At 59.4% G+C, this 115,343-nt stretch carries 109 protein-coding genes and 1 pseudogene (1 of these 110 running past the window's edge); 83 read left to right on the top strand and 27 right to left on the bottom strand.

What is annotated here, in order from left to right; genetic code table 11:
* Positions 1 to 14: 14 nt before the first annotated feature.
* Positions 15 to 2,204 (bottom strand): patatin-like phospholipase family protein, encoded by a 2,190-nt coding sequence (locus BK670_RS21185; protein WP_123452612.1) that lies wholly within the window; start codon positions 2,202 to 2,204, stop codon positions 15 to 17.
* 71 nt (positions 2,205 to 2,275) lie between these two features.
* Here BK670_RS21185 and BK670_RS21190 point away from each other — a divergent pair, with 71 nt between their 5' ends.
* Entirely contained in the window at positions 2,276 to 2,563 is a 288-nt protein-coding gene (locus BK670_RS21190) for an Rdx family protein (protein WP_064119599.1), read from the top strand.
* Here the strand turns inward: BK670_RS21190 and BK670_RS21195 are convergent.
* Positions 2,557 to 3,450 (bottom strand): DMT family transporter, encoded by an 894-nt coding sequence (locus BK670_RS21195; protein ID WP_123452613.1) that lies wholly within the window; start codon positions 3,448 to 3,450, stop codon positions 2,557 to 2,559. The genes BK670_RS21190 and BK670_RS21195 overlap by 7 nt on opposite strands.
* 195 nt (positions 3,451 to 3,645) lie before the next feature.
* Positions 3,646 to 4,410, bottom strand: a complete 765-nt coding sequence (locus BK670_RS21205) for an AraC family transcriptional regulator (RefSeq protein WP_123452614.1) — start codon at positions 4,408 to 4,410, stop codon at positions 3,646 to 3,648.
* A gap of 135 nt (positions 4,411 to 4,545) precedes the next feature.
* Between BK670_RS21205 and BK670_RS21210 the strand changes: the two genes are divergently transcribed.
* The gene (locus BK670_RS21210; protein WP_007919701.1) at positions 4,546 to 5,361 is read left to right on the top strand and encodes a UDP-2,3-diacylglucosamine diphosphatase; all 816 of its coding nucleotides are present in this window, start codon (positions 4,546 to 4,548) and stop codon (positions 5,359 to 5,361) included.
* Between the two features lie 77 nt (positions 5,362 to 5,438).
* Here BK670_RS21210 and BK670_RS21215 read toward each other — a convergent pair whose 3' ends face one another.
* Together BK670_RS21215 and BK670_RS21220 are read right to left on the bottom strand one after the other, a co-directional pair.
* Entirely contained in the window at positions 5,439 to 6,029 is a 591-nt protein-coding gene (locus BK670_RS21215) for an HD domain-containing protein (protein WP_123452615.1), read from the bottom strand.
* A 22-nt stretch (positions 6,030 to 6,051) separates the two neighbouring features.
* Positions 6,052 to 6,363, bottom strand: coding sequence for an Mpo1-like protein (locus BK670_RS21220; RefSeq protein WP_123452616.1), 312 nt, complete (start codon positions 6,361 to 6,363; stop codon positions 6,052 to 6,054).
* A gap of 164 nt (positions 6,364 to 6,527) precedes the next feature.
* Between BK670_RS21220 and BK670_RS21225 the strand changes: the two genes are divergently transcribed.
* On the top strand, positions 6,528 to 7,589 hold the full coding sequence (locus tag BK670_RS21225; RefSeq protein ID WP_221178378.1) for an AraC family transcriptional regulator: 1,062 nt from the start codon (positions 6,528 to 6,530) through the stop codon (positions 7,587 to 7,589).
* On the opposite strand, the gene BK670_RS21230 is transcribed toward BK670_RS21225, so the two are convergent.
* On the bottom strand, positions 7,546 to 9,000 hold the full coding sequence (locus tag BK670_RS21230; protein ID WP_123452618.1) for a TrkH family potassium uptake protein: 1,455 nt from the start codon (positions 8,998 to 9,000) through the stop codon (positions 7,546 to 7,548). The genes BK670_RS21225 and BK670_RS21230 overlap by 44 nt on opposite strands.
* Positions 9,001 to 9,121: 121 nt before the next feature.
* Between BK670_RS21230 and BK670_RS21235 the strand changes: the two genes are divergently transcribed.
* The gene (locus BK670_RS21235) at positions 9,122 to 9,688 is read left to right on the top strand and encodes an NAD(P)H nitroreductase (RefSeq protein ID WP_123452620.1); all 567 of its coding nucleotides are present in this window, start codon (positions 9,122 to 9,124) and stop codon (positions 9,686 to 9,688) included.
* A gap of 110 nt (positions 9,689 to 9,798) precedes the next feature.
* Here the strand turns inward: BK670_RS21235 and BK670_RS21240 are convergent, their stop codons facing one another.
* From BK670_RS21240 to BK670_RS21270, 6 genes are all read right to left on the bottom strand, one after another.
* Positions 9,799 to 11,139: a sensor histidine kinase gene (locus BK670_RS21240; protein WP_123452621.1), complete on the bottom strand. Its 1,341-nt coding sequence runs from the start codon at positions 11,137 to 11,139 to the stop codon at positions 9,799 to 9,801.
* A gap of 160 nt (positions 11,140 to 11,299) precedes the next feature.
* Entirely contained in the window at positions 11,300 to 11,749 is a 450-nt protein-coding gene (locus BK670_RS21250) for a Spy/CpxP family protein refolding chaperone (RefSeq protein WP_123452623.1), read from the bottom strand.
* 274 nt (positions 11,750 to 12,023) lie between these two features.
* A complete protein-coding gene (locus BK670_RS21255) occupies positions 12,024 to 12,701 on the bottom strand; it encodes a response regulator transcription factor (RefSeq protein WP_123452625.1) in 678 nt (225 codons plus the stop codon).
* Between the two features lie 7 nt (positions 12,702 to 12,708).
* Positions 12,709 to 13,119 (bottom strand): SH3 domain-containing protein, encoded by a 411-nt coding sequence (locus tag BK670_RS21260; protein ID WP_123452628.1) that lies wholly within the window; start codon positions 13,117 to 13,119, stop codon positions 12,709 to 12,711.
* A gap of 256 nt (positions 13,120 to 13,375) precedes the next feature.
* On the bottom strand, positions 13,376 to 13,675 hold the full coding sequence (locus BK670_RS21265) for a YciI family protein (RefSeq protein ID WP_007919677.1): 300 nt from the start codon (positions 13,673 to 13,675) through the stop codon (positions 13,376 to 13,378).
* A 1-nt stretch (position 13,676) separates the two neighbouring features.
* A complete protein-coding gene (locus tag BK670_RS21270; RefSeq protein ID WP_123452630.1) occupies positions 13,677 to 14,273 on the bottom strand; it encodes a septation protein A in 597 nt (198 codons plus the stop codon).
* Positions 14,274 to 14,360: 87 nt separating this feature from the next.
* Between BK670_RS21270 and BK670_RS21275 the strand changes: the two genes are divergently transcribed.
* The 6 genes from BK670_RS21275 (at position 14,361) to rluB (ending at position 19,340) form a co-directional block, all read left to right on the top strand.
* Positions 14,361 to 15,224 (top strand): PHP domain-containing protein, encoded by an 864-nt coding sequence (locus tag BK670_RS21275; RefSeq protein WP_123452632.1) that lies wholly within the window; start codon positions 14,361 to 14,363, stop codon positions 15,222 to 15,224.
* Positions 15,225 to 15,237: 13 nt separating this feature from the next.
* Positions 15,238 to 15,867: an L-threonylcarbamoyladenylate synthase gene (locus tag BK670_RS21280; protein ID WP_007966016.1), complete on the top strand. Its 630-nt coding sequence runs from the start codon at positions 15,238 to 15,240 to the stop codon at positions 15,865 to 15,867.
* 123 nt (positions 15,868 to 15,990) lie between these two features.
* Positions 15,991 to 16,689 (top strand): segregation and condensation protein A, encoded by a 699-nt coding sequence (locus BK670_RS21285; protein WP_172828192.1) that lies wholly within the window; start codon positions 15,991 to 15,993, stop codon positions 16,687 to 16,689.
* An 11-nt stretch (positions 16,690 to 16,700) separates the two neighbouring features.
* Positions 16,701 to 17,672, top strand: a complete 972-nt coding sequence (scpB, locus tag BK670_RS21290; RefSeq protein ID WP_123452634.1) for an SMC-Scp complex subunit ScpB — start codon at positions 16,701 to 16,703, stop codon at positions 17,670 to 17,672.
* Between the two features lie 111 nt (positions 17,673 to 17,783).
* Positions 17,784 to 17,975, top strand: coding sequence for a DUF1289 domain-containing protein (locus BK670_RS21295; RefSeq protein ID WP_034153249.1), 192 nt, complete (start codon positions 17,784 to 17,786; stop codon positions 17,973 to 17,975).
* 144 nt (positions 17,976 to 18,119) lie between these two features.
* Positions 18,120 to 19,340 carry a 23S rRNA pseudouridine(2605) synthase RluB gene (gene rluB, locus BK670_RS21300; RefSeq protein ID WP_095187821.1) on the top strand — a complete coding sequence of 407 codons (1,221 nt, stop codon included), beginning with the start codon at positions 18,120 to 18,122 and terminating at the stop codon, positions 19,338 to 19,340.
* Positions 19,341 to 19,548: 208 nt separating this feature from the next.
* Here rluB and BK670_RS21305 read toward each other — a convergent pair whose 3' ends face one another.
* Both BK670_RS21305 and BK670_RS29680 read right to left on the bottom strand, forming a co-directional pair.
* Positions 19,549 to 20,514, bottom strand: coding sequence for a M29 family metallopeptidase (locus BK670_RS21305; RefSeq protein WP_123452636.1), 966 nt, complete (start codon positions 20,512 to 20,514; stop codon positions 19,549 to 19,551).
* Between the two features lie 70 nt (positions 20,515 to 20,584).
* Entirely contained in the window at positions 20,585 to 20,722 is a 138-nt protein-coding gene (locus BK670_RS29680) for a hypothetical protein (protein ID WP_003222780.1), read from the bottom strand.
* Positions 20,723 to 21,615: 893 nt separating this feature from the next.
* Here BK670_RS29680 and BK670_RS21310 point away from each other — a divergent pair.
* Complete coding sequence (locus BK670_RS21310) at positions 21,616 to 23,034, top strand: amino acid permease (protein WP_123452638.1); 1,419 nt, start codon at positions 21,616 to 21,618, stop codon at positions 23,032 to 23,034.
* A 68-nt stretch (positions 23,035 to 23,102) separates the two neighbouring features.
* Here BK670_RS21310 and BK670_RS21315 read toward each other — a convergent pair whose 3' ends face one another.
* A complete protein-coding gene (locus tag BK670_RS21315) occupies positions 23,103 to 24,452 on the bottom strand; it encodes a serine hydroxymethyltransferase (RefSeq protein ID WP_123452640.1) in 1,350 nt (449 codons plus the stop codon).
* Between the two features lie 509 nt (positions 24,453 to 24,961).
* Between BK670_RS21315 and BK670_RS21320 the strand changes: the two genes are divergently transcribed.
* Both BK670_RS21320 and BK670_RS21325 read left to right on the top strand, forming a co-directional pair.
* A complete protein-coding gene (locus BK670_RS21320) occupies positions 24,962 to 25,567 on the top strand; it encodes a helix-turn-helix transcriptional regulator (RefSeq protein WP_123452851.1) in 606 nt (201 codons plus the stop codon).
* Positions 25,551 to 26,426: a queuosine precursor transporter gene (locus BK670_RS21325; RefSeq protein ID WP_123452642.1), complete on the top strand. Its 876-nt coding sequence runs from the start codon at positions 25,551 to 25,553 to the stop codon at positions 26,424 to 26,426. Before BK670_RS21320 ends, BK670_RS21325 begins: the two co-directional genes overlap by 17 nt.
* A 49-nt stretch (positions 26,427 to 26,475) precedes the next feature.
* Here the strand turns inward: BK670_RS21325 and queC are convergent, their stop codons facing one another.
* On the bottom strand, positions 26,476 to 27,174 hold the full coding sequence (gene queC / locus BK670_RS21330) for a 7-cyano-7-deazaguanine synthase QueC (RefSeq protein ID WP_123452644.1): 699 nt from the start codon (positions 27,172 to 27,174) through the stop codon (positions 26,476 to 26,478).
* 157 nt (positions 27,175 to 27,331) lie between these two features.
* Between queC and arfB the strand changes: the two genes are divergently transcribed.
* The gene (gene arfB / locus BK670_RS21335; RefSeq protein WP_095050152.1) at positions 27,332 to 27,745 is read left to right on the top strand and encodes an alternative ribosome rescue aminoacyl-tRNA hydrolase ArfB; all 414 of its coding nucleotides are present in this window, start codon (positions 27,332 to 27,334) and stop codon (positions 27,743 to 27,745) included.
* Here the strand turns inward: arfB and BK670_RS21340 are convergent.
* From BK670_RS21340 to phhA, 6 genes are all read right to left on the bottom strand, one after another.
* Entirely contained in the window at positions 27,742 to 28,929 is a 1,188-nt protein-coding gene (locus BK670_RS21340) for an MFS transporter (RefSeq protein ID WP_185036812.1), read from the bottom strand. The genes arfB and BK670_RS21340 overlap by 4 nt on opposite strands.
* A 114-nt stretch (positions 28,930 to 29,043) precedes the next feature.
* Positions 29,044 to 29,262 carry a hypothetical protein gene (locus tag BK670_RS21345; protein ID WP_259697581.1) on the bottom strand — a complete coding sequence of 73 codons (219 nt, stop codon included), beginning with the start codon at positions 29,260 to 29,262 and terminating at the stop codon, positions 29,044 to 29,046.
* 34 nt (positions 29,263 to 29,296) lie between these two features.
* The gene (locus tag BK670_RS30005) at positions 29,297 to 29,428 is read right to left on the bottom strand and encodes a hypothetical protein (RefSeq protein WP_259697582.1); all 132 of its coding nucleotides are present in this window, start codon (positions 29,426 to 29,428) and stop codon (positions 29,297 to 29,299) included.
* Positions 29,429 to 29,685: 257 nt separating this feature from the next.
* Positions 29,686 to 30,879 carry an amino acid aminotransferase gene (locus BK670_RS21350; protein ID WP_123452648.1) on the bottom strand — a complete coding sequence of 398 codons (1,194 nt, stop codon included), beginning with the start codon at positions 30,877 to 30,879 and terminating at the stop codon, positions 29,686 to 29,688.
* Entirely contained in the window at positions 30,879 to 31,235 is a 357-nt protein-coding gene (locus tag BK670_RS21355; protein WP_003222798.1) for a 4a-hydroxytetrahydrobiopterin dehydratase, read from the bottom strand. The genes BK670_RS21350 and BK670_RS21355 overlap by 1 nt, the downstream gene beginning before the upstream one ends.
* Positions 31,236 to 31,352: 117 nt before the next feature.
* Positions 31,353 to 32,144 carry a phenylalanine 4-monooxygenase gene (phhA, locus tag BK670_RS21360; protein ID WP_007965510.1) on the bottom strand — a complete coding sequence of 264 codons (792 nt, stop codon included), beginning with the start codon at positions 32,142 to 32,144 and terminating at the stop codon, positions 31,353 to 31,355.
* Between the two features lie 376 nt (positions 32,145 to 32,520).
* On the opposite strand from phhA, the gene BK670_RS21365 reads away from it, so the two are divergent.
* From BK670_RS21365 to flhB, 53 genes are all read left to right on the top strand, one after another.
* On the top strand, positions 32,521 to 34,083 hold the full coding sequence (locus tag BK670_RS21365; RefSeq protein ID WP_123452651.1) for a sigma-54-dependent transcriptional regulator: 1,563 nt from the start codon (positions 32,521 to 32,523) through the stop codon (positions 34,081 to 34,083).
* 351 nt (positions 34,084 to 34,434) lie between these two features.
* Positions 34,435 to 35,175, top strand: coding sequence for a flagellar basal body rod protein FlgF (locus BK670_RS21370; RefSeq protein WP_123452653.1), 741 nt, complete (start codon positions 34,435 to 34,437; stop codon positions 35,173 to 35,175).
* A 45-nt stretch (positions 35,176 to 35,220) separates the two neighbouring features.
* On the top strand, positions 35,221 to 36,006 hold the full coding sequence (flgG, locus tag BK670_RS21375; protein ID WP_123452655.1) for a flagellar basal-body rod protein FlgG: 786 nt from the start codon (positions 35,221 to 35,223) through the stop codon (positions 36,004 to 36,006).
* A 52-nt stretch (positions 36,007 to 36,058) separates the two neighbouring features.
* On the top strand, positions 36,059 to 36,754 hold the full coding sequence (gene flgH / locus BK670_RS21380) for a flagellar basal body L-ring protein FlgH (protein WP_038363773.1): 696 nt from the start codon (positions 36,059 to 36,061) through the stop codon (positions 36,752 to 36,754).
* A gap of 27 nt (positions 36,755 to 36,781) precedes the next feature.
* Positions 36,782 to 37,870 carry a flagellar basal body P-ring protein FlgI gene (locus BK670_RS21385; protein ID WP_259697583.1) on the top strand — a complete coding sequence of 363 codons (1,089 nt, stop codon included), beginning with the start codon at positions 36,782 to 36,784 and terminating at the stop codon, positions 37,868 to 37,870.
* 11 nt (positions 37,871 to 37,881) lie between these two features.
* Entirely contained in the window at positions 37,882 to 39,174 is a 1,293-nt protein-coding gene (gene flgJ, locus BK670_RS21390) for a flagellar assembly peptidoglycan hydrolase FlgJ (protein ID WP_123452657.1), read from the top strand.
* A 24-nt stretch (positions 39,175 to 39,198) separates the two neighbouring features.
* The gene (flgK, locus tag BK670_RS21395) at positions 39,199 to 41,244 is read left to right on the top strand and encodes a flagellar hook-associated protein FlgK (RefSeq protein ID WP_123452659.1); all 2,046 of its coding nucleotides are present in this window, start codon (positions 39,199 to 39,201) and stop codon (positions 41,242 to 41,244) included.
* A 13-nt stretch (positions 41,245 to 41,257) separates the two neighbouring features.
* Complete coding sequence (locus BK670_RS21400; RefSeq protein WP_123452661.1) at positions 41,258 to 42,826, top strand: flagellar hook-associated protein 3; 1,569 nt, start codon at positions 41,258 to 41,260, stop codon at positions 42,824 to 42,826.
* 109 nt (positions 42,827 to 42,935) lie between these two features.
* Positions 42,936 to 46,529 carry a glycosyltransferase gene (locus BK670_RS21405; protein ID WP_123452663.1) on the top strand — a complete coding sequence of 1,198 codons (3,594 nt, stop codon included), beginning with the start codon at positions 42,936 to 42,938 and terminating at the stop codon, positions 46,527 to 46,529.
* Between the two features lie 231 nt (positions 46,530 to 46,760).
* On the top strand, positions 46,761 to 48,323 hold the full coding sequence (locus tag BK670_RS21410) for a calcium-binding protein (protein WP_123452666.1): 1,563 nt from the start codon (positions 46,761 to 46,763) through the stop codon (positions 48,321 to 48,323).
* 710 nt (positions 48,324 to 49,033) lie between these two features.
* Positions 49,034 to 49,807, top strand: coding sequence for a glucose-1-phosphate cytidylyltransferase (gene rfbF / locus BK670_RS21420; protein ID WP_123452670.1), 774 nt, complete (start codon positions 49,034 to 49,036; stop codon positions 49,805 to 49,807).
* Positions 49,789 to 50,871 (top strand): CDP-glucose 4,6-dehydratase, encoded by a 1,083-nt coding sequence (gene rfbG / locus BK670_RS21425; RefSeq protein WP_123452672.1) that lies wholly within the window; start codon positions 49,789 to 49,791, stop codon positions 50,869 to 50,871. The genes rfbF and rfbG overlap by 19 nt, the downstream gene beginning before the upstream one ends.
* Entirely contained in the window at positions 50,868 to 51,428 is a 561-nt protein-coding gene (gene rfbC, locus BK670_RS21430) for a dTDP-4-dehydrorhamnose 3,5-epimerase (protein WP_123452674.1), read from the top strand. The genes rfbG and rfbC overlap by 4 nt, the downstream gene beginning before the upstream one ends.
* Positions 51,425 to 52,651, top strand: a complete 1,227-nt coding sequence (locus BK670_RS21435; protein ID WP_123452676.1) for a class I SAM-dependent methyltransferase — start codon at positions 51,425 to 51,427, stop codon at positions 52,649 to 52,651. The genes rfbC and BK670_RS21435 overlap by 4 nt, the downstream gene beginning before the upstream one ends.
* The gene (locus BK670_RS21440) at positions 52,648 to 53,499 is read left to right on the top strand and encodes an NAD-dependent epimerase/dehydratase family protein (RefSeq protein ID WP_123452678.1); all 852 of its coding nucleotides are present in this window, start codon (positions 52,648 to 52,650) and stop codon (positions 53,497 to 53,499) included. The genes BK670_RS21435 and BK670_RS21440 overlap by 4 nt, the downstream gene beginning before the upstream one ends.
* On the top strand, positions 53,496 to 54,566 hold the full coding sequence (locus BK670_RS21445) for a class I SAM-dependent methyltransferase (RefSeq protein ID WP_123452680.1): 1,071 nt from the start codon (positions 53,496 to 53,498) through the stop codon (positions 54,564 to 54,566). The genes BK670_RS21440 and BK670_RS21445 overlap by 4 nt, the downstream gene beginning before the upstream one ends.
* Before the next feature lie 17 nt (positions 54,567 to 54,583).
* On the top strand, positions 54,584 to 55,321 hold the full coding sequence (locus BK670_RS21450) for a cephalosporin hydroxylase family protein (RefSeq protein ID WP_093439633.1): 738 nt from the start codon (positions 54,584 to 54,586) through the stop codon (positions 55,319 to 55,321).
* A gap of 55 nt (positions 55,322 to 55,376) precedes the next feature.
* Complete coding sequence (locus BK670_RS21455; protein WP_123452682.1) at positions 55,377 to 58,292, top strand: glycosyltransferase family 2 protein; 2,916 nt, start codon at positions 55,377 to 55,379, stop codon at positions 58,290 to 58,292.
* 23 nt (positions 58,293 to 58,315) lie between these two features.
* A complete protein-coding gene (gene pseB / locus BK670_RS21460) occupies positions 58,316 to 59,317 on the top strand; it encodes a UDP-N-acetylglucosamine 4,6-dehydratase (inverting) (protein WP_123452684.1) in 1,002 nt (333 codons plus the stop codon).
* Positions 59,314 to 60,471, top strand: coding sequence for a UDP-4-amino-4,6-dideoxy-N-acetyl-beta-L-altrosamine transaminase (pseC, locus tag BK670_RS21465; protein ID WP_123452687.1), 1,158 nt, complete (start codon positions 59,314 to 59,316; stop codon positions 60,469 to 60,471). The genes pseB and pseC overlap by 4 nt, the downstream gene beginning before the upstream one ends.
* Before the next feature lie 31 nt (positions 60,472 to 60,502).
* Complete coding sequence (locus BK670_RS21470; protein ID WP_123452689.1) at positions 60,503 to 61,123, top strand: pseudaminic acid biosynthesis-associated methylase; 621 nt, start codon at positions 60,503 to 60,505, stop codon at positions 61,121 to 61,123.
* Entirely contained in the window at positions 61,120 to 61,815 is a 696-nt protein-coding gene (gene pseF / locus BK670_RS21475) for a pseudaminic acid cytidylyltransferase (protein ID WP_123452691.1), read from the top strand. Before BK670_RS21470 ends, pseF begins: the two co-directional genes overlap by 4 nt.
* The gene (pseG, locus tag BK670_RS21480) at positions 61,812 to 63,317 is read left to right on the top strand and encodes a UDP-2,4-diacetamido-2,4,6-trideoxy-beta-L-altropyranose hydrolase (RefSeq protein WP_123452694.1); all 1,506 of its coding nucleotides are present in this window, start codon (positions 61,812 to 61,814) and stop codon (positions 63,315 to 63,317) included. The genes pseF and pseG overlap by 4 nt, the downstream gene beginning before the upstream one ends.
* Positions 63,310 to 64,362: a pseudaminic acid synthase gene (gene pseI / locus BK670_RS21485; protein ID WP_123452696.1), complete on the top strand. Its 1,053-nt coding sequence runs from the start codon at positions 63,310 to 63,312 to the stop codon at positions 64,360 to 64,362. Before pseG ends, pseI begins: the two co-directional genes overlap by 8 nt.
* A gap of 226 nt (positions 64,363 to 64,588) precedes the next feature.
* Positions 64,589 to 65,515 carry a ketoacyl-ACP synthase III gene (locus BK670_RS21490; protein ID WP_095122707.1) on the top strand — a complete coding sequence of 309 codons (927 nt, stop codon included), beginning with the start codon at positions 64,589 to 64,591 and terminating at the stop codon, positions 65,513 to 65,515.
* An 87-nt stretch (positions 65,516 to 65,602) separates the two neighbouring features.
* Positions 65,603 to 66,892 carry a motility associated factor glycosyltransferase family protein gene (locus tag BK670_RS21495; protein WP_123452698.1) on the top strand — a complete coding sequence of 430 codons (1,290 nt, stop codon included), beginning with the start codon at positions 65,603 to 65,605 and terminating at the stop codon, positions 66,890 to 66,892.
* Complete coding sequence (locus BK670_RS21500; protein WP_123452700.1) at positions 66,889 to 67,155, top strand: hypothetical protein; 267 nt, start codon at positions 66,889 to 66,891, stop codon at positions 67,153 to 67,155. The genes BK670_RS21495 and BK670_RS21500 overlap by 4 nt, the downstream gene beginning before the upstream one ends.
* Before the next feature lie 242 nt (positions 67,156 to 67,397).
* A complete protein-coding gene (locus tag BK670_RS21505; RefSeq protein WP_123452702.1) occupies positions 67,398 to 68,249 on the top strand; it encodes a flagellin domain-containing protein in 852 nt (283 codons plus the stop codon).
* A 71-nt stretch (positions 68,250 to 68,320) separates the two neighbouring features.
* Positions 68,321 to 68,680 carry a flagellar protein FlaG gene (locus tag BK670_RS21510; RefSeq protein WP_123452704.1) on the top strand — a complete coding sequence of 120 codons (360 nt, stop codon included), beginning with the start codon at positions 68,321 to 68,323 and terminating at the stop codon, positions 68,678 to 68,680.
* A gap of 82 nt (positions 68,681 to 68,762) precedes the next feature.
* A complete protein-coding gene (gene fliD / locus BK670_RS21515; RefSeq protein ID WP_123452706.1) occupies positions 68,763 to 70,211 on the top strand; it encodes a flagellar filament capping protein FliD in 1,449 nt (482 codons plus the stop codon).
* Between the two features lie 130 nt (positions 70,212 to 70,341).
* Positions 70,342 to 70,740 (top strand): flagellar export chaperone FliS, encoded by a 399-nt coding sequence (gene fliS, locus BK670_RS21520; RefSeq protein ID WP_123452708.1) that lies wholly within the window; start codon positions 70,342 to 70,344, stop codon positions 70,738 to 70,740.
* Positions 70,741 to 70,751: 11 nt separating this feature from the next.
* A complete protein-coding gene (gene fliT, locus BK670_RS21525; protein WP_123452710.1) occupies positions 70,752 to 71,048 on the top strand; it encodes a flagellar protein FliT in 297 nt (98 codons plus the stop codon).
* 172 nt (positions 71,049 to 71,220) lie between these two features.
* Complete coding sequence (locus BK670_RS21530) at positions 71,221 to 72,696, top strand: sigma-54 dependent transcriptional regulator (protein ID WP_007920053.1); 1,476 nt, start codon at positions 71,221 to 71,223, stop codon at positions 72,694 to 72,696.
* A 125-nt stretch (positions 72,697 to 72,821) separates the two neighbouring features.
* Positions 72,822 to 74,015, top strand: a complete 1,194-nt coding sequence (locus tag BK670_RS21535) for a sensor histidine kinase (protein WP_185036813.1) — start codon at positions 72,822 to 72,824, stop codon at positions 74,013 to 74,015.
* Between the two features lie 5 nt (positions 74,016 to 74,020).
* Positions 74,021 to 75,412: a sigma-54-dependent transcriptional regulator gene (locus tag BK670_RS21540; RefSeq protein ID WP_123452714.1), complete on the top strand. Its 1,392-nt coding sequence runs from the start codon at positions 74,021 to 74,023 to the stop codon at positions 75,410 to 75,412.
* Between the two features lie 128 nt (positions 75,413 to 75,540).
* Positions 75,541 to 75,870, top strand: coding sequence for a flagellar hook-basal body complex protein FliE (gene fliE, locus BK670_RS21545; protein ID WP_123452716.1), 330 nt, complete (start codon positions 75,541 to 75,543; stop codon positions 75,868 to 75,870).
* A gap of 15 nt (positions 75,871 to 75,885) precedes the next feature.
* Entirely contained in the window at positions 75,886 to 77,673 is a 1,788-nt protein-coding gene (fliF, locus tag BK670_RS21550) for a flagellar basal-body MS-ring/collar protein FliF (RefSeq protein WP_123452718.1), read from the top strand.
* Positions 77,666 to 78,685 (top strand): flagellar motor switch protein FliG, encoded by a 1,020-nt coding sequence (gene fliG, locus BK670_RS21555; RefSeq protein ID WP_016771079.1) that lies wholly within the window; start codon positions 77,666 to 77,668, stop codon positions 78,683 to 78,685. Before fliF ends, fliG begins: the two co-directional genes overlap by 8 nt.
* 4 nt (positions 78,686 to 78,689) lie before the next feature.
* Positions 78,690 to 79,496, top strand: coding sequence for a flagellar assembly protein FliH (fliH, locus tag BK670_RS21560; protein WP_123452720.1), 807 nt, complete (start codon positions 78,690 to 78,692; stop codon positions 79,494 to 79,496).
* Positions 79,486 to 80,844 (top strand): flagellar protein export ATPase FliI, encoded by a 1,359-nt coding sequence (gene fliI, locus BK670_RS21565; protein ID WP_116254413.1) that lies wholly within the window; start codon positions 79,486 to 79,488, stop codon positions 80,842 to 80,844. The genes fliH and fliI overlap by 11 nt, the downstream gene beginning before the upstream one ends.
* A 6-nt stretch (positions 80,845 to 80,850) precedes the next feature.
* The gene (fliJ, locus tag BK670_RS21570) at positions 80,851 to 81,300 is read left to right on the top strand and encodes a flagellar export protein FliJ (RefSeq protein ID WP_123452722.1); all 450 of its coding nucleotides are present in this window, start codon (positions 80,851 to 80,853) and stop codon (positions 81,298 to 81,300) included.
* 190 nt (positions 81,301 to 81,490) lie between these two features.
* Positions 81,491 to 81,796, top strand: a complete 306-nt coding sequence (locus BK670_RS21575; RefSeq protein ID WP_123452724.1) for an STAS domain-containing protein — start codon at positions 81,491 to 81,493, stop codon at positions 81,794 to 81,796.
* A gap of 5 nt (positions 81,797 to 81,801) precedes the next feature.
* Complete coding sequence (locus BK670_RS21580; RefSeq protein WP_123452853.1) at positions 81,802 to 83,505, top strand: ATP-binding SpoIIE family protein phosphatase; 1,704 nt, start codon at positions 81,802 to 81,804, stop codon at positions 83,503 to 83,505.
* Between the two features lie 31 nt (positions 83,506 to 83,536).
* Complete coding sequence (locus tag BK670_RS21585; protein WP_123452726.1) at positions 83,537 to 83,884, top strand: Hpt domain-containing protein; 348 nt, start codon at positions 83,537 to 83,539, stop codon at positions 83,882 to 83,884.
* 104 nt (positions 83,885 to 83,988) lie between these two features.
* A complete protein-coding gene (locus BK670_RS21590) occupies positions 83,989 to 85,359 on the top strand; it encodes a flagellar hook-length control protein FliK (protein ID WP_123452728.1) in 1,371 nt (456 codons plus the stop codon).
* A gap of 217 nt (positions 85,360 to 85,576) precedes the next feature.
* Positions 85,577 to 86,080, top strand: coding sequence for a flagellar basal body-associated protein FliL (fliL, locus tag BK670_RS21595; protein ID WP_123452730.1), 504 nt, complete (start codon positions 85,577 to 85,579; stop codon positions 86,078 to 86,080).
* Positions 86,081 to 86,089: 9 nt separating this feature from the next.
* Positions 86,090 to 87,058, top strand: a complete 969-nt coding sequence (gene fliM, locus BK670_RS21600) for a flagellar motor switch protein FliM (RefSeq protein ID WP_003222890.1) — start codon at positions 86,090 to 86,092, stop codon at positions 87,056 to 87,058.
* Positions 87,059 to 87,114: 56 nt separating this feature from the next.
* On the top strand, positions 87,115 to 87,573 hold the full coding sequence (fliN, locus tag BK670_RS21605; RefSeq protein WP_123452732.1) for a flagellar motor switch protein FliN: 459 nt from the start codon (positions 87,115 to 87,117) through the stop codon (positions 87,571 to 87,573).
* Positions 87,574 to 88,026: a flagellar biosynthetic protein FliO gene (gene fliO / locus BK670_RS21610; RefSeq protein WP_123452734.1), complete on the top strand. Its 453-nt coding sequence runs from the start codon at positions 87,574 to 87,576 to the stop codon at positions 88,024 to 88,026.
* Positions 88,026 to 88,784, top strand: a complete 759-nt coding sequence (gene fliP, locus BK670_RS21615) for a flagellar type III secretion system pore protein FliP (RefSeq protein ID WP_064121002.1) — start codon at positions 88,026 to 88,028, stop codon at positions 88,782 to 88,784. Before fliO ends, fliP begins: the two co-directional genes overlap by 1 nt.
* Positions 88,781 to 89,050 carry a flagellar biosynthesis protein FliQ gene (gene fliQ / locus BK670_RS21620; protein WP_041072975.1) on the top strand — a complete coding sequence of 90 codons (270 nt, stop codon included), beginning with the start codon at positions 88,781 to 88,783 and terminating at the stop codon, positions 89,048 to 89,050. The genes fliP and fliQ overlap by 4 nt, the downstream gene beginning before the upstream one ends.
* A 3-nt stretch (positions 89,051 to 89,053) precedes the next feature.
* Positions 89,054 to 89,839, top strand: coding sequence for a flagellar biosynthetic protein FliR (gene fliR / locus BK670_RS21625; protein ID WP_034153301.1), 786 nt, complete (start codon positions 89,054 to 89,056; stop codon positions 89,837 to 89,839).
* Positions 89,840 to 89,842: 3 nt separating this feature from the next.
* Positions 89,843 to 90,982 carry a flagellar biosynthesis protein FlhB gene (gene flhB / locus BK670_RS21630; RefSeq protein WP_093439755.1) on the top strand — a complete coding sequence of 380 codons (1,140 nt, stop codon included), beginning with the start codon at positions 89,843 to 89,845 and terminating at the stop codon, positions 90,980 to 90,982.
* 192 nt (positions 90,983 to 91,174) lie between these two features.
* Here the strand turns inward: flhB and BK670_RS21635 are convergent, their stop codons facing one another.
* The 3 genes and pseudogenes from BK670_RS21635 to BK670_RS29685 all read right to left on the bottom strand — a co-directional run bounded on the left by BK670_RS21635 (position 91,175) and on the right by BK670_RS29685 (position 94,738).
* Positions 91,175 to 91,534 carry a DUF6124 family protein gene (locus tag BK670_RS21635; RefSeq protein WP_123452736.1) on the bottom strand — a complete coding sequence of 120 codons (360 nt, stop codon included), beginning with the start codon at positions 91,532 to 91,534 and terminating at the stop codon, positions 91,175 to 91,177.
* Between the two features lie 475 nt (positions 91,535 to 92,009).
* Positions 92,010 to 92,158, bottom strand: a pseudogene (locus BK670_RS30310) (DUF6124 family protein); the annotation flags it as partial.
* Between the two features lie 15 nt (positions 92,159 to 92,173).
* Positions 92,174 to 94,738, bottom strand: coding sequence for a hypothetical protein (locus BK670_RS29685; RefSeq protein ID WP_185036807.1), 2,565 nt, complete (start codon positions 94,736 to 94,738; stop codon positions 92,174 to 92,176).
* A 798-nt stretch (positions 94,739 to 95,536) separates the two neighbouring features.
* Between BK670_RS29685 and flhA the strand changes: the two genes are divergently transcribed.
* From flhA to BK670_RS21720, 16 genes are all read left to right on the top strand, one after another.
* Complete coding sequence (gene flhA, locus BK670_RS21645; protein ID WP_123452738.1) at positions 95,537 to 97,666, top strand: flagellar biosynthesis protein FlhA; 2,130 nt, start codon at positions 95,537 to 95,539, stop codon at positions 97,664 to 97,666.
* A gap of 11 nt (positions 97,667 to 97,677) precedes the next feature.
* Positions 97,678 to 99,018, top strand: coding sequence for a flagellar biosynthesis GTPase FlhF (gene flhF, locus BK670_RS21650; protein WP_007920012.1), 1,341 nt, complete (start codon positions 97,678 to 97,680; stop codon positions 99,016 to 99,018).
* 116 nt (positions 99,019 to 99,134) lie between these two features.
* A complete protein-coding gene (gene fleN, locus BK670_RS21655; RefSeq protein ID WP_003222917.1) occupies positions 99,135 to 99,965 on the top strand; it encodes a flagellar synthesis regulator FleN in 831 nt (276 codons plus the stop codon).
* Positions 99,962 to 100,702: an RNA polymerase sigma factor FliA gene (gene fliA, locus BK670_RS21660; RefSeq protein ID WP_093439777.1), complete on the top strand. Its 741-nt coding sequence runs from the start codon at positions 99,962 to 99,964 to the stop codon at positions 100,700 to 100,702. The genes fleN and fliA overlap by 4 nt, the downstream gene beginning before the upstream one ends.
* Positions 100,703 to 100,868: 166 nt before the next feature.
* Positions 100,869 to 101,240 (top strand): chemotaxis response regulator CheY, encoded by a 372-nt coding sequence (locus BK670_RS21665; RefSeq protein WP_024012118.1) that lies wholly within the window; start codon positions 100,869 to 100,871, stop codon positions 101,238 to 101,240.
* An 18-nt stretch (positions 101,241 to 101,258) separates the two neighbouring features.
* Positions 101,259 to 102,047, top strand: a complete 789-nt coding sequence (locus BK670_RS21670) for a protein phosphatase CheZ (RefSeq protein WP_027613919.1) — start codon at positions 101,259 to 101,261, stop codon at positions 102,045 to 102,047.
* Between the two features lie 54 nt (positions 102,048 to 102,101).
* A complete protein-coding gene (locus BK670_RS21675) occupies positions 102,102 to 104,369 on the top strand; it encodes a chemotaxis protein CheA (protein WP_123452740.1) in 2,268 nt (755 codons plus the stop codon).
* A gap of 49 nt (positions 104,370 to 104,418) precedes the next feature.
* Positions 104,419 to 105,555 (top strand): protein-glutamate methylesterase/protein-glutamine glutaminase, encoded by a 1,137-nt coding sequence (locus tag BK670_RS21680; protein ID WP_123452743.1) that lies wholly within the window; start codon positions 104,419 to 104,421, stop codon positions 105,553 to 105,555.
* Positions 105,555 to 106,295 (top strand): flagellar motor protein, encoded by a 741-nt coding sequence (locus tag BK670_RS21685; RefSeq protein WP_003222929.1) that lies wholly within the window; start codon positions 105,555 to 105,557, stop codon positions 106,293 to 106,295. Before BK670_RS21680 ends, BK670_RS21685 begins: the two co-directional genes overlap by 1 nt.
* A gap of 12 nt (positions 106,296 to 106,307) precedes the next feature.
* The gene (motD, locus tag BK670_RS21690; protein WP_093439795.1) at positions 106,308 to 107,198 is read left to right on the top strand and encodes a flagellar motor protein MotD; all 891 of its coding nucleotides are present in this window, start codon (positions 106,308 to 106,310) and stop codon (positions 107,196 to 107,198) included.
* Between the two features lie 43 nt (positions 107,199 to 107,241).
* Complete coding sequence (locus tag BK670_RS21695; protein ID WP_007919990.1) at positions 107,242 to 108,030, top strand: ParA family protein; 789 nt, start codon at positions 107,242 to 107,244, stop codon at positions 108,028 to 108,030.
* Positions 108,031 to 108,147: 117 nt separating this feature from the next.
* Complete coding sequence (locus BK670_RS21700; protein WP_123452745.1) at positions 108,148 to 109,107, top strand: CheW domain-containing protein; 960 nt, start codon at positions 108,148 to 108,150, stop codon at positions 109,105 to 109,107.
* A gap of 90 nt (positions 109,108 to 109,197) precedes the next feature.
* Complete coding sequence (locus BK670_RS21705; RefSeq protein WP_003222936.1) at positions 109,198 to 109,683, top strand: chemotaxis protein CheW; 486 nt, start codon at positions 109,198 to 109,200, stop codon at positions 109,681 to 109,683.
* Positions 109,684 to 110,076, top strand: coding sequence for a DUF2802 domain-containing protein (locus BK670_RS21710; protein ID WP_123452747.1), 393 nt, complete (start codon positions 109,684 to 109,686; stop codon positions 110,074 to 110,076).
* A 205-nt stretch (positions 110,077 to 110,281) separates the two neighbouring features.
* The gene (locus tag BK670_RS21715; protein WP_123452855.1) at positions 110,282 to 111,919 is read left to right on the top strand and encodes a hypothetical protein; all 1,638 of its coding nucleotides are present in this window, start codon (positions 110,282 to 110,284) and stop codon (positions 111,917 to 111,919) included.
* Between the two features lie 149 nt (positions 111,920 to 112,068).
* Positions 112,069 to 113,676: a hypothetical protein gene (locus BK670_RS21720; RefSeq protein WP_123452749.1), complete on the top strand. Its 1,608-nt coding sequence runs from the start codon at positions 112,069 to 112,071 to the stop codon at positions 113,674 to 113,676.
* 211 nt (positions 113,677 to 113,887) lie between these two features.
* On the opposite strand, the gene BK670_RS21725 is transcribed toward BK670_RS21720, so the two are convergent.
* Together BK670_RS21725 and BK670_RS21730 are read right to left on the bottom strand one after the other, a co-directional pair.
* Positions 113,888 to 114,532 carry a hypothetical protein gene (locus BK670_RS21725; protein WP_123452751.1) on the bottom strand — a complete coding sequence of 215 codons (645 nt, stop codon included), beginning with the start codon at positions 114,530 to 114,532 and terminating at the stop codon, positions 113,888 to 113,890.
* A gap of 64 nt (positions 114,533 to 114,596) precedes the next feature.
* Positions 114,597 to 115,343, bottom strand: partial view of a hypothetical protein gene (locus BK670_RS21730; protein WP_123452753.1) — the 3' end only. Its footprint extends 978 nt past the window's final position; only the last 747 of its 1,725 coding nucleotides appear in the window; its start codon lies off the right edge, out of view; its stop codon occupies positions 114,597 to 114,599.

The following is a 115,343-nucleotide window of genomic DNA, read 5'->3' on the forward strand; positions in this document are numbered from 1 at the left end:
GTCAGGCGACCTGATCAGAAGGTCTGGCCAAGATTCAGATACACCGCCTGCTCATTCGCATCATTCAACCCATAACTGAAATTCAACGGCCCCAGCGGCGTGTCAAAACCAATAAACACACTGGCAGCGTTGATGTAACCGCTGTCGAACTCATTGTCGTTGTTCCACGCCCGGCCACGCTCCAGCGAGCCGCCGGCATACAGCGGGAAATCCAGCGGCAGATACGAACGCGGCGTCAACCGGCGGTAGTACACCGCGCGCATCAGGCTGACGTTCTGCCCGGAAATCGCGTCTTCACGGAAACCCGAGAGCTGCCGCGCACCGCCGAGCAGGAAGCTCGACGTCACCACGTTGGCATCGTTCAGAGTACGCCCGTAGCGCCCGCCGAGAATCAGCGTATCCGGGCCACGGCTCATGGCTTTGTCGAGTTTGAATTCCCACTGTCGATAACGCGTGTCCGACCCCAGCCCCGGTTCGAACTGCATCAGCGTCAGGCTGACGTCCTTGCCTTCGTGAGGGAAGTACACATTATCCAGCGAGTCGTACGAGTACTTCAGCGCGTAGAAGCCTTCATTGAAGTTTTCACTCGGCAGATCCTGATCACCAATCCGCACATCGGCCTTGCCCCAGGCCTCACCGACACCGAAACGCACCTCGCCGTTGTTGCCGATCTGGCGCCCGAAGTTCAGGCCGAAGCCGTAACGCTCGACGCGGTACTGCGCGATCGGATCGTTGTCGAGCACCGCCTCAACGTTCTGCGCGTCGAACGAGGCGTATGGCGCGACGAAGTAACGTGAGCCGACGTCCAGCGGTTGATAGAACTCGGTGTACAGCTCTTGTCTGTCGCCAATCTGCGCACGGGTCAGCCATTCCGCGCCGAGGCGGTTGATGCCGTTGATGCGGTAGCTGGCGCCAAGGTTGAAGGCGCTGTCGCCGCGCATGTCATCCGACAGGTTGAGGCCGACGCGCAAATAATCGGTGCCGCTGCGTTTGCCCCGGGCGCTGATCACCAGGGTGTGATCCCGGCCCTTGTGCACCACGCGGTATTGCACCTGCTCGAAGTAGTCGAGGCCATACAGGGTGCCCATGTCCGAATGCAGTCGCCCCAGATCCAGCGGCTCGCCGATGTGCTGGCGGATGTAGTAGCGGATCACGTCGTCGTCGACTTTCGAGTCATTCTCCACGCGGATCGCGGTGATGATCGGCGTACGCTGGCCCGGTGAGCGCGCGGCATTGAGCTCGGCGTCCTGGGATTCGTTGGGTCTGAGCACGGCGAGGCGCGCGTCGAGGATTCGCGTGGCGCGGTAACCGGCGTCGATCATCTCCTGAGCCTTGCCGAAATCGGTGACGCCGAACGCCGCCAGCGCGGGCTGGATCAGCACATCGGAGGATTTCAGCGCGGCCAGTTGTTCTTCGGAGTTACTGCGGGTCATCAGGGTGATCGATTGATTCAGCACATCGACCACGGTGGTCAATTGCTTGCGGTTGCGCAGCGGTGTGCCGATGTCGACGACGATGGCCACATCGACGCCCATTTCCCGCGCGACATCGAGGGGGATATTGTCGGTCATGCCGCCGTCCACCAGCAGCCGGCCATCGAGTTCGACCGGGGCGAACACCGCCGGGATCGACATGCTGGCGCGGATCACCTGGGGCAAGTGGCCTTTGCGGAACACCACTTTTTCGCCATTGGCAATGTCGGTGGCCACGGCGCGGAACGGGATCGGCAGCTTGTCGAAATCCCGGGTGTCGCTGGTGTGGGCCAACAGGCTCTCCAGCAGCAGCGAAAGGTTCTGGCCCTGAATCACACCCAGAGGCAGACCGAGGCTGCCGTCGTCGCGGAAGCTGAGTTTCTGTTTGACCAGAAAGTCGCGGTCATCCTGTTTGCGTCGAAACGGCACATCTTCACGCGGCGGGGCGTCTGACAGCGCGGCTTGCCAGTCGATGTTCGACGCGAGTTTTTCCAGCTCATCGATCCTGTAGCCCGAGGCGTACAGGCCGCCGACCACCGCGCCCATGCTGGTGCCGGCAATCGCATCGATCTTGATGCCTTGTTCTTCCAGGGCTTTGAGCACGCCGATGTGCGCCAGTCCGCGCGCGGCGCCGCCGGACAGCACCAGACCGACTTTCGGTCGCGGCGCGTCACTGGCGTGAACAAACAGTGGCAGGAAACCAAGTAGCAGGCAGAACAGCAGACGGCGCATTGTGAGTCTCGGGGCAAGCGATAAAGCCGGCTATTATAGCGGCGCCCTCTGTCTCAGGAGTTTCAGCGCACATGACTGTCGCAAAAGCAGAAGTTGTCATCACCTATTGCACCCAATGCCAGTGGCTGCTGCGCGCCGCATGGCTGGCGCAGGAACTGCTCAGCACCTTTGGCGACGACCTCGGCAAAGTCTCCCTGGTGCCGGGCACCGGCGGGGTATTTCACATCACCTGCGCCGGCGTGCAGATTTGGGAACGCAAGGCTGACGGCGGTTTTCCCGAGGCCAAGGTCTTGAAACAGCGAGTTCGCGATCAGATCGATCCTGACCGCGACCTCGGTCACAACGACCGTACTCAGTGAGACGCGGCTTCGGCGGCGACGGCTTTCTTGTCGGCGTGGCCTGACATCCGCGCCGACACAACGATGGCGACAATGATCAGCGCGCCGCCGAGCAACATCTTCGGCGTCGGATTTTCATTGAACAGCAGCCAGGCGATGGTGATGCCGTAGACCGGCTCCATGGCAAACACCACCGCCGCCGTGCGCGCCTTGATCACCGCCAGACTGGCGACGAACAGGCTGTGGGCAACGCCGGTGCAGAACACGCCGAGCAGGGCGATCCACAGCCAGTCCAGTGCGCGCACCTCGCTCAGTTGCGGTGCTGCGACCGGCAGCAGACACAACGCCACCACCACGTTTTGGCACAGTGCCGCTTGCACTGCCGGGATGCGCCCGGAGCTGGCGCGGTTGGTCAGCGACAGCAAGGAAAACAGCAGCCCGGAAAGCACCGACCAGAGCAAGCCGATGGTCGCGCCGCTGCCCAGATCGAAAGCCGGCGTCACCAGAATCAGGCCGATGCTCACCAACACCACCAGCAGTATTTCATTGGCGCGGATGCGTTCGCGGAAGATCAGCCCTTCGAGAATCACCGTGAAAGCCGGAAAGCTGGCAAAGCCCAATGTTGCAATGGCGACACCGGCGACCTTCACCGAAACGAAGAAACTCACCCAGTGCCCGGCCAACAGTACGCCGCTGAGGGCGAGGCGGCGCCAGTCCACGGCCTGAAGTTTCTGCCAGCCGTGTTGACTGGCGAACCGGGCGAAAAATGCCAGTGCGAGCACGGCGAAAGCCGCGCGTCCAAAGACGATCACGGCGGGGGAGGCGGCGGCGAGTTTGCCGAACACACCGGTCAGGCCGAACATCAAAGCGCCAATATGCAGAGCGCCGAGGGCGGTACGCGGAGTCATTGCAATCCTTCTATCTCAAACACAATCTCAACTATTGATTGTTCCCACGCAGCAGCGTGGGAATGATCATTTACTGTAGGAGCTGCCGAAGGCTGCGATCTTTTGATCTTGCTTTTAAAAAACAACATCAAAAGATCGCAGCCTTCGGCAGCTCCTACATTTAAGCGTGTAGAGGTCAGTAAGTCTGTCGGCAGACTATCGTCTCTTGTCGCAGGAATCGCGCCGAAGCTGGCCGGGTGATGCACCGAACTCACGCAGGACAGCGGCCGAGAAGGCACTCTGCGAGCTGTAGCCAACGCGACTGGCAATTTCACCCATTGGCAAAACCGTGTCGCGCAGCATTTGCACGGCCAGATGCAAGCGCCGACTGCGAATGTAATCCATCGGCGTCTGTCCGCATTCGGCCATGAACCGTGCGTGCAAGCGCGCGCTGGACAACCCGGCCACGCGCGCCAGATCGGCGACTTGCAGCGGATAAGCGGCGTATTGCTGGATGTGCGCATCCAGCGCGGCATAGGGCAGGCGTCGCGCTGCGAGTTCGGCGGGTTGCGCAAGATTGAGGCTGGCCAGCAGCAACACCGCGCCTTGCTGGGCAATCAATGGATCGCTGACCGGACTGTTTGCCAGCCAACTGACCAACTGACTTTGCCCCGAGTCCAGCGACAGGCGCGCCGGTTGGTCAAGCAAGCGATGACTGGCATCGGCATGTTCGCCCAGTGAATCCGTCAGCCATTGCCCGTCCGGGATATCCAATACCAGACAGCGGCTGCCGTTGGGACTGCCGCAGGCATGATGAGCGCCGGAAGGAATGACCACGAAGCTCTGCTGACGCACCTGACTGCCACTGCCCTCGACCTCGAAATCCAGCGCACCGGACAGCCCGAACACCAACTGTGCGTGGTCGTGGCTGTGGACGATCAAATCGTGGGTGTACTGACGCAGGGTGAGGATCGGTCGCATGGCAGGTCGTCTCCGAAGTGGCCGCCAGTCTACACCGGCGCACACTGGATGCGTTGTCACAGGACTGACTCACGCTTGTCATGGTCGATTAACCGGGCGCGCGCACAGTGGCGAAAACATCGCAGAGGTTTGCCCATGACCAGCGCCGAGCTCGCCCGACCCAGTCGTAAACAACGCGTGCGCACCTTGTGGATTTCCGACGTGCACCTGGGCACGCGGGATTGCCAGGCCGAGCACTTGTCGCAATTTCTCAAGGGCTACCATGCCGACAAGATTTACCTGGTCGGCGACATCATTGACGGCTGGAAACTGCGCGGCGGCATGTACTGGCCGCAGGCGCACACCAATGTAATCCGTCGTTTGCTGACCATGAGCAAGCGCGGCACCGAAGTGATTTACGTCACCGGCAACCACGACGAATTCCTGCGGCGGTATTCGAAGTTGATTCTGGGCAATATCCAGTTGGTCGACGAGGCGGTGCATGTCACGGCGGATGGCCGACATCTGCTGGTGATTCATGGCGATCAGTTTGATGTAATCACCCGTTATCACCGCTGGCTGGCCTTTCTCGGCGACTCGGCCTACGAATTTACCCTGACCCTCAATCGCTGGCTCAACCACTGGCGTGCGCGCTATGGCTACGGCTATTGGTCGCTGTCGGCCTACCTTAAGCACAAGGTCAAGACAGCGGTGAGTTTCATCAGCGACTTTGAAGAAGCCATTGCCCACGAATGCGTCAAACGCGAATTGCATGGTGTGGTCTGCGGGCACATTCACCACGCCGAGATCCGCAAGGTCGGGGAGGTGGATTACCTCAATTGCGGTGATTGGGTGGAGTCGTGCACGGCGTTGATCGAGCATTGGGACGGCACGATCGAGTTGTATCGGCTGGCGGATGCGCAGGCGCGGGAGGCGGAGCTCAAGGCTGCCAAAGTCGCCGAACTCGCTTAACAGCAAAAGATCGCAGCCTTCGGCAGCTCCTACATGAGACCTGTGTAGGAGCTGCCGAAGGCTGCGATCTTTTGAGCTTAGGCCGGGCTGTGTTCTTCCATCGCCGCCTTGTAAATCGAGTGCTTCGGCTGCGCAAACAACCGCTCCATCATGGGCTCAAAGAAGCTTAACGGCAGCGTGTCATAGTCAGGATCAAACGCCGCCGCGTCGTACTTGGCGCAAAACTCGGCGGTCGCCTGAAACTGCGGATGCTCCTTGAACTGCTCGCGCAGATGCCGATCCATGCCCAGATGATGAAAGAAGTAGTAACCCTGAAACACCCCGTGCTTCTCGACCATCCACACGTTCTCGGCGCTGACGAACGGCTTGAGAATGGCGGCGGCAATGTCCGGGTGGTTGTAAGAACCGAGGGTGTCGCCGATGTCATGTAGCAACGCACAAACCACATATTCCTCGTCGCGGCCATCACGAAAGGCGCGGGTCGCGGTTTGCAGCGAGTGGGTCAGGCGATCCACCGGGAAGCCGCCGAAATCGCCTTCGAGCAGTTTCAGGTGGGTCAGTATCCGCGACGGCAGTTGTTTGGCGTAGGCACTGAAATCGGCGGCAATAATCGCCCAGTCCTCTTGCGTGCCGTCCTGCATATGCGTGAAGCGGGCATTGGCGTTCATCGGCCATCCTCTTGGTGAATGTTCAGAACGCCACACGACCCAGAATCATGTCGCGGTACATGACGAAGTCGCCGAGCAGGCTATACAGCGGATGCTGGAAAGTCGCCGGCCGGTTCTTTTCAAAGAAGAAGTGCCCGACCCAGGCGAAGCTGTAGCCGGCCAGTGGCAAGGCCCATAACAGCAGCCAGGCACCCTTGGCGATGGTCAGCGCCAGAATGAAAATCACCAGAGTGGTGCCGATGAAATGCAGGCGCCGGCAGGTGCTGTTGCTGTGTTCGCTGAGGTAATACGGATAGAACTCAGCGAAGCTGTTGAAATGTTTGATGTTTTCCACGACCGCGTTCTCTGTGGTTATTGTTCTGGCGACGAGTTGTGCTGCGGGTAGCTTATTTGAGTCTAGAGTGATCATTGGCGTGGGCCAGTGACAATCGGCGCCACTTTAGTATCCTTCGCAAATCAGGCCGTAACATGCGGCCCATCATGTAAAAGAAAAACGCCATGAGCGAACGAACGACTTCTGCAAGCTGGGCGATGGGGATTGTCAAAGCATTGGAGATGGACGGCCTGGATTGCCGGGTTCTGTTCAAGCAACTGGGGCTCGATTACACGGCTCTGGATGATCCGGATGCGCGCTTTCCGCAAGATTCCATGACCCGTCTCTGGCAACGGGCGGTCGAGTTATCCGGCAACCCGGCGATCGGCCTGAACATGGGCAAGGTGGTGCGCCCCGCGTCGTTTCATGTCGCCGGCTACGCGCTGATGTCGAGTAATACCCTCGCCGAAGGCTTTCAGCGGCTGGTGCGTTATCAGCGCATCATCGCCGAAAGCGCCGATCTGAGTTTCCGATTGCTTGATGAAGGTTATGCGCTGATTCTGACCGTGCACGGCGACCATCTGCCGCCGACCCGGCAAAGCGCCGAAGCCTCGCTGGCCTGTGCGTTGGGTCTGTGCGGCTGGTTGACCGGGCGCACGCTGCATCCGGTCAAAGTGCTGGTGCAGGGTGATCAGCCGGAAAATCTGGAACCCTACAGACAAGCCTTCCACGCGCCATTGGTGTTCAACGCGCCGTACGATGCGCTGATCTTCGAGCGTGCCGACATGGAAGCGCCGCTGCCCACCGCCAATGAGGCCATGGCGCTGCTGCATGACCGCTTTGCCGGGGAATACCTGGCGCGGTTTTCCGAAAGCCGCGTGACCCACAAGGCGCGGCAGGTGTTGTGCCGTTTGCTGCCGCAAGGCGAGCCAAAGCGCGATACCGTGGCGCAGACCCTGCACTTGTCGCAACGCACCTTACAGCGTCGCTTGCAGGAGGAGGGTACGAGTTTTCAGCAATTGCTCGATGACACTCGCCGCGAACTGGCCGAGCAGTATCTGGCGCAGCCGAGCATGACTTTGCTGGAAATTGCTTATCTGTTGGGTTTTGCCGATCCGAGCAACTTCTTTCGCGCATTCCGCCGCTGGTTCGACACCACACCCGGCGATTACCGGACGCGGTTGTTGCAGGCGCCGAGCGCGGTCAGTGACGCCAAAAGGCCGGAATACACAGTACAAACACCGTAATGATCTCCAGTCGGCCGAGTAGCATGCCGAATGACAGGATCCACTTGGCCGCGTCCGGCAGAGTGGCGAAGTTGCCCGCCGGGCCGATGGTTTCGCCCAGGCCCGGGCCGACGCCGGACACCGTGCTGGCAGCGCCGGTCAGCGCGGTCATCCAGTCAACGCCGAGCAGCGACAGGAGCAGGGCGATCACGCAGATGGTGATGGCGAAGAAGAACGAAAAGGTCAGAATCGAACGGACGATCTCTTCGTCGAGTCGGTGGCCGTTGTACTTCTGTTTGATCACCGCGCGCGGGTGAATCAACTGATTAAGGTTGGCCTTGAGCAGGATGTAGGCGACCTGGAAACGGAAGATTTTGATCCCGCCCGCCGTCGACCCGGAACAGCCACCGACAAAACCCAGATAGAAAAACAGCATCAGCGAGAAGTTGCCCCACAGGCTGTAGTCGCCGAGGGCGAAACCGGTGGTGGTGACCACCGACGTCACGTTCAGCGCTACGTGGCGTAGCGCCTCCAGCCAATGCAGTTTGGTTGTCCACCAGTACCAGGTGCCGAGCACCAGCCAGGTCACCAGCAACATCGCCAGCAAACCCTGTACCTGCTGATCCTTGATCAACGCCCTGCGATTGCCGCGCAGCGTCGCCACGTAGAGGGTGAACGGCAGGCTGCCGAGAATCATGATCACAATCGCCACCCAGTGCACCGCCGGTTGCGTCCACTTGGCCAGGGATTGATCGGAGGTCGAGAACCCGCCAGTGGAAATCGCCGACATCGCGTGGTTGATCGCGTCGAACGGACTCATCCCTGCCCACCAGAACGCCAGACTGCCAAGGATGGTGATGCCGACATACGCGGCAACGATCAGGCGCGCCACCATGTGCGAGCGCGGCATGACCTTTTCCGAACGGTCCGAAGATTCGGTCTGGAACAGGCGCATGCCACCGATACGCAGCAGCGGCAGAATCGCCACCGCCATGCCGATAAAGCCGATCCCGCCGATCCAGTGCAACAGCGAGCGCCACATCAAAATGCCCGGTGACATGGTGTCCAGCCCGTTGAGCACGGTCGAGCCGGTCGCGGTGATGCCGGACATGCTTTCGAAAAACGAGTCGGTGTAGCTGATGTGCTGAGTCAGCAGAAACGGCAGCGCGGCAAAAATGCACACCACCAGCCAACTGCTGACCGTCAGCAGGTACATGTCGCGCGGGCGCAGGTGAATGTGTTCCGGGCGGCCGGGAATCACCAGCGCGAGGCCGGCGACGAAGGTGATCATGCTCGCCCAGAGGAACGATGGCAGATCGCCGGTCCGATCAAAAATCACTAGGGTGGCCATGGGCACGACCATGGCGACAGCCAGGGTGATCAGGAAGATGCCGATGATGAAACCAATGATCCGTAAGGTCGGCAACGCCATGAAGTCCGCTCGGGCTGATGTGGGAAGGGCGCCATTCTACCCGTGGGGCAGGGCATGTAAACCGGCATGCTGTTGGCAGATAAAGCTAGAATAGCCGCACATATTTTTCAGGAGGTGGCCGATGCAGGCTCTCGACGCGTTGCTCAACCGTGTTTCCGTTCCACGACTGGTCGAACCGGCCCCCACTGCCGAGCAGCGCGAAGCCCTGTTTGGCGCCGCGTTGCGGGCGCCGGATCACGGGCATTTGCAGCCGTATCGCTTCCTGACGGTCGAAGGTGCTGCACGCGAGCAAATGGGCGAGTTGCTGGCCGAAGCTGCGCAGCAGCAGGACGGCGAAGTCACCGAAGCGATGATCGACAAGGCCCGCAACGGCCCGCTGCGTGCGCCGCTGGTGGTTGTGGTAATCGCCAAATTGCAGGAACACGTTAAATATCCGAAGGCCGAGCAGTTGCTGGCGGCCGGGTGTGCGGCGCACGGGATTTTGCTGGCGGCGTATGCGCAGGGGATTGGTGCGGTGTGGCGTACCGGTGATCTGGCCTATTCGAAGCACGTTGCCCAAGGTTTGGGGCTGGCGGAAGGCGAAGAAGTAATTGCGTTCCTCTACCTCGGCACGCCGCAGAAAGAGCCACGTGTGGCAGAGAAAGTTGATCTGACCGAGTTCGTCAGCGCTTGGCCCGGTAAGGCCTGACACCCCGATTCAATGTGGGAGCGAACCTGCTCGCGAAGAGGGTGTGTCAGACGCCATGTACATTGACTGACACACCGCTTTCGCGAGCAGGCTCGCTCCCACAGTTTTGATTAGGGTTGAACGACAGCGCCGGGCACGAGCGGCAATTCCAGGCTGGCAATAAACCCGCCCTGTGGATGATTGGCCAGCGTCAAACTCCCACCATGGCGCTCCGCCGCGCGCCGTGCAATCGCCAGGCCCAAACCATGCCCCGCCGCCGTCTGCCCCGGCGCCCGGTAAAACGGCTCGCCCAACTGGCTCAAATGTTCGGCCTGCACGCCCGGGCCGTGGTCGCGCACACTCACGACAATTTTTTCGCCCTGGCGTGAAGCCTGCATTTCAATGGCCTGACCCTCCGGGTTGAAGCGCTGGGCATTACGCAGCAGGTTATCGACGGCGCGCTCGATCATGGTCGGCCAGCCCTTCAGGTTTAATTGCGGTTCGGCATCAAGACGCACGATCTGTTCGGGCGATGCAAGCTTCGCGTCCTTCTGCAAGGTGCCGAGCAACGCATTCAGATCCACCTCTTCAGCACTGGCGTTGTCGGCATCGACTCGCGCCAATACCAGAATTTCACTGATTAACGCTTCCAGCCGATCACACTCGCGCGTCAGTCGTGGCCAGAGTTTCTCGCGCTCCTCAGGGTTGGCGCGTTCGGCCAGCGCCAAGGCTATGCGCAACCGCGCCAACGGTGAGCGCAATTCGTGGGAAACGTCGCGCAACAACTGCCGTTGACTACCAATCAGGCTTTGCAGGCGCGCACCCATACGGTTGAAGTCGGTGGCGAGCACGCCGAATTCATCGCGGCGGTTGGCCAGTTTCGCCAGGCTGTTCTGCTGATAGGTGGTCTGCCCCAGATCATGCACCGCGCCGCGCAAACGGCTGAGCGGGCGAGTGATGGAGAAGGTCACCAGCAGACTGAACAGGGTCAGCACCACCAGCGCAATCCCCAGCGCACTCAGCGGCCAGAGCAGGCTTTCGCGGTGCCAGGCATCGAGTTCCGGATGCGGGATGCGGTAGATGAACAGGTAGGTGTCACCGGTTTTGTCGCTGGTGAATTCATCGGTCAGACGCCGCCATGGCAGGCGTCGGTCATCATTGTTCTGGCGGGCTTCGAAGGCGGCGGCGCGGCGCGGGAAGGTGCCGCGCACTACCGGGTCGCCGGATTCGTTCAGCACCTGGACGTCGATGTGGTATTGGCGTTTGCGCTGTTGAAGGATTTCCTGCGCGGCGTCTTCGCCCTGGGCTTCGTAGGTTTGCGTCCATTCGGCGGCCAGGGTGTTGAGTCCCGGATGGCGGCTGAGAATCCACGCGTCCTGATTGAGCATGTGCCCGAGCAGAATGGACAGCCCGGCCACCAGAGCGATGGCCAGCCAGAAGCTCGCGAGAATACGCCAGAACAATGAACGCACAGAAAATCCTCAGAACAACAACAAAAACCCCTGTAGGAGCTGCCGAAGGCTGCGATCTTTTTAAGATCAAGATCAAAAGATCGCAGCCTTCGGCAGCTCCTACAGGTTCCGGGTTGCAAAAGACCCGACGGGGTTAACCGTCGGGTCCGGGGTTACTGCATTATTGCGCCTTTTGCGGCTGTTGCGCTTTCCACGCCTTGAATTCGGCCCATTCGGCGCGACGCTCGGCCTGTTTCTTCTGGATCTCGTCGAATTTCTTCTGTTGATCCGGTTTCAACACGGCGCGGACATCGGTCTCGGCTTTCTTGTGGTTGGCAGCCATCTCGTCCTTCATGGCTTTCTGGTCAGCCGGCGAGAGTTTTTCCAGGTACTTGTCGACCACTTGCTTACGCTCGTGCATCTGCTCGCCCATGATCTTGCGGATCTGCTCGCGTTGTTCGCGGGACAGGTCGAGTTGGCTGTAAGGGCCTTTGCCGTGCATGCCGTGCATCTGACCGCCGTGGCGTGGGCCGTCGAGCGGGCCACCCATCGGGCCGCCATCCTGTGGCATGGCCATGGCGACGGTTGGCAGCGCGGCAGCGAACATCAGAGCGATAAGAGTCTTGCGCATGGTGTATCTCCTTGTCTCGTTCCCGGTACGTTCCGGATGAGTTCAGATTACGGAGATCAAGGTCAGCGGCGGTCAGCACTGCGTAAAGCTTGGGTAAAGACGCTTCGCGCCCAACCTTACAAACAACAACCCATTAACCGAAACCCTATCCCTGTAGGAGCTGCCGCAGGCTGCGATCTTTTGATCTTGTTTTTAAGAACAACATCAAAAGATCGCAGCCTTCGGCAGCTCCTACAGGGGGGCGTCGGTCACCGTTGGCGGGGATGCGTGCAATTCAGAGGCTATAGAAGTAACCGCGGCTGCGCAGGGCGACGATGCGTGGACGACCGTCCGGGTGCGGGCCGATCTTCTTGCGCAGGTTGCTGACGTGCATGTCGAGGCTGCGGTCATACAGGGTCAGCTTGCGGCCGAGGGCGATCTGCGCCAGTTCCTGTTTGTCCAGCGGCTCGCCCGGCTGCTTGAGCAGGGCTTCGAGCAGGCGGCTTTCGGAAACGGTGAGGGTCAGTTCTTTCTCGTCGATGCTGACCACGCCGCGCACCGGGCTGAAACTCAGATCGCCGAGCTCCAGCTGCGTCGACACCGCAGCCGGGTGGCTGCGGCGTAATACCGCGCGCAGGCGGGCGGTCAGTTCCCGTGGGTCGCACGGTTTGGCCAGATAATCGTCGGCGCCCAGTTCCAGGCCGAGAATACGGTCCAGCGGCTCACCCCGGGCCGAGAGCATCAGCACTGGCAGATCGGCGTGGTCGTTGCGCAGTTGCCTGAGCAGTTCCAGACCGCTGCCGTCGGGCAGCATCACATCCAGCACCACTGCCGCCGGGGCCGTTTCGGCCAAGGCCTTGCGGGCACTCTGGCCATCGTGGCAGGCGCGCACATGGAAGCCTTCCTGGCTCAGCCAGCTACTCAGGAGTTCGCACAACTCCTGGTCATCATCAATCAGTAACAGCTCGCTCATGACTCACTCAATTTAGCCATTGCCGACGTTTTCGGCTTGCTCCACTGGCAAAGATACCGCAGAGCAGCGCCAATAGCGCTACTCCGGCTCCCGTGACGAACCACTGTTGCTGATCAGTCAGCAGACGCGGCAGCGGACTGGCCTGAGCTTCCTTGAGTTGCAGCTTGAGACGCTGGTTCTCCTGGCGCAACCGGGTGAGCTGGGCGCTTTCACGGGTGTTGTCGGCATTTTGCAGTTGTTTGCTCAGTTCTTCCCGCTGCTGCTCGCTGGCCTTGAGGCGCTGCTGCAACTCGGTGATCTGGCTGCCGGCGCTTAACGACAATGGCGTGGAACTGCCGCCTTCGGTGGTTTCCTCACCATGGGCGGGTGCCATGATCGACAACGTGACCAACATCAGACACAACGGACCCTTGCGCATAGCGACACCTGTTTCCAAATGGATATTGGGCAGGTTGTCGGCAGGCAAACGAGAATAATGAGCGATTGAGAGCCGCGGAAGCCGAGAAGGTTCAGTGTCAGCGGCAATGTCGCTGGTGGAGGGGGGGATTGTCACTGTGGCGAGGGAGCTTGCTCCCGCTGGACTGCGTAGCAGTCCCATGCTCTTGAGTTAAAGAGCGGGCCGCTTCGCGCCCCAGCGGGAGCAAGCTCCCTCGCCACAGGGGGGGCTCGACTTTTTACGGGAGGACTTGCTTGAACGGCTTGACGACCACATTGGCGTAGACACCTGCGGCGATGTAAGGATCAGCATCAGCCCACGCCTGCGCAGCGCTCAGAGAATCGAATTCGGCGACGATCAGGCTGCCGGTGAAACCCGCTGCGCCCGGATCATTGCTGTCGACGGCCGGGTGCGGGCCGGCCAGTACGATGCGGCCTTCGCCCTTGAGCGCTTGCAGGCGTTCCAGATGCGCAGGGCGCGCAGCCAGGCGTGCTTCCAGCGAGTTGGCGACGTCGGTGGCAATGATGGCGTAGAGCATGTCAGTCCTCGGTTTTTGGTGTTGTGGTATCGGCGTCGTGCAGGTGGCGCGACAGGTAAATGCCCTGTGCGACCAGGAACAATACGGTCATGCCCAGGCTGCCGAACACCTTGAAATCGACCCAGATGCTCTGGAAGGTGAAGGCGACGAACAGGTTGGCGGCCCCGCAGAACAGGAAAAAGCCGATCCAGGCAATGTTCAGGCGGGTCCAGACCGGATCCGGCAGGGTCAGCGCGTGGCCCATGATGCGTTTGATCAGCAGGCGGTCACCGATGAAGTGACTGCCGATGAAAGCGACGGCGAACAGCCAGTTGACCACCGGCGCTTTCCACTTGAGGAAGGTCTCGCTGTGGAAGGCCAGCGTCAGGCTGCCGAACACCAGGCAGGCGATCAAGGTCAGCCATTGGCTCTTTTCCAGCTTGCGCTGTTTGATGAACAACGCGCCGTACACCACCAGGGAACTGATGATCAACATCGCCGTGGCGCTGTAAATACCGCCTACAGTCACTTCATGGCCAGCGATGTCGACGACCCGTGGATCAAGTTTGTAAACGATGAAGAACAGCAGAAGCGGGATGAAATCGATGAATTGTTTCACAGTGAGAGCCAGAAGCTGGATGTGGCGGCATAATAACAAACATATGGGCGCGCGATAGCGCCAGCTGATTTGAGGTTACAACTCCCCGTGAATGTTGATTTGCACTGCCATAGCACGGCCTCCGATGGCGCCCTGGCGCCTGCGGTTCTGGTTGCGCGTGCGTTCGAGAACGGCGTGCGAGTCCTGGCGTTGACCGACCACGACACCCTTGAAGGCCTCGCTGAAGCGCGCACGGCCGCCAACGAATTGGGCATGCAACTGGTGAACGGCGTCGAATTGTCCTGTACCTGGGGCGGCGCGACCATTCATGTGTTGGGCTACGGTTTCGATGTCAACGCCGCACCGTTGGTCGAAGCGATTGCCAAATTGCACGATGGCCGCTGGCTGCGGTCCGAAGAAATAAGCCGCAAGCTCGCCCTCAAGGGCATGCCCGGTGCCCTTGAAGGCGCCCGGCAGGTCCAGCAGGAACTGGGCGACAGCGGCAACGCCCCGGCCCGTCCGCATTTCGCCGACTGGATGGTGCGTGAAGGGTTTGTAAAGGATCGCGCCGAGGCATTCCGCAAATGGCTCGGCGCCGGCAAGCTGGGTGACGTCAAGTTGCACTGGCCGACGCTGGAAGACACCGTTGGCACACTGCGCGCTGCGGGGGCCTGGGTTAGCCTGGCGCATCCGTGGCACTACGATTTCACCCGCAGCAAGCGCCGAAAGCTGATTGCCGACTATATTCAAGCAGGCGGGCATGCAATCGAGGTGGTCAATGGCCATCAGCCTGCGGAACAGGTCGGCAGCCTGGCAATCCTTGCCCGTGAGTTCGGTCTGCTGGTCAGTGCCGGCAGTGACTTCCATGGCCCTGGCGGCTGGTCCGAGATCGGCCAGTACCGGCCGGTTCCCGAGGACCTTCCACCCCTGTGGTGTCGGTTCAAACATGACACAGTTATTGCCGCCGTCTGAACAGGTAGAGAATGTGAGTCAATTTTTCCAGATACATCCGGAAAACCCGCAGGCGCGCCTGATCAAACAGGCCGTCGAGATTATCCGCAAGGGCGGGGTGGTGATTTATCCCACGGACTCTTCCTACGCCATCGGTTGCCAAATCGGCGACAAGACGGCGATTGAGCGCGTGCGACGCCTGCGTCAGCTCGATGAAAAGCACAACTTCGCGCTGATCTGCAGCGACCTGTCGCAATTGGGTAACTACGCCAAGATCGACACCGGCACCTTCCGTATTCTCAAGGCGCATTTGCCGGGGCCGTACACTTTCATTCTCAATGCCACTCGCGAAGTGCCGCGTCTGTTGCTGCATCCGAAGAAGCGCACCATCGGCTTGCGCGTGCCCAGCCATCCAATCGCGCTGGCGCTGCTGGCCGAATTGGGCGAGCCGCTGATGAGCGTGACACTGATCATGCCCGGTGATGAAGACCCACTCAGCGATCCGTACGAAATGCGCCAACTGCTCGAACACCAGGTGGACTTGATCATCGACGGCGGCTTCGGCGGCATCAAGGCGTCCACGGTGATCGACCTGACCGGCGACGACCCGGAAGTGATCCGCGTCGGTTGCGGCGACCCCGCGCCGTTCATGGTCGAGGCCTGAATGTCCGCAGTGGAAACCGTTGTCGATCCCCAGGCCGGCGCTCAGCAGGAACTGCCGTTTGCCATGGTCTACGGCCAGGCGGTCATGGAAATGCCGCTGGACCTGTACATCCCGCCGGATGCGCTGGAAGTCTTCCTTGAGGCCTTCGAAGGCCCGCTCGACCTGCTGCTTTACCTGATCCGCAAACAGAACATCAACATCCTCGACATCCCGGTGGCGGAAATCACCCGCCAGTACATGGGTTATGTCGAGTTGATGCAGTCGGTGCGTCTGGAGCTGGCCGCCGAGTACCTGGTGATGGCCGCGATGCTCGCCGAGATCAAATCGCGGATGCTTCTGCCACGGGCCGAAACCGTCGAAGACGAAGAAGACGACCCGCGCGCCGAGCTGATCCGCCGCTTGCAGGAATACGAACGCTTCAAGGCTGCGGCCGAAGGCATCGACGGTTTGAGCCGGGTCGGTCGCGATGTGATAGTGCCCAAGCTCGACGCCCCGGAAGCCCGCGCGCGCAAGTTGTTGCCGGATGTCGCGCTGGAAGAGATTTTGATGTGCATGGCCGAAGTGCTGCGCCGTGGCGATATGTTTGAAAGCCACCAGGTCAGCCGCGAGGCACTGTCCACCCGCGAGCGCATGAGCGACGTGCTGGAACGGCTCAAGGGCGGCGGTTTTGTGCCGTTCGTCGAGCTGTTCACCGCCGAAGAAGGGCGGCTGGGTGTGGTGGTGACCTTTATGGCGATCCTTGAACTGGTCAAGGAATCCTTGGTCGAGCTGGTGCAGAATGAGCCGTTCGCCGCGATCCACGTGCGAGCCCGAGCCGAATAACGAGTCGAAACATGAACCTGACTGAACCCCGCGAGCTGGCATCCCTGCTTGAAGCCTTTCTGTTGGCCTCGGGAAAGCCGCAATCCCTTGAGCGCCTGTTTGAGCTGTTCGAAGAAGGCGAGCGGCCCGAACCTGCGGTCTTCAAGAAAGCCCTGACCTTGCTGGGCAAGTCCTGCGAGGGCCGCGCGTTTGAGCTCAAGGAAGTCTCGTCGGGCTATCGCTTGCAGATCCGCGAGAAGTTTTCGCCGTGGGTCGGCCGCTTGTGGGAAGAACGCCCGCAGCGTTATTCCCGCGCCTTGCTCGAAACCATTGCGCTGATCGCCTACCGCCAGCCGATTACTCGTGGCGAGATCGAAGACGTACGTGGTGTGGCGGTGAACAGCAACATCGTCAAAACCTTGCTGGAACGTGAGTGGATCCGCGTCGTCGGCTACCGCGACGTACCGGGCAAGCCGGCGATGTTTGCCACCACCAAGATGTTTCTCGATCACTTCAACCTGAAAAACCTCGAAGACCTGCCGCCGCTGGCCGAACTGCGCGAAATGGAAACCGACCCGGTGCTCGATTTCGACGACGCTCCAGTGCCGCAGGGCTTGCAAGAACTGGCCGATGCCAGCGCCGAGCCGGAGGAGGAGAAGGAAGAAACCAGTTTCCATACGTTGTTGCTGGAACTGGACAGCATGGAGGAGGGGATCAAGACCGACTTCGACGATTTGCTGCGGGATGCTGCCGATAGCGAAGCGCCGACAACCGAGCCCGAGACTGAGGTCGCCGAGCCCGCGATTGAAGTTGAACTTGAGGTCGAGCCTGAAGCCGAACCGGAGGAGGACGTGCTTGGCGTCGCCGAGGCTCGGGAAAAACTCCTCGCTGCCGTCGCCGCTTTGGAGCAGTCCGCACCGGAACCTGAACTGAGCGAAGAAGAAGCCGAAGCCCGCGCCTTGGCCGAAGCCATCGAAGCCGAACGCCGCGAATTCGAAGACTGAGGCGCGCCGAAAAGATCGCAGCCTGCGGCAGCTCCTACAGGATTGGCTGTGCACATGGCCCCTGTAGGAGCTGCCGAAGGCTGCGATCTTTTGATCTTCAAGGGAGACCCCATGAGCTCAACCAAAGACCCGTGCATCAGCCTCTGCAAATTCACCGACGACATCTGTCTCGGCTGCGGCCGCAGCAAGCGCGAAATCAAGGCCTGGAAGAAACTCGACAAGGACGACAAGCGCAGCGTACTGGCCGAAGCCGCGCTGCGCCTGATCAAACTTGGCGGCGCCGGTCGGCGGAAAAAGAAATAACTGTCGATCGATCAGCTAGTCTCTGATGCGCGACGGCGCACATCCGCGTATGATTCGCGACCCTTCGCCGATCCCTTCGGCCGAGACCCCCAGATTTCAATGCTTCAGGCGCCGCCTGAACAGACCACACCGGGAGGTGCCCAGATGAGCGACATCATTCAGAAAGACGACCAGGAAATCGGCCCAGCAGGCGAAAAGCTGCAGAAAGTCCTCGCCCGTATCGGCGTCGGCTCGCGCCGTGACGTGGAATCCTGGATCAGCCAGGGCCGGATCAAGGTCAATGGCAAAGACGCCACCCTCGGTCTGCGCGTCGACATGCACGACGCCATCACCATTGATGGCAAGGTGATCAAACGCGAAGAAGCGGCCGAGTCGGTCCGCCGCGTGATCATGTACAACAAACCCGATGGCGAGATCTGCACCCGTGACGACCCGGAAGGCCGTCCGACCGTGTTTGACAAGCTGCCGCGTCCGAAAGAAGGTCGCTGGATCAACATCGGTCGTCTCGACATCAACACCACCGGTCTGCTGATGTTCACCACTGACGGTGAGCTGGCCAACCGTCTGATGCACCCGTCCTACGAGATGGACCGTGAGTACGCCGTGCGTGTACGCGGTGAAGTCGATGACGAAATGATCGAGCGCCTGAAGGCCGGCGTCGTGCTGGAAGACGGCCCGGCGAAGTTCACCGACATCAAGCAGGCGCCGGGCGGTGAAGGTTTCAACCACTGGTATCACTGCGTGGTGATGGAAGGTCGTAACCGTGAGGTTCGTCGTCTGTGGGAATCGCAAGGTCTGGTGGTCAGCCGTCTGAAGCGCGTGCGTTTCGGTCCGGTGTTCCTCAACTCCGACCTGCCGATGGGCCGCTGGCGCGAAATGAGCCAGTACGAAGTCGACATCCTCAGTGCTGAAGTCGGCCTGACGCCGGTGGCGATGCCGCAACTGAACGCCAAGAGCAAAGACAAGCTTGAGCGTATGCAGCGCAAATCGTCGCGGCCAATGGCCAAGACCGAGCGCGTACGCACGCTGCGCCCAGCCGCTGGCGCGCCAACCGGGCCACGCCCAGGCCGCGAGCCGCAGATCGAAGGCGAGCGTCCAGGTCGCAAGCCAGTCGCCCGTGACGGCGAGCGCGCTCCGCGTCCAGCCAACGGTCGCACTGAGCGTGGCGAACGTGGTGCACCTGCCGGTCGTGGCACGCCAGTGGCGGATCGTCCAGCGGACACCACCAACAAGCGCCCGGCCAAGCCTGCGCCGAAGCGTCCCGGGATCAAGCTGGTTGACGGCGACAAGCCGTCGGGCAAGCGCCGTGGCGCACCGGCCGGTTCCGGCCAGCGTCCGGGGTTTGGTCGCAAAAAGCCGGAATAAGGCAGCTGTGAGCTTCTAGCGGCAAGCTTCAAGCTAAAGCAAAAACGCCAACCTCAGGGTTGGCGTTTTTTTTCGTCTGGCGAAAGAGTTGTGCTGCCTGAGAGATAGCTATCGCGAGCAGGCTCACTCCTACAAGGGGAACGCATTTCAAATTGTAGGAGTGAGCCTGCTCGCGATGACATCGGTGGCATCAACACAAAGCTTAAAGTCAGAACACAAACCGGCCATCAAACACCGGCTTGTCATCCAGCGCCAGCACCCCGCCCGAGAAGATCAGGTCCAAGTGATGGCTGCCCTTGGCCCCTCCCCCGAGGCCCAGGTGCAGACCACAATGCCGCTCCTCAAACCCGGCATTGCGCGCATACAGGTCCTTCACGCCTTCATTGGTGCCAATCCCCAGTTCTTCGATGCGCCGGTTCGAAGGATTGGCGTCCAGATACTTGTTGAAATCATGCTCCAGCCCCGGCACCTCCGTGGCGATGCGGCTGATAGTCGAATTCTCGATCCATAGCTCCAACGGCGATTCCAGTACGCCGTATTTGCGCGCAAACGGAATGGTGCTGAGGAAGGTGCCCTTGAATTTCACATGGCCGTTGATGGCTTCGCTGTGGGTGGCGATTTCGCCGGGGGCCAGGTCGAAGTTGCCGACACCGTTGATGTCGGTCCATTTCTTGATGCTGCTCAGCGGCGTTTCAAACCATGAGCCGTCATCGTCTTTGAAACTCAGCATGGTCGCCTGGGACATGCGCTGGATCAGGTGACTGTTCAGGCCAGCAATGCGCTGTGGGGTGACGCTGAAGGTGTCGTAGAAATAATCCCCGTAATCCTTGAACAGCAGCGACTTCTTCCAGTTTTCCGCCATCACGCTCTGCAGGGCACGGACGAACTCCGGGCCATCGGGGCGCGGGTTGGGCAGGGTGGAAGAGTCGTAGAAGAAAATGTACAGATCGCTGTCGGTGATTGCCGAGGTCAGCGTTGCGGTGCTTTCCAGATCCAGGCGTCGAGCGCTGAATGTGAAACGAGGATGATCACCGGCGTGTTCGGCGATGGCGCCGGTCAGCACTTCGTAATCAGCCGTGTGGCCGAGCAGTACCTTCGCCGAGTCGAGGCCGGCAAGGGCAGGGTGGTGTTCGAGGTAGTAAAGGAAATGCGAGATCGCGCGGGGCTTATCCATGAGTCCTCCCTGACTGACCGTGAAGAAAGCGGCAGGCACGACCGGCCGGATCGTGCCCGCCCGGGATGTCTTACAGAGGCCACATCGCCGTGCCGAACGGAACCACCGCGTCGGCTTGCATCATTTCCACCGCCGCCTCGTGGGTCGGTGCTTCAAACCATTCGTCCAGTTGCAGTTCGGTATCCAAGTCTTTTTCCAGTGCTTGCATGGTCGATCTCCTAGATGACTTTCATGGTTATGACTGGCCGGTCGAGGTGGCCGGCGAGACGTGAAGAACCTAGTTGACGGACTTTGGTAATGCAAAAAATTATTTATTTAATTTTTAAATAGACTTTTTATTCTGTTTTTCGGACAAGTTTTTCTTATTTAAAAACATAAAACTAAGCAGCGATTTTCATTAGCAAGCTAGCGACCGTCAATTTGCAGACGTCCGACAGAAAATTCTGAAATGGAAACTCTACGTTACGACTTGTAAGGAAATGTTTACGAAAAACCCGGTAATACCGAGTGAAACCCTTCTTTAGCGAGCGCTGTAAGGAAAAACTGCCGAAAGCTATTCCGTCCGGGGCTGTGCAAGGCTCTGGCGCGCTTGTTTGAGCGGCGTTTGCAAGGTGAGATGCGCCCCATGCCTGTCGTGCAGGTGCATAACAAGAAGGAGGCGCAATGAACGCCGTGACTGATCTCCACCTCTCTCCGTGGGACGGTTTTTTCCTCGTCCACGCCGATGGCCTGCAAAGGCCTGACTCAATTTTTGCAGCCGCCCGAGTGTCTCGAGGCGGACACACGCAATCCCGGCAACCGCCACGCTGATCCAGCGGGGTCTGGCAGCAGGGGGTTAGCGGTGTACAATGCGCCGCGTTTTAACTGTGACCCTCTGCGTAATCGCGCAAATCTCAAGGCTATCCGCCTTGTTCACTCCGTGGCGCCACAAGCGTTTCGGGTTCGATTTCGTCACAGATAAAAACAAACAGGTGACGCATGACCGTTGTAAATAAGCTGAACTCCTGGTGCCTGCGCTGGGGTTTGATCGGGGCTGCCTGAAATCGCAACCTTGCAGCAACGTCTACTGAACATCATCAAACCTTGCGTGAGACCTTTTTCATGAGTGGACAACCCTCGCAATCAGGCGAGCTCAAACGCGGCCTGAAAAATCGCCACATTCAACTGATCGCCCTCGGCGGCGCGATCGGTACCGGATTGTTCCTCGGCTCGGCCGGGGTACTGAAATCCGCCGGCCCGTCGATGATCCTCGGCTACGCCATCTGCGGCTTCATCGCCTTCATGATCATGCGCCAGCTCGGCGAGATGATTGTCGAAGAGCCGGTGGCCGGTTCCTTCAGCCATTTTGCGCACAAGTACTGGGGCGGCTTTGCCGGTTTCCTGTCGGGCTGGAACTGCTGGATTCTGTACATTCTGGTGGGCATGTCGGAGCTGACGGCGGTCGGCAAATACATTCATTACTGGGCGCCGGACATCCCGACCTGGGTCTCTGCGGCAGCCTTCTTCGTGCTGATCAACGCGATCAACCTGGCCAACGTCAAAGTCTTCGGTGAGGCCGAATTCTGGTTCGCGATCATCAAGGTCGTAGCGATCGTCGGCATGATTGCGCTCGGCAGTTACCTGCTGGTCAGTGGCCATGGCGGTCCGCAAGCCTCGGTGAGCAACCTGTGGTCGCACGGTGGTTTCTTCCCGAATGGCGTGAGCGGGCTGGTGATGGCCATGGCGATCATCATGTTCTCGTTCGGTGGTCTGGAAATGCTCGGTTTCACCGCCGCTGAAGCGGACAAGCCGAAGACCGTGATCCCGAAAGCGATCAACCAGGTGATCTACCGGATCCTGATTTTCTACATCGGTGCGCTGGTGATCCTGCTGTCGCTGACCCCATGGGACAGCCTGCTGGAAACCCTCAATGCGTCCGGCGATTCGTACAGCGGTAGCCCGTTCGTGCAAGTGTTCTCGATGCTCGGCAGCAACACCGCCGCGCACATCCTCAACTTTGTGGTGCTGACTGCCGCGTTGTCGGTGTACAACAGCGGCACCTACTGCAACAGCCGTATGCTGTTGGGCATGGCCGAGCAGGGCGATGCGCCGAAAGTGCTGGCGAAAATCGACAAGCGTGGCGTGCCGGTGCGTTCGATCCTGGCCTCCGCTGCGGTGACCCTGGTCGCTGTGCTGCTGAACTACCTGATCCCGCAACACGCGCTGGAACTGCTGATGTCCCTCGTCGTGGCGACACTGGTGATCAACTGGGCAATGATCAGCTTCTCGCACTTCAAGTTCCGCCAGCATATGAACAAGACCCAGCAGACGCCGCTGTTCAAGGCGCTGTGGTATCCGTACGGCAACTACGTCTGCCTGGCATTCGTCGCCTTCATCCTCGGCGTGATGCTGTTGATCCCGGGCATTCAGATCTCGGTGTACGCGATTCCGGTGTGGGTGGTGTTCATGTGGGTCTGCTACGTGATCAAGAACAAGCGCGGTGCGCAGCAGGCCGTGCATGCGGCAGGTGCTGCCAAATAAGCGCTGACGCAGAAACGAAAAACCCGGCCTGAGTGCCGGGTTTTTTTATGGGTGCAAATGCTGGGACTCTATTGATAGTCAGCGACAGGATAGTCCCTGCACAAGGTTTCGACCTCTGAACGAAACTGCGCAAGGAGCAGGGGCTCCAGTGTGTAGTCTTGTTCGCCGAGCGGCGCCACCGTGTTCAGAATCCGCACGATCAAATCGACGATCTGGCGGCTGCCGTGGACATCGACCCGGCGCTGCGCCAGCGCGCCCGTGCCGATGCGCAGCCCGCTAGCCACGAGTGTCGAGCGGTGATCGCCGGGCACGCGATGGCGATTGACGATGATCCCGCAGTGACCCAGCGCTGCCTCCGCGATAGCGCCCGTGATGCCGCCACGCAAGCGAACCAGCACCGTATGGTTTTCACTGCAGCCGCCGACCACCTCATAATCCTTGGCCTGAAACGCTTTGGCCATTTCATCCGCAGTACTGCGGATCTGCGCCATGCAGGCATCGAATTCTGCTGACATGGCGTAACCCAGCGCGGCAGCCTTTGCTGCGATCATGTTGGCGGCGGGTGCGCCCTGCATTCGCGGGTAAACGGCTTGATCCAGCAGACGACTGAAAGTAGTGCGCAAACCGGGAATCTTGGTGTTCGCATCAGCACCGCTGAGGATCAAGCCACCCCGAGGCCCGCCGAGTTGCTTGTGCGTGCAGGTGACGGTGACGTGGGCGGCGTCGATCGGACCTGGATGACGCCCGGTGGCGACAAGCCCGGCGATATGCGAGATGTCGGCGAGCAGGATGGCTCCGGCTTCATCGGCAATGTCGCGAAACCGTTTGAAATCCACCACGCGTGAATAGGCAGTGGCGCCGCAGAGGATGACGCGTGGGCGATGGGCTAGCGCCAGCAGGCGCACCTTGTCGTAATCAATAAGACCGTCGGATGTCGTGCCGTACTGGATCGCCTTGTAGTAGGCGCCGGAAAACGCGGCGAGGCTGCCATGGGTGAGATGACCACCGTGTTCCACCGCCATGCCCAACAGGGTATCGCCAGGCTCAAGCAGTGCTGTGAGCACCTGATAAATAGCGTTCGACGCTGAATGTGGCTGCACGTTGGCGTATTGCGCGCCGAACAACTCACGCGCCCGGCGGATGGCCAGCGACTCGACCCGTTCGACGTTCTCGCACCCTGCGCTGTAGCGCTTGCCGGACATGCCCTCTGCCGTCACGTTGACCAGCACGGAAGCGCAGGCTACCAACGTTCGCGGCTGGACTGCGCAGGAGGAGGAGACCAGTGAAAGCGTGTGCTGTTGACGCGTGACTTCTGCGTCGAGAATAGCCGCCAGTTCGGCATCTTCGGTACGGAGATCCGCCAGGCCACGTCGGAGTAAGTCAGCCTGGTTCTGGAGCGGTTCAGTAGTGACTGCCATTGCTTGATTCCTTCCCTGTTTACTGTGCGCTGCAAACCGCAACGCGACTTCCCTGTTTTGCGTGATGCGAACATCCTGCTTGCCGAATCTGTACAGGCGAATCCGTGTTCTGCCCGCTGTGCGCGCAAAACTAAACTCTGTACAGGCCCCCCGATTTTCGGTTGTTTCACGTTCAAAGATGAGAGGCCAGCTCGACGCATCATAGATTTTTCGGTGACGAACGCCACCGAATTAATCAAAAAAATGAACATTCTTCAAATAAAATGATTCTTTTTGTCGTTGCTTCGGGTGTAAAACAGCAGCAGTTCCGAGACGGCTTTGAGTCGCCAGCGTCGAGGGTGGCGTTTTTCAGTGGACTTTTTGTACCGAACCCAAGGAGGGAGAGTGCTATGATCTCGCGCGGCACTGACAGGGATAGAACTGCAATTTCCTACCTCACTTGTGTATGCCCGGAATGATCATTCGGGGCGTGACAATGATTGCAGTTAAAAATGGATGGTAAGCATGTGATGCACAGAAGAGAAAGATCGGAGAATCTGAAAAACAACATCAAGTACCTGATAAAGAGTCGCGGCGAGACGCAGTTGTCCTTGTGTCACTCCAGTGGTTTGACGCGTACCACCATCTATAACATTCTTGAAGGCAAGGTGGTCAATGTACAACAGTCCACTGTGCGCAAGATTTCTGATTTCTTCGGGGTTTCTTATGAAGAAATAGAGACGATTGATTTTGAAGAGAAGGAAATCATCGAAAGCAGTATTTCTCCGCAGGGGAATATGAATCCGGCGGCTGTTCCGGTTATTAAAGAAAGTGTGCTACTGCAAAGTCTGGATAAAAGAATTGGTGAGTTGGCGACGATTTATCCACTGACTTACTATTTTGGCGCGTCCTTTAATCTGATTGGTGTGCTGCTGGAAAACGAAATCAGCGGTATGCATGAGTCCGGCGATCTGTTGATCGTGCAGAAAGGCGCGTCGAACAGCGACCGGGAAAAACTGGTTTATGACAAAATCACGGCGAAGTTATCCATATGCCATGAAGGCAGTATTGATACGGAGCGTGTAGGCGTGATCGGGGATGTAATCGAGGAACGATTCAATGGACTGCAGTGTTGAAATGGAAAACAGCAAGTACAAATTGCTGGGGTTCGAAAATGGAAAAAGCCTGGCCGTTATCATGGTGATTGCCACAGGCAAGATAATTAAAATAAAACTGAGCGAAGTTTTGAATAGTGAGATTATGGATAATCTGAACAAAGTCGAAGTAAAAAATCTCTACAAGAAGTTCTACTCCCAGGGTGGGGCGCTGACGGCTTACGAAATCAATGATCGTCATGAGAGTTCCTGGATGATCTACATCATCCTGAACCTGATGCTGTTCACGCTGTATATCTTCACCAGTATTGCGGCGACCAAGCCGATCTACCTGGATTACTTTGACATTGTCGTGACCCCGGGAACCTTTCTTTATCCGCTGACCTTTCTGATCGTTGACTTGTTGAACGAGACCTTTGGTCTGCGGTTGGCACGCCGGGCGATTCTCTTTGCGTTCATCAGCAATGCGGCGATTATCATTCTATTGGCGATTACCACCCATCTGCCGGGGCTGCCGGGGTGGAAGCTCGATGGACCTTACAATGACGTGATCAGTCAATTGTCTTCTGTTCTGGTAGCGTCTTCGATTTCGTTTCTGGTGTCCGAGAATATAAACTCCTATCTGTTGTGCAAGATCAAGGAACTGACCAACTCCAGATTCCTCTTCTTGCGGGTGTTCTTGAGTACATTGTTTGCGGTAATCATCGACAGCTTTCTGTTCTGCTACATCGCATTCTATGGAACGATGGAGAATAGCGCGATTTTGAGCATGATCTATGTGCAGATCGCGATCAAAGTGGGTTTTGCTTTCTTTAATATCATGCCCGCCTACGGGGCGCGGTCATTGTTCAAAAAGTATCTGACGGGAAACCAGGTTTGATCGAATAGAAAAACGCTCACTCGGTTAGCCCGAGTGAGCGTTCCTTTTTTTAGTTTAACTTCAGTTTCAATTTCAAACTGTTGATGACCTGCTCTTTGTTTTCCAGGAACTCGTTGAGCCCTTTCGCGCGAAGATTGCACGCGTCACAGTCGCCGCATCCGCTTCCAGCGATACCGTTGTAGCAGGTCAGCGTCTGATGACGAATCAGGTCCAGTTGATTGTGGTAATCAGCCAGCGCCCAGGTTTCGGCTTTGTTCAGCCACATCAGTGGCGTTTCCAGACGTAACTTGTAATCCATGCCCAGTTCAAGCGCGTTGTTCAACGCCTTGACGAACTCATCGCGGCAATCCGGGTAACCCGAGAAGTCGGTTTCGCAAACGCCGGTGATGACTGTTCTGGCTTGAACCTGATACGCATAGATAGAGGCGAGGGTCAAAAACAGAATGTTTCTTCCCGGTACGAAAGTGCTCGGCAGACTTTCTCCGGAACTGTTTACGGTCGGCACGGGAATGTTGTCGCGGGTCAGGCTGCTGATCGCCAGTTCATTGAGCAGAGAGACATCCATTACTTTATGGACGGTCACACCAAGCTGTTTGCAAAGTTGCTGGGCAACTTCAATTTCCGCGTGGTGGCGCTGACCATAATCGAAGGTGATGCAGTGGACTTCATCGTAGTGGGTCAGCGCATGGATCAGGCAGGTCGTAGAGTCCTGGCCACCACTAAAAACGATAACTGCCTTGTTGCTCATAAGTCTGCTTCCTGCATTAAACGGGTAAATTTAAAGGTCGCAATGGTAACTCGAAATGACGCTCGATATAAGTGCGCTGGAAGTTGCGCCCGCAGGCCGCAGGTCGCTTTGCAGCTAATCGCGGTATCCTGTGCACTCTGATTACGGATGCTTTTCCATGCTGGTGATTTCCAACAACGTGCATCTGCCGGATGCCGAGATCGAACTGACCGCCATCCGCGCGCAAGGCGCCGGAGGGCAGAACGTCAACAAGGTCTCCAGCGCTGTGCACCTGCGCTTCGACATTCCGGCCTCGTCGTTGCCCGAGTTCTACAAGGAACGGCTGCTGGCGCTGCGCGACAGTCGCATCACCAGCGATGGCGTGTTGATCATCAAGGCCCAGCAATACCGCACGCAGGAAGCCAATCGCGCGGATGCGCTGGAGCGTCTGGTCGAGCTGATCCTCAGCGCCACCAAAGTCGAAAAGAAACGCCGCCCGACCAAGCCGACCCTCGGCTCGAAGAAGCGTCGGCTCGAATCGAAAACCAAACGCGGCAGCATCAAGGCCGGGCGTGGCAAAGTGGACTTTTAGTCTTCGCGGTACTTGGCCGTGTGCTTGTACAGATAAACACTCAAGGCCAGTCCGCTCAATGCAGCGAGAGCGGCGAACAGGAAGATCGAAGCAAAGCCAAAGCCTGCCGCAATCGCCCCGGCCAAAGGCCCGGTGATCCCCAGCGACAAATCAATGAACAGCGAATAAGCACCCACCGCTGCGCCACGGCTTGACGCCGGCACCAGATTTACAGCCTCTACGCCCAGCGCCGGAAACACCAGCGAGAATCCGAAACCGCTCAACGCCGCACCGGCCAGCGCCCAATGTGCGTCTGGTGCGAGCCACAACAGCAGCAGGCCAAGGGTTTCCACCGACAGGCAGGCAATCGCCACACGAAAGCCGCCGAGACGGTTGATCAGGTTGCCGAACAGCAGTCGCGCACCGATGAAACTGGCGCCGAACAGGCTCAGGCACAGCACGGCGTTGTCCCAATGCTGCGTGGCGTAATACAGGGTGATGAACGTGGCGATGGTGCCGAAACCGATCGAGCCCAGCGCCAGACCACAACCGTGCGGAAACACGCGACCGAGCACATGCATGAACGGCAGACGTTCACCGACGACAATGGGAGCTGCGGTTTTCGGCCAGGCCAGCAACAGGCCCAGCGCCGCGAGCAGGATGATGCTGACGCCCATGCTCCACAACCCCAACTGGCCGACCAGCCACACGCCGAACGGCGCGCCGACCGCGAGTGCACCGTAACTGGCGATGCCGTTCCAGGAAATCACTTTGGCCGTATTCGCTGCGCCAACGCGGCCGATGCCCCAGCCAATCGAACCGGAACCGACAAGGCTTTCGGCGCTGCCCAGCACCAGTCGACCGATCAACAGACTGATCAGGCTGAGCATCGGCAGGTTCGGTGTCCATGCCGAAATCAACATGAACACACCGCTCAAGCCACACCCGGCCAGGCCAATCATCACCGCGCGTTTGCTGCCCTGATTGTCGATGATCTTGCCGGCGTACGGACGGCTGAGCAGGGTGGCGAGGTATTGCACGCTGATCACCAGACCGGCGATCACCGCGCCGAAGCCCAGATCACTGTGCACATAACCCGGCAGCACCGCGAGCGGAATGCCGATGTTCAGGTAACCGATAAAGGTGAAGAGGACGATGGAAACGACTTGCAGCGTGACCGCCAGGGGGCGCTGGGGTTCTGGCATAGAGGACGACATGGGTAACGATCCACGGGAGCGGCAGATTAGATAGGCTGCTTATGATACCGGCGTGGAGGCGTCTGGGGCGGGAAAAGTAAAACTATTTGCCGGGAGGCCGTTTCAAGGTTTGGCGGGGGCAACCAGTTGAGTGGTGACCAGCGCTGCCAGGGCATTTTCTTCGCTGCCGAAGCGGGCGAGCAGGGCGGCCTGTTTCTCGGGCGAGAGGCGGCTCCAGATCTCGATCATTTTCTCGGTGGCGCCGATCAGTACGGCAGCTTGGCTTTCGGAGAATTCGTCGGTCATGGCAGGCTCGGGGTTCAGGCAGTGTGGAAAGCGCATGTTAGCGCTTTCCACACGGTCTGTACGACGGGTCTTACTCTTTGTTGTCGGCCGGGCGGCTCTCAACGGCTTCTTTCGGCTCGGGCTGTTGGGCGCCGGCTTGCTGCGTGGTCGTCTGCTCAGGTACGTGCAGGCTTGGGAAGGGGAGATTAGGAATCTCGTGCATGGTTGCGCTCCTCGCTAAGTCTGTTGATAGATCTGGTAGATCCGCGCTTCTTGAAAGCCTGCGCAGGATACAGCAGGAAAAATGACAATCAGACTTTTAATTCAAATTAATGCGACAGATGGCCGCAGGGGAGGGCAAAACCTGCAGGTCACCACAAAACAAATGTAGGAGCTGCCGAAGGCTGCGATCTTTTGATCCTGCTTTAAAAAAGATCAAAAGATCGCAGCCTTCGGCGGCTCCTACAGGGTATTGCGGTATTACTTGCTGACGTCGGCGATGGCTTCGGCCAGCAGCGCGAGGCGCGTAGCGTCGATGCCGGCGACGTTCGCCCGGCCCGAGCTGACCATGTACACGCTGTGATGCTCACGCAGTTGTTTCACTTGCTCCGGCGACAGCCCGGTGTAAGAGAACATCCCGCGTTGCACGCCAATGTGCGCAAAGCGTTCACGCAGACCGTGCGGTTCCAGCGCTTCGACCAGGCCGCTGCGCAGTTGCGCGATACGCAAACGCATGGCTTCCACTTCATCGGCCCAACGGGCTTTCAGCTCGGGGTCGGCGAGGATGGTCGCGACCACCGCAGCGCCGTGATCTGGCGGCGTCGACCACAAATTGCGGGCGATGTTGGCCAGTTGGCTGCGGATGTCGATGAGCTTGTCGGCGGTTTTCGCGCAGACAATCAGCGCACCTGTGCGGTCGCGGTACAGGCCGAAGTTCTTCGAGCAGGAGCTGGTGATCAGCAACTCTGGCACTTCGGCGGCGAACAGCCGGGTCGACCACGCATCCTGCTCCAGACCATCGCCAAAGCCTTGGTAGGCAAAGTCGATCAGCGGCAGCAGATTACGCGCGCGCACCACATCGAGCACGCGCTGCCAGTCGTCATGGCTCAAGTCAAAACCGGTCGGGTTGTGGCAGCACGCGTGCAGCAGCACCACATCACCTTTCGGCACCTGGTTGAGCACGGCAAGCATGGCGTCGACGTCGAGACGGTTGTCACTGCCCACGTACGGGTAGTGACTGACCTTGACCCCGGCCGTGGCGAAAATGGTTTCGTGGATCGGCCAGGTCGGGTTGCTCAGCCACACGCCCTTGCCCGGCAGGCATTGGGCGATGAAGTCGGCGGCCAGACGCAGGGCACCGGTGCCGCCCGGGGTCTGGGTGGCGCCGGCGCGTTGTTCGGCGATCAGCTTCGAGCCGGCACCGAGCACCAACTCATTGATGACTTTGCCGAACAGCGGGTTGCCGTGGCCGCCGATGTAGGTCTTGGTGTCCTGGCTTTCGACCAGCCGCGCTTCGGCGATTTTCACCGCCTCCGGGATCGGCGTCAGGCCCTGAGCGTCCTTGTAGACTCCAACGCCCAAGTCGAATTTGCGCGGGTTGGTGTCCTGCGCATACGCCTCCATCAAGCCGAGGATCGGGTCGCCGGGTACCCGGCCGATGGCGTCGAAGTGCATTACTTGCGTCCTTCTGCGGTCTTGGCCACTTCGTCAGTGCGCGCGGCCATGATGAAGTCGTTACGGTGCAGGCCTTTGATCGAGTGGCTCCACCAGGTCACGGTGACTTTGCCCCATTCGGTCAGCAGGCCCGGGTGATGACCTTCGGCCTCGGAGATCTCGCCGACCGCGTTGGTGAACGCCAGGGCGTGCTTGAAGTTCTTGAACAGGAAAACTTTTTCCAGCTGCATGATGCTGTCGCGTACTTCGATGTTCCAGTCAGGGATCTGCTTGATCAGGATCGGCAGTTCTTCGTCGCTGACTTGTGGCGCATCGGCGCGGCAGGCTTCGCAGTGGGCTTGGTTCAAAGTGGACATGGTGTATTCCTGAAATCGAGTGTGTTTTTTTTATTAAAGCTTTTGAGCCGTCAATGCCGTCACGCTAAACCAAAGTGGCGGCGACGGACAGGCTCAATTGTCTGCAAAAGTCGCGGTTCACGCGGCTTTCGGTTTCGGCGGAAATTTCGGTGCGTGCAGACCCAGCTGCATGCCTTGGCGAACCATGGCCATGATGTCTTCATGGGCCACGTCGAACAGACGCTTAAGGTTCGGCAGGACAAAGTACAGCGGTTGCAGGATGTCGATGCGATAGGGCGTGCGCATGGCTTCGAGCGGATCGAACGCCTGATGCTCAGGTTCGTCCGACAGCGAGTAAACGGTTTCTTTCGGCGAGGACAGAATGCCGCCACCGTAGATGCGTTTGCCTTGCGGGGTGTCGACCAGGCCGAACTCGATGGTCATCCAGTACAGACGCGCCAGATAAACACGTTCTTCCTTGGTGGCCTGCAAACCGAGTTTGCCGTAGGTGTGGGTGAATTCGGCGAACCACGGGTTGGTCAGCAGCGGGCAGTGACCAAAGATCTCGTGGAAAATGTCCGGCTCTTGCAGGTAGTCCAGTTCTTCGCGGGTGCGGATAAAGGTTGCGACTGGAAACTGCTTGCTGGCCAGCAGTTCAAAAAAAGTCTGGAAGGGGATCAGCGCCGGCACACGGGCGACCTGCCAGCCGGTGGTCTCGCCGAGCACTTTGTTGATCTCGCCCAGTTGCGGAATGCGGTCGTGGGGCAGACCGAGTTTTTCGATACCGTCCAGGTACTCCTGGCACGCACGCCCTTCGATCACCTTTAGTTGGCGAGTGATCAGCGTGTTCCACACCGCGTGTTCTTCGGCGGGGTAGTCGATAAAACCTTGCGCATCGGGCTCGCGGGCCACGTATTGCGTCTGCTTCATACTGCTCTCCTGCTAGGGGAATTCGTTCTTGTTATGTCCAGCGATGGATTCAGGATTACCCGAGAGCAGGTTGATGTGCAGCAGGTTGAATCGCCTCTGCGTAGGAAATTTCTCTGTAATTCGTAAAGTAATCGTTACGCTTTGACGGATATCTCGCGTTTACGGTGATTCGCAGGTTTGAAAAGGTCGGTGGCTGTCACATAATCTTGACAACTATCTGCGCGCCTCGGCAGAAAATATCCTCTGTGGGAGCGAGCCTGCTCGCGAATACGGTCTTTCTGACACATTACTGCTGAATGTGACGCCGCCTTCGCGAGCAGGCTCGCTCCCACAGGGTCTGTGTTCAACCTTTTTACTGGTCTGTCGGGTCATTTATATGCGCATCAAAGTCCACTGCCAAAACCGCATCGGCATCCTGCGCGACATTCTCAACCTGCTGGTGGCTTACGGGATCAACGTGGCGCGCGGTGAGGTCGGTGGTGAGCATGGCAACGCGATCTACCTGCATTGCCCGAACCTGATCAACATCCAGTTCCAGGCGTTGCGGCCGAAATTCGAGGCGATTGCCGGGGTATTTGGCGTCAAGCGTGTGGGCCTGATGCCGAGCGAACGTCGGCACATGGAGTTGAACGCGTTGCTCGGCGCACTCGAGTTTCCGGTGCTGTCGATCGACATGGGCGGCTCGATCGTCGCCGCCAACCGAGCGGCGGCGCAGTTGCTCGGTGTACGCGTCGATGAAGTGCCAGGCATTCCGCTATCGCGATACGCCGAGGATTTCGATTTGCCGGAACTGGTGCGCGCCAACAAATCGCGGATCAATGGCATGCGGGTCAAGGTCAAGGGCGACATCTTTCTCGCCGACATCGCGCCGCTGCAATCGGAACATGACGACAGCGAAGCCATGGCTGGCGCGGTGCTGACCTTGCATCGCGCCGACCGGGTTGGCGAGCGCATCTACAACGTGCGCAAGCAGGAGCTGCGGGGCTTCGACAGCATCTTCCAGAGTTCGAAAGTGATGGCCGCTGTGGTGCGCGAAGCACGGCGTATGGCGCCGCTGGATGCGCCGCTATTGATTGAAGGTGAAACCGGCACCGGCAAGGAATTGCTCGCGCGCGCCTGTCACCTCGCCAGCCCGCGTGGGCAGTCACCGCTGATGGCGCTCAACTGCGCCGGCCTGCCGGAGTCGATGGCCGAGACCGAGCTGTTCGGCTATGGCCCCGGCGCTTTCGAAGGGGCACGGGCCGAGGGCAAGCTTGGACTACTGGAGTTGACGGCGGGCGGCACACTGTTTCTCGACGGCGTCGGCGAGATGAGCCCGCGCTTGCAGGTGAAGTTGCTGCGCTTTCTGCAGGATGGCTGCTTCCGGCGGGTCGGCAGTGATGAAGAGGTTTATCTGGATGTGCGGGTCATCTGCGCGACGCAGGTGGACTTGTCCGAGTTGTGCGCGCGCGGCGAGTTTCGTCAGGACTTGTATCACCGTTTGAACGTGCTCTCGCTGCACATCCCGCCGCTGCGCGAATGCCTCGACGGGCTGACGCCGCTGGTCGAGCACTTCCTCGATCAGGCCAGTCGGCAGATCGGTTGTTCGCTGCCGAAGCTGGCGCCGGCGGCGATGGATCGACTCAGTCATTACCATTGGCCGGGCAACGTGCGGCAATTGGAGAACGTGTTGTTCCAGGCGGTTTCGCTGTGCGATGGCGGCACGGTGAAAGCCGAGCATATTCGGCTGCCGGATTACGGCGTGCGTCAGCCGCTTGGCGATTTCTCGCTGGAAGGTGGTCTGGACGAGATTGTCGGGCGCTTTGAGAAGGCGGTGCTGGAGCGGCTGTATTCCGAGCACCCGAGCAGTCGACAGTTGGGCAAGCGGCTGGGGGTTTCGCACACGACCATTGCCAACAAGCTGCGTGAGTATGAGGTGGGCAAGGACTCAGCCGAGTAACTATTGTGGCGAGGGAGCTTGCTCCCGCTGGGTTGCGCAGCAACCCCCAACCCATTCAACAAGGTGAATCAGGCATACCGCATCAGCCGTGTTTGCGACTGCTTCGCAGCCGAGCGGGAGCAAGCTCCCTCGCCACAGCTTGTTTTTCCATCTGCAAAAAGCGCGATTGCCGCGAAGCGGCATAACACCGCCGGTTTTTCGACTTCGATACATTTCAAATTTCCTCTCGCCATCCCTCAAGTCCTTTGTTTACCGGGCCTTTGTGCGCCAGAAAAAAGTTGGTCTGCAAATTGCTTATGGCTCAGCAGTACAGCGGTGGGCGGCAAACGTCCGGCATGCAGAGGAAAGAGTGTGGACAAGTACCTTTATGTGGCAATGACCGGCGCCAGCCAGAACGCACTGGCGCAGAAGGCTCATGCCAACAACCTGGCGAACATCTCCACCAACGGTTTTCAGCGCGACCTGGAGCAGGCGCGTTCGATGCCGGTGTTCGGTGACAGCTTTCCGGCGCGTGCGTTTGCCATGAGCGAACGGCCCGCCACCGACTTCACCCCTGGCTCGCTGGTGCAGACCGGTCGTGACCTCGACGTCGCCGTCACCGGCAATGGCTGGATCGCCGTGCAGAACCCCAGCGGCGGCGAAAGCTACGTGCGCACCGGCAGCCTCAACGTTGACGCCCTCGGCGTGCTGCGTGCCGGCAACGGCATGCCGGTAATGGGCAATGGCGGTCCGATCGCCGTGCCGCCCGAGCAGCAGATCGAAGTCGGTGAAGACGGCACCATCAGTATTCGTGCGATGGGCGAAGGCCCGCGCGTCATGGCGGAAGTCGACCGGATCAAACTGGTCAACCCGGACATCAAGAATATGAACAAGGGCCTCGACGGCTCGATTTACACCAAGGACGGCCAGCCGGCGCCGGCTGATGCCAACGTCAAACTGGTGTCGGGTTTCCTCGAGTCGAGCAACGTCAACGCCGTTGAAGAGATGACCTCGGTGCTGGCCCTGGCCAAGCAGTTCGAGTTGCACGTCAAGATGATGAACACCGCCAAAGACGACGACCAGGCCATGGCTCGGGTCTTGCAGATCAGCTAATTATCAGAACGTCGCGCCGAAAAACAGGCGCACGAGGAGAATCGAATGCTTCCGGCTCTATGGGTTGCCAAAACCGGTCTGTCCGCCCAGGACACCAACCTGACCACCATTTCCAACAACCTGGCGAACGTGTCGACCACGGGTTTCAAACGTGACCGCGCCGAGTTCCAGGACCTGCTCTATCAGATCAAGCGTCAGCCAGGCGCCCAGTCGACCCAGGACAGCGAACTGCCGTCGGGTCTGCAAGTGGGTACCGGTGTGCGCATCGTCGGCACCCAGAAAAACTTCACCGCCGGCAGCCTGCAAACCACTGAGCAGCCGCTGGACATGGCCATCGACGGTCGCGGTTTCTTCCAGATCCTGCAGCCGGACGGCACCACGTCCTACACCCGTGACGGTACCTTCCACCTCGATTCCAACGGCCAGATCGTCAACGCCAGCGGTTTCGCTCTGGAACCGGCCATCGTCATTCCGAACGACGCGCAGACCTTCACCGTCGGCCGCGACGGCACGGTGTCCATCACTGTCGCTGGCAACGCCGCGTCGCAGGTGATCGGCAACCTGCAAACCGCTGACTTCATCAACCCGGCCGGTCTGCAGGCAGTGGGCAACAACCTGTTCCTGGAAACCGCCGCTTCCGGCGCACCGCAAGTCGGCACTCCGGGTCTGGCCGGTTTCGGTACCACCTTGCAGAACACCCTGGAAACTTCCAACGTCAGCACCGTTGAAGAGATGGTCAACATGATCACCACTCAGCGCGCTTACGAGATGAACTCCAAGGTGATCTCCACCGCCGACCAGATGCTCTCGTTCGTAACGCAGAATCTGTAATCAAGTCTATGAGGCGGCCATGAGGTCGCCTGCAACACCGTGAGGTAGGGTCATGAATCGCTTCGTATCTGTTCTGGCATTGAGTGGGGTCGTCTCGCTCGCGGGCTGCGTCGCTCCGACGCCCAAGCCCAATGACCCTTACTACGCCCCGGTGTTGCCGCGCACGCCGCTGCCGGCTGCCGCCAATAATGGCTCGATCTATCAGGCCGGTTTCGAGCAGAACCTGTACAGCGACCGCAAGGCTTTCCGGGTCGGTGACATCATCACCATCACCCTGAACGAGCGCACGCAGGCGAGCAAGAACGCCAACTCGCAGATGGACAAGAACAGCGATAACAAGGTCGGTCTGACCTCGTTGTTCGGCTCCAGCCTGACCACCAACAACCCGATCGGGGGCAACGACCTGAGTCTGAACGCCGGCTATAGCGCCGACCGTTCGACCAAGGGCGACGCCAAGTCCGGGCAGAGCAACAGCCTGACCGGCTCGATCACCGTGACCGTCGCTGACGTGCTGCCCAACGGCATTATCGCCGTGCGTGGCGAGAAGTGGCTGACGCTGAACACCGGTGACGAACTGGTGCGCATCGCCGGTCTGGTACGCGCCGATGACATCGCCACGGACAACACCGTGTCGTCGACCCGGGTCGCCGATGCACGCATCACCTACTCGGGTACCGGCGCGTTTGCCGATACGAGTCAGCCAGGCTGGTTCGACCGTTTCTTCCTCAGCCCGCTGTTCCCTTTCTAGGTGGCTACGTTGAATCTGAAAAGCTTCATGCTGGCGGCGACCATGATGTCCGCCGCTTTTGGTGCCCATGCCGAGCGGCTGAAAGATATCGCCAGCATTTCCGGCGTGCGTTCCAACCAGTTGATCGGTTACGGCCTGGTGGTCGGGCTTAACGGCACTGGCGACCAGACGACACAGACCCCGTTCACCCTGCAGACCTTCAACAACATGCTCTCGCAGTTCGGCATCAAGGTGCCGCCGGGATCAGGCAACGTGCAGTTGAAGAACGTTGCGGCAGTGTCAATCAGTGCCGACTTGCCGGCGTTCGCCAAGCCGGGTCAGCAGGTCGACATTACCGTTTCCTCGATCGGTAACTCCAAGAGTTTGCGTGGCGGCACACTGCTGCTGACCCCGCTCAAGGGTATCGACGGCAACGTCTACGCAGTCGCTCAGGGCAACCTGGTGGTCGGCGGTTTCGATGCCGAAGGTCGTGACGGTTCGAAGATCACTGTCAACGTTCCGTCGGCCGGTCGCATCCCGGGCGGTGCCTCGGTGGAGCGTTCGGTGCCGAGCGGTTTCAACCAGGGCAACAGCCTGACGCTGAACCTCAATCGCTCGGACTTCACCACGGCCAAACGCATCGTCGACAAGATCAACGACATGCTCGGCCCTGGTGTCGCGCAAGCCATCGACGGCGGTTCGATCCGGGTCACCGCGCCGCTCGATCCGAGCCAGCGTGTCGACTACTTGTCGATCCTGGAAAACCTCGAAGTCGATCCGGGCCAGGCGGTGGCGAAAGTCATCATTAACTCGCGTACCGGCACCATCGTCATCGGCCAGAACGTGAAAGTGTCGCCGGCCGCCGTGACCCACGGCAGCCTGACCGTGACCATTACCGAAGACCCGATTGTTAGCCAGCCCGGCCCGCTGTCCAACGGCCAGACCGCTGTCGTGCCGCGCTCGCGGGTCAATGCCGAGCAAGAAGCCAAACCCATGTTCAAGTTTGGCCCGGGCACCACCCTCGACGAGATCGTGCGGGCGGTGAACCAGGTCGGCGCGGCGCCGGGTGACTTGATGGCGATTCTTGAAGCCCTGAAGCAGGCCGGCGCGTTGCAAGCCGACCTGATCGTGATCTGAGGCCGACCATCATGGATATGCGCAAGAGCGGTCTGGTCAGCAGCAGCGATTCGGGTTCCTACTCGGACCTCAATCGTCTGAACCAACTCAAGGTCGGCGACAAGAACAGCGATGCGAACATGCGCAAAGTGGCGCAGGAATTCGAATCGCTGTTCCTTGGCGAAATGCTCAAGTCGATGCGTTCCGCCACCGAAGCGCTGGGCCAGGACAACCCGCTCAACACGCCGGCGGCCAAGCAGTATCAGGAAATGTACGACCAGCAACTGGCCGTTTCCATGTCCCGCGAGGGTGGTGGTATCGGTCTGGCCGACGTGCTGATGCGCCAGATGTCGAAGAACAAACCGATGGCGCCGGGCGAGGCCGCTGCCGCGTCTGCCGCCAAGCAGGAAGAAGCCAAGGCGAAAGCCGCTGCCGTGGCCACGCCGATTGCCGCTGGCACCGTTGCCACCAACGGCCCGCTGTCGCGACTCAATGGCGAGCGCCCGTTGTGGGCCTCGCGTTCGGTGAACGCGCCGAATACGCAATTGGCTCATCGCAACGACATGGAACTGATCAACCAGCGTCGTCTGGCCTTGCCGCCGAAACTGGCCGATCGTTTGCTCGCCGGGCTGGTGCCATCGGCCACGCCGGCAGTTGCAACGCAGTTGCCGCAACGCGCCGCAACCGCTGCCACCCCCGGCGCCGGCCCGTTGTACAACGGCGACTGGCTGGCCCGCGCCGAGAGCGAAAAAGCCTCGGGCGGACAGATGCAGATCTACGGTCGCGCCATGGCGCAGATCCCGTTGGCGCCAGCGAAAAAAGCCTTCAGTTCCGCCGACGAATTCGTCAACACCATGCTGCCAATGGCCAAAGAAGCTGCCGATCGCATCGGTGTCGATCCGCGTTATCTGGTGGCACAGGCGGCGCTGGAAACCGGTTGGGGCAAGTCGGTCATGCGTGCCCAGGATGGCAGTAGCAGTCACAACCTGTTCGGCATCAAGGCGAGCAGCAACTGGAAGGGCGATTCGGCCCGGGCGATCACCAGTGAGTTCCGCGACGGGCAGATGGTCAAGGAGACGGCCGAGTTCCGTTCCTATGCCTCGTACAAGGACAGCTTCCACGATCTGGTGACTTTGCTGCAGAGCAATAATCGCTATCAAGATGTTGTGAAGTCTGCCGATAACCCAGAACAGTTTGTACGCGAGTTGCAAAAGGCCGGTTACGCCACCGACCCGAACTACGCAAACAAGATTTCGCAGATAGCCAAGCAGATGAACAGTTTCCAAAACTACGCTGCGGCGGGTGTATCCACCACGCCTTTATAAGGCACAAGGTATAAGGTCTGAACCATGAGTTTGCTCAATATCGGGATGTCGGGACTGTCGGCCAGCCAGTCCTCTTTGGCTACGACAGGCAACAACATTGCCAACGTCGACACCGCCGGTTATTCACGTCAGCAAACCGTGCAGGGCACCAAATCCTCGCAGCAGTTCGGCACCGTCTTCATCGGTACGGGTACGACCCTGGCCGACGTGCGCCGGGTGTACAACTCGTACCTGGAAAGCCAACTGCACACGGCCACCTCGCTCGACAGCGAATCGGCTGCTTACCTGGCGCAGGCCACGCCGCTGGACTCCATGCTGTCGGACACCAACACCGGCCTGACCGGTGTGCTGCAGAAGTTCTTCACCACGATGCAGGGCGTTTCGACGTCGGCGACCGATGACACCTCCCGTCAATCGGTGCTGACCGGTGCGCAGGCGCTGACCAGTCGCTTCAATACCATCGCCAAACAGCTCAACGACCAGAACACCACCATCAACGGCAGCCTTGGCGACATGACGGCCCAGGTGAACAAACTGGCGACCTCGATTGCCAACCTGAACCAGAAGATCGGCGAGATCTCCACCAGCGGTGGTGCGCCGAACGATCTGCTCGACAGCCGTAACGAGGCCGTACGCCAGCTCTCCGAACTGACGGGTGCGCAGGTCGTCGAGCGCGGCACCAGTTTCGATGTCTACATCGGCAGCGGTCAGCCGCTGGTGATCGGCAACACCACCAACACGCTGAGCATGGTCGCGAGCAAAACCGATCCGTCGCGCATGGCCATTCAGATGGATCGCGGTTCGAGCACCATCGACATCACCTCGGCAATGAGCGGTGGTGAAATCGGCGGCCTGCTGACTTACCGCAAAGAAGTCCTCGACCCATCGCTCAACGAGTTGGGCCGCGTGGCGCTGGTGATCGCTGATCAGGTCAACAGCCAGCAAGCCCAGGGCATCGACAAAAACGGTGACTTTGGCGCGGCGATTTTCAACAACATTAACAGTGCGGCGCTGATCAGTTCGCGCAGCATCGCGCAGTCGGGCAACAGCACCGGTTCGGGTAACCTCGATGTCACCATCAAGGACACCGGCAAGCTGACCACCAGCGATTATCAAGTGACGTTCACCAGCGCCACGGACTACACCGTCAAGCGCTCCGACGGCACCGATCTGGGCGCTTTCAGCACCACAACCAATCCGCCTCCAGTGATCGACGGTTTCACCCTCGCTCTCAAGGGTGGTGCGTTGAGCGCCGGTGACAGCTTCAAAGTCACGCCGACCCGCAACGCGGCGGCGAGCATCCAGACGGTGCTCACCGATCCGAAGAAAATCGCTGCGGCCGGTCCGTTGACCGGTGTGGCCAGCGCCAACGGTCTGGGCAATTACACCCAGCCGACGCTTACCAGCAAGATCGATATCTACAACCCGACTGCCCAGGCTGACATGCAGGCGGCGCTGAAGAATTCGACGCCGGTCAAGCTGGTGTTCGGCGCGGTTACCGGCGGCAGCCAGGCTTACACTTTTGTGGATGCCAAGGGCGGCCTCATCAGCAGCGGCACTATCGTTCCCGGTCAATCGAACACGCTGGAACTTAAAGTCGGCATCGTCGATGCCAGCGGCAACCCGGTGCTGGACACCAGCGTTACGCCGAACGTACAGAAAACCTTCTCCGTGCAGACCACCGTGGGCGGCACGCCGAAGTCCGGTGAAACCTTCACCATGAACCTGACCGGTGCGGCGTCTTCGGACAACCGCAACGCGCAATCGCTGGTCGCCCTGCAAACGGCGCAGACCGTCGATACCGGTTCGGCGAGCAAGGGCATCAGCCTGACTGACGCCTACAACAAGCTGGTGACCAACGTCGGCACCAAGACTGCCCAAGGCAAGTCCGACAGTGCCGCGACCACAGCGATTCTGGATAACGCCAAAGGCGCGCGCGATTCGCTGTCCGGGGTCAACCTGGATGAAGAAACCGGCAACCTGGTCAAATATCAGCAGTACTACACAGCGTCTTCGCAGATCATCAAAGCTGCGCAGGAAACTTTCGCCACGCTGATCAACAGCCTTTAAGGAGTCGTAATTCATGCGCATTTCCACCGCCCAGTATTACGGCACGCAAGCGTCGGACTATCAGCGTAACTTCAACAAGGCCGTCGCCACCGCCAGCGAAGCGAGCAGCCTGCAGCGCATCAACACTGCCGCCGATGATCCGGTCGGTGCCGGGCGCTTGCTGCAATTGGGTCAGCAGGCCGCGATGCTGGATCAGTACGGGACCAACATCAACAGCACCAAGAGTGCGTTGAACGTGCAGGAATCCACGCTGGATGCCATCACCACCGCGTTGGCCCGTGCCAAGGATCTGGCCCTGGCCGCGAACAACGGCACTGCCACTGACAAGGACCGCCAGGCGTACGCCTCGGAGCTGGGCGAAATCCAGCAACAAGTGCTGGGCCTGATGAACTCCAAGGATGCCAACGGCAACTATCTGTTCTCCGGTTCGAAAACCGATACCGCACCGTACTCGAAGAATGCCGACGGCACTTTCTCGTACAACGGCGACCAGACCACCATCAATCTGGGCATTGGCGATGGCATGACCGTTGGCACCAACACCACCGGTTGGGATGCGTTCCAGCAAACCATCAACACCGGTCGCACCAACACCCAGATGACCGCTCCGGCGGTGGATGACGGTCGTGTGGTGCTGTCCAACGGTACCGTTGGCACGGTCGCTACCTACGACGCCAAGTTCACCGCGGGTCAGCCTTATACCGTTGCCTTCGTCAGCAGCACCCAGCTGAAAATCACCGATGCCCTGGGCAACGACGTGACCGCCGAGGCGAGCCAGAATGGCCTGGTCAGCAATAGCAGCGGTGCCAACCAGACCGTCAGTTTCCGTGGCGTCGACATGAAACTGAACATCAACCTGCAGGCCGGTGATACCAATCCGGATGCCGTTATTGCCGGGCACAGCTTCCAGCTGTCGGCGACGCCTGACTCGTTCACCTCCACGCGCAGCCCGGGTAACCCGTCGACTGCCGTGATCACGGGTTCCAGCATCACCAACCAGGCGGCCTACACCGCTGCGTTCCCGCAGGGTGGCGCCGTCCTCAAGTTCACCAGTGCCACCGCTTTCGATCTGTATGCGGCGCCGGTCACGGCTGACAGCAAGCCGGTATCGTCGGGCACTGTGGCCGGTAGTAACGCGACAGCAGCCGGTGTGACCTTCGCCCTCGGCAGCGCGCCGGCGGCAGGCGATCAGTTCTCGATCCAGCCGAACAATCACCAGACCCAGAACGTGCTCGACACGCTGGGCCAGATGGTCACGGCACTCAACACGCCGATCGATGGTAATCCGGTGGCCAAGCAGAAGCTGCAGGGCGCGATGGAGGCCGGCATTGGCAACATCGATGCCGCCGCCAACCAGATTGGCACTTCCGTCACCACCATTGGTGCACGTGGTCAGTCGCTGGACATGCAGACCATCACCAATTCGAGCCTGAGTACAGAGAACTCCACGACCCAAGGCTCGATCCGTGATTCGGATCCGGCTGAAGTCATGACCCGCCTGACCTTGCAGCAAACCATGTTGCAGGCTGCGCAACTGGCGTTCAGCAAGATCAGTCAGTTGGGCCTGTTCAATAAGATCTGACGGTGGGCGGGCGCGTGAGCGCCCGCTTGCCTGGCCCCTCAGTTAATGTTTTTTAGCGGTATCTGGGCTCGCTTTTTCCGAGCAGGCTCGTACCGCCTGTGAGCCCGCCGTGAATTCACTCCCCCTCGTCAGCATTGCCATTCCCGCCTTCAATCCGCGCTTTTTCGAGCGGACGCTGAACAGCGCTGTCAGCCAGAGTTACGGCAATCTCGAGATCATCGTCTGCGATGACAGTCGTGGCAGCGAGATCGAAGACATTGTCAAATCGGTCAGTGAGCAGACCGGCGCGGCAGTGCGTTACGTGCGCAATCCACGAACCTTGGGGCTGGTTGGTAACCTGACGGCCTGCCTTGAGCAATCCCGCGGCGAGTTCATCAAGTTCCTGTGTGACGATGACCTGCTCTATTCGGCTTGTATCGAACAGCAAGCCCACGAGTTGCGTCGCGACGAAGTCAGTCTGGTGGTGGCGCAGCGGTTGCTGTGGGATGCCAACGACATCATCCTGCCGGCGCGCCTGGAAAACAGCTCGTGGGCGCCGGCCAGTGGCTTGCTCAACGGCGATGATGTACTGAGTATCTTCGAGAAGTTTCCGGTCAACGTGCTCGGCGGTTTCAGCAGTGCGTTGTTTCGGCGCGCCGACGTCGCCGAACTGTTGCCGGTTTTGACCGAAGAGGGTGCCTGCTTTGTGGCAACCCTGGATTTTGCCTTGTATGTCTGTCTGCTGCGACGCGGCAACCTGGTGGTCTCCAACAATGTACTGAGTGCCGAGCGCCTGTACCCCGAGCGTTTGAGCGCGCAGCAGCCGATGAAAGACGCCGCGGAGATCGAGCGCGAGTGGGTCTCGCAAATGCTCAAAGTCCGCAGCGGAGAGTCGGCGCCGGCGCCGGGGTGGGTGCGTTATGTGCCGTTGACCAAGGCCGACGAGTCGCCTCGGGTCTGGGAAGAACTGCCGCTGAGCCGAACCCTGGGTACCAAGCAGAGCCGTCAGGAGCTGGGGGTCGGTGTCGACAGCTTCAGTTTTGGCGAACTCTACGCGCAGTGGCTGGCGGTTCGAGTGCTGACCGAGGCGCAACGCGAGTGGCTGCCGGAGACCCTCGCCGGCTGGCCGTATCAGCCGCGCATTGTGCCAATTGTCATTGACGGGAAGGGCAGTCGCGATGGCCGGGAGCGAACCCTTGAGGCGCTCGCCGCTCAGGATTACCCGCCGGAACTGGTTCTGGTGTTATCCACTGCCTGTAGCGAAGCGAAGTTGGACGGTCGCGTATTCCACATGCCGTTGCAGGATGACGGTCTGGAGCAGATCAACACACTGCTGCCGCAACTGGAAGGCGCTGACTGGTTCTATCTGTTGCAGGCCGGTGATTGCCCGGTGACGCCGGCGCTGTTGGTGATGGCCGATCGGATTGCGCACTCGAACGCGCTGACGTGCCTGTACAGCGACGAAGGCAGTCTGCGCGATGGCGAGTCGGCAGAGCCTGTGTTCAAACCAGACTTCAACCTCGACCTGATGCGCAGTTACCCTTACGTCGGGCGTGCTCTGGCGTTCAAGCGCGAGCGGTTCCTGGCGCTCGGTGGATTTACTGCGGCGTTCGCCGAATTGGCGCCCCACGATGTGTTGTGGCGTATGGTCGAGAGCGATGGCCTGCAGGTCGTCGGACACATCGCAGAAGTGCTGCTGGAGTCGAAATTCGACCTGTCGCAGTGGCTCACCGAGCCCGGTGTCGTGGCGCAAAGTCCGCGCATTCTCGAGGCGCATCTGCAACGTCTCGGCATTGCCCACGAAATCCGCCGAAGCAACAGCACGCTGCTCAATCGGGTCGACTATCACCACGCCCGGCGCCCACTGGTATCGGTGGTGATTGTCACGCAAGACCAGACCGCCGCCTTGCAGCGCTGCGTCGAGACCCTGCTGGAAAAGACCGCCTACAGCGAGTACGAATTGCTCCTGGTCGACAACGGCAGCGAAAGTGCCGAAGCGCTTGCCTGGCTGGACGGTATGGCGCAACTGGGCAGCGAGCGGATTCGTGTGCTGAGCTACCCGCAAAAGGGCAATGCAGCAGCGGTGCACAACTTTGCCGTCAGCCAGGCGCGCGGTGAGTATGTGTTGATGCTCAACGCCTTTGCGGTGATCACCCAGAACGATTGGCTCGACGAACTGCTCAACCATGCACAACGTCCGGAAGTCGGAGTGGTTGGCGCCAAGCTGTTCAACCCGGACGGTGGCGTGTTGCACGCCGGCCTGATTCTTGGTTTGAACGGGCCGGTCGGGTTGCCGTTCTATGGCCAACCGATGCAGTCGGAAGGGTATATGTATCGCCTGCAGGCGGTGCATGACCTGAGTGCCGTCGGCAGTGATTGCCTGATGATTCGCAAGTCGGTGTTCGAAGCCGCCGGCGGGCTGGACGAGCAGGACCTCAAGCAAACGCTCAATGTCGTCGATCTGTGTCTGCGTGTTGGTCGTGACGGTTATCTGGTGGTGCTCAATCCTCATGCGGTGCTTGCCGTCGGGGCACGGCCAAGTGCAATGGCGACGCCTGAGGAAGAAGCGCAGCACATTGAGGAGAGGGACACGTTTTACCAGCGCTGGCTGCCACTGGTGGCGCGCGACCCGGCCTATAACGTCAACCTGACGTTGCAGGGCGTGGGCGCCACCAACTTCAGTCTGGAGCCGGGCCTGCGCACCGGTTGGAGTGCATTCTCCAAAGCACAGTTGCCCAATCTGCTGGTGGTGCCGATCAATGCGTCTGCCATCGGCCACTACCGCATGAGCCAGCCGATGATCGAGCTGGAAGCGGCCAACAGAGCACAAGGGCGGATTTGCTATGGCTTGCCGTCGATCATCGATATCGAGCGTCAGTCACCTGATGTGATCGTCCTGCAAGGGCGCTACTCAGAGCACGCCATCGATGAAATTCCTCCTCTGAAGAAGTACTTCAACGCGCGGCGGATCTTCGAGCTCGACGACTATGTCATCGACGTTCCCCACCGCAACGCGCACATCCGCAACATGCCGAGCAAGCAGGACATGGAGCGCATGGTGCGACGTGCGATCGGCCTGTGTGATCGCGCGGTCGTATCCACCGCGCCGCTGGCCAACATGCTGTCGGACATGCACCACGACATTCGTGTGGTGCCGAACATGCTGGCCAAGGACTTGTGGGGCCATCTGCGCAGCCAGCGCCGGACCTCGAAGAAACCGCGGGTCGGCTGGGGCGGCGGCACCAGTCACCACGGTGATCTGGCGGTGATCGCCGAAGTCGTTCGTGAGCTGGCCAATGAAGTCGACTGGGTGTTCTTCGGCATGTGCCCGGATGATCTGCGCCCCTACATGCATGAGTTCCATGGTGTGATCGGCCTGGACGTATACCCGGCGAAACTGGCCAGCCTCAACCTCGATCTGGCACTGGCGCCGCTGGAGTTTCATGTCTTCAACGACTGCAAGAGCAACCTGCGCCTGCTGGAATATGGCGCTTGCGGGTACCCGGTGATCTGTACCGACACCGAGGCCTATCGCGGCTACTTGCCGTGCACGCGGGTCAAGACCAACACCACGGATGAATGGCTGCAAGCGATCCGCATGCACCTGGCCGATCCGGATGCCAGTTATCGCATGGGCGATGAATTGCGTGAGGTGGTGCTGCGCGATTATGTGCTGCGCGGCGATAACCTGCGCTACTGGGAATACGGCTGGCTGGCGGATTGATCAAGCCGCACGTGACCTCCTGAAAAACAGGCGACTTTTACAGTCGCCTGTTTTTGCCTTTGAAAAGCCTGTTTGCATCAATCCCGATACATTTCTTTGCCGAGGCTCAAGCTTCGCCTTTGAGCTGTCGATACCCTTCTATTCGTTCATTCATCAGGCAGGGATTGCAGGCTTGAACGGTCTCTCTCTGCCGACAGAACCGCTTTCAACCACAACGCAAGGAAGACGTAAATGTCAGTAGTAAACGGAACGAGTGAAGCGGATGTACTTTCAGGCACCGACGGCAATGCCAGTGATCGCGAAATCATTGGCGGTGCCGGTAATGACTGGCTGTGGGGCGGCGATGGCGCCGATCATTTCGTCGGTGGCGAGGGTTACGATACCGTCAGCTACAGCAACAGCCTTGAGGGCGTGAGAGTCGAAGACTTCACCAATTACGGCGGGCTGACCGACGCTTATGGCGACACCTTCACCGGCATTGAAGCGATTCAGGGGTCGGGCTTCGATGACGTGATTTATCGTCATAAAGACTTTATGAGCATCGATGGCGCTGACGGCCATGACACCGTGAGTTATCGCAACGCTTTCGATCCGGTCAACATTTTGATCGGCGGCGGCTTCAACGCAGCGGGCGACACACTGATTAATGTGGAAGAGGTTATTGGTTCCACCGATGCCGATCACTTCACCGTGAACAGCAGTGGTGTGGTCGTCGCTGGCGGTGGCGGTGACGATGTTTACACAATCAATAGCACCGGCGTGACCATCGAGGAAATCGAAGGCTACATGGGCGGTACCGATCGCGTGTACACCAGCCTGTCCGAGTTCAGATTGAGTGCGTTCGTTGAAAACCTGACCTATACCGGCAGCGCTGACTTCATCGGCTACGGCAATGACGAGAACAACACCATCGTTTCCGGCGCCGGCAATGATGTGTTGTTGGGCGGTGCGGGTGCCGACAACTTTGAGGGTGGCGCCGGTATCGACATCGTCAGCTACGACGACAGTACCGAAGGCTTGAGCGCTTCGCTGAAATGGGGCGTGCAGAGTGGTATTGCGTTCCACGACGTTTACATCGATATCGAAGGCCTGCGCGGTAGCCAGTTCAATGACGTGCTGGAAGGCGACTGGGGCGATAACATTCTTGAAGGCGGGGCGGGCGACGACCAGGTTCAGGGCGGCGATGGCAACGACCACATCTATGGTGGCCTGGCCTCCGGTCTCGATGTCGGAGGTCAGTCCGATAGTCTGTCGGGCGGTGCCGGTGATGACGTTATCGTTGGCGCGGCCAATGATCTGTTCACCTGGGCCAGTGGTGACGATGGCAATGACATCATCACCCTGGGGCGAGGGTTTGCTTTCGGTGGCGAGGGTAATGACGTTCTGACCGCCACCGGCAGTGACTACATGCTGCAGGGCGATGGGGGGAATGATGTGTTGATTCTTAACCTTGCCGGTCAGTCGAATGCCGGCGGCCGTGCGTATGGCGGGCAGGGCGATGACACCTACGTGGTCAACACCAGCGGGCTGGTCACGATCAAGGATGAGGGGCTGGATATCAACGACACGCTGATCCTGAACACGATCGCCAACGCCAGCCAATTAAGTGTGACCCGCATTGGCAACGATGCTTATCTGCACAGTGCCAACGACGGCAGCAGTGGTGTGCCGGACAACGGTGTGAAACTGGCGGATTGGTATGCCGGGTTCAATACGATCGAGCACATTCAGACTGCCGATGGTCAGGCCTTTGAGCTGCCGGTGAGTGGTGATGCGTTTGCCATGTTTGGGTAGTCGTTCGCATTGTTGATCTGGCTTGTGGAAGGGGATGAATCTTTGGGTTCATCCCTTTTTTTGTCTGGGGCCTTGGCGGCCTTTGGGCCGACCAGGTTCTTGGGGTTTTGGGTGTATATCCGTTGCTGCGGGTGTTGCTGATTAGGGTTCCGCCCTTACGGCGGGTCACTTTTTCCAGACGCCGAAAAAGTAACCAAAAAGGCTTGCTCCTACGTGCGGCCCGCTCGCTGAGGCTCGGGGTTCCTTCGTTCCGGGATCGATCCGGGCGCATCGCCTACGGTTTGCTTCGCTGCACCTCCTCTCGATGCATTTGGCTGCGCCAAACGGTCGCTACGCTCCCACGCCCGGATCAATCCCTCCACTCAGCCTTCCGACGTCGCCCTACAGATCAAAAGCCGCAGCCGAGCTAACGCTCATCCTGTTGAGTGGTGAGGAGCACAGCTTGGTCGGCTTTGGATTTGTGGTGGATTCGCCCCTCTCCCCAGACCTCTCCCGAGGGAGAGGGAGAGGGAGAGGGAGAGGGAGAGGGAGAGGGAGAGGGAGAGGGGTTTGTGGAGCTGGCGCGTTTCCTGCAAGTCCCCTGTAAATCGCCATAAAACGAGCGCTCGCGGTCACTTCAGCGGCGCCTGGAACGGCAAAAGGTTTGGCCAGACGGCCCGCAACGCTCAACAAAGCGATGCGCAGCCCGGTGAAGAACAAGAGGGGAGACGATGAAGGCAGTTATTTTGGCGGGTGGCCTCGGCACGCGCATCAGTGAAGAGTCGCACCTCAAGCCCAAGCCAATGATCGAGATCGGCGGCAAGCCAATTCTCTGGCACATCATGAAGCAGTATTCCGCCCACGGAATTCACGACTTTGTGATCTGCCTCGGCTACAAGGGCTATGCGATCAAGGACTTCTTCGCCAATTACTTCCTGCACACCTCTGACGTCACCTTCAACATGCGCGAAAACCGCATGGACGTGCACCAGAACTACAGCGAGCCGTGGAGTGTCACGCTCATCGACACTGGCGAAGAAACCATGACCGGTGGTCGCTTGCTGCGTGCCGGCCGTTATCTGAAGGATGAAGAGGCGTTCTGCTTCACCTACGGCGACGGCGTATCCGATATCAACATCGCCCAACTCGTGGATTTCCACCAAGCCCACGGTCGTCTGGCGACCGTCACTGCCGTGCAGCCGCCGGGCCGCTACGGCGCGCTTGAGCGTCAGGGCGATCAAGTGCTGGGCTTCACCGAAAAACCTCGCGGTGACGGTGGCTGGATCAACGGTGGCTTCTTCGTGCTCTCGCCGAAAGTGCTGCCGTACATCGCCGATGACGCCACCACCTGGGAAGCCGAGCCGCTGGCGCGTCTGGCTCAGGACGAACAGCTGAAAGCTTTCGAGCACGAAGGCTTCTGGCACCCGATGGACACCCTGCGCGACAAGAACCATCTCGAAGCGCTGTGGCAGAGCGGGGAGGCCCCATGGAAGCAATGGGCCTGAGTGCGGATTTCTGGCGCGGCAAACGCGTTCTCGTCACCGGACACACCGGTTTCAAAGGCAGTTGGCTGACCCTATGGCTGCAAAGCCTCGGCGCGCAAGTCAGCGGCTTTGCCCTCGATCCGTCGACCGAGCCGAGCCTGTTTGAACTGGCGCGGGTGCATGAGGGCATCAACGATCAGCGCGGTGATCTGCGGGATCTGGGCGCCTTGCTGGAAATCATCGCCGACACCGAGCCGGAGATCGTTCTGCACCTGGCGGCTCAGCCATTGGTGCGCGAAGGCTACCGCGATCCGCTCGGCACTTACTCCAGCAACGTCATGGGCACGCTGAACCTGCTCGAAGCGATTCGTCAGGTCGGTTGCGTGCGCGCCTGCGTGCTGGTGACCACTGACAAGGTCTACGCCAACAAGGAATGGCTGTGGCCGTACCGCGAAGACGAAGCCCTCGGTGGCCACGACCCGTACAGCAGCAGCAAGGCCTGCTGTGAATTGCTCGCACAGTCTTATGCCGCGTCGTTTTTCCCGGCGGACAAGTACGCCGAACACGGTCTGGCCTTGGCCACCGCGCGCGCTGGCAACGTCTTGGGCGGCGGTGACTTTGCCCCTGAGCGCCTGATTCCCGACGTGCTCAAAGCCTGGACCGCGGACGAGCCGGTGACCCTGCGTTACCCGCAAGCCGTGCGCCCGTGGCAGCATGCGCTGGAGCCGCTGGCCGGTTATCTGCAACTGGCTGCGGGCCTCTACGAACAAGGCCCGGAATACGCCGGGGCGTGGAACTTCGGCCCGGGCGAGGCGGACATGTGCAGCGTCGGCGAAGTGGTCGAATTGCTCGCTAGCCGCTGGCCGCAGGCGCGCGGTCTGCGCATCGAAAAAAGCGAACTGCACGAGGCCGGCCTGCTGCGTCTGGACAGCAGCCGCGCACGCCAAGTACTTGGCTGGCAACCGCGCTGGACCTTGCAGGCATGCCTGACCCAGACCCTCGACTGGCACCTGGCGTGGCAGAACGGCGACGACATGCGCAACGTCACCCTCGGCCAACTGAACCTGTACCGAGGCGCGCTGTGAGCGAGTTTTCCCTGAAGGCATTGCCGCTGGCCGGCCTGTTCAGCGTCCAGCACAAACGCTTCGAAGACCAGCGCGGGCACTTCGCCCGGCTGTTCTGCGAAGGCAGTCTGAGTGCGTTCGGCAGCGAATTTCACATCCGTCAGATCAACCATTCCTGCACCCGCGAGAAGGGCAGTGTGCGCGGCCTGCATTATCAGAATGCCAATGCCCCGGAAGCCAAACTGATCACTTGCCTGCGCGGTGAAGTGTGGGACGTGGCGGTGGATCTGCGTCCGGATTCCGAAACCTTTCTGCACTGGCACGCCGAGTACCTGAAGGCCGGTGACGGTCGCAGTCTGTTGATCCCGGCCGGGTTCGCCCACGGTTTCCAGACGCTGAGCGAAGATGCCGAACTGCTTTACCTGCACAGCGCCGATTACGCGCCGGAGCACGAAGGCGGTCTGTCGGTGAATGATCCACGGCTGGCGATCGCCTGGCCGTTGCCTGTCAATAATTTGTCAGCGCGTGATTCCAGCCATCCCGCGCTCGATCAACACTTTGCTGGAGTGCGTCTATGAACTGCCGTGGGTGCGCCGCACCGCTGAGCCTGCCGCTGATCGACCTTGGCACCTCGCCACCGTCCAACGCCTACGTCCACGCCGATCGCTTGGAGCAGGCCGAGCAATGGGTGCCACTGAAAGTCGCGGTGTGTCAGCAATGCTGGCTGGTGCAGACCGAGGATTACACCAGCGCCGACAGCCTGTTCGACGCCGAGTACGCCTACTTCAGTTCGTTCTCCAGCACCTGGCTGGCCCATGCCGAGCGCTATGTCGCCGAGATGGTCGAGCGTTTCGGTCTGAGCGCCGACAGCCGTGTGGTTGAAGTCGCCGCCAACGACGGATACCTGCTGCAATACGTCGCCGCTCGCGGCATTGCCTGCCTGGGCGTTGAGCCGACGCGCAGCACTGCACAAGCGGCACGCGAAAAAGGCCTGGAGATTCGTGAGCTGTTCTTCGGTCGCGAAACGGCCATGCAGCTGAACAGCGAAGGCTGGGGCGCTGACTTGATGGCGGCCAACAACGTGCTCGCCCATGTGCCGGACATCAATGATTTCCTCGGCGGGTTCGCGACGCTGCTCAAGCCGACCGGCGTCGCCACGTTCGAGTTTCCGCAACTGCTGACACTGATGGCTGGCGCGCAGTTCGACACGCTGTATCACGAGCACTATTCGTATTTGTCGCTGACTGCCGTGCAGACCCTGTGCGAGCGCAATGGTCTGGAAGTGTTCGACGTCAGCCAACTGACCACCCATGGCGGTTCGTTGCGCGTATTCGTCCAGCGCAAGGACGGTGAACGCCGTGCGGTTCAAGCCGCAGTGCAACAACAGTTGCAGGCAGAGCTCGAGGCCGGGGTGAAAACCGCCGAGTACTACGCCAGCCTCGCGCCCGCCGCTGAACGCATCAAGCATGATTTGCTGCGCTTTCTGTTGCAGGCCAAGGCTGACGGCAAGCGAGTAGTCGGTTACGGCGCGGCGGCCAAGGGCAACACCTTGCTCAACTACGCCGGGGTCAAAGCGGACCTGCTCGCCTGGGTGGCTGATGCCAACCCGCACAAGCAGGGCAAATTCCTGCCGGGCAGTCGTATTCCGATTGTCGCGCCGGCGCAGATTGATATCGAACAACCGGACTACGTGCTGGTGCTGCCGTGGAATCTGCTGCACGAAGTCAGTCAGCAACTGGCGCAAGTGCGTCAGTGGGACGGCCGCTTTGTGATCGCCGTGCCTGAGTTGAAAGTGCTGTGAAGGTACTCGTTACCGGCGCTACCGGTTTTGTCGGCCGCCATCTGGTTGCGGCGTTGCTGGCCCGTGGCTGTGACATTCGTGCGGTGGCGCGCAACGCAGAAACCGCGCAAGGCCTGCCATGGATCAACGACGTCGAGTTCGTGAGCGCGGATATTCACGCCGCCGATCTCGATGTCGCTGCGTTGACCGCTGGTATTGATGCACTGGCGCATCTGGCCTGGCCGGGCTTGCCAAACTATCGGGCGCTGTTCCATTTCGAGCACAACCTGATGGCCGATTACCACTTTATCAAAAGCGCGGTCGAGGCGGGCGTGAAGCAGGTGCTGGTGACCGGCACCTGTTTCGAATACGGCATGCAAAGCGGCCCGCTCAGCGAGAGCACCGCGCCACAGCCGAGTAATCCTTACGGTCTGGCCAAACACACGCTGCACCTGTTTTTGCAAAACCTGCAGCAGGAACTGCCGTTCACGTTGCAGTGGGCGCGCTTGTTCTATCTGCATGGCGCAGGGCAGAACCCCAGCAGTCTGTTGGCGGCACTGGACCGGGCGATCGATACCGGTGAGCCGTCGTTCAACATGTCGGCCGGTGAGCAACTGCGTGATTTTCTGCCGATTGAAAACGCTGCCGCTTACCTCGCCGCAATCCTGCAAAACCATGACTTCGACGGCGTGATCAATTGCGCCAGCGGCCAACCGGTTTCGGTGCGTTCATTGGTTGAACAACGCCTGCGCGAACGCGGTGCAGCGCTGAAACTGAACCTCGGCCATTACCCGTATCCGACCCATGAACCGCTGGCGTTCTGGGCGGTGACCGAGCGCTTGCAACAGTTATTGGGAGAGCCGCAATGAGGCACGAGTTGTACCGGGTCACCGACCTGCCGGTGCTGCAGAACCGCACCTTTGCCGATGCCGCATCGGCGCAGGCCTCGGCCAGTGCCGACATGCTGTTGGTGCAGGACGAGCGCAGCGGTCTGATCTTCAATGCGGCGTTCGACGCCGACAAGCTCAGCTACGACGCCGATTACCAGAACGAGCAGGCGCATTCCGGCCAGTTCCAGAAGCACTTGAGTGACGTCGAAGGCATCATCGCCAAGCACTTCAAGGGCCAGGAACTGATCGAAGTCGGCTGCGGCAAAGGCTATTTCCTTGAATTGCTCAAGGGCCTCGGCTATTCGATCACCGGCATTGATCCGGCGTACGAAGGCGAGAATGCCGACGTGATCAAGGCACCGTTTACCCGTGGCCTTGGCCTCGCGGCGGACGCCATTGTTCTGCGCCATGTGCTGGAGCACATTCAGGATCCGGTCAGTTTCCTCGCTGAAATGGCCAACGCCAATCAGGGCGGGCAGATCTACATCGAAGTGCCGTGCTTCGACTGGATCCTCGAGCACAAAGCCTGGTTCGATCTGTTCTACGAGCACGTCAATTATTTCCGCCTTGATGACCTGCGCCGGATGTTCGGCACCGTGCACGAGGCCGGTCACCTGTTCGGTGGCCAATACCTGTACATCGTCGCCGACCTGTCGACCTTGCGCCTGACCCCGGAGCAACCGGTGCCGCGCCTGACCCTGCCTGACGGTTTCACCGCCAGCCTCGATCGCGCGGTGCAGATCATTCAGTCCGCCCCCGAGCAGGGTTCGGCGATCTGGGGCGCCTCGTCCAAAGGCGTGATTTATTCGCTGTTCCTGCAACGCGCGGGTGTGGCGGTGGATCGCGTGGTGGATATCAACCCGGCCAAGCAGGGGCGTTATCTGCCGTTGAGCGGTGTTCGCGTGTCCTCGCCGCAAGAGGCCATGGACGCGCTGCCCGAGGGCGCCAACCTGTTTGTGATGAATTCCAATTACCTCGAAGAGATCAAGCGGATGACCGGTGGACGCTATGTCTATCACGCCGTCGACAGCGCTTCGTTTCAGTGACCCTTGAGATTATTAAAATGACCGACAACAGCATCAACCAAGCCTTCGAAGCCGAGTGCCGGGAACAGATTGCCCAGCAGGGTGACGACCAGAAACTGACTGGCCTGGCCCGCGATTTCTTCAACGAATCGGCCAAGCACAAATACAGCTACCACTTCTCGTGGATGGGCCGTCCGATCATCCAGCTGCCACAAGACATGATGGCCATGCAGGAAATCATCTGGCAGGTCAAACCGGATCTGGTCATCGAGTGCGGTATTGCCCATGGCGGTTCGATCATCTATTACGCCTCGTTGCTGGAGCTGCAAGGCCACGGCGAAGTGCTGGGCATCGACCTCGATATTCGCCCGCACAACCGCGAAGCGATCGAAAGCCACCCGATGGCCAAGCGCATCAAGATGATCGAAGGTTCGAGCATCGACGCGGGCATTGCCGCCCAGGTGCAGGCAGCGGCCAAAGGCAAGAAAGTCATTCTGGTTCTGGACTCCAACCACACCCACGATCACGTGCTGGAAGAGCTGCGTCTGTACGCACCGCTGGTGTCGGTCGACAGCTACTGCGTGGTCATGGACACCGTGGTTGAAGACATGCCGGCCGATTTCTTCCCGGATCGTCCATGGGGCCCGGGCGACAACCCGAAAACTGCCGTGTGGAAATACCTGGAAGAGAACCAGGATTTCGAGATCGATCAGCAGTTGCAAAACAAGCTGCTGATCACCGTGGCGCCGGACGGCTATCTGCGTCGCGTCCGTTAATTCGCAACATCACCAAAGCGTTATCTCGGCGAGTCGCCGGTTGTGGAGAGAAGTTATGCAAGGCAAGTACAGTTCTGAACTGGCGCTACCGCTCAACGAGCTGTTGACCGTGGTGCTGATTACTCACAATCGGCCGGCGTTTTTGCGTCGGGCGGTGAAGTATTACAGCAGCTTGCCCTGCAAAATCATGGTGCTCGATTCGACCCTTGAACGACCTGAGGGTGACTTTAGCGCCGTCGATTACCACCATGTGCCGCAGTTCGCGTACTGGGGCATGCAGGCCAAACTGGCGTATGGCGTGGAAAAACTGACCACGCCGTACATGGTGCTGGCGGCCGACGACGATTTCATCCTGCATGATTCGCTGGCAGAGTCCGTCGGCTTCCTGCATGCCAACCCTGATTACGGTATGTGCCACGGCTACTGCCTGATGTACCTGACACTGTCTCATGGCGTGAGCTACTACCGCCGCGACAAGAAAGTCCAGGAAGACTACGCGTCCGAGCGGGCGCAGGATCGCGTCCTCGATTACATGAGCCAGTACATCCCGCCGTTCTACGCGGTGACCCGTACTGACCTGATGAAAAACTGGCATTCGGCGTTGCCGCCGGGGACCAATTTCCAGTGGCAGGAAATTGGCCACGTCTACTACCTGCTGGCCAGCGCCAAGGCACGCATCCTGCCGATTCCTTATGTGGTGCGCGAGATCAACTACGGTGTCTCCGAGCACAATACCGATGTGTATCACTCGCTGACCTACGTCGATGCCAAATCGGTCGCCGAACGAGAGGCCTTTGCCGAGTTCCTCGTTTCGCTGCCCACCGCTATCGAAGGTCTGGATGCCGGGCAGGCCAAGGCCTTTGCCCTGGAAAGTTTCAAGGCGATGGCCGGCAGTCTGGAGACCGGGCGGGCGCTGACCGCCGAGCTGATTATCGAGTCGACCTGGAACCAGGAACTGAAGGCGCCGGACCGTCGTTTTGGTCCGCTGCAGTACGTCGAAATGCCGTTCTACAACCAGGCCTTCTTCGATCGTCTGGAGCAGTTCGAATTCATGTTGCACACCCTGCCGGCCGGCCGCCTCCAGCTCGAAGGGCTGGAAGGCGTATGGACGCGTCAGGCGCACCTGTTGCAGGCGCGCAACAACGATACGCCGGAAAGTGTGCTTGACCGTTTGTGGCAGGCCCATGATCTCAATGCGTTCAACCTGACCGTGGTCAAACGCCTGGCGACGCAACTGGACATCGTCGGGGACGAGACCGCCGCGCACGCCATGCGTGAGTGGATCGCCCGCCTCGAAACGCTGACGGTCGAAGATCATCAGCCGGTCTTCGATAAGATGAAGTCCGGTCGCCTGTTGCAGTGGCTGGCGGCTCGTGCGCCGACGATTGCGCAACTCGAGTCGATTGGCCAGCATCTGGCAACTGAAGGCGGTGGCCCGCAATTCGGTATTTTCCTGCTTGATCTGGACAACGACATCGACAAGTTGCAGGTGTCGCTCGACAGCCTGCTCGAGGGTAACTGCAAGGCGTTCAGGATCGTCGTGTTCACCACCGGCGAAGCTCCGGCGGCGACGACCGCGCAAAATACCCTGCACTTTGTCCGTGTCACCCAAAGCAATTTTGTCGACAAGCTCAACCAGAGCGCCCAGCAATCGCCAAGCGATTGGTTGCTGCTGGCTGAGGCGGGTGATCAGTTCACCGCCAGCGGCCTGTTGCGCGCGAGCCTGGAACTGATGTCGGCCGAAGGTGTGCGTGCGGTGGCCACCGATGAAATCCAGCGCATGGACAATGGCGCGCTGGTTGACGTGTTCCGCCCGGGGTTCAACCTGGATCTGCTGCAAAGCGTGCCGTCACTGATGGCCCGCCACTGGTTGATTCGCCGCGAAGTGTTGCTCGAAGCCGGCGGTTACCAGGCTGATTTCAGCAAGGCGCTGGAATTTGACTTGCTGCTGCGCATCATTGAGCAGGGCGGCCTCGACGGCCTTGCGCATCTCGACGAGCCGTTGCTGATCACTCAGGCCGCGGAGCCTGAAGAAAACGCTCACGAACGTCAGGCGTTGCTGCGTCATCTGGGCAATCGCGGCTACAAGGCCAAGGTCATGTCGGCGGTGCCGGGCACCTGGCAGATCGATTACCGCCACACCGAGCAGCCACTGGTGTCGATCATTGTGCCGGTCATCGATGATCTGCCAGTGCTGCGCCGCTGCCTGGAAGGCGTGTTGCTCAGAACCCGTTACAGCCGTTATGAAGTATTGCTGGCGGCAAACGCCACCCCGTCGGCAGCGGTCAACGACTGGTTGGGCACGCTGCGTCACGCCAAGGTCAATGTGCTGCGTGCCGATCAGCCACTGAGCGAGGTCGCGTTGTACAACGCTGCCAGCGAGCAGGCTCAGGGTGAGTATCTGGTGCTGTTGGCGGCGGACAGTGAAGTCGTCAATCCGAACTGGATCGATTCGCTGCTCAACCACGCCCAGCGTCCGGAAGTGGGCATCGTCGGTGCCAAACTGGTCGACCGCGACGGCAAGATCGCTCAGGCCGGTCTGATCGTCGGCCTGAACGATGGCGTGGGTTCGGCCTTCATCGGCGAAAAACACGCAGCAGACGGCTACATGTATCGTTTGACCGTCGAGCAGAATTACTCGGCTGTGTCGAAGGTCTGCCTGATGGTGCGCAAAGAGCTGTTCAACGCCCTTGGCGGGCTGGACGAAGTGACCTTCGCCGAGGGTTATGCCGATGTTGACCTGTGCCTCAAGGCCGGTCAGACCGGTTACCTCACCGTGTGGACGCCGTTGGTGCAGGTGCTGCATACCGGCGAGCTGCCACAGGCGCCGGAAGCGCTGGCGGCACTGCGTGAAAAATGGAGCGGTGTCTTCGCGCAGGATCCGGCTTACAACGCCAACCTGGCCCTGCACGGCAAAGGTTTTACCTTGGGCGAAAATGCCTCGATCAACTGGGCGCAGTTGCTCGCTTGAGCGTGCCCGACAGGAATCAGCCTATGTTCAACGGTAAATCGATTTTCATCTCCGGCGGCACGGGTTCGTTCGGGCGCAAATTCATCGCCCGCCTGCTTGAGCAATACCAGCCCAAGCGCGTGGTGGTGTTCTCCCGAGACGAGCTCAAACAGTACGAGATGCAGCAGACGTTCAACGCACCGTGCATGCGTTACTTCATCGGTGATGTGCGTGACGCTGACCGTCTGCGTCAGGCCATGCGCGGCATCGACTACGTGGTGCATGCTGCGGCGTTGAAGCAAGTGCCGGCGGCGGAGTACAACCCGACCGAATGCATTCGCACCAACGTCAACGGCGCGGAGAACATCATTGCCGCCGCCATCGACAATGGCGTGAAAAAGGTTGTGGCGCTGTCCACCGACAAAGCCGCCAGCCCGATCAACTTGTACGGCGCGACCAAGTTGCTCTCGGACAAATTGTTCGTCGCCGCCAACAATATTGCCGGTGAGCAGGAAACCCGTTTCGCCGTGGTGCGCTACGGCAATGTGGCCGGTTCGCGCGGTTCGGTGGTGCCGTTCTTCAGCAAGCTGATCGCCGACGGTGCTCAGGAGTTGCCGATCACCGACGAACGCATGACGCGGTTTTGGATCACCCTCGACCACGGCGTGCAGTTCGTCCTCGACAGCTTTGCGCGGATGCATGGCGGCGAAGTGTTTGTGCCGAAGATTCCATCGATCCGCATTGTCGATCTGGCACGCGGCATGGCTGAACATCTGCCGCACAAGAACGTCGGCATTCGTCCCGGTGAAAAGCTCCATGAGTTGATGGTGCCGCTGGACGATGCGCGGATGACCCTCGAGTTCGAAGATCACTACACCATCCAGCCGTCGATTCGCTTTACCAGCGTCGATGTCGATTTTGCCGTCGACAAACTCGGCGAGCAGGGGCGTGCCGTGAGCGAGGATTTCGAATACCGCTCCGACACCAATCCGCACTTCCTCTCGGTCGGGCAGATCGCTGATCTGCACGCGAAGCTCTCGGTATGATTCCCTACGGCCGGCAAAGCCTCGATCAGGCAGACATCGATGCCGTCGTCCAAGTGCTGCAGTCGGACTGGCTGACCCAAGGGCCGAGTATCGAGCGTTTCGAACAGGCAATGGCCGAGCGGTGCCAGGCTGACTTCGCCGTCGCAGTGTGCAACGCCACGGCGGCGCTGCACATTGCCTGTCTGGCCGCAGGCCTGGGGCCGGGTGATCGTTTGTGGACGACGCCGAACACCTTTCTTGCCTCGGCCAACTGTGGACGTTATTGCGGTGCCGACGTTGATTTCGTCGACATCGATCCGCTGACCTGGAACCTCGATGCGTTCGCCCTCGAAGCGAAACTCGATCAGGCCGAGCAGGACGGCACTTTGCCGAAAGTGCTGGTGGCGGTGGCGTTCTCCGGGCAGAGCTGCGACATGCGCAAGATTGCCGAACTGGCCGAGCGCTACAACTTCACCGTGATCGAAGATGCGTCTCACGCGGTCGGTGCGTCCTACGCAGGACGTCCGGTCGGCTGCGGTCAATTCGCGGCAATGACGGTGTTCAGTTTCCACCCGGTGAAGATCATCACCAGCGCCGAAGGCGGCATGGTGCTGACCAATCGCCCACAACTGGCCGAGCGCCTGCAGCGTCTGCGCAGCCATGGCATGACTCGCGATCCGCAGCAGATGACCGAGTCCAGCCATGGTCCTTGGTACTACCAGCAGATCGAACTGGGCTTCAATTACCGGATCACCGATCTGCAAGCCGCGTTGGGCTTGTCGCAACTGGGCAAACTCGACGAATTTATCGCCCGACGTCGCGAACTGGTGGCGCGTTACGATCGCTTGCTGGCGTACTTGCCGGTGACGCTGCCGAGCCTTCAGCCAGAGGCGGAGTCTGCCTGGCACCTGTACGTGATCCGCTTGCAGCCCGAGCGTATCAGCCTTAGCCATCGTCAGGTGTTCGAAGGCTTGCGCGCGGCCGGGATCGGCGTGAACCTGCACTATATTCCCGTGCATTTGCAGCCCTACTATCGCGACCTGGGTTTTGCCGAGGGCGATTTCCCCGAAGCCGAACGTTATTACGCCGAGGCCATCAGCTTGCCGCTGTACCCGTTGCTGAGTGATCAGCAGCAGGATTATGTAGTCGAGCAAGTGCGTCGACTGACCGAATGAATACCGCTGTAGCGGTGGATGAGACTGAGTCATGCGTGATCTGAGCGAGCAGGAAAAATTCTGGCAGGGTGAGTTCGGTAACCAGTACGTTGCGCGCAATATCGGCCAACCACTGGTGGCGGCCAATCTGGCGCTGTTTGCCAAAGCGTTGAGCCGCGCCGGGCGCATTGAAAGCCTGGTCGAGTTGGGCACCAACGCCGGCAACAATTTGCAGGCGCTGCATCAGTTGTTGCCACGCTGTGAGCTGTTCGGCGTCGAGATCAATGACAGCGCCTGTGCTCAGGCGCGGGCATTGAACATTGCGCAGATCTGGCATGGCTCGCTGTTCGATTTTCCGCGCGAGCGCCGCTACGACATGACCTTGAGTAAAGGCGTGCTGATTCACTTGGCTCCGGAACTGCTGCCGACCGCATACGCGCAGTTGTATGAGTTGAGTCAGCGCTACATTTTGATCGCCGAGTACTACAACCCGGCACCGGTGGAAGTGTCCTATCGCGGTAACAGCGGCAAGCTGTTCAAGCGTGATTTTGCCGGTGAGATGCTTGATCGCTATGCTGATCTGCAACTGCTGGATTACGGTTTCGTCTATCACCGCGATCCGCAATTCCCGGCAGACGATGTCACCTGGTTCCTGTTGGAAAAACGTCCTTGAGCAACGTTGCAATCATCCCCGCACGCGGGGGCAGCAAACGCATCCCGCGCAAGAATCTCTTGCCGTTCGACGGCGTGCCGATGATTGTCCGTTCGATTCGCACCGCGCTGGAGTCGGGCGTGTTCGATCAGGTCGTGGTCAGCACCGACGATGCCGAGATTGCCGATGTCGCACGCGCGCAGGGTGCGCAGGTGCCGTTTTTGCGTCCGGTCGAACTGGCCGATGATTTCACCGGTACGGCGGCAGTGATCGTGCATGCTTTGCAGCAGTTGCCGGCGTTCGATTACGCCTGTTGCGTGTATGCCACGGCGCCGCTGTTGCAGGCGCGCTATCTGCGCCAGGGTATCGACTTGCTGGAGCAGCATCCCGACAAGTCTTTCGCGTTTTCCGTGTGCAGCTTCGGCTTTCCGGTGCAGCGTGCGCTGACGCTGGACGGGCAGGGTGCCTTGTGCGCGTTGTATCCCGAGTTCCGCAATACGCGTTCTCAGGATCTGCCCGAGGCATTTCAGGATGCCGGTCAGTTCTACTGGGGGCGCAGCGATGCCTGGTTACGCGGTGAAGTGGTGTATTCGCCGGCCAGTCTGCCGGTGATTCTGCCCCGGCACCTGGTGCAGGACATCGACACCCCCGAAGACTGGAAACGCGCCGAGTACCTTTACGCCGCGCTAAAGGCCGGCGGAGAGTTGCAATGAGAGTGCTGATTCGCGCCGACGCCTCGCCGACCATCGGCAGTGGCCATATCGCCCGCTGCCTGACACTGGCGCGGGTGTTGCGCGGGCAGGGCAGCCATGTCGCGTTCGCGTGCCGGCAATTGCCGGGGCATCGGCTGCAGGCGCTGAGTGCCGAAGGATTTGCCACTTTTGCGTTGCCTGAGCGTTACCCCGATGAAGACCCGCAGCAAGCCATCGAATCGATGCTGCCGTGGCAGGCTGACATTGACACTCTGGGCCTGCTGCTCGATGGCGAGGCCGAATACGACTGGATCATCGTCGATCACTACGGCCTCGATCATCACTGGCAAACCGCTGCACGCCGCTGGGCACATCGCATAGCGGCAGTGGATGATCTGGCGACCCGGCGCTACAGCGTTGATCTTTTACTCAATCAGAATTTGTCCGGTCTCAGTGAAAACTACGCGCCGCTGCTGCCGCCGGGTTGCCGCACATTACTTGGCCCGCGCTACGCGATGTTGCGTGAAGAATTCAACTGTCCGGCCATCGAGATCAACGCCAAGGCGCGCCGGGTACTGGTGAATTTCGGCGGTTTCGATGCGGCGATGCAGACCCATCACGCGATGCTCGCGCTGGCCGATTTCAACGAGCTGCAAGTGGACTTTGTCGCCGGTGCCGACAACCCGGCATGGGCACAGATGCAGGCGTTGGCCGAGACGCGGCCGAACTGGCGCCTGCACAGTTTCGTCAGCGATTTTTACCAGCGCATGAGCGAAGCCGATCTGTTTATCGGTGCTGGCGGCGGCACCAGTTGGGAGCGCGCGGCGCTCGGGCTGCCGACGATCTGTATCGCGGTATCGAACAACCAGCAGGTCAACGGCGAAGTGATGGCCGCAGCGGGCGCGCATGTGTTCATGGGCGCCCGCGAGCAGGTCAGCGTCGAACAGTTGCGCGATGCTGTCGGTTTTGTCGTGGCCAATCATTTTCTACGGCAGAGCCTGGCCGAGCGCTCGCGGCAACTGGTCGATGGTCGCGGCGCCGAGCGCGTCGCGGCAGCGCTTGCTGGCGCGGTGCTCAGGTTGCGCCCGGCGACGCTGGATGATGCGCAGTTGCTGTTCGAGGGGCGCAATGCCGAAGCCGTAAGGCGCTGGTCGCCGGAGCCAGGCGTAATTGATTGGGCGCAACACCTCAACTGGTTGACGGCAAGTTTGCGTAATCCGCAGCGGCTGCTGTTGATCGCCGAGGCGGACGATGGCGCCGTCGGCGTGCTGCGTTACGACTTGCGTGGTTTTGAGGCCGAAGTCTCGATTTACCTCCTGCAAGGACGTTTCGGCCTCGGCTGGGGCAGGGCGCTGTTGACCCGTGGCCATACTTTTGTTGCTGCGCACTGGCCGCAACTGACGGTCATCAGCGCTCGCGTCCTGCCGGACAATCTGTCCTCACTGAATGTGTTTCGCGACGCCGGGTTTACCCAAGGCGCCTGTGCGTTCACCCGTGTTTTGAAGGATCACCCCCATGACTAGTTTCAAGATTGGCAACCGCTTGATCGGTGCCGATGCGCCGCCCTTCATCATCGCCGAGATGAGCGGCAACCATAACCAGTCGCTGGACGTGGCCTTGCAAATTGTCGAAGCGGCGGCCAAGGCTGGGGCGCATGCCTTGAAGCTGCAAACCTACACCGCCGAGACCATGACCCTCGATCTGGCTGAAGGTGAATTCTTCATCAAGGATCCGGGCAGTCTGTGGGCGGGCACTTCGCTCTACGACTTGTATGAAAAAGCCCATACGCCGTGGGAGTGGCACGCGCCGATTTTCGCCCGGGCCAAGGCGCTGGGCATGCTCGCGTTCTCCACGCCGTTCGATGCCAGCGCCGTGGACTTTCTTGAAAGCCTTGATGTGCCGGCCTACAAGATCGCCAGTTTCGAAAACACTGACTTGCCGTTGATTCGCCGCGTGGCCGCCACCGGCAAACCGCTGATCATCTCCACGGGCATGGCCAGCATCGCTGAACTGGATGAAACCGTGCGCGCCGCCCGGGAAGCCGGCTGCAAGGATCTGGTCTTGCTCAAATGCACCAGCACCTACCCGGCGACCCCGCTCAACAGCAACGTGCGCACGATCCCGCATCTGCGGGAATTGTTCGGTTGCGAGGTGGGGCTGTCCGACCACTCGATGGGCGTCGGGGTGTCGGTGGCGGCGGTGGCGCTGGGGGCAACGGTGGTGGAAAAGCACTTCACCCTCGACCGTTCAGCGGGTGGCGTCGATGCCAGTTTCTCGCTGGAGCCGGCGGAAATGGCCAGCCTGGTGGTGGAAACCGAGCGTGCCTGGCAAGCCATGGGCCAGGTTTATTACGGCGCCACTGAAGCCGAGCGCAAGTCAGTGGTCTATCGCCGCTCGCTGTACGTCACTGCCGACATGGCCGCCGGTGACACCTTTAGCGGGGACAATCTGCGCGCCATTCGCCCCGGTCTCGGTCTGCCGCCCAAGCACACCGAAGCCGTCCTCGGCCGCCGCGCGCGCGCGCCGATCAAGCGCGGCACGCCGCTGGACTGGTCGTTGGTCGAATAACCCGATCTGCACCGATTCGGCAAAATAGCGTGACCTGCGAGTCATAACGCGCATCTTCACTGTATTGTATTGATCGGGGAGATGGCGCCTGGCTCGTTTTCGATTCCAGTGATAGCCCTTTGCGCTCCCCGTGGCTGCCCGTTGTGGCGGCCGTTTTCTGTTTGTCGGCGCCCCTCGAAATCCTTGCGAGCGGTGGTCTTGGGCTGTTTTTTATTGGGAAGCCGTAATGATTGGCATAAAAAGCATTGCGAGCTACGTTCCTGTAGCCGGCGTGGACAATTACGCACAAGGTGCAAAATTCGAGAAGGATGAAGAATTCATCCTTGGCAAGATCGGCTCGGCATTCCTGCCGCGCAAAGACGCTGAGCAAGAAACCTCTGATCTGTGCGTGGAAGCGGCCAATGCGCTGTTTGCCAGCAACCCGGAACTGAAACGTGAGTCGATCGACGCCTTGATCGTCGTCACCCAAAACGGTGACGAAGAAGGCCTGCCGCACACCGCTGCGATCGTGCAGGACAAACTCGGTCTGCCAACCAACGTGGCGGCGTTCGACATTTCCCTGGGCTGCTCCGGTTATGTCTATGGCATCTACGCGATCAAGGGCTTCATGGAGGCCGCCGGCCTGAAGAACGGCCTGCTGATCACCGCCGACCCGTATTCGAAAATCGTTGACCCGGAAGACCGCAACACCACCATGCTGTTCGGCGATGCCGCCACTGCAACCTGGATGGGCGAAGATCCGACCTGGGCACTGGGCAAAGCCAAGTTCGGCACCGATGGCTCCGGTGCTCCGCACCTGAAAGTCACCGATGGCGTGTTCTTCATGAACGGTCGTCAGGTCTTCAACTTCGCGCTGCTCAAAGTTCCGGCGCACCTGCATGAGCTGCTCGATGATTCAGGCCTCAAGGCTGACGACATCGACGCCTTCTGTATTCACCAGGGCAGTGCGGCGATTGTCGATGCCGTGGCGCGGCGTTTCGAAGGCGAGCCGGAGAAGTTCATCAAGGACATGGTCGAGACCGGTAACACCGTGTCGTCGAGCATTCCCTTGCTACTGGAAAAACACGTCATCGATTCCGATTGGCAGCGTATTGCGCTGAGCGGGTTTGGTGTCGGTCTGTCGTGGGGCTCGGCGATCATCTATCGTCCTTGAGTCCGAGCAAAAACGGCGGATACAAAAATAGCGTTCAAGGTTAACCTTGAACGCTATTTTTTTGCCTGGAAGGGAGCGCGAGGCGCCATGAGCGAGTTTTTTCAAGCCAATGCCGAGGTGTTGCAACGGCGTTGGCCGGCGCTGTTCGAGCGACTGATGGCTGAAGACAGTGCGGCCGTCCCGGCCCAATTGGTCGAGGGGCTTGGCTCGACGCTGAGCGTCAACGGTATTCAACTCACCAGTCGTCACGATCGCCTCCACGAAGCGCAGACTCAGGCGGGCAGTCTGCCCGACAAGGCGCAGTTGCACGTCTATGGCACCGGTCTCGGCGATTTACCCACTGTGCTGCTCGAGCGTGCGGGACTGCAGCGCCTGTACGTGCACATCCTCAATGGCGCGCTGTTTGCGCTGGTGCTGCAACTGCTCGATCAGCGGCAGTGGCTGGAAGATCCGCGTGTCGAGTTGTTTTACGCCGGCGATCATGCGGATTTTTTCACGCCGTTTTTCGCTTTGCCTGCCGAGATGCTGCTGGCTGACGATTTCAACGCGAAGATCCGTGATCGGCTGGTCAATGAAGTCCATCTGGCGTTCAACAATCGCGAATTCGACGCGCAGTCGCCGTTCATTCAACAGCGCTTGCAGGACTGCCTGCCGGTACTGCTCGGCGATGACGATGTGGCGCAACTGTCTGGCTCCTGCACCGACCGGGAAATCTATGTGATCGCTACCGGTCCGACCCTGGAAGGGCACTTTGAACGATTGGCAGCCATTCGGGCGCAGGCTCAGCGGCCATTGTTCATCTGCGTCGACACGGCCTATCGGCCATTGCGTGAGCACGGAATCGCCCCGGATCTGGTGGTGACCATTGATCAGCGCATCAGCTTCCGTCATTTACCGTTCGAAGCGTCCGACGGTATTGCGCTGGTGTATTTGCCCATGAGTGATCCTGATGTTTTGCGTGCCTGGAAGGGCAAGCGCTACGGCGGTTACTCGGCCAGCCCGGTGTACGCCGGGTTGCGTGAACAGCATCCGCGGGCACTGCTGCACGTCGGCGGCAGCGTGATTCACCCGGCTGTGGATCTGGCCGTGAAAATGGGCGCGCCTCGCATCACGCTCTTTGGCGCTGACTTTGCCTTTCCGATGAACAAGACCCACGCCGGCTGGAGCGACGGCGATCTGGGGCCGCCGGTCAATCAGGCGCGGCATTGGGTGCGCGATGGCCATGGCCAGCGGGTCAGTACGCAGCTCAATTTCCGTGGTTATCTGTGTGTGCTGGAGCGCTACATTGCGGCGCATCCGCACGTTCAGTTTTTCAATAGCAGCAGGGCGGGTGCGCTGATCGCCGGGACGCAGTTCAATCAGGAGTTTGTGCAATGACGGCGATGGAACAATGCATCGGCGAATGCCGTCAGTGTGCGCAGTTGTTCCGGCTGGGGCGGGATGTCGAGGCCGGGTTGAGCATGGTCGATGTCTTCGAAGGCGCGCAGCAGTTGCTGCTTTCGGCCCCTGCTGATGTCCAGTTGCTGTGGGCGCAGGTGCTCACGCAAATGCTCGAATGTCAGGAGCGCCAGGACTGGCTGGGCCTGGCTGACTCTATGGAATACGAACTGGTGGATTTACTGGAAAGTGTTCCAGCCTGAGTGCGCCGACAGCACTGGCGCGCAGGTTTGCGCCGCAGTCGGTTTTATGACGTCATTTTTCCACGGCTGACGTACTGCTAAGTCTTTGTTTTCTGGGGGGTGGCAGGGTGATGGCAAATTTTTTTCAAAAAGCCCTCAAGCAACCTGCAAACCCGACGATAACTATTACGAAGGTTCTCTAGGCCATACCCGGCGGTTGCCAGGGCCGGAAGCCGCAGTACCCAACCAACGAGGAATTCGTCATGGCTTTAACAGTAAACACCAACACCACGTCGTTGAACGTTCAGAAAAACCTGAACCGCGCTTCCGACGCTCTGTCGACTTCGATGCAGCGCCTGTCTTCCGGCCTGAAAATCAACAGCGCTAAAGACGACGCCGCTGGCCTGCAGATCTCGAACCGTATGTCTTCGCAGATCCGTGGTAACACCCAAGCCATCCAGAACGCCAACGACGGTATCTCCGTTGCTCAGACCGCTGAAGGCGCTCTGCAAGCTACTACCGATATCCTGCAGCGTATGCGTGAACTGGCTGTTAAAGCACGTAACGGTACCAACGGCACTGCTGACCAGACCGCTACCAACTCCGAATTCGCTCAGATGTCCGACGAGATCACCCGTATCTCGGCTTCGACCAACCTGAACGGCAAAAACCTGCTGGACGGTTCGGCTGGTACTGTGACCCTGCAAGTGGGCGCAAACACCGGTTCGGCTAACCACATCGACCTGGTACTGAGCTCCAAGTTCGACGCCGTCAGCCTGTCGGTTGGTAGCGGTACTGTTGTTCTGACCGGTGCTTCCACTTCGGGCGCTGCGCAAAACATCGACAACGCGATCACTGCAATCGACGCCGCTATCGCTGCGATCGGTGCAACCCGCGCCAGCCTGGGTGCTTCGCAAAACCGTCTGACCAGCACCATCTCCAACCTGCAGAACATCACTGAAAACACCACCGCTGCTCAGGGTCGTGTACAGGACACCGACTTCGCCGCAGAAACTGCTAACCTGACCAAGCAGCAAACTCTGCAGCAGGCTTCGACCTCCGTACTGGCTCAAGCCAACCAACTGCCTTCCGCTGTACTGAAGCTGCTTCAGTAATTCGGAATGAGTTTGAGCGGGGGAGTGCGCTTGTCGCGCTCTCTCGCTTTTTTCGTTAGGAGGTGATGGGCATGGACATGAGCGTAAAGCTTAACGTGTCTTATCCGGCTCCCAAGCCAGCGACACCTGTTGCTGACAAGCCGTCAGAGACGCCAAAAGTTGCGCAGGCCGATGCGCCGGTCGCTGACAAGAAAAGTCAGGGCACGGATGACGCCAAGCTGAAACTGGCAGTGCAGGAGATCGAGAAGTTCGTCCAATCGATCAAGCGCAATCTGGAGTTCTCCATCGATGAACACTCCGGGAAGGTCATCGTCAAGGTGATCGCAAGCGAGACGGGTGAGGTCGTACGACAGATTCCCTCCGCAGAAGCCCTCAAGCTGGCAGACAGCCTCGCCAATGCGAGCCACGTGTTGTTCGACGCCAAAGTCTGATAGCTGGCATGAATAATGTTTGTACGTTCTCAGGACGCGGGTAACGGTCAAAAGAATGGCAACAATCTGAAGGGAGATGCACATGGCAAGTCCAATTCTACCGGGTTCCGGACTGGGTTCCGGCCTGGACATCGGCGCGATCGTGACCGCGCTGGTCAACGCCGACAAGTCTGCCAAGCAGACCCAGATCGACACTCAGACGAAAAGCAACTCGCTGAAGATTTCCGGTGTTGGTTCGCTGAAAAGCGCACTGGCGGCGTACCAGAAGGCGATGACTGACCTCAACAAGGCGACGAGTCCGGCCTTTGCCGGTTTCACTGCAACGTCGGATACGCCAGCGGTTGTCGGTGCAACATCGGACAAAACCGCCGTACCGGGTACTTACAGCGTTGTCGTGAACAATCTGGCCACCGGCTCGAAAGTCGCCAGTGCCGCATTTGCCGGCGGTGCCGCCAGTGCCATTCCGAGTGGTACTCTGAAAATCAGTCAGAATGGCATTGATTACAATGTTGAGATTCCGGCCAATGCCACCCTGCAGTCCACGCGGGATGCGATCAACACCGCGCAGGCCAGCAACGGTATTTCCGCCAACATCGTGACTGACAGTAGCGGTTCTTCGCGTCTGGTACTGAGCTCGAACAAGACGGGCGCGGGCATGGACCTGCAGGTCAGCGGTATCGCTGGTCTGGAAATCGACGGGACCCAGAAAATGGGTGCTTCCCCTGCAGCAGGGGCCTCTGGCGCTGTGGGTGAACTGGCTCAGGATGCAAGCCTGACCATCGACGGACTGGCTGTCACCAGCAAGACCAACACGGTGACGGGCGCCATCAGCGGCATGACGCTGAACCTGGTGACCCCCAGCCCTGTCGTCAATGGCAAGGCAACCGCCGCGACCGTTTCGGTCGCGACCAATACCGCTGGTATCCAGACGTCGCTGCAGACGTTCATCGATGCCTATAACACCCTGAAGAAAACCGTCGACACTCTGTCCAAGGCCACGCCGGATGCCGATGGCAATCTGACCGTTTCGGCGGCGTTCACCGGTGACTCGTTGCCGCGCTCGTTGATGGCTGACGTGCGTGCCCAACTGACCGATCCGGGTGCTGGCGGGCAAGGGCAATTGTCCGTGCTGTCGCAGATGGGTGTGCTGACTGACAGCAAAACCGGTTTGCTGACGCTCGACACGGCGGTGTTCAACAAGCGTATGGAACTGCCTGGCATGGCCGGTCAGGTTCAGCAGTTGTTCAGCGGTACCGACGCCAAAAATGGCCTGTTGGCGCGCATGAACGCGGCGGTTGATCCATACGTCAAGACCGGCGGCCTGCTCGATCAGCGCAGTTCAAACCTGACGAACATGACCACCTCCCTGCAAAAACAGCAGGCGGCTCTGGACTTGCGCGTTGATAACCTGACGAAGACGTTGACGGCCAAGTACAACGCCATGGACCTGTTGGTCGGGCAGATGAAAGCGACGGCGAGCAACATCACCTCGTTCTTCACCAGCCTGAACGCGCAGAAGTCTAGCAGCTGATCATGAGCTGACGACAGAAACCCGGCTACGCTTCATCGGCGTGCGCCGGGTTTTTGTCTTTTGCTCTAAAGTTCTGTGATTCGTTGGCGATACACTGGTTATACGAGTCATTGTGGCAATGAGGTAGAACATGAATCCGATGTTAGCCCTTCGGCAGTATCAGAAAGTCGGTGCACACGCTCAGACGTCCGAAGCGAGCCCGCACCGTCTGGTGCAAATGTTGATGGAAGGTGGTCTGGCCCGTATCGCTCAGGCCAAAGGCGCCATCGAGCGCAAGGACATTCCTGGCAAATGCACTTCGATCAGCAAGGCGATTGGCATTGTCAGCGGCCTGCGTGAAGGTCTCGATCTGGAAAACAGCGCAGATACCCTGGCTGATCTGGACGGGCTGTACATCTACATGATGAAGCGCCTCGCCGAGGCGAATATCAGCAGCGACCCGCGCATTCTCGATGAGGTTGCAGGCTTGCTGAGCACGGTGAAAGAAGGCTGGGATGCCATCGCTCCTACGCCAGCGCCGCAGTTCTGAAGGAGATCGTCATGAGTCTTGTATTGCAGCGAATCGCCGATACCCGTGAAGCGTTGGTCAGTGCCTTGGCCGAACGCAACTGGGAAGCCATTGGCGAGCTGGATCTGGCTTGCCGTTCCTGCATGGAAGACGTCATGGCGGAAGCTGCGCTGGATGAGGTCGCGTTGCGCGATAATCTTGAGGAGTTGCTCCATGTCTACAAGGAGCTTCTTGAGGTGGCCATGGGTGAGCGGCAAGCGATAGCCAACGAGATGTCGCAGATCACCCAAGCGCAAAAGGCGGCAAAGGTTTACCATCTGTTTGGTTAATTAACCCCCAGTTAATCCAAACATGTGCGCCATAAATTTGACTGTGCACGGTTTTTTGACTTAACTAGTGGCTGTTTTCAGATTTCAGGCGTCTACAGGCACATGGTGTCCTGCAAGCGTCTCGCTTGCCCCTAATTCCGGGCATTGAGTTGACTAGGGAAGTTGCTATTGCATGTGGCGTGAAACCAAAATTCTGCTGATCGATGACGATAGCGTCCGCCGCCGCGACCTGGCGGTGATTCTAAATTTTCTCGGCGAAGAAAATTTACCCTGCGGCAGCCATGACTGGCAGCAGGCAGTCGGCTCTTTGTCGTCTAGTCGTGAGGTTATTTGCGTACTGATCGGGACCGTTAATGCTCCTGGCGCGCTTTTGGGCTTGCTAAAGACACTCTCTACCTGGGATGAGTTCCTTCCGGTTTTGTTAATGGGTGATAATTCTTCCGTTGACCTGCCTGAAGACCAGCGTCGCCGAGTGCTTTCGACCCTCGAAATGCCGCCCAGCTACAGCAAATTGCTCGACTCCCTGCACCGTGCCCAGGTCTATCGCGAGATGTATGACCAGGCCCGCGAGCGCGGCCGTCATCGCGAACCCAATCTATTCCGTAGTCTTGTTGGCACCAGCCGTGCGATTCAGCACGTGCGTCAGATGATGCAGCAGGTTGCCGACACCGACGCCAGCGTGCTGATCCTCGGTGAGTCCGGCACTGGCAAGGAAGTGGTTGCGCGCAACCTGCACTACCATTCCAAGCGCCGCGACGCGCCATTCGTGCCAGTCAACTGCGGGGCGATCCCGGCAGAACTGCTCGAAAGCGAACTGTTCGGCCATGAGAAGGGCGCCTTCACCGGTGCGATCACCAGCCGTGCCGGCCGTTTCGAACTGGCCAACGGCGGTACGCTGTTCCTCGACGAAATTGGCGACATGCCGCTGCCGATGCAGGTCAAGCTGTTGCGCGTCCTGCAGGAACGCACTTTCGAACGCGTGGGCAGCAACAAGACCCAGAGCGTCGACGTGCGCATCATCGCCGCAACGCACAAGAATCTCGAAAGCATGATCGAGATCGGCACCTTCCGCGAAGACCTCTACTATCGCCTGAACGTGTTCCCGATCGAGATGGCGCCGCTGCGTGAGCGCGTCGAAGACATTCCGCTGCTGATGAACGAACTGATCTCGCGCATGGAGCATGAGAAGCGCGGTTCGATCCGCTTCAACTCGGCGGCCATCATGTCGCTGTGCCGTCACGGCTGGCCGGGCAACGTCCGCGAGCTGGCCAACCTGGTCGAGCGCATGGCGATCATGCATCCGTACGGGGTGATCGGCGTGGTCGAGCTGCCGAAGAAATTCCGCTACGTCGACGACGAAGACGAGCAAATGGTCGACAGCCTGCGCAGCGATCTCGAAGAGCGCGTGGCGATCAATGGCCATACGCCGGACTTCACCGCCAACGCCATGCTGCCGCCGGAAGGCCTGGACCTGAAAGACTACCTCGGTGGTCTGGAACAGGGCCTGATTCAGCAGGCGCTGGACGATGCCAATGGCATTGTGGCGCGCGCGGCTGAACGTCTGCGTATCCGTCGTACCACCCTGGTCGAGAAGATGCGCAAGTACGGCATGAGCCGCCGCGATGGAGATGAACAGGCGGAGGATTGACGCCTGTTTTTCAACTGCTTCATTTATAAGCAGTTTTTTTTAGGCACGGGTATTGCTACAGCCCTCGTAACGTTCCGTTTAACTGACGGTCAGCCAAGCGAGAAAGCACAATGCCCCACGCCCAGATGTCTTCTGCCTCCAGTCCCGAGGGGCAGCCGTCCTCCGTAGAGCAGGCAAGCCGACAGGGCCTGGAGCAGGCATTCGAGCTGTTCAGCCAGATGTCCAGCCAACTGACGGACTCCTACAGCATGCTTGAAGCGCGGGTGACCGAGCTCAAGGGCGAGCTGGCGGTGGTCAGTGCTCAGCGCATGCAGGAGCTGGCGGAAAAAGAACGCTTGGCCAACCGCCTGCAAAACCTCCTTGATCTGTTGCCCGGTGGCGTCATCGTTATCGACGGTCACGGCATGGTTCGTGAAGCCAATCCAGCCGCCATTGAGCTGCTCGGTTTGCCGCTTGAGGGCGAGTTGTGGCGCCATGTGATTGCGCGCTGCTTTGCCCCGCGTGAAGACGACGGTCATGAAATTTCCCTGAAAAATGGTCGACGCCTGTCGATTGCCACCCGCTCGCTGGACGCCGAGCCGGGGCAATTGGTCCTGCTCAACGACCTGACAGAAACCCGTCATCTGCAAGATCAACTGGCACGCCACGAGCGCTTGTCCTCGCTGGGCCGTATGGTCGCCTCGCTGGCCCATCAGATCCGCACGCCGCTGTCCGCCGCTTTGCTCTACGCCAGTCATTTGACTGAGCAGGAGTTGCCGGTCGCCACCCAGCAGCGCTTCGCCGGGCGCCTGAAAGAGCGCCTGCACGAGCTCGAGCACCAAGTGCGCGACATGCTGGTGTTCGCTCGCGGTGAGTTGCCACTGACCGATCGCCTCACCCCGAATACCTTGATGCAGGCACTGCAAGCAGCGGCGCTGACGCATGTGCAGGATCTGCCTATCCGCTGGCAGTGCGACAGTCATGCCGGCGAGCTGCTGTGCAATCGCGACACGCTGGTCGGAGCGCTGTTGAACCTGATCGAAAACGCCATTCAGGCCAGTGCCGGCGACGTCCGCCTGAAAGTGCATTGCTACACCCGCGACAACAACCTGCGCCTGAGTATTAGTGACAATGGCAGCGGCATCGAGCCCGCGGTTCTGGCGCGGCTCGGCGAGCCATTTTTTACCACCAAAGTCACCGGCACCGGTCTGGGCCTGACCGTGGTCAAGGCTGTGGCCCGGGCACATCAGGGAGAATTGCGGCTGCGTTCGCGAGTCGGGCGCGGCACATGCGCGCAGGTGATCCTGCCGCTGTTTTCCGCTGTACAGGGAGCTGAGTGAAAGACATGGGCATCAAGGTTTTGCTGGTCGAGGATGACCGCTCGTTGCGCGAGGCGCTGGCCGATACGTTGTTGCTGGCCGGGCACGATTACCATGCGGTCGGTTGCGCTGAAGATGCGTTGACGGCGGTGGCGCGCGAGGCGTTCAGTCTGGTGGTCAGTGACGTCAACATGCCGGGCATGGACGGCCATCAATTGCTTTCCCTGCTGCGTGCCCGTCAACCGCAATTGCCAGTGCTGTTGATGACGGCGCACGGCGCGGTGGAGCGTGCCGTCGATGCAATGCGTCAGGGCGCGGCCGACTATCTGGTCAAGCCGTTTGAACCCAAGGCGTTGCTCGATCTGGTGGCGCGGCATGCGCTGGGCAGCATTGGCACAAGCGACGGCGAAGGTCCGGTGGCGGTCGAGCCGGCCAGTGCGCAGTTATTGGAGTTGGCCGCGCGGGTGGCGCGCAGCGATTCCACAGTGCTGATCTCCGGCGAATCCGGCACCGGTAAAGAAGTACTGGCGCGCTACATCCATCAGCAATCCCATCGCGCCAGCCAACCGTTCATTGCGATCAACTGCGCGGCGATCCCCGATAACATGCTCGAAGCCACGTTGTTCGGCCACGAGAAGGGTTCGTTCACCGGCGCCATTGCCGCGCAGGCTGGCAAGTTCGAACAAGCCGACGGCGGCACGCTGTTGCTCGACGAAATCTCCGAAATGCCCCTCGGCCTGCAAGCCAAACTGCTGCGCGTGTTGCAGGAGCGCGAGGTCGAGCGCGTCGGTGCGCGTAAACCGATTGCTTTGGATATTCGCGTGGTCGCTACCACCAACCGCGATCTGGCGGGTGAAGTGGCGGCGGGGCGGTTCCGAGAAGACCTTTTTTACCGTCTGTCGGTTTTCCCCCTGGCCTGGCGTCCACTTCGCGAGCGCACTGCCGATATCCTGCCGCTGGCCGAAAGGTTGCTGGCCAAACACGTCAATAAAATGAAGCACGCGGCGGCGAAACTCTCGCCAGAGGCGCAAGCGTGCCTGACCGCTTACCCGTGGCCGGGCAATGTGCGTGAGCTGGATAACGCCATTCAGCGTGCGTTGATCTTGCAGCAAGGCGGTTTGATTCAGCCGCAGGATTTCTGTCTGGCGGGGCCCGTGACGTACACCGCGCTGCCCGTCACCGCGCCGGTGTCAGCAGTGCTTCGCGAGGTGGAAATCGAAGCGGATTCGGCCGGCGCCCTGGGCGATGACCTGCGCCGCCGGGAGTTTCAGATGATCATCGATACCCTGCGCTCGGAGCGTGGGCGACGCAAGGAAGCCGCAGAAAAGCTCGGTATCAGCCCACGCACCCTGCGCTACAAACTGGCGCAAATGCGCGATGCCGGGATGGACGTTGAAGGTTATCTGTTCGCCACCTGAGTTGTGGCGCAAAAAGTTGCAAACGCTTTTCTGAAAGGGGTGCCCATGAGCTGGCACCCTTGTTGCTAATACCTGTGTACCCGCCGAGTGAGTGTCAAAAAATTGCGGGCCGCCCAAGAGAGTAGACCATGAGCCAAGGTATTGAATTTAATCGGTTGATGACAGACATGAAGGCCATGAAGCTGGATGCCATGTCTGCACCGAAATCGACGACCGCTGTCCCTGAACTGGCGGGCAGCAGCTTTTCCGACATGCTCGGTCAGGCGATCAACAAGGTCAGCGATACCCAGCAGGCGTCGACTCAGTTGGCCAACGCATTTGAAGTGGGCAAGAGCGGCGTCGATCTGACGGACGTGATGATCGCTTCGCAAAAAGCCAGCGTGTCGTTCCAGGCTCTGACCCAGGTGCGCAACAAGCTGGTTCAGGCTTACCAAGACATCATGCAGATGCCGGTTTAAGGACGAGATTGAGTCATGGCAGAAGCAGTCGCCGATAACGTTCCGGCCAAGGCCACCCCGATAGACGGTAAACCGCCGCTGTTCGGCTTGTCCTTCCTGGAAAACCTCTCCGAGATGACCATGCTGCGTCAGGTGGGCCTGTTGGTCGGCCTGGCTGCGAGCGTGGCGATTGGCTTTGCCGTGGTGCTGTGGTCGCAGCAGCCGGATTACCGTCCGTTGTACGGCAGCCTTGCCGGCATGGACGCCAAACAGGTTATGGACACCCTGGCCTCTGCCGACATTCCTTACACCGTCGAATCGAACTCTGGCGCCTTGCTGGTCAAGGCCGACGACCTGTCCCGTGCGCGGATGAAACTCGCTGCTGCTGGTGTCACTCCCAGCGACGGCAACATCGGTTTCGAAATCCTCGACAAGGAACAGGGTCTGGGCACCAGCCAGTTCATGGAAGCGACACGTTACCGTCGCGGCCTCGAAGGTGAACTGGCGCGGACCATCTCCAGCCTGAACAACGTCAAGGGGGCCCGCGTGCACCTGGCGATTCCGAAGAGTTCGGTGTTCGTCCGTGACGAGCGTAAGCCAAGCGCTTCGGTTCTGGTTGAGCTGTACAGCGGCCGTTCGCTGGAGCCGGGTCAGGTGGTCGCGATCATCAACCTGGTGGCGACCTCCGTACCTGAGTTGAGCAAGTCGCAGATCACCGTCGTCGACCAGAAGGGCAACCTGCTCTCTGATCAGGCGGAAAACTCCGAAATGACCATGGCCGGCAAGCAGTTCGATTACAGCCGCCGCATGGAAAGCATGCTGACCCAGCGTGTACACAATATTTTGCAGCCGGTATTGGGCAACGATCGCTACAAGGCTGAAGTCTCGGCCGACATCGATTTCAATGCCGTCGAATCGACTGCCGAGCAGTTCAACCCGGATCAACCGGCGTTGCGCAGCGAGCAGTCGGTCAACGAACAACGCACCGCCAGCAATGGCCCGCAAGGTGTGCCGGGTGCTCTGAGCAACCAGCCCCCGTCGCCAGCCTCGGCGCCGCAAACCACCGGTGGCGCCGCAGCGCCGGCCGGCATGATTCAGCCAGGTCAGCCATTGGTTGATGCCAACGGTCAGCAGATCATGGACCCGGCCACCGGCCAGCCAATGCTCGCGCCGTACCCGGCCGACAAGCGTCAACAATCGACCAAGAACTTCGAACTCGACCGTTCCATCAGCCACACCAAACAGCAGCAGGGTCGCCTGAATCGTCTGTCGGTGTCGGTGGTGGTCGACGATCAGGTCAAGGTCAACGCGGCCAACGGCGAAATCACCCGTGCGCCGTGGAGTGCCGACGAATTGGCGCGCTTCACCCGTCTGGTCCAGGACGCGGTCGGTTTCGATGCAAGTCGTGGCGACAGCGTCAGCGTGATCAACATGCCGTTCTCCGCCGAGCGCGGCGAAGTGATTGCCGATATTCCGTTCTACTCCCAGCCATGGTTCTGGGACATCGTCAAACAAGTGCTGGGTGTGTTGTTCATCCTGGTGCTGGTGTTTGGTGTGCTGCGTCCGGTGCTCAACAACATCACCGGCGGCGGCAAAGGCAAGGAGCTGGCCGGTCTTGGCAGCGACGTGGAACTCGGTGGCATGGGCGGCCTGGACGGCGAACTTGCCAACGACCGCGTAAGCCTCGGTGGTCCGCAGAGCATTCTGTTGCCGAGCCCGAGCGAGGGTTATGACGCGCAGCTGAATGCAATCAAGAGCCTTGTGGCTGAAGACCCGGGTCGCGTGGCTCAGGTCGTGAAAGAGTGGATTAACGCAGATGAGTGATAACCGAGCCGCTACCGTCAAACTGACCAAGGTCGACAAAGCCGCGATTCTGCTGCTGTCCCTGGGTTCGACCGATGCAGCCCAGGTGCTGCGTCACATGGGCCCGAAAGAGGTTCAGCGCGTCGGCGTGGCCATGGCGCAGATGGGCAACGTCCATCGCGAACAGGTCGAGCAGGTCATGAGCGAGTTCGTCGACATCGTCGGCGACCAGACCAGCCTCGGCGTCGGTTCCGACGACTACGTGCGCAAAATGCTCACCCAGGCCCTGGGTGAAGACAAGGCCAACGGCCTGATCGACCGCATCCTGCTCGGTGGCAACACCAGTGGCCTCGACAGCCTGAAATGGATGGAGCCGCGCGCCGTTGCCGACGTGATCCGTTACGAGCACCCGCAGATTCAGGCGATCGTGGTGGCGTACCTCGACCCGGATCAGGCCGGTGAAGTGCTTGGCAACTTCGACCACAAGGTGCGTCTGGACATCATCCTGCGCGTCTCGTCGTTGAACACCGTGCAGCCAGCGGCACTGAAAGAGCTCAACCAGATTCTCGAGAAGCAGTTCTCCGGCAACTCGAATGCCTCGCGCACCACCCTGGGTGGCATCAAGCGCGCGGCGGACATCATGAACTTCCTCGACAGTTCGATCGAAGGCCAGCTCATGGACTCGATTCGCGAAGTCGACGAAGACCTGTCCGGTCAGATCGAAGACCTCATGTTCGTGTTCAACAACCTCGCCGATGTCGACGACCGTGGCATTCAGGCGTTGCTGCGCGAAGTGTCTTCCGATGTGCTGGTACTGGCCCTCAAGGGTTCGGACGAAGGCGTCAAAGAGAAGATCTTCAAGAACATGTCCAAACGTGCCGCCGAACTGTTGCGCGACGACCTCGAGGCCAAAGGCCCGGTGCGCGTCAGCGACGTCGAAACCGCACAGAAAGAAATCCTCACCATCGCCCGCCGTATGGCCGAAGCCGGAGAAATCGTGCTCGGTGGCAAGGGCGGCGAGGAAATGATCTAAGCCCATGGACAAGCACGACGACGATGTGACGGATCTGATCCGTGCCCGCGATGTCCGCGGTTTCGAATCCTGGGCCATGCCCAGCTTCGACCCGCCAAAGCCGGAACCCGAGCCGGAGCCGGAGCCCGAACCGCCGGAAATGGAAGAGGTGCCGCTGGAAGAAGTCCAGCCACTGACCCTGGAAGAGCTCGAAAGCATCCGTCAGGAGGCTTACAACGAAGGCTTCGGCATCGGCGAAAAGGAAGGTTTCCACAGCGCCACGCTCAAGGTCCGTCAGGAAGCTGAAGTGGCGTTGGCGGCGAAGCTGGCCAGCCTTGAGCAACTGATGGCGAACCTGTTCGAGCCGATCGCCGAGCAAGACACCCAGATCGAAAAGTCGCTGGTCGACCTCGTGCAGCACATCACCAAACAGGTGATCAAGCGCGAACTGGCCATCGATTCGAGCCAGATCGAACACGTCATGCGCGATGCCCTCAAGCTGTTGCCGCTGGGCGTCGACAACGTGCGCCTGTACGTCAATCCGCAGGACTTCGAACAGGCCAAAGCCCTGCGCGAGCGTCACGAAGAATCCTGGCGCATCGTCGAGGACGAAGCGCTGATGCCCGGTGGCTGCCGTGTAGAAACCGAGCACAGCCGCATCGACGCCAGCATCGAAACCCGCGTTGCTCAGGTCATGGCCAAACTGTTCGATCAGTTGCACGAGCAGGCTCTGCACCCGGCCGAGGCGGATCTGAGTCTGGACATTCCGGAAGACGTAAAACCGGCGGCCGCACCTGAAGAGCCGCTCGCGGACGACCCCGATGCGCCTTGAACGCACCAGTTTCGCCAAGCGCCTGAGCACGTACGCTGAGGCCACCGAGATTGCCGGCGCGCCGATTCTTGAAGGTCGCCTGCTGCGCATGGTCGGCCTCACCCTCGAAGCCGAAGGCCTGCGCGCCGCCATGGGCACGCGCTGCCTGGTGATCAACGACGACAGCTATCACCCGTCCCAGGTCGAAGCGGAAGTCATGGGTTTTTCCGGCGGCAAAGTGTTCCTGATGCCGGTCGGCAGCGTCGCCGGTATCGCCCCGGGCGCCCGCGTGGTGCCGTTGGCCGAAACCGGCCGCTTGCCGATGGGCATGAGCATGCTCGGGCGCGTCCTCGACGGCGCCGGTCGTGCGCTGGACGGCAAGGGTGGCATGAAGGCTGAAGACTGGGTGCCGATGGACGGCCCTACGATCAACCCGCTCAACCGTGACCCGATCAGCGTACCGCTGGACGTCGGTATTCGTTGCATCAACGGTTTGCTGACGGTTGGTCGCGGTCAGCGTCTGGGTTTGTTTGCCGGTACCGGGGTCGGTAAGTCGGTGTTGTTGGGCATGATGACCCGCTTCACCGAGGCCGACATTATCGTCGTTGGCCTGATCGGTGAGCGGGGTCGAGAAGTTAAAGAATTCATCGAGCACATCCTCGGTGAAGAAGGCCTCAAGCGTTCCGTAGTTGTCGCATCCCCTGCGGACGATGCACCGCTGATGCGTCTGCGCGCCGCCATGTATTGCACGCGAATCGCCGAGTATTTCCGCGACAAGGGCAAGAATGTCCTGTTGCTGATGGATTCGCTGACCCGTTTCGCCCAGGCCCAGCGGGAAATCGCTTTGGCCATCGGCGAGCCGCCGGCGACCAAGGGTTATCCGCCCTCGGTGTTCGCCAAGTTGCCGAAACTGGTTGAGCGTGCCGGTAACGCGGAGAAGGGCGGTGGTTCGATTACCGCGTTCTACACCGTGCTGTCTGAAGGCGATGACCAGCAGGATCCGATTGCCGACTCGGCCCGAGGCGTACTCGACGGCCACATCGTGCTGTCCCGGCGTCTGGCCGAGGAAGGGCACTATCCGGCCATCGACATCGAAGCCTCGATCAGCCGGGTAATGCCGGCCGTGGTCTCGCCCGAACACATGCAGCGCGCGCAATACTTCAAGCAGTTGTGGTCGCGCTATCAGCAGAGCCGCGATCTGATCAGTGTCGGCGCCTACGTTGCCGGCGGCGACCGCGAGACCGATCTGGCGATCTCCTTGCAACCGCAGTTGGTCCGCTACCAGCGTCAGGGTCTCAACGACAAAATCAACATGGGTGAAAGCCAGGCCTATCTCGAGACCTTGTTCGCCCCTGCGGCGGGCGGGTAACCGGCCATGGCCGTCAGCCGCGCTGCGCGCCTGGCACCGGTGGTGGACATGGCCGAACAGGCCGAGAAGACCGCCGTGCAACGGCTGGGCTATTTTCAGGGTCAGGTCAAAGTCGCGGAAAGCAAACTGGCTGACCTCAATGCCTTTCGTCTGGATTACTCACAGCAATGGATCGTGCGCGGCAGCACTGGCGTGACCGGGCAATGGCTGCTGGGTTTTCAAGGCTTTCTGGCACAACTCGACACCGCCGTCGACCAGCAGCGCCAGAGCCTGGTCTGGCACCAGAACAAGCTCGACAAGGCCCGTGAGGAATGGCAGCAGGCGTTCGCCAAGGTCGAAGGGTTACGCAAGCTGGTGCAGCGTTATCGCGAAGAGGCGCAACGCCTCGAAGACAAACGCGAGCAGAAGCTGCTTGATGAACTGTCGCAGCGTTTACCGCGGCAGAATCCGTTCTAAATCGCACCGCGAAACCCTGTGGGAGCGAGCCTGCTCGCGAATGCATTCGGTCAGCTAACTCAATTGTTGACTGGCACGACGCCTTCGCGAGCAGGCTCGCTCCCACAGTTGATCCTGTGTTGCACCTTGCCCCTCAGTCTACCAAGTGCTAAACCTTGTACAGGTTCGTCAATGACAAGGAAGCCAGTCAATGTCAGTCGTTACAGAAGTCTCTCCAGATGGTCACAAACTGACGATTTCGGTCAGGGGGCGGTTCGATTTCGGTCGCCATCAGGAATTTCGCGAGTCCTATGAGCGTCTTGCCCAGAAGCCTGACTCCATTGTGGTCGATCTGAAAGAGGCCACCTATCTCGACAGCTCCGCACTGGGCATGCTGCTCCTGCTGCGTGATCACGCTGGCGGCGATAACTCGGACGTGCGAGTCGTCAACAGCAGCTCCGATGTGCGCAAGATCCTCGCCATCTCCAATTTCGACAAACTCTTCGACATCAGTTGACGGCCGTGCAGGCGCAAGAGCCGCTGACCATCCTGATCGCCGAAGACAGCGCCGCCGATCGCCTGTTGCTGTCGACCATCGTCCGGCGCCAGGGTCATGAGGTCCTGACGGCGGCCAATGGTGCCGAAGCGGTCGAGCTGTTTCGCCGGCAGCCACCTGATCTGGTGCTGATGGACGCGATGATGCCGGTCATGGACGGCTTTGAAGCGGCGCGGCAGATCAAGGTGCTGGCGGGAGAGACGCTGGTGCCGATCATCTTCCTCACGTCGCTGACTGAAAGCGAAGCGCTGGCCCGTTGCCTGGAGGCTGGCGGTGACGACTTTCTGGCGAAGCCCTACAACCAGGTGATCCTTGCCGCCAAAATCAAGGCGATGGATCGTTTGCGCCGCTTGCAGGCGACGGTTCTGCAACAGCGCGACCTGATCGCCAGGCACCATGATTACCTGCTCAACGAACAGCGTGTGGCCAAAGCCGTTTTCGACAAAGTGGCGCATTCCGGCTGCCTGAGTGCGCCGAACATCCGCTACCTGCAATCGCCCTATGCCTTGTTCAACGGTGACCTGCTGCTGGCGGCCTACACGCCAGCGGGTGACATGCATGTGCTGTTGGGCGATTTCACTGGCCATGGCCTGCCGGCAGCGGTCGGGGCGATGCCTTTGGCCGAGGTGTTCTACGGCATGACCGCCAAGGGCTATGGCCTCGCCGAAACCCTGCGCGAGATGAATGCCAAACTTAAACGCATCTTGCCGGTGGACATGTTCTGTTGTGCCACGTTGCTGTGCCTGAGTTTTCAGCGGCGTTCGGTCGAGGTGTGGAACGGCGGCATGCCTGACGGTTATCTGCACCGGATTGCCACGGGTGAGCGCGTGCCGTTGGCCGCACGGCACTTGCCGTTGGGGGTGTTGAGCGCGCAGGCGTTCGATGACCGTACGGAAGTCCATCCAATGGCCGTCGGTGATCGGGTGTTCGTGTTGTCCGACGGCGTGATCGATACCAGCGATGCCAGTGATCAACTGTTCGGCGTCGAGCGTTTGCAGCAGGTGTTCGCCGCCAATCGCGAACCGGATCGCTTGTTCGAAGATATCGAGCAGGCGCTGCGGGATTTTCGCGGCGAGGCGCGCGACGATGTCAGCATGGTCGAGGTCAGCCTGCTGGAACCGGCGCAGGTCAAGCCGTCGGCGCCGGTGTATTCCGACAGCGGCCAGTCATGCCCGCTCGACTGGTCAGTGAGCTTCGAATTTCGCGGTGCCACGCTCAAGCGCTTCAATCCCCTGCCTTACCTGTTGCAGTTGCTGCTTGAGGTGCATGGGCTGCGGGGACAGAGTGGCGCTTTGTACAGCGTGCTGGCCGAGTTGTATTCCAATGCGCTGGAGCACGGCGTGCTGGGGCTGGACTCCAGTCTCAAGCGCGATGCGGCGGGTTTCGCTCGCTACTATCAGCAGCGCAACGATCGGCTGGAGGCGCTACAGGATGGGTTTGTCCGTGTGCATCTACAAGTGCAGCCACAAGGCGAGGGCGGCCGGCTGGTGATTCGCGTCGAGGACAGTGGCAAGGGTTTTGATGTGGCGCGGATCATGGAGCGACCGCTGGACGGTGTCCGTTTGTCGGGGCGCGGCGTCAGTCTGGTCCGGCAATTGGGGCATAACGCCAGTTGGTCGGACGAAGGTCGTAGCGCCCGCGTGGAGTTTTCCTGGGAGGTTGAGGCATAATCCGGGCAATTCTTGATCAAGGAGTGAACAAGTGACTGACACACATATTGATCGCGAGGCGCTGAGCGTACTGCGCGAAGTCATGGAGGAGGGTTATCCGGAGCTTCTGGATACCTTTCTGGCGGATTCCAAAAGTCGCTTGGACGAGTTGCAAAAGACCTCGGATGCCAAGGCATTGTCGGAAGTTGCCCACAGCTTCAAGGGCAGTGCCAGCAACATGGGGGCTGTCCGGTTGGCGGAACTCTGCCAGGAGCTGGAATCGGAAGCCAAAAATAAAAGCCCCTCGGACATTGCCAGGCTGGTTGCAGATATCACTGTCGAGTTCGACGATGTCCGCCCGGTTTACGAAGATGAGCGGCAGCACGCACTGACTCACTGACCCCTCCGTCCGGCGCTTTTCACAGGCGTCGGACAAAACTGGCCCGGCACTTGCAGTTATCTTCGCAACTGTACCTACGATCCCAGTGCAGCGGAGACCGTTTCATGCCTGCGACCCCCAACATCCTTCTTCAGAATGCCGCTCAGGCCAAGGCGCAAGCCGCCTCGGCCAAAACGTCGGCTATGGCCGTAGACACTGGGGATAAAGCCTCTAGCTTCGCTAAGGTGTTCGCCGATCAGGGGTCGAACAAGCCCGTCGTCAGCGCTGACAATTCGCCCAAGTCGTCGCGTGACAAGGTCGCTGACAACAGCGGCAAAAAAGACATTGGCAAAGATCCGTCTGCCGCTGCACAGCCGGCGGTTGCCGATAGCGGCAACGACTTGCCTGCGGATAAAGCCGCGGCGACCGATGACGCCAGCGCCAGCAGCGACGACAACACTGACACCGCCCAAAATCCAGTCGTCGACGCGGCGCCGGTTGATCCGACGCTCGATCCGGCATTGGCAACCGCTGTGCAGCCGGTAGTCACAGCGCCAGTTGTGCAGACTCCGGCGGTCGTCGCGACTGCCCAGCCGGAAAGCGAAACCCCTGCGCTTGCCGCGCTGCCGGGTACGGTCAAAGATCCGGCACCGGCCACCGACAGCGATTTCGACCCTTCGGCCGATCCGCTCGATTCGATGCCGGCCGTGCGCATGGCGATGGAGCAGGGCGGGCACATTTCCGCTGCCAGTCAGGCGCAACCGAAAGCGTCGCCGGCTCAGGCGCAGGCCGACGGTGAATTGACTGCGGCGCAAAACTTCGCCGCAGGCATGGCCAGCATGCTCGACGTGCAAGCCGACAAGGACAGCACCAGCCAGGGTGGCGAGAAAGCGTTCAGCGGCTTGATCGACGACGGCCTCAAAGATCTCAAGAGCGCGACCAGCGATACCCGCGTCGATGACTTCGCCAACCGTCTGGCGGCGCTGACGCAAGCGGCCACGCCGAAGACTGCGAACGCGGTACCGGTGAATCAGCCAATCGCCATGCATCAGAGCGGCTGGACCGAAGAAGTGGTCAACCGCGTCATGTATCTGTCGAGCGCCAATTTGAAGGCGGCGGACATTCAGTTGCAGCCGGCGGAACTGGGACGTCTGGACATTCGCGTCAACATGGTTCCGGATCAACAGACGCAAGTGACCTTCATGAGTGCGCATCCAAGTGTGCGTGAAGCGCTGGACGGGCAGATGCATCGCCTGCGCGAAATGTTCAACCAGCAGGGCATGGGCCAGGTCGACGTCAATGTCTCTGACCAGAGCCGTGGCTGGCAGGGGCAGCAAGGTCAGGAACAGGCGCAGCAGGGCCAGAGCGGTCGCACCAGCGCGGCCGGTGGTCGCCTCGATTCGGCGGATGAAGAATTGGCGCCGGCCGCCATTGCTGAAGCCGCCGCTCAAACCACCAGCGTGATTGGCAGCAGCGCGGTCGACTATTACGCCTGAACAAACGCTGATCCACCCACTGTGGGAGCGAGCCTGCTCGCGAAAGCGAAATAACAGTCAACATCAATGTTGAATGTTAAACCGTATTCGCGAGCAGGCTCGCTCCCACATTGCTTTTGTGGTGCCCTCCAGATCAATCCTCCGACACTTCTGGCATAACACTTGCTCTTGCCTTGCCGTGCGACTGTGAAAACCCGATTAGTGACGGATTATTGGCATGGCGAAGAGCGAAACAGCAGCAGTGAAAGACCCCGCAACCAAAGGCAAACTCAAGCTGATCATTGTGATCGTGCTGGCGTTGCTGCTGGCCATTGGCGTGTCCGTGGGGGCGACCTGGTTCTTCATGCACAGCGCTCAGAGCAAACCTGCCGAGGCCGCTGATGCAGCGCCTGTGGGCAAGCAACCAGCGATTTTCGAGCCGATGGCGCCGGCCTTTGTCGCCAACTACAACCAGAACGGCCGTCAGCGCTACATGCAGGTGAGCATCACCATGCTGGCGCGTAATCAGGCCGATCTGGAAGCGCTCAAAGTGCACATGCCGGTGATCCGCAACAACCTGGTGATGCTCTTTTCCGGTCAGGATTTCGCCACGCTGGCGACCCCGGTCGGCCAGGAGATGTTGCGCCAGAAGGCCACAGCGAGCGTCCAGGAAGTGGCGCAGAAAGAGCTGGGCAAAGTGGTGATCGAACAGTTGCTTTTCACTAATTTCGTACTGCAGTAGGAACACGACATGGCCGTGCAGGATCTGCTGTCCCAGGATGAAATCGACGCGCTGTTGCATGGCGTCGACGATGGTCTGGTACAGACCGATAACGCTGCCGAACCCGGCAGTGTCAAAAGCTACGACCTGACCAGTCAGGATCGCATCGTCCGTGGACGCATGCCGACTCTGGAAATGATCAACGAGCGTTTTGCCCGTTACACCCGCATCAGCATGTTCAACATGCTGCGCCGCTCGGCGGACGTTGCCGTCGGTGGTGTGCAGGTGATGAAGTTCGGCGAATACGTGCACTCGCTGTACGTCCCGACCAGCCTCAACCTGGTCAAGATCAAACCGTTGCGCGGCACCGCGCTGTTCATCCTCGACGCCAAACTGGTGTTCAAACTGGTGGACAACTTCTTTGGCGGCGATGGCCGTCACGCCAAGATCGAAGGGCGTGAATTCACCCCGACCGAACTGCGTGTGGTGCGCATGGTGCTGGAACAGGCCTTCGTCGATCTGAAAGAAGCCTGGCAGGCAATCATGGAAGTCAATTTCGAGTACATCAACTCGGAAGTGAACCCGGCCATGGCCAACATCGTCGGCCCGAGCGAAGCGATTGTCGTGTCGACATTCCACATCGAACTCGATGGCGGTGGCGGCGATCTGCACGTGACCATGCCGTACTCGATGATTGAGCCGGTGCGCGAAATGCTCGACGCCGGTTTCCAGTCCGACCTCGACGATCAGGACGAGCGCTGGGTCAACGCGCTGCGTCAGGATGTGCTCGATGTCGACGTGCCGATCGGTGCCACCGTGGCGCGCCGCCAGTTGAAACTGCGCGACATCCTGCACATGCAGCCGGGTGACGTGATCCCGGTCGAAATGCCGGAAGACATGATCATGCGCGCCAACGGCGTGCCGGCCTTCAAGGTCAAGATGGGCTCGCACAAAGGCAACCTCGCGTTGCAAGTGATCGAGCCGATCGAGCGTCGCTGAAGCGGCGCTCTCACCCCCACACATTTAGCTGAATTGTTGCCCGCCGAGGACAAATGATGAACGACGATATGAACGCCCAGGACGACCAGGCACTGGCTGACGAATGGGCTGCGGCTCTGGAAGAGACCGGTGATGGTAGCCAGGCTGACATCGATGCGCTGCTGGCCGCCGATGCCGGGGCGGCAAGCTCCAACCGTCTGCCGATGGAAGAATTCGGCAGCGTGCCGAAGAACAACGATCCAGTGACGCTGGACGGCCCGAACCTCGACGTGATCCTCGACATCCCGGTGTCGATCTCGATGGAAGTGGGCAGCACCGACATCAACATCCGCAACCTGCTGCAACTCAACCAGGGTTCGGTGATCGAGCTCGATCGTCTGGCCGGCGAGCCGCTGGACGTGTTGGTCAACGGCACGCTGATCGCGCACGGTGAAGTGGTGGTGGTCAACGAGAAGTTCGGCATCCGCCTGACCGACGTGATCAGCCCAAGCGAACGCATCAAGAAGCTGCGCTGAGTGAAACGGTTTCTCTGGGCTTTGCTGGCATTGCCATTGAGCGTGCTGGCCGCCGAGCCGTCGACGGCGACCACCGTGCCAGCCGCCACCGCGCCGATGGTCAATAGCGGCGTGGCCGGGCAACTGACGCAATTGGTGTTTGGCCTGTTGCTGGTGCTGGGGCTGATCTTCTTCCTCGCCTGGCTGCTGCGCCGGGTGCAGCAGGCAGGTCCGGCCGGCAAGGGCCAGGTGATTGAGCTGATCGGTTCGCGCGCGCTCGGCCCGCGTGACCGTTTGCTGCTGGTGCAGGTCGGCAATGAGCAGATTCTGCTCGGCCTCAGCCCCGGCACCATCACCGCGCTGCACGTGCTCAAAGAGCCGGTCGAGGTGCCGAATACCAGCGAGAAAGCGACCCCGGAATTTGCCCAGCATCTGCTGAAGATTCTCGGCAAGGATCAGAAGGATACGAAGTAATGGGTGCGTTACGCATCGTCTTGACGCTGGCCCTGCTGCTGGCCGCGCCGCTGGCGTTCGCCGCCGATCCGTTGTCGATCCCGGCGATCACGCTGGGCACCAACGCCGATGGCGCGCAGGAGTATTCGGTCAGTCTGCAGATCCTGCTGATCATGACCGCCCTGAGCTTCATCCCGGCGGCCGTGATTCTGATGACCAGTTTCACCCGGATCATCATCGTTTTCTCGATCCTGCGTCAGGCCCTCGGCCTCCAACAGACGCCGTCGAACCAGATCCTCACCGGCATGGCGCTGTTCCTCACCATGTTCATCATGGCGCCGGTGTTCGACCGGGTGAACAACGATGCGCTGCAACCGTATCTGGCGGAAAAACTCACCGCCCAGCAAGCGGTGGAAAAGGCCCAGGTGCCAATCAAGGACTTCATGCTTGCGCAGACCCGCACCAGCGATCTGGAGCTGTTCATGCGCCTGTCCAAGCGCACTGACATCGCCACGCCGGATCAGGCGCCGCTGACCATTCTGGTGCCGGCGTTCGTCACCTCCGAGCTTAAAACCGCGTTCCAGATCGGCTTCATGATCTTCATTCCGTTCCTGATCATCGACCTGGTCGTGGCCAGTGTGCTGATGGCGATGGGTATGATGATGCTCTCGCCGCTGATCATCTCGCTGCCGTTCAAAATCATGCTGTTCGTGCTGGTCGATGGCTGGGCGCTGATCATCGGCACCCTGGCCAGCAGTTTCGGAGGTGTCTCGCCATGACGCCGGAAGTCGCGGTCGATATCTTTCGTGAAGCGCTGTGGCTGACCACGTTAATGGTCGCGATTCTGGTGGTGCCGAGCCTGTTGGTCGGCCTGCTGGTGGCGATGTTCCAGGCCGCGACCCAGATCAACGAACAGACCCTGAGCTTCCTGCCGCGTCTGCTGGTGATGCTGGTGACCTTGATTGTGGGCGGTCCGTGGATCGTGCAAACCTTCATGGAATACATCATCCAGTTGTACAAAAACATCCCGATGGTCATCGGCTAAGCCATGCAATCGCTGCTTCAGCTGACCGACACCCAGATCAGTTCCTGGGTGGCGTCGTTCATGTTGCCGCTGTTTCGCGTCGCCTCGATGCTGATGGTGATGCCGGTGTTCGGCACGACCCTGGTGTCGCGCCGGATCCGCCTGTATTTCGCCGTGGCCATCACCGTGTGCATTGCGCCGAGCCTGCCGCCGATGCCGGCGGTCAGCCCGCTGGATCTCAGCGGTTTGCTGCTGATTGCCGAGCAGATTCTGGTTGGTGCCGTGCTCGGGTTTTCCCTGCAATTGTTTTTCCAGGCGTTTGCCGTGGCCGGGCAGATCGTCGCGATCCAGATGGGCATGGGCTTCGCCTCGATGGTCGACCCGGCCAACGGCGTGTCGGTGGCGGTGATCGGGCAGTTCTTCACCATGCTCGTGACGCTGTTGTTTCTGTCGATGAACGGCCATCTGGTGGTCTTCGAAGTCCTTACCGAAAGCTTCACCACGCTACCGGTCGGCAGCGGTCTGATGACCGCGCATTACTGGGAACTGGCCGGCAAACTCGGCTGGGTCCTCGGGGCGGCGTTGTTGCTGGTGTTGCCGGCGGTCACCGCGTTGCTGGTGGTCAACATCGCCTTTGGCGTGATGACCCGCGCCGCGCCGCAGCTGAACATTTTCTCCATCGGTTTCCCGCTGACCCTGGTGCTCGGTCTGTTCATTGTCTGGGTCGGTCTGGCGGACATTCTCAACCAGTATCAGCCGCTGGCCACCGAGGCCTTGCAACTGTTACGCGAACTGGCACGGGCGCGCTGAGTCATGGCAGAGAGCGAAAGCGGTCAGGACAAAACAGAAGACCCCACGGAGAAACGCAAAAAGGACTCCCGTGAGAAGGGTGAGATTGCCCGCTCCAAAGAGCTCAATACCCTCGCCGTAACCATGGCCGGTGCCGGTGCGCTGTTGGTGTTCGGCGGCATGCTGGCCGAAGACTTGATGGAGCTGATGCGCCTGAACTTCACGCTGTCGCGCGAAGTGATCATGGATCAGGGCTCCATGGGCGCGTTTCTGTTGCAGTCGGGGCAGATGGCGCTGTTGGCGATCCAGCCGATCATGATCACCTTGTTGCTGGCGGCGCTGATCGGGCCGATTTCCCTCGGTGGCTGGCTGTTCGCGGCCGGCTCCATGGCACCCAAGTTCAGTCGGATGAACCCGGCGGCGGGCCTGAAACGGATGTTCTCGTTCAAGGCTGTAGTCGAGCTGCTCAAGGCCTTGGCCAAGTTTCTGATCACCTTGGGCGTGGCGTTGGCGGTGTTGTCGGCGGACGTCGACGACTTTTTGCGGATCGCCCACGAGCCGCTTGAAATGGCGATCATTCACAGCGTTACGCTGGTCGGCTGGAGTACCTTGTGGCTGGCCTGCGGCCTGATCATCATCGCCGCCGTCGACGTGCCGGTGCAGCTCTGGGAAGCGCACAAGAAACTGCTGATGACCAAGCAGGAAGTGCGCGACGAGCACAAGGATCAGGAGGGCCGCCCGGAGGTCAAACAGCGCATCCGCCAGACCCAGCGCGAGATGTCCCAGCGGCGGATGATGGCGGCGATTCCCGACGCCGACGTGGTCATCACCAACCCGACCCACTACGCCGTCGCGCTCAAGTACGACTCGGAGAAGGGCGGCGCGCCGGTGCTGCTGGCCAAGGGCAGCGACTTCCTCGCACTGAAGATTCGCGAAATCGCCGTGGCCAACAACGTCATGCTCCTCGAATCGCCGGGGCTGGCGCGTTCGATTTATTACTCCACGGAACTTGAGCAAGAAATCCCCGGCGGCCTGTATCTGGCGGTTGCGCAGGTCTTGGCCTATGTCTACCAGATCCGCCAGTACCGCGCGGGCAAGGGCAAGCGCCCGGATCCGCTCAAGGATGATCTGCCGATTCCGCCGGATCTGCGTCGCGATTCCTGATGTTACGGCGAAGCCATTTGTCTCCCACACCACAAACACGGCTGAAACGAAAAAACCGCCGCCCCGATTCAACGGGCGGCGGTTTTTTATGCCTGAAGACATGTGCTCGCTGTGAGGTCGCCTTCGTCGGATCGCCGTCCGGAGCAAGCCCGCTCCCACAAATCCTTAATCAAGGCTTGTCACAGATCCCTGTTACTGCGGCAACTCCAGATTATCCATCACCCGATTCACCGCCAACTCCCCGAGCATGATCAGCTGCGCGATCCCCAACAGCGTCCTGCGCTGCGACGTGGGGATGAGATGGGCGAAGTCATGGGCGATGGTTCTGGCTGATGCGAGGGTTTCGCTGGCATCGGCCAGCAGTTCCTCGTTTTTGAAGTCTGCGGTAACGGCGTACATCCGGCGGGTTTTGCGGGGCGGTGGGGTGGAGCCGGGTGGGCAGAGGTAGTGATCGAGGGCGCGGTCGGCGGCTTCGTGGAGTTTTTTTGAATCGAGGGATTCGTAGGGGGAGGTGGGGTCGTTTTCGGGTGGGTTGGGTGTTGGTTTGATCATGGTGAAGCTCCTGAGGTTATGGAGCCACTCTTCCCTGTCGCTAAACAAGTGAAGGTGGCAGCTGTACGCAGGTTAGCGAACCGGTCACAGGCACCCCGGTAGACCTAAAGGTCTCCCGCATACAGCCGCCATAACGTAATTGCGGGCGAAAAGTCCCACAACGAAGCCACGAACGCTGATGCACTGAGATGCTCCGAGTCGCTAAACCCGATCGCTGATTCGTCAGCGACCGGACCACAATAGAACCCGACCCCAAGGTGCACAAGCCGGCGGATTCTGGCTTGGCTGTAGGCAATGGCGCAAGGATTTGTAGCCTGGAAACCGTGTCTACAGGTGTCTTTTAAACGCCTTCGTTGAAATCAAAGAATTGCGCCGAACCTGACGGCCCTTTCGCGAGCAAGCTTGCTCCGGGCAGCGATCCGACGAAGACGTCAGCCGCTGCACCGACTCATTCAAGGCATGTCACAGATCCCTGCTACTGCGGCAACTCCAGATTATCCATCACCCGATTCACCGCTAACTCCCCGAGCATGATCAGTTGCGCGATCCCCGGCAGCGTCCTGCGCTGCGGGGATGAGATGGGTTGGCTGAGGCGAGCGTTTCGCTGGCATCGGCCAGCAGTTCGTTAGCTCGCCGAATCTAGATTTCTCTCATCAACAGATCAGTCAAGAAGTAATCATTTCCGCTGCCGGAGGCCACATGGCTCTCGAAATCAAAAGTCATTGATGTGGCCCGGGCTATGAATCGGGCTGAATAAGCGCCATAGCTATTTTTAGGCGGGGTGAAGGGGTTGATTAATAATCCATAATTTGATTTAAACGACAATATAGGTTTTTTGTCCCAGTCCCAGATGGCTGCAAGAAAACTAAATTCATATTGTTGTCCCACGATAAGATTTGAATAAATTTTGCGCAGTACTATTCCAGTAGAGTTGTTTGTAAATGTCTCATTAAATAACGCATGTCGCCCGAAAAAAACACCGTATCTAAAGTCGCGCTGATCAATAATTGCGGGTCCATTTAACCAGCCGTTTCTTTGTGAGTTAGAGAAATTCGTGAAATCAAAAAGGCGGACCCTGACAGTCAGTATTCGAGCTTCTGAACTACCACCTGAGCCGTACAAGGCCACGGCTTTAAAAGTGTGTTTCGCCACTCGCAGACCTGAAAAAGGTAAAGTCCAGACTCCGGTCGTTGGATCAGCGGTGGGCTGCCCGATAGGAATGGAATCGTCGAAAACCTCGATCTTCTGACCCTTGGACGCAATGCCGCTCAGAGTCACGGCTGTTTCCAGCGTGGAGCCGTTGTGGGGGATCTCGATGTTGCTTGGCGAACCTTTGACTGAACTTATCGTCGGTTTCACGTCCTCCACAGTGACGGTATAAATACGCAAAGGAAAGGCAACCGCCTGCAGCCTGTCACTGGAGCCATCGAGACCGATAGCGCATTCCACTGTCACCTTGCTGCCATTCTTTAGCGTTCTCAACCACTCAATCGGTGCCGGCACCGACAATCCATCCGCCGAATCATTAGGCTCTCCCGACCTCACGTCTGTACTGGTCGGATTTCCATTGTTGTCAAAACCCTTGCATGTAACCCAGGTAGGTTGCCCCGGCTCAAACAACGGCCACTTCAGCGCCAGAATCCGAGCGGTTGCGGCCAGTTCGTAAACCTGCAGTGCCGTCCCGGTGTTTCCGGCGATGCTCGGTGTCGGCAATCGCGGATCTCCATCGGCTATCTTCAGCAAAGTGACCTTGATCGCATCTGATTTGCCAGCCTGACCTCCGTCGCGATTCAAATTCCAGCGCAGCTTGATGACTTTTCCTTGCCGCGCCGCAAGAAACGCCGGGCTCAACACCGTGTTCACCCGTTTGTTGCTGTTGAACGCCACCAGCGGAAACCGTGGCGAGTCCGCTGGCGGATTGACTTCAACCAGTCGTGCACGGTCTGCTTTCAGTGCACCAAGATACTCGATGCGCACCTTCACCCCGTTCGGATAGGCCAGCACATCGATCGGATCAACGGCCGGCGCCACGAGGAACGGCGGCAGCAGTTCAATAAGGCTCTCGCCTACAACTTCGGCTTTGGCGGTTTTCGATGTAGCAATGATGTCGCCGCCGCGTATCAGCTCATATTTTCCACTCACCGTGCTGCCCGCAATCACTTTGGCATTGGGCACCATAAGTTTGTAGGTGAACGGAATGCGCTCGACATCAGCCTCAACCATGTGCGACACGACCGGGGCGTCTGGTTTGGTGGCGGTGTAGGTCACGCGGATTTTGTCGGTAGGCTGCCATGTCGGCGCGAAGGCGTGTACCAGGACGGTGAGGTCCTTGCTGCCGAGCCTCGTCAGATCGATGGTGCTTGGGTCATCGCTCGGATCGTCCGGGTCTTCGGCCAGGTCGGGGGCGACCAGTCGGGTTTCCTTCAGGTGCACATCGACCTCGACCGTGCCCGAGTAAGGCGAGTCGGTGTCTGGCCCGTTGCCCAACTGATCGAAGACGGTGTAGGAAAAGACGAACTTCGGACTGTCCCCGGCCCGCAGGAACACATCTTCCCCGACCATCACGCAAATCGTCGTCGGCTCGGCTGAAGGGCTGGCCGGTGCTTCAGCGGCAGTGACGGTTCGCACGACATCCTGGCCGTTGCAGTTCAAGCGGATTACGTCATAGGCGCGGCAGTAGGGGTAAGCCAAGCACACCTGCACACCTTGTTTGGCGCGCTTGGCATCAATGCCATCGTCGATTACATCCTGCGGCAGGATCAGTTGCAGTTCGGAATGAGCGTAATCACCCGGCGTACGATCCTCATTGCCTGGGCGAATGGTGTTGTACAGCAAGGTCAGCGCTGGCGTCGACGTGCCTCTGTTCTCGCTGCCGCGGGTAATGGTGTAAACGAGGGTGTTGAGCTGATTTGGCCGCAACAAGCCTTTGGGCAGGTAGAGGGTTTGACGGGCATTCTCCTCGCCAGGCTGGATAGTTTTTGTGGCTTCGGTGCTGGCGTTGTTCAGGATCAGACGGATCACATCGCCGGCTTCGACCGTACCGGCCAGCGGAGGATCGACCTCGATGGTCAGGCCCATGGGTTTTGGGTCGTATACGTGCTTGGGTACACCAGAATGGGCACCAACTACCGGCGTAGTCGCTTCAGGAGCGCGGGGTGGGGAGAGCGCCAATACGGCGTTGTCGGGTGTCTGGGTTGTGGTCATGACTGACGCTCCTGAGCGGTGAAAGGATCAGGTGTCATCAGAGCGCGTAATTGAAGATTGCACACCTGTCAGATCTGACAGGTGGCGACGAGTGGTCATTGGCGCGAGAGGCAAGATCAAAAGATCGCAAAGGGGGAAACGTGGTCTGGTCCTGATTAGTCGTATGGCCCTGATTAGCCCTCTGTGGCGAGGGAGCACGTTCCCTCGCCACAGAGGTGGGCGGGTAAACGTCAGTCAGGCAGCTCCAGATTATCCATCACCCGATGGTAGTGATCGACGGCGCGTTCCGCGGCGTCGTTGAGCTTTTTTGAATCGAAGGATTTGTAGGGGGGGGCAACGAAGCCTGGAACGCCGATGCACCTTTGACTTGAATTCGAGTCGCTAAACCCGATCGCTGATTCGTCAGCGACCGGACCACAATAGAACCCGACCCCAAGGCGCACAAGCCGGCGGATTCTGGCGTAGCTGTAGGCAATGGCGCAAGAATTTGAAGCCTGAAAGGCGTGTCCTGAAGTGTCTTTTAAACACCTGGGTTTAAGAGGCGCTTTGTGCTGACTTCACTGGCCTCTTCGCGAGCAGGCTCGCTCCCACATTTGGATTGCATTCCACTCCCAGATTTGGAATGCGGTTCCCTGTGGGAGCGAGCCTGCTCGCGAAGGGGCCAGACCAACCAGCGAAAAATCCTGGTTAAACACCTCTGTTTCATCCCGCCGGCAAAAGTTGGAAAGCTTCTTGCAGTACCCGCCGTGAGCCCGCTCTGGGCGTCAAAAGTTTGCTTTAAAGGAACGGGGAAAACCGGTGGATCGCTCTCAGTTATTCAACACAGCTCGCTCGAATGTTGCCGACCTCAGTCGAGGCAATCTGGGCGTGCCGTTGTTGCTGCTGGTCATGCTGGCCATGATGATGTTGCCGGTGCCGCCGTTCCTGCTGGACGTGTTCTTCACCTTCAACATTGCCCTGTCAATCGTCGTCCTGCTGGTCTGCGTGTATGCGCTGCGGCCGCTGGATTTTGCCGTGTTCCCGACGATTCTGCTGGTCGCGACACTCTTGCGGCTGGCGTTGAACGTGGCCTCGACGCGGGTGGTCATGCTCCACGGTCAGGACGGCCACGCTGCTGCCGGCAAGGTGATTCAGGCCTTCGGTGAAGTGGTGATCGGCGGTAACTACGTGGTCGGTATCGTGGTCTTCGCGATCCTGATGATCATCAACTTCGTCGTGGTCACCAAGGGTGCCGGACGGATTTCCGAGGTGAGCGCGCGCTTCACCCTCGATGCGATGCCCGGCAAACAAATGGCGATCGACGCCGACCTCAACGCCGGCCTGATCGACCAGAACCAGGCCAAGATGCGCCGTCAGGAAGTCGCCCAAGAGGCCGAGTTCTACGGCTCGATGGACGGTGCCAGCAAATTCGTCCGTGGTGACGCCATTGCCGGCCTGCTGATTCTGTTCATCAACCTCATCGGCGGCATGGCCGTTGGTATCTTCCAGCACAACATGAGCTTCGGCGATGCCGGCAAGGTTTACGCCTTGCTGACCATCGGTGACGGTTTGGTGGCGCAATTGCCATCACTGTTGTTATCAACAGCGGCGGCAATCATGGTCACCCGTGCTTCCGGTTCGGAAGACATGGGCAAGCAGATCAATCGCCAGATGTTCGCCTCGCCGAAAGCGCTGGCAGTGGCCGCCGGTCTGATGGCAGTCATGGGTCTGGTGCCGGGCATGCCGCACTTCTCGTTCCTGAGCATGGCCGCGCTGGCCGCTGGCGGCGCTTACCTGTTCTGGAAGAAGCAGAACGTGGCCAAAGTCGTCGCGCTGGAAGAGGTCAAGCGTCAGCAGGAACTGCTGCCGTCGCCGGCCCGCGCCATGGAAACCAAGGAGCTTGGCTGGGACGATGTGACCCCGATCGACATGATCGGCCTAGAAGTCGGCTATCGCCTGATTCCACTGGTGGATCGCAACCAGGGCGGGCAATTGCTGGCGCGGATCAAGGGCGTGCGCAAGAAGCTCTCGCAGGATTTGGGTTTCCTGATGCCGACCGTACACATCCGCGACAACCTCGATCTGGCGCCGAGCGCCTATCGCCTGACCTTGATGGGGGTGATTCTCGCCGAAGCCGAGATCTATCCGGATCGCGAACTGGCGATCAACCCGGGCCAGGTCTACGGCACGCTCAACGGTATCAACGCCAAAGATCCGGCTTTCGGCCTCGAGGCCGTGTGGATCGAAATCAGCCAGCGTGCCCAGGCGCAATCGCTGGGTTATACCGTGGTTGACGCCAGCACCGTGGTCGCGACCCACTTGAACCAGATTCTGTACAAGCACTCCAGTGAGCTGATCGGCCACGAAGAAGTGCAGCAACTCATGCAATTGCTGGCCAAAAGCTCGCCGAAACTGGCGGAAGAGCTGGTGCCGGGTGTGGTCACGTTGTCGCAGTTGCTCAAAGTCCTGCAAGCGCTGCTCGCCGAACACGTGCCGGTGCGCGATATCCGCAGCATTGCCGAAGCCATCGCCAACAACGCTGCGAAGAGTCAAGATACCGCCGCGCTGGTGGCTGCTGTGCGGGTCGGCGTATCGCGCGCTATCGTCCAAAGCATTGTAGGCACTGAGTCCGAGCTGCCTGTGATCACCTTGGAACCAAGGTTGGAACAAATATTGCTCAATAGTCTGCAGAAGGCAGGACAAGGCTCGGAAGAGGGCGTTCTGCTGGAGCCAAGCATGGCCGAGAAGCTGCAACGTTCGCTCATCGAAGCGGCGCAGCGTCAGGAAATGCAAGGCCAACCGGTGATCCTGTTGGTGGCTGGCCCGATTCGCGCGATGCTCTCGCGTTTTGGCCGCCTCGCTGTACCAGGGCTGCACGTGCTGGCCTATCAGGAAATACCGGACAACAAGCAAGTGACCATCGTTGCGACAGTAGGGCCCAACGGCTGAGGTAGTGGTTTATGCAAGTTAAGCGTTTCTTTGCCGCCGATATGCGTCAGGCCATGAAGCTGGTTCGTGATGAGCTGGGCGCTGATGCCGCCATTATTGGCAACCGCCGCATTGCCGGCGGTGTCGAGTTGACGGCGGCACTGGATTACAAATTGTCGGCGCTGGCGCCACGGGTTCCGAACATGGAACTCGAAGACGAGCTGCGCAAGACCCAGTCGCGCATCGTCACCGCCCAGGCCGAGTTGAGCCTGCGTGGCGAAGCCGATGGCAATAGCAATCGCCAGATCTTTGCCGGGCTGCCGTTGACCGCAGGCCTGCCGCTGACCGCCGCTGAACCGCTGACCGAGCCGACTTACGCCGCTCCGGCGCGTCCGGCCCCGGCCCCTGCGCAGTCCTCCGGCGGTGTTGATCCGCGTGCACTGGATTCGATGCGCTTTGAATTGAACAGCCTGCGCGAGCTGATGGAAGTTCAGCTCGGCACCCTGGCCTGGAATCAGCTGCAAGGCAGCCGTCCGGCGCAAGCCAACCTGTATCGCCGTCTGCAACGTATCGGCCTGTCCGGCCCGTTGTCGCGCGATCTGCTGGCGATGATCACCGATATCGAAGAACCGCGTCAGGCCTGGCGCATGCTGCTGGCGCACCTGGCACGGATGATTGCCGTACCGGAAGTCGAGCCGCTGGAAGAGGGCGGTGTGATTGCCATGGTCGGCCCGGCCGGCATGGGCAAAACCACCACGCTGGCCAAGCTTGCCGCGCGTTATGTGCTGAAATACGGCGCGCAGAATGTCGCGCTGGTGAGCATGGACAGTTTCCGTATCGGCGCTCAGGAACAATTGAAGACGCTGGGCCGCATTCTCAATGTGCCAGTGACCCACGTCGACCCGGGCCAATCGCTGGTGCAGGCATTGGATCCACTGCTGCGCAAACGCGTGGTGCTGATCGATACCGCCGGCCTGCAGGCCAGCGATCCGGCCCTGCGCATGCAGCTCGAAAGTCTGGCCGGGCGTGGCATTCGTTCAAAAAATTATCTCGTGCTGGCAACCACCAGCCAGAAACAGGTTCTAACCGCCGCTTATCACAGTTACAAGCGTTGCGGGCTTGCCGGCTGCATCCTGACTAAACTGGATGAAACGGCCAGCCTTGGCGAAGTGTTGAGCCTGGCGATCAGTCATGAATTGCCGGTCGCGTACCTGACCGATGGCCCACGGATTCCGGATGATCTGCATCTGCCGCGCCGTCATCAACTGGTCAGCCGCGCCGTCAGCGTGCAAATGCAGGAAGAACCCAGCGAAGAAGCCATGGCTGACATGTTCGCTGATATCTATCACAGCCCGACCAAACAGGTAGGCTGAGGTATTCATGAACAGTTTTTGTACCTACATCGATGGTCTGCCATGCATTGTTCCGATCGGGAACGCGCAGCCAGTAATGTGGCCTCCGTCTATGCAAGACAAGGTAAAGAAATAACATGGGCAGCATGCATCCCGTACAGGTGATCGCGGTGACCGGCGGCAAAGGTGGCGTCGGCAAGACTAACGTGTCAGTGAACTTGTCGCTGGCGCTGGCAGAGCTTGGCCGTCGGGTCATGCTGCTGGACGCCGACCTCGGTCTGGCGAACGTTGACGTATTGTTGGGGCTGACCCCTAAACGCACGCTGGCCGACGTCATCGAAGGCCGTTGCGAGTTGCGCGACGTGCTGTTGCAAGGCCCCGGTGGCATTCGCATCGTGCCGGCGGCGTCCGGCACGCAGAGCATGGTGCACCTGAGCCCGGCGCAACATGCCGGCCTGATTCAGGCGTTCAGCGACATCGGCGACAATCTCGATGTGCTGGTGATCGACACCGCTGCGGGTATTGGTGACTCGGTAGTCAGTTTTGTGCGCGCCGCGCAAGAAGTGTTGCTGGTGGTCTGCGACGAGCCGACTTCCATTACCGACGCCTACGCGCTGATCAAGTTGCTCAACCGCGATTACGGCATGAACCGCTTCCGCGTCCTCGCCAACATGGCGCAGAGCCCGCAGGAAGGGCGCAACCTGTTCGCCAAGTTGACCAAGGTCACGGATCGCTTCCTTGACGTGGCCCTACAATACGTCGGCGCCGTGCCTTACGACGAAAGCGTGCGTAAAGCGGTGCAGAAGCAGCGTGCGGTGTACGAAGCCTTTCCGCGTTCCAAGTGCGCACTGGCGTTCAAGGCGATCGCGCAGAAGGTCGACACCTGGCCGCTGCCCGCTAACCCGCGTGGCCACCTTGAGTTTTTCGTTGAGCGCCTCGTGCAGCAAACGGCAGGGCCTGTGCTATGACCGCAAGCGGTATGAACTACTACAAGAAGTCGGCACGTGACGCGCAGTACGAGCTGATCGAGCGTTACGCGCCACTGGTCAAACGCATTGCTTACCACTTGCTGGCACGCTTGCCGGCGAGTGTGCAGGTTGAAGACCTGATCCAGGCCGGGATGATCGGCCTGCTCGAAGTCTCGACCAAATATGACGCCAGCAAAGGCGCCAGTTTCGAAACGTACGCGGGCATACGAATCCGCGGCGCGATGCTCGACGAAGTGCGCAAAGGGGATTGGGCGCCACGCTCGGTTCACCGCAATACCCGTATGGTCAGCGACGCAATTCGCTCAATTGAAGCTAAAACCGGCCGTGATGCTAAAGATCACGAGGTTGCGGCCGAACTCCAATTGAGTCTCGACGATTACTACGGGATTTTGAATGACACCTTGGGCAGTCGCCTGTTCAGTTTCGACGACCTGTTGCAGGACGGCGAACACGAAGGGCTGCACGAGGATGGCGCGAGTGCTCATATGGAGCCGTCACGCGATCTGGAAGATGAACGCTTCCAGGCGGCGCTGGCGGACGCGATTGCCAATTTGCCGGAGCGTGAGCGACTGGTGTTGGCGCTGTACTACGACGAAGAGCTGAACCTCAAGGAGATCGGTGAAGTCCTTGGGGTCAGTGAATCGCGGGTCAGCCAGTTACACAGCCAGTGCGCGGCCCGTTTGCGGGGGCGTTTGGGGGAGTGGCGAGCGCGCTGAAGGCAGTGTGGGGACACTGCGAACGAGGCTGGTGCGGTGATGAACGGCACCGGTCTTGCTCTGTTGTGCTCCAGACAGTCTTTGAGTGCTGCGCCGATTGATTGAAGTGGCGCGTCCAGGTGCTGGACGCGTTTAAGACTGCTTGGAGGTCGAATTGAACAAAGACATGAAAATCCTCATCGTTGATGACTTCTCAACGATGCGGCGGATCATCAAGAACCTGCTGCGTGATCTTGGGTTCACCAACACCGTTGAGGCTGACGATGGCACCACCGCCATTCCAGTGCTCAACAGCGGAAGCATCGACTTTCTGGTAACGGACTGGAACATGCCGGGCATGACCGGTATCGACCTGCTGCGCCACGTGCGTGCCGATGAAAAACTCAAGCATCTGCCAGTCCTGATGGTCACGGCTGAAGCCAAGCGCGAGCAGATCATTGAAGCCGCTCAGGCCGGTGTAAACGGCTACGTAGTCAAACCTTTCACGGCTCAGGCGTTGAAAGACAAAATCGAGAAGATTTTCGAACGCATCGGCTGATGAACGCGCGGGGGAGCTATGGAGCATAACGAATCTTCACAGGGCGATTTCGAATCGACCCTGAAAAAACACGCGGTCGAACTGGTCGAAAGCCTTGAAAAGGGCAGGTTCGGCGACGCTGTGCAACTGATCCATGAGCTCAATCAGACCCGTGACCGCGGCCTGTATCAGGAAGTGGGCAAGCTCACACGCGAACTGCACAGTGCGATCGTCAACTTTCAGATCGATCCGCACATGCCGCAGGCCGAGGAAGTGTCGCAAATCACCGACGCCACCGAACGCCTGGGCTATGTGGTCAAGCTGACCGAAGCCGCGGCCAACCGCACCATGGATCTGGTGGAAAGCGCCACACCGGTAGTCAATGGCCTGGCTGAAGAAGCCCAGGCCCTGAGCACCGATTGGGGTCGCTTCATGCGTCGCGAGGTCGGGGCTGAAGAGTTCCGCGAACTGGCGCGCCGGGTCGACGGTTTTCTGTCACGCAGCAGCACGGACAACCGTGCGGTGTCGAGCAATCTCAACGACATCCTGCTGGCCCAGGATTACCAGGACCTGACCGGTCAGGTGATCAAGCGAGTGACCCAACTGGTCACCGAAGTCGAAAGCAATTTGCTCAAACTCGTGCTCATGGCCAGTCAGGTCGACCGCTTTGCGGGCATCGAACATGACCGCGCCGCGATGCTTGCAGAAAAAGATCCACAAAAACATCTCTCGCAGGGTGAAGGTCCGCAGATTCATGCCGATAAACGAGAAGACGTTGTGTCCGGTCAGGACGATGTGGACGATTTGTTATCCAGCCTCGGATTCTAGAGTTGTGGAATTTTAGGTTTTTTGGGTTTTTAGACCTGTAGGAGCACCCCATTAATGAGCTTCGGCGCCGATGAAGAGATCCTTCAGGATTTCCTGGTTGAGGCCGGCGAGATTCTTGAGCAACTGTCCGAGCAACTGGTCGAGCTGGAAAGCCGCCCGGATGACGCAGATCTGCTCAACGCAATTTTTCGCGGTTTCCACACTGTAAAAGGGGGCGCCGGCTTCCTTCAGCTCAACGAGCTGGTGGAGTGCTGTCACATCGCCGAAAACGTGTTCGACATCCTGCGTAAGGGTGAGCGTCGCGTTGATGCAGAACTGATGGACGTTGTCCTCGAAGCACTGGACGCGGTGAACAGCATGTTCAGCGAAGTCCGCGAGCGTGCGCCGATCACCGCTGCCACCCCGGAACTGCTGGCCGCCCTGGCGCGTCTGGCCGAACCGCAATCGGCGGACGAAGCTCCGGCTTCGCCAGTGGCCGAGATGATCGAAGAACTGGTCGTCGAAGGCGACTCGGGCGACATCACCGATAACGAATTTGAACAGCTGCTGGATTCGCTGAATGCCGTCAAGGCCGAAGCTGAAGCCCCGGCCGCTGCTGCACCTGCGCAAACTGCCGAAGAGGCCGCCAGCGACGAAATCACTGACGCCGAGTTCGAGTCGTTGCTCGATCAGTTGCACGGCAAAGGCCAGTTCGCGGCGGATGCCGTGGCACCGACCGCATCGGCTCCGGCTGCACCGGCGGCGGGCGACAGCTCGGACATCACCGACGACGAATTCGAAGCCCTGCTCGATCAACTGCATGGCAAGGGCAACTTTGCCGTGGATGCGCTGGAATCGGCGATTGCTTCGGCGCCTGCTGCACCAGCCGCACCGGTAGCCGCCGCAGCTGGCAGTGATCTGATCAGCGATCACGAGTTCGAATCGCTGCTCGACGAATTGCACGGCAAAGGCAAGTTCACCGAAGTCGGTACGGCCTCTGCGGGCAGCGCGTCGACCGTCGCCACGCCAGCCGCCAAGGCTCCGGCCGCTGCAGCGCCGAAACCTGCGGCCAAGCCTGAACCGAAAGCCGAAGCGCCGAAACCGGCCGCCGCTGCTGCACCGGCTCCGGCCCGTGCTCCGGCTGCGCCGCCACCGGAAAAACCGGCGAGCGAAGCCGAAACCACCGTGCGGGTCGACACGGCACGTCTCGACGAAATCATGAACATGGTCGGCGAGCTGGTGCTGGTGCGTAACCGTCTGGTGCGCCTGGGCCTCAACAGCGGCGACGAAGCCATGTCCAAGGCCGTGTCGAATCTCGACGTGGTCACGGCTGACTTGCAGACCGCGGTGATGAAGACCCGGATGCAGCCGATCAAGAAGGTCTTCGGGCGCTTCCCGCGTCTGGTTCGTGACCTCGCTCGTCAGCTCAAGAAAGAAATCAACCTGGAACTGGTGGGTGAAGAAACCGACCTCGACAAAAACCTTGTCGAGGCCCTGGCCGACCCGCTAGTCCACTTGGTGCGCAACGCCGTCGACCACGGCATCGAGTCGCCGGAAGAACGCGAAGCCTCGGGCAAGGCCCGTGGCGGTCGCGTGGTACTGGCAGCTGAGCAAGAGGGCGATCACATCCTGCTGTCGATTTCCGATGACGGCAAAGGCATGGACCCGAACGTCCTGCGTTCAATCGCGGTAAAACGCGGTGTGATGGACAAGGACGCGGCCGATCGCCTCAGCGATACCGAGTGCTACAACCTGATCTTCGCCCCGGGTTTCTCGACCAAGACCGAGATCTCCGACGTGTCCGGCCGTGGTGTTGGCATGGACGTGGTGAAGACCAAGATTTCCCAGCTCAACGGTTCGATCAACATTTACTCGACCAAGGGCCAGGGCTCGAAGATCGTCATCAAGGTGCCGCTGACCCTCGCGATCATGCCGACCCTGATGGTGATGCTCGGCAATCAGGCGTTTGCGTTCCCGTTGGTCAACGTCAACGAAATCTTCCACCTCGACCTGTCGACCACCAACGTCGTCGACGGTCAGGAAGTGGTGATCGTGCGGGACAAGGCGCTGCCATTGTTCTACCTCAAGCGCTGGCTGGTCAGCTCCGCCGCTCACGAAGAGCAGCGTGAAGGCCACGTGGTGATCCTTTCGGTGGGCACTCAGCGGATCGGCTTCGTCGTCGATCAACTGGTCGGTCAGGAAGAAGTGGTCATCAAGCCATTGGGCAAAATGCTCCAGGGCACTCCGGGCATGTCCGGCGCCACCATCACCGGTGACGGCCGTATCGCGCTGATTCTCGATGTTCCAAGCATGCTCAAGCGTTACGCCGCACGGCGTATTTGAATCCGGGGCAGCGGGGCGATGATGTCCCGCTGCACCTAATGGAGTGTTTATGGCAGTCAAAGTCCTGGTGGTGGACGATTCGGGTTTTTTCCGCCGCCGCGTCTCGGAAATTCTTTCAGCGGATCCGAGCATTCAGGTGGTCGGCACCGCCACCAACGGTAAAGAGGCGATTGATCAGGCTCTGGCGCTCAAGCCGGACGTGATCACCATGGACTACGAGATGCCGATGATGGACGGCATCACGGCCGTGCGGCACATCATGCAGCGCTGCCCGACCCCGGTGTTGATGTTCTCCTCGCTGACGCATGAAGGCGCCCGGGTCACCCTGGATGCACTGGACGCTGGCGCGGTGGATTTCCTGCCGAAGAATTTTGAAGACATCTCGCGTAATCCCGAGAAGGTCAAGCAACTGCTGTGCGAAAAGGTCCACAGCATCTCGCGCAGCAACCGTCGTTTCAGTGCCTACAGCGCGCCTGCGCCTGTGGCTGCACCCGCTCCGACGCCTGCTCCAGCGGCATCAAGCTTCAGCAGCCACAGCAGCAGCGCGCCGGCACGTCCGGCCCCGGCCCCTGCGCCAACCCGCGCGCCGGCGGCCAGTGCTTCGTCGCCAGCACCAAAACGCAAGGCTTACAAACTGGTCGCTATCGGTACGTCGACCGGCGGCCCGGTGGCCCTGCAGCGGGTGCTGACCCAGTTGCCGGCGAATTTCCCGGCACCGATCGTGCTGATCCAGCACATGCCGGCGGCGTTCACCAAGGCCTTCGCCGAGCGTCTCGACAAGCTCTGCCGCATCAGCGTCAAGGAAGCCGAGGATGGCGACATCCTGCGTCCGGGCCTGGCGTTGCTGGCACCGGGTGGCAAGCAAATGATGATCGACGGCCGTGGTGCGGTGAAAATTCTGCCGGGCGACGAGCGTCTGAACTACAAGCCGTGCGTGGACATCACCTTTGGGTCGGCGGCGAAATCCTACGGCGACAAAGTTCTGGCGGTGGTGTTGACCGGCATGGGCGCCGACGGCCGTGAAGGCGCGCGTCTGCTCAAGCAGGGCGGCAGCGCGGTGTGGGCACAAGATGAGGCAAGCTGCGTGATCTACGGCATGCCGATGGCCATCGTCAAAGCCGACCTCGCCGACGCGGTATACAGCCTCGACGACATCGGCAAGCACATCGTCGAGGCGTGTATCTGATGGATGTTTTAAGCCTTATCGGGATCATCATGGCGTTCGTCGCCATCATCGGTGGTAACTACCTTGAGGGTGGTCACCTCGGTGCGCTGGCCAACGGCCCGGCGGCCCTGATCGTACTGGGCGGCACCATCGGTGCCGCACTGCTGCAATCGCCGATGAGCGCGTTCAAACGCGCCATGCAGATCCTCGCCTGGATTCTGTTTCCGCCCCGGGTCGATCTGGCCGGCGGCATCGATCGCGTCGTCAACTGGAGCCTCACCGCGCGCAAGGAAGGCCTGCTGGGCCTGGAAGGCGTGGCCGATGCCGAACCCGACAACTACTCGCGCAAAGGCCTGCAATTGCTGGTCGACGGTGCCGAGCCGGAAGCGATCCGCAGCATCCTCGAAGTGGATTTCTACACCCAGGAAGCCCGCGACATCGAAGCCGCGAAAGTCTTTGAAAGCATGGGCGGCTACGCGCCAACCATCGGCATCATCGGTGCGGTGATGGGCCTGATCCACGTGATGGGTAACCTCGCCGATCCGACGCAATTGGGCAGCGGTATCGCCGTGGCGTTCGTCGCGACCATCTACGGCGTGGCCAGTGCCAACCTGGTTTTGTTGCCGGTGGCGGCCAAGCTGAAGTCAATCGCGTTGCGGCAGTCGCGTTATCGCGAAATGTTGTTGGAAGGGATCCTGTCGATCGCCGAAGGTGAAAACCCTCGCTCCATTGAGTTGAAGCTGCAAGGCTTCATGGATTAAGGGAATAACCTCATGGCTCGTCGTCGCCACCAGGAAGAACACGTCAATCACGAGCGCTGGCTCGTGTCCTACGCGGATTTCATCACGCTGTTGTTCGCGTTCTTCGTGGTGATGTACTCGATCTCGTCGATCAACGAAGGCAAGTACAAGGTCATTTCCGAAGCGTTGATCGGGGTCTTCACCGACTCCGACCGCTCGCTCAAGCCGATCCCGATCGGTGACGAACGACCGAAAACCGTGACCCCTGCAAAGCCGCTGGTCAAGGACGCCGAGCAGGTCGACGCCGGTATCGCCGGCGCCAGCGATCCGCTGAAAAGCATCGCCGATGACATCAGCGCCGCCTTCGGTGACTTGATCAGCTCCAACCAGATGACCGTGCGCGGCAACGAGTTGTGGGTCGAGATCGAACTCAACTCCAGCCTGTTGTTCGGCAGCGGCGACGCCATGCCGAGTGACATCGCCTTCAACATCATCGACAAGGTCGCGGCGATTCTGAAACCGTTCGACAACCCGATCCACGTTGAAGGCTTTACTGACGATCAACCGATCCGCACCGCGCAGTACCCGACCAACTGGGAGCTGTCCTCGGCGCGTTCGGCGAGCATCGTGCGCATGCTGGCAATGCAGGGCGTCAACCCAGGACGTCTGGCGTCGGTGGGTTACGGTGAGTTTCAGCCGGTGGCCAACAACGCCACCGCTGAGGGCCGCGCGAAGAACCGTCGCGTGGTGCTGGTGGTGTCGCGAAACCTCGATGTGCGCCGCAGCCTGACCGGTACCGGTACCGCCCATGCGCAACCGGATGCTGCGTTGAAGCGTGCTGGCACACAAACTGCACCGACCCCGGTCAAGACGCCGGGACGCGAGAGTGCCGTCAATTCTCCGTCACCCGCATTAACACGCTGAGCTATGTCTCGGTCGAGCATATCGGCCGGGAGGAACGAACCGAATGAGAGTCTGGGCAGTCGCCAATCAAAAGGGTGGTGTCGGTAAAACCACATCTTCCATCGCTTTAGCCGGATTGCTGGCCGAGGCGGGCAAGCGCGTGGTTGTGGTCGACCTCGACCCGCACGGCTCGATGACCAGCTATTTCGGCTATGACCCCGACAGCCTGGAACACAGCAATTACGATTTGTTTCTGCACAAGGGCAGCGTGCCGCAAGGCCTGCCGGGGCAGTTGCTGTTGTCGACCAGCGATGAACGTATTTCCCTGCTGCCATCGAGCACCGCACTCGCCACCCTGGAGCGTCAGTCGCCGGGACAAAGTGGTCTGGGCCTGGTAATCGCCAAGAGTCTGGCGCAGCTGTGGCAGGACTTCGATTACGCGGTGATCGACAGCCCGCCGTTGCTCGGCGTGCTGATGGTCAACGCCCTCGCGGCGAGCCAGCAACTGGTGATCCCGGTGCAAACCGAACACCTCGCCGTCAAAGGCCTGGAACGCATGGTCAACACCCTGGCGATGATCAACCGCTCGCGCAAGCAGGCGCTGCCGTTCAGCATCGTGCCGACCCTGTTCGATCGCCGTACGCAAGCCTCGATGCACACCTTGCGTGTGCTGCGTGACAAATTCCCAGAGGAAATCTGGCAGGGTTACATCCCGGTCGATACCCGGCTGCGCGACGCCAGCCGTGCCGGTGTCACGCCTTCGCAATTCGACGGCAAGAGCCGTGGCGTGCTGGCCTACCGTGCGCTGCTCAAGCATCTGTTGGCGCAACAACTTGTTCCGCAGGTGGCTTGAGATGAGGTTGAACCTTGTAGGAGCTGCCGCAGGCTGCGATCTTTTGATCTTGCCTGGCGGTACTCCTGAAAAGATCAAAAGATCGCAGCCTGCGGCAGCTCCTACAGGGATTTGCACATGAATCGGCCGATCAAATTGACGTCGAAGCCGCAATTGGCGTTGCAGTCTTATCTGGATAATTTGCTGCTGGAAATTCCTGAGGAGCTGCCGCCGGTCATTGAGGCGCAGCCTGAAGTTGTCGAAAGCACCGAAACGCTGGACGAATTCCAGGCCGCAGTGATGGAAGAGCAGGCGCGTGATGCGCAGAAGGCTGCCAAACCTGCCGCACCGGTTGTCGCGCCTGCCGCCGCACCGGTTGCCAAGGCACCGGTGGCATTGATCGAAGAAGCCGAGCCGGTTCGCGCGTCCGTTTCGACTTTGGCGCCGCTGCTGCAAACCCAATTGCTGAAAATCGCGCCGGAACCGGCGGTGGTCGAATCGGCCCCGGCTCCAGTTGCACCCGCGCCCGTCGAACAAACGCTGGTCACTCCGCTGGTGGAAGTGCATCTGCCGCCGAGCAACACGCCGCCACCGGTGGAAACCGATGGCCGCCCGGCCTGGGCGTCCGAAGCGTTCGAATGCCTGCTGTTCGACGTCGCCGGCCTGACGCTGGCCGTGCCGCTGGTGTGCCTCGGCTCGATCTACTCGCTGGCCGGCCACGAGCTGACGCCGCTGTTCGGTCAGCCGGAATGGTTCCTTGGGATTTTGCCGAGCCAGGCCGGCAACCTGAAAGTGTTGGACACCGCGCGTTGGGTCATGCCGGATCGCTATCGCGATGACTTCCGTCAGGGCCTGCAGTACGTGATTTCGGTACAAGGTTACGAGTGGGGGCTGGCGGTGCATCAGGTCAGCCGCTCGTTGCGTCTGGACCCGAATGAAATCAAATGGAGAAGTCACCGGGGTCAGCGGCCATGGCTCGCCGGCACCGTGATTGAGCACATGTGTGCATTGCTTGACGTTTCCGCACTGGCCGAGTTGATCGCCAGCGGTGGGGCAAAGCACCTCGGCGGTCACAAGCCGCTACATAAACCGACATAGCAGCCGACATAACAATCAGGCGACGGCATTGTTGAATGCCGTCACACAGAACACACACCGCCCAGAGCGGTTTTTTCGAGGGGTCAGGGTATGAGTAGTCAGGCGACGAATGCAAAAGGTTCTGAAGATCCGATCCTGCAATGGGTGACCTTCAAACTCGACAACGAAACCTACGGCATCAACGTGATGCGCGTACAGGAAGTGTTGCGCTACACCGAGATCGCTCCGGTGCCAGGCGCGCCGAGCTACGTGCTCGGCATCATCAACCTGCGCGGTAACGTGGTCACCGTGATCGACACCCGTCAGCGCTTCGGCCTGAACAGCGGCGAGATCAGCGACAACACCCGTATCGTCATCATCGAAGCCGACAAACAAGTCGTCGGCATCATGGTCGACAGCGTGGCCGAAGTGGTTTACCTGCGTCAGTCGGAAATCGAGACGGCGCCGAACGTCGGTAACGAAGAGTCGGCCAAGTTCATCCAGGGCGTGTGCAACAAGAACAACGAGTTGCTGATCCTGGTCGAGCTGGACAAGATGATGAGCGAAGAAGAATGGTCGGAACTGGAGAGCATCTGATTGATCCTCGAGGTTGCGGTCATTGTCCTGTTCCTCTTCTGGGCAGGCACGCTGGCAATGTTTGTGTCGTACATCAAGGCGCAGCGGTTGATCGCTGCGCAACAGGCCCAAGGCGATGCGCTGCGTGATCAGCGCATCAAGGACCTGGCCAAGCGTGTCGACGATTACCAGAACGGCAACGTGCGCATGGGCGAAGCCCTGCACGAGTTGCGCGCGGTGGTGAGTCCGTTGCCGGACAAGATTGTCGCGCTTGAACAACGCGACCCGTCGAGCCTGTCATTCGCCCAGGCGGCGAAACTGGTGGGGATGGGCGCAAGCGTGGATGAACTGACTCAGTCCTGCGGCTTGACCCAGGCTGAAGCCGAGTTGATGCGCAAGTTGCACAAGCACTAAAAGCAAGATCAAAAAATCGTCCGAACGAAGCCTTCGGCAGCTCCTGCAGGGGATTTACATTCCCCTGCAGGAGCTGCCGAAGGCTTCGTTCGTTTGGCTTTTAATTGAAAGTGCCGTTGGTCGGGACTGTCAGTTCTGACAGTAGATAACAATCTTCGGCTCTTCACATACTCGAGATGAAATCAACTTCATCCAGGGTATGAATATGAAATTCTTACTGTTCCTGACTTTCGTTTTCTCCGCCGCTGCCAATGCCATGTCCGGTCAGGCCTTAGTGACGGACTTGAATACGAAATATCAAAGCAATGTCGCGCAGTGTTCGAATGGAGCACCCGCGTACTATTGTTCTGGTGTTCTCTTGCGGGCGGTGGACTACAGCACGTCTTTCAAGTTTTGGGATTACGGGTCACAGGCGACGAAACTGGGCTCGGTTGCATTTACCTATATTCGATCTGATGTCGGTAGTACGACACTGAACAGCAACAGGAAAAGTGGTTTCATTTTGAAGGATCAGACCTCCGCACTGGTAGCGGGAAAGGTCTTGAACCTGCGATGTATTTTTCCGTTTCCGACAGAGTCGCTGGATATAAGGGCTGATCACGGTTGTGGGTTTGCGCCCAAGAATATGCAGGTGGATCCTGATCTTGCCAACTGTGCAAAGTTATGGGGCTCTCCCGTTACTGCCGCTGCATGGCTGAAGAACTTCAAGGAACATCAGTCGCTTCCCCAGAATCAATGTTCGCTCAGCACGGTTGTCGCCGCGCAATTCAAGGCCAGTCTTGAGGCGCATAAGCTGGTAGATGCCACTTGGACAGCCAAACCCATGGAAGTCCTGGTACAGACGTGGGACGAGAGCAAGCCTGAAAAAATTCCCGTAGAAGCGGTGTTCTACGACGCGACGGTTCCCGCCAAGCTGGCAGATGCGCAAAAATTTCAGCGGGAATACTATGCTGCGACCTCTCTGTACGTTCCTGTTATCAGGATGAATCTGACGGCCGCCAATAAGGAAATCTTCAGTTTTTCAGCGACAGATCAGGTCTATGGTCAGGTGGTTGCGGAGCGATTGAATGCTCGATATTCGAGTACTTCGAATGATTGTGGTGGCAAGGCGGCTTACTATTGCAGCGGAATACTGGTCAGAACGACCGGGGCATCGGAAAAATACCATGCCTGGGATCCCAGTCCGTCGTCCGAGACTTCCGGGAGCGTTTCGTTTTCATATTTACGCACGGATTTGGGCGTAGCTCGTCTATTTAGCGGTGAAACCCAAGGGTTTGTTTTTAAAGATCAGAATGCTGTTGAGAAGAATGCTTATTATCCCGTTGCGATACTGTGTACCTATCCGTCCGATGGTGCGATATATCCTAACCGGTCGAATAAAGGTTGCGGCGCGCATAGTTGGTATCCTGACTCTAGTCGATCTTGTCCGGAAGAAGGTGTGACAACCCTTGCAAAATGGGTGAGCCACTTTCACCGGACGAGTCAGAGGTACCTGAGTCAATGCAGTTTTACTCCGGATAAAGACCAATTCACGATAAGTCTACAGGCGCGCAATGCATTTCAGCACCCGTCTGATCGAATTAACTATAACGAGGTCGTTGTGGCAGTCTGGCCAAAAGGGAGACGAGATCTTCCCATCGAGGCATTTGTTTATGTCACTGCACCCGGGCGAGCTGTGGGTCTGGAAGGCGCAAAGTACATGCAGAAGGATTATTACAATACGGTCGGCGATATCGTGCCCGTCATTCGGCTTGTCTTGGGAAATGGACCGGCCACTGCGTTCAATTATTTTAGTCAGGATCAAGCTGTGGATACCTCTGGTCGTGTTCTGGCGGCTGATTGATTTTTGGCTGGATTGAAGTCGTTGATCATTTCAGTTAAGTCGAAGTAGTACATCTAATAGCGCGGTGACATATATCGAGGTTGTAAGTCCTCGGTAATGTTAGTGCTCCCGGTTTGCTCTCCTTTAAACAGAAAAAATGGAGCATAAGTATGAAGTATCTGACGTTGTTGGCGATTTTTTTTGCTTCGTCTGTCAATGCCATGTCTGGTCAGGTATTGATAACTGATCTGAACGCAAAATATCAGAGTAATGTCGCCCAGTGTTCGAACGGAGCACCAGCGTATTACTGTTCCGGCGTGCTCTTGCGGGGTGTGGATTACAGCACCTTCTTCAAGTTTTGGGATTATGGGTCGCAAGCAACTAAGCTCGGTTCTGTCGCCTTTACTTATATTCGTGCTGATGTAGGTAGCAGATCATTAAACAGCGGCAGAAGTAGCGGGTTTATCCTGAAGGATCAGACCTCTGCATTGGCAGCAGGGAAAGCGCTGACCCTGCGATGTATTTTTCCCTTTCCAACCGAATCACTCGATGTCCGCGCTGATCACGGTTGTGGGTTTGCACCCAAAGCTGCACAAGCCGACGCCGATCTTGCCAATTGTGCAAAATTATGGGGCTCTCCCGTTACTGCTGCAGCGTGGCTGAAAAACTTTCAGGAACACAGCTCGCTGCCAAAAAATCAGTGTTCGCTGAGCACGGTTGTCGCCGCACAATTCAAGGCCAGTCTTGAAGCGCACACACTTTTGGGTGCTGTGTGGACGGCCAAGCCTACTGAAGTTCTGGTTCAAACTTGGGATGAAAGCAAGCCTGAGAGGCTTCCAGTGGAAGCGGTTTTTTACGATGCATTGAAGCCTGCCAAGTTGGTGGATGCTCAGAAGTTTCAGCGTGAGTATTATTTGGCGACTTCGATTTATGTGCCCGTTGTCAGGCTTGATCTCACGGCGTCCGACAAGAATGTGTTCAGTATTTCCGATTCAGATCAAATTTACGGCCAAGTAGTGGCAGAACAATTTAATGCGCGATATGCAAATGTCTCTGAAACCTGTGCTGGCAAGAGTGCATATTTTTGCAACGGCCTCTTGGCTAGAGTGACCAAGGCCACAACCAATTATCACGCGTGGGACCCGAGCCCGACTTCGATTGCTCGTAATGGAGTGGCTTTTTCATACCTGCGTCAGGATTTAACAATGGCTCGTCTCTATGGAGGTCAAGTGACGGGCTTCATATTCAAGAGTCTTGATATGGCAGCAAAGGCCGATGCTTATCCAACGCCGGTAAGGTGTTCGTTTCCATTTGATGGTGCAACCGACCGACGATATCTGTCCTGCGGACATCATGACTTCTTTCCTGGCGAGGGTGACTCCTGTATGGAAATGGGGGTTGATACCCTGGCCAAATGGAAGGCGCATTATCATTCGCACAGTAACAGGCAGGGGCATCAATGTTCGTTGGGACCAGAAACTGGGCAGTTTTCGATTTTTCTCAAAGCTAGAGATAATTTTGATCATCCAGCAGATCTGAATTTTCCGAATGAAGTAATACTCGCGGCGTGGCCTGTGAGTATTCCAGAGCAACTCCCCCTTGAAGCATTTTTCTACGTCGATTCGCCGGCAGGACTGGTTGGGGCTCAATACATGCAAAGGGACTATTTTGAGCAGACGGGAAACTACTTGCCGGTCATTCGATTGACGATTGGCGATAAAGTTTTCAATTTTAGCTATCACGAAGATGATCAGGATGTATCGAGTTCAGGTCCTTGATTTATTTCGCGCTATAAGACAAATGGCCTCGTATGGGGCTATTTGACTTTTTAGGAGGTAATCCAGTTTGCGATGTGATACGCAGTAGTTCCGAAAACATCAGGTTGTCGTTTGCGCCGACACGCTGGGTGCGGTCGTTCTGATACCGGAATGATAAAAGCACAGAGTACAGTCGATCTGTACTCTGTGCCTTTCTATACTGCCATCAATTTTAGAGTGTGATACGTAGCAATCGGGAAAACATCAGGTTGTCATTAGAGCCTGAGCGGTGAACGCTGTAGTTGATCAGTACCGTTTTTCCAGCGTTTTCTGTTATCCATGCTGTTGGAATATTAAAGGTCATCGAGGAGGTGTTCTGAATCGGTTGAGTTTCAGTATCACGCACTATCACGCCGTGCCATCTGACCCTGACGGTATATCCGGGAGTCATGTTCAAGAACTTGACTGTGACGTTTTTTCGGTCGGCAGACAGTCTCGGTTCACTGAGGTCGAACATTTGTTGGTCGACATTTAATGTCAGCGATTTGGAGATAAGAAGCGGTTCGTTCGGTTTAGGACGAACACTGTAATTGACGGTGGCAATTCCCCCAATGGCGTCAATCACTTCAAGGCGCGGAATCCTGAAGATCAAAGGCCCTGGAGTTTCAACTGTCAGTATTTCGCTGTCATACACATGGTTTCTGGTCACCCAGCGCACGCGTACGGCGTGGCCTTTCAACATGCCGATATAGTCTGTCTGGACTTCGACATACTTATCCCGGTAAATGTCGTTGATGTTTAAGCGGTTACCCTCAACTCCGTATGCTTTGGGCACTTTTGGCGGGACAAGGTTAAGTGTATTAACGGTTGCGTTCATGTTGTTTCATCCATTTTAAAAGGTGACTGGTTTTGGGTGTTTTCAGTGAGTGGTATTCATTGAATTACAGTTCCACTCTTAATACTTGAGAGAACTGGCTTTGCTCATCAACGCCACGTCGATTGACGCTGTAATTGATCAACACGGTTTTCCCTCGGTTTTCAGCTATCCACTCTGGCGGGATTGGAAAATCCGCGGTGACGCCTGTTTTCATGTCTTTCCATGCTGTCCGGCGAGTAACAACCCCGCCCAGACGCACACGCGCCTCGTGAGCGTCAGCCATTGCCGGATATCGAACGGTGACTGTGGACTTGTCCTCGGTGAGTCGTGGGGGCGGCAGGACAAATGCCTGAGCATCGACAACCAGCCTTAATGGGTCAGATCGATGCAGAGGTCCGTTGGGGTAGGTACGAACGGTGAAGGTGACGGGAACGGTACTGCCAATGGAGTCCACGACCTCCATCCGTGGAACGGTGACATTCATTGCGCCGACAGCCGTTACCGGGATGATCGCACTATCATGGAGATATCGCGCCGATGCCCAACGGACTCGAATGGTTTGCCCGATCGCCATCCCCACATATTGCTGAACCTGGACGGTCACGAACCTGGCCTCATAGATATCGGACATTCTCAAGTGATCGCCCAGCTCACCGTAAGCCTCCAGAACCTTGGGCGGCTTGAGATTAATCGTGGTTTTGATGATCAAGAGCTTGGCGTCGGAGGTGGGGTTTCCTCCTGTACGCTGTACGCGCAGGGTAATGCTGACGGTGCTCTGGTCACTTTCATTAGCCCAACTGAGCGGAACCGG

Source organism: Pseudomonas fluorescens (assembly GCF_003732425.1).
Lineage (GTDB): Bacteria > Pseudomonadota > Gammaproteobacteria > Pseudomonadales > Pseudomonadaceae > Aquipseudomonas > Aquipseudomonas fluorescens_BE.

Bases quoted from the DNA above. Each gene is read 5' to 3' on its own strand.
- BK670_RS21185 (WP_123452612.1), bottom strand. From the start codon at position 2,204: ATGCGCCGTCTGCTGTTCTGCCTGCTACTTGGTTTCCTGCCACTGTTT.
- BK670_RS21190 (WP_064119599.1), top strand. From the start codon at position 2,276: ATGACTGTCGCAAAAGCAGAAGTTGTCATCACCTATTGCACCCAATGC.
- BK670_RS21195 (WP_123452613.1), bottom strand. From the start codon at position 3,450: ATGACTCCGCGTACCGCCCTCGGCGCTCTGCATATTGGCGCTTTGATG.
- BK670_RS21205 (WP_123452614.1), bottom strand. From the start codon at position 4,410: ATGCGACCGATCCTCACCCTGCGTCAGTACACCCACGATTTGATCGTC.
- BK670_RS21210 (WP_007919701.1), top strand. From the start codon at position 4,546: ATGACCAGCGCCGAGCTCGCCCGACCCAGTCGTAAACAACGCGTGCGC.
- BK670_RS21215 (WP_123452615.1), bottom strand. From the start codon at position 6,029: ATGAACGCCAATGCCCGCTTCACGCATATGCAGGACGGCACGCAAGAG.
- BK670_RS21225 (WP_221178378.1), top strand. From the start codon at position 6,528: ATGAGCGAACGAACGACTTCTGCAAGCTGGGCGATGGGGATTGTCAAA.
- BK670_RS21230 (WP_123452618.1), bottom strand. From the start codon at position 9,000: ATGGCGTTGCCGACCTTACGGATCATTGGTTTCATCATCGGCATCTTC.
- BK670_RS21235 (WP_123452620.1), top strand. From the start codon at position 9,122: ATGCAGGCTCTCGACGCGTTGCTCAACCGTGTTTCCGTTCCACGACTG.
- BK670_RS21250 (WP_123452623.1), bottom strand. From the start codon at position 11,749: ATGCGCAAGACTCTTATCGCTCTGATGTTCGCTGCCGCGCTGCCAACC.
- BK670_RS21255 (WP_123452625.1), bottom strand. From the start codon at position 12,701: ATGAGCGAGCTGTTACTGATTGATGATGACCAGGAGTTGTGCGAACTC.
- BK670_RS21260 (WP_123452628.1), bottom strand. From the start codon at position 13,119: ATGCGCAAGGGTCCGTTGTGTCTGATGTTGGTCACGTTGTCGATCATG.
- BK670_RS21265 (WP_007919677.1), bottom strand. From the start codon at position 13,675: ATGCTCTACGCCATCATTGCCACCGACGTCGCCAACTCGCTGGAAGCA.
- scpB (WP_123452634.1), top strand. From the start codon at position 16,701: ATGAACCTGACTGAACCCCGCGAGCTGGCATCCCTGCTTGAAGCCTTT.
- BK670_RS21295 (WP_034153249.1), top strand. From the start codon at position 17,784: ATGAGCTCAACCAAAGACCCGTGCATCAGCCTCTGCAAATTCACCGAC.
- rluB (WP_095187821.1), top strand. From the start codon at position 18,120: ATGAGCGACATCATTCAGAAAGACGACCAGGAAATCGGCCCAGCAGGC.
- BK670_RS21305 (WP_123452636.1), bottom strand. From the start codon at position 20,514: ATGGATAAGCCCCGCGCGATCTCGCATTTCCTTTACTACCTCGAACAC.
- BK670_RS29680 (WP_003222780.1), bottom strand. From the start codon at position 20,722: ATGCAAGCACTGGAAAAAGACTTGGATACCGAACTGCAACTGGACGAA.
- BK670_RS21310 (WP_123452638.1), top strand. From the start codon at position 21,616: ATGAGTGGACAACCCTCGCAATCAGGCGAGCTCAAACGCGGCCTGAAA.
- BK670_RS21315 (WP_123452640.1), bottom strand. From the start codon at position 24,452: ATGGCAGTCACTACTGAACCGCTCCAGAACCAGGCTGACTTACTCCGA.
- BK670_RS21320 (WP_123452851.1), top strand. From the start codon at position 24,962: ATGCACAGAAGAGAAAGATCGGAGAATCTGAAAAACAACATCAAGTAC.
- BK670_RS21325 (WP_123452642.1), top strand. From the start codon at position 25,551: ATGGACTGCAGTGTTGAAATGGAAAACAGCAAGTACAAATTGCTGGGG.
- queC (WP_123452644.1), bottom strand. From the start codon at position 27,174: ATGAGCAACAAGGCAGTTATCGTTTTTAGTGGTGGCCAGGACTCTACG.
- arfB (WP_095050152.1), top strand. From the start codon at position 27,332: ATGCTGGTGATTTCCAACAACGTGCATCTGCCGGATGCCGAGATCGAA.
- BK670_RS21340 (WP_185036812.1), bottom strand. From the start codon at position 28,929: ATGCCAGAACCCCAGCGCCCCCTGGCGGTCACGCTGCAAGTCGTTTCC.
- BK670_RS21345 (WP_259697581.1), bottom strand. From the start codon at position 29,262: ATGCGCTTTCCACACTGCCTGAACCCCGAGCCTGCCATGACCGACGAA.
- BK670_RS30005 (WP_259697582.1), bottom strand. From the start codon at position 29,428: ATGCACGAGATTCCTAATCTCCCCTTCCCAAGCCTGCACGTACCTGAG.
- BK670_RS21350 (WP_123452648.1), bottom strand. From the start codon at position 30,879: ATGCACTTCGACGCCATCGGCCGGGTACCCGGCGACCCGATCCTCGGC.
- BK670_RS21355 (WP_003222798.1), bottom strand. From the start codon at position 31,235: ATGTCCACTTTGAACCAAGCCCACTGCGAAGCCTGCCGCGCCGATGCG.
- phhA (WP_007965510.1), bottom strand. From the start codon at position 32,144: ATGAAGCAGACGCAATACGTGGCCCGCGAGCCCGATGCGCAAGGTTTT.
- BK670_RS21365 (WP_123452651.1), top strand. From the start codon at position 32,521: ATGCGCATCAAAGTCCACTGCCAAAACCGCATCGGCATCCTGCGCGAC.
- flgG (WP_123452655.1), top strand. From the start codon at position 35,221: ATGCTTCCGGCTCTATGGGTTGCCAAAACCGGTCTGTCCGCCCAGGAC.
- flgH (WP_038363773.1), top strand. From the start codon at position 36,059: ATGAATCGCTTCGTATCTGTTCTGGCATTGAGTGGGGTCGTCTCGCTC.
- BK670_RS21385 (WP_259697583.1), top strand. From the start codon at position 36,782: ATGCTGGCGGCGACCATGATGTCCGCCGCTTTTGGTGCCCATGCCGAG.
- flgJ (WP_123452657.1), top strand. From the start codon at position 37,882: ATGGATATGCGCAAGAGCGGTCTGGTCAGCAGCAGCGATTCGGGTTCC.
- flgK (WP_123452659.1), top strand. From the start codon at position 39,199: ATGAGTTTGCTCAATATCGGGATGTCGGGACTGTCGGCCAGCCAGTCC.
- BK670_RS21400 (WP_123452661.1), top strand. From the start codon at position 41,258: ATGCGCATTTCCACCGCCCAGTATTACGGCACGCAAGCGTCGGACTAT.
- BK670_RS21410 (WP_123452666.1), top strand. From the start codon at position 46,761: ATGTCAGTAGTAAACGGAACGAGTGAAGCGGATGTACTTTCAGGCACC.
- rfbF (WP_123452670.1), top strand. From the start codon at position 49,034: ATGAAGGCAGTTATTTTGGCGGGTGGCCTCGGCACGCGCATCAGTGAA.
- rfbG (WP_123452672.1), top strand. From the start codon at position 49,789: ATGGAAGCAATGGGCCTGAGTGCGGATTTCTGGCGCGGCAAACGCGTT.
- BK670_RS21435 (WP_123452676.1), top strand. From the start codon at position 51,425: ATGAACTGCCGTGGGTGCGCCGCACCGCTGAGCCTGCCGCTGATCGAC.
- BK670_RS21445 (WP_123452680.1), top strand. From the start codon at position 53,496: ATGAGGCACGAGTTGTACCGGGTCACCGACCTGCCGGTGCTGCAGAAC.
- BK670_RS21450 (WP_093439633.1), top strand. From the start codon at position 54,584: ATGACCGACAACAGCATCAACCAAGCCTTCGAAGCCGAGTGCCGGGAA.
- BK670_RS21455 (WP_123452682.1), top strand. From the start codon at position 55,377: ATGCAAGGCAAGTACAGTTCTGAACTGGCGCTACCGCTCAACGAGCTG.
- pseB (WP_123452684.1), top strand. From the start codon at position 58,316: ATGTTCAACGGTAAATCGATTTTCATCTCCGGCGGCACGGGTTCGTTC.
- pseC (WP_123452687.1), top strand. From the start codon at position 59,314: ATGATTCCCTACGGCCGGCAAAGCCTCGATCAGGCAGACATCGATGCC.
- BK670_RS21470 (WP_123452689.1), top strand. From the start codon at position 60,503: ATGCGTGATCTGAGCGAGCAGGAAAAATTCTGGCAGGGTGAGTTCGGT.
- pseG (WP_123452694.1), top strand. From the start codon at position 61,812: ATGAGAGTGCTGATTCGCGCCGACGCCTCGCCGACCATCGGCAGTGGC.
- pseI (WP_123452696.1), top strand. From the start codon at position 63,310: ATGACTAGTTTCAAGATTGGCAACCGCTTGATCGGTGCCGATGCGCCG.
- BK670_RS21490 (WP_095122707.1), top strand. From the start codon at position 64,589: ATGATTGGCATAAAAAGCATTGCGAGCTACGTTCCTGTAGCCGGCGTG.
- BK670_RS21495 (WP_123452698.1), top strand. From the start codon at position 65,603: ATGAGCGAGTTTTTTCAAGCCAATGCCGAGGTGTTGCAACGGCGTTGG.
- BK670_RS21500 (WP_123452700.1), top strand. From the start codon at position 66,889: ATGACGGCGATGGAACAATGCATCGGCGAATGCCGTCAGTGTGCGCAG.
- BK670_RS21505 (WP_123452702.1), top strand. From the start codon at position 67,398: ATGGCTTTAACAGTAAACACCAACACCACGTCGTTGAACGTTCAGAAA.
- BK670_RS21510 (WP_123452704.1), top strand. From the start codon at position 68,321: ATGGACATGAGCGTAAAGCTTAACGTGTCTTATCCGGCTCCCAAGCCA.
- fliD (WP_123452706.1), top strand. From the start codon at position 68,763: ATGGCAAGTCCAATTCTACCGGGTTCCGGACTGGGTTCCGGCCTGGAC.
- fliS (WP_123452708.1), top strand. From the start codon at position 70,342: ATGAATCCGATGTTAGCCCTTCGGCAGTATCAGAAAGTCGGTGCACAC.
- fliT (WP_123452710.1), top strand. From the start codon at position 70,752: ATGAGTCTTGTATTGCAGCGAATCGCCGATACCCGTGAAGCGTTGGTC.
- BK670_RS21530 (WP_007920053.1), top strand. From the start codon at position 71,221: ATGTGGCGTGAAACCAAAATTCTGCTGATCGATGACGATAGCGTCCGC.
- BK670_RS21535 (WP_185036813.1), top strand. From the start codon at position 72,822: ATGTCTTCTGCCTCCAGTCCCGAGGGGCAGCCGTCCTCCGTAGAGCAG.
- BK670_RS21540 (WP_123452714.1), top strand. From the start codon at position 74,021: ATGGGCATCAAGGTTTTGCTGGTCGAGGATGACCGCTCGTTGCGCGAG.
- fliE (WP_123452716.1), top strand. From the start codon at position 75,541: ATGAGCCAAGGTATTGAATTTAATCGGTTGATGACAGACATGAAGGCC.
- fliF (WP_123452718.1), top strand. From the start codon at position 75,886: ATGGCAGAAGCAGTCGCCGATAACGTTCCGGCCAAGGCCACCCCGATA.
- fliG (WP_016771079.1), top strand. From the start codon at position 77,666: ATGAGTGATAACCGAGCCGCTACCGTCAAACTGACCAAGGTCGACAAA.
- fliH (WP_123452720.1), top strand. From the start codon at position 78,690: ATGGACAAGCACGACGACGATGTGACGGATCTGATCCGTGCCCGCGAT.
- fliI (WP_116254413.1), top strand. From the start codon at position 79,486: ATGCGCCTTGAACGCACCAGTTTCGCCAAGCGCCTGAGCACGTACGCT.
- fliJ (WP_123452722.1), top strand. From the start codon at position 80,851: ATGGCCGTCAGCCGCGCTGCGCGCCTGGCACCGGTGGTGGACATGGCC.
- BK670_RS21575 (WP_123452724.1), top strand. From the start codon at position 81,491: ATGTCAGTCGTTACAGAAGTCTCTCCAGATGGTCACAAACTGACGATT.
- BK670_RS21590 (WP_123452728.1), top strand. From the start codon at position 83,989: ATGCCTGCGACCCCCAACATCCTTCTTCAGAATGCCGCTCAGGCCAAG.
- fliL (WP_123452730.1), top strand. From the start codon at position 85,577: ATGGCGAAGAGCGAAACAGCAGCAGTGAAAGACCCCGCAACCAAAGGC.
- fliM (WP_003222890.1), top strand. From the start codon at position 86,090: ATGGCCGTGCAGGATCTGCTGTCCCAGGATGAAATCGACGCGCTGTTG.
- fliN (WP_123452732.1), top strand. From the start codon at position 87,115: ATGAACGACGATATGAACGCCCAGGACGACCAGGCACTGGCTGACGAA.
- fliP (WP_064121002.1), top strand. From the start codon at position 88,026: ATGGGTGCGTTACGCATCGTCTTGACGCTGGCCCTGCTGCTGGCCGCG.
- fliQ (WP_041072975.1), top strand. From the start codon at position 88,781: ATGACGCCGGAAGTCGCGGTCGATATCTTTCGTGAAGCGCTGTGGCTG.
- fliR (WP_034153301.1), top strand. From the start codon at position 89,054: ATGCAATCGCTGCTTCAGCTGACCGACACCCAGATCAGTTCCTGGGTG.
- flhB (WP_093439755.1), top strand. From the start codon at position 89,843: ATGGCAGAGAGCGAAAGCGGTCAGGACAAAACAGAAGACCCCACGGAG.
- BK670_RS21635 (WP_123452736.1), bottom strand. From the start codon at position 91,534: ATGATCAAACCAACACCCAACCCACCCGAAAACGACCCCACCTCCCCC.
- BK670_RS29685 (WP_185036807.1), bottom strand. From the start codon at position 94,738: ATGACCACAACCCAGACACCCGACAACGCCGTATTGGCGCTCTCCCCA.
- flhF (WP_007920012.1), top strand. From the start codon at position 97,678: ATGCAAGTTAAGCGTTTCTTTGCCGCCGATATGCGTCAGGCCATGAAG.
- fleN (WP_003222917.1), top strand. From the start codon at position 99,135: ATGGGCAGCATGCATCCCGTACAGGTGATCGCGGTGACCGGCGGCAAA.
- fliA (WP_093439777.1), top strand. From the start codon at position 99,962: ATGACCGCAAGCGGTATGAACTACTACAAGAAGTCGGCACGTGACGCG.
- BK670_RS21665 (WP_024012118.1), top strand. From the start codon at position 100,869: ATGAAAATCCTCATCGTTGATGACTTCTCAACGATGCGGCGGATCATC.
- BK670_RS21670 (WP_027613919.1), top strand. From the start codon at position 101,259: ATGGAGCATAACGAATCTTCACAGGGCGATTTCGAATCGACCCTGAAA.
- BK670_RS21675 (WP_123452740.1), top strand. From the start codon at position 102,102: ATGAGCTTCGGCGCCGATGAAGAGATCCTTCAGGATTTCCTGGTTGAG.
- BK670_RS21680 (WP_123452743.1), top strand. From the start codon at position 104,419: ATGGCAGTCAAAGTCCTGGTGGTGGACGATTCGGGTTTTTTCCGCCGC.
- BK670_RS21685 (WP_003222929.1), top strand. From the start codon at position 105,555: ATGGATGTTTTAAGCCTTATCGGGATCATCATGGCGTTCGTCGCCATC.
- motD (WP_093439795.1), top strand. From the start codon at position 106,308: ATGGCTCGTCGTCGCCACCAGGAAGAACACGTCAATCACGAGCGCTGG.
- BK670_RS21695 (WP_007919990.1), top strand. From the start codon at position 107,242: ATGAGAGTCTGGGCAGTCGCCAATCAAAAGGGTGGTGTCGGTAAAACC.
- BK670_RS21700 (WP_123452745.1), top strand. From the start codon at position 108,148: ATGAATCGGCCGATCAAATTGACGTCGAAGCCGCAATTGGCGTTGCAG.
- BK670_RS21705 (WP_003222936.1), top strand. From the start codon at position 109,198: ATGAGTAGTCAGGCGACGAATGCAAAAGGTTCTGAAGATCCGATCCTG.
- BK670_RS21715 (WP_123452855.1), top strand. From the start codon at position 110,282: ATGAAATTCTTACTGTTCCTGACTTTCGTTTTCTCCGCCGCTGCCAAT.
- BK670_RS21720 (WP_123452749.1), top strand. From the start codon at position 112,069: ATGAAGTATCTGACGTTGTTGGCGATTTTTTTTGCTTCGTCTGTCAAT.
- BK670_RS21725 (WP_123452751.1), bottom strand. From the start codon at position 114,532: ATGAACGCAACCGTTAATACACTTAACCTTGTCCCGCCAAAAGTGCCC.